Below are 115343 nucleotides of genomic sequence, written 5' to 3'. Positions count from 1 at the left end.
ACATTATTCGCTCCGCGATTCCGCCGCGGCATGCCAAGGCAGAAGAATCCGATCTCGCCACCCCGTGGGAGGAGATGGGCGAGGCACAAGAACCAGATCTTTCGGGGTGGTCGGCATATCAGCATGGTGAGTCCTTTGTGGACTCGGTATTGGCCGGTGGGCTGGCCCGCGCCGCATGGCAGATTGCGCCGGGCGATGACTGGGCGAGTGCCGTCGCGGCATTGGCCGCAAAAGTGGCACTCGACGGCGGCGGAGTCTTGCTCGTGGTGCCGGACCAACGCGGCGTCGACAAGCTGGAAAAGGCTTTGCGAAAAGTGGTCGCAGCCAAGCAGATCACCGTCTTGGGCAATGCCACGGGTCCGCAGGCACGCTACCGCCGATATCTTTCCGCTTTGGTGGGGCAGGCGCGCATTGTGTTGGGTACCCGCTCGGCGGCCTTTGCGCCGGTACAGAACCTACGCCTGGCGTTCATTTTTGATGATGGCAACGACAACCTCGTAGATAACCTAAAACCCTATGTCCACACCCGCGAGGTGCTGACCACGCGCTCAGCTAAGGAAGGCTGCAGTCTGATTCTGGCGGGGCATGCCCGCAGCGCAGAGACACAGCTGCTGGTCGAATCTGGGTGGGCGCATGACCTGCTCGCTAGTGAATCCACGTTGGAAACACGGCGTCCTGCAATGACTGCGGTAGGGGCGTTTGGCCTGCAGGTTGCGCGTGATCTGCAGGGCGGAACCACCTCGGTTACAGGGCCTGCCTTCCAAGCTGCGAAGCGTGCGCTGGACCGTGCGCAGCCGGTGCTCGTGCAGGTCCCGCGGAAGGGCTACGCACCAATTCTGGCTTGCGGCAATTGCCGAGCCCCCGCGCGCTGCCGCCACTGTAACGGCCCCTTGGGCCTTGCCGCCGATAGACGCGGGGGAGATACGCACCATGCCTCCTTGCCCACGTGTCGGTGGTGTGGCCGCATCGAGTCGAAATTCCGCTGTGTCGAATGCGGCTCGCCGCGGCTGCGGGCTATCGTACTGGGCTCTGAGCGCACGGCGGAAGAGTTGGGACGGGCGTTTCCGAGTACCCGCATCGTTGTCTCGGGCGGCAACAAGGTCGTAGACGAGGTCGCAGATGAGGCGGCACTGGTCATCGCAACGCCGGGCGCAGAACCGGCCGTCGCCCACGGCGGGCACTACGGCGCAGCTTTGCTGTTGGATGCAGGCACGCTGCTCAACCGCCAGGATCTGCGCGCCACGGAGGAAGCTCTCTCTAAGTGGGCGTCTGCAGCTACCTTGGTCTGTTCGCACAACAAGGGCGGTGAAGTGGTCATCGCCGCTGACGGTGAACTGCCGGTCATTCAGTCCTTGCTGAATTGGGACATGGTTGGTGCCGCACGCCGTGAGCTGGCGGGGCGTCGGGAAGTGCGTTTCCCGCCAGCAGTGCACATGGCTGCGGTCGATGGTGCCGATGCCAGCCTGGATCACTTCATGTCTATTGCGGAGCTACCGGAAAACGTGGAGGTTTTGGGACCCGTACCGTTGCCACCGGGGCTGAGCCTGCCCGGCGAATATGACGAGCAGCGATTTGGGCCGCCGCAACGCGTACTGATTAGGACCCCGTTGGGCCCGCGTGCCCAATTGGGCAACGCCTTGCGTAAGGCCAATGCCGCCCGCAGCGCGCGCAAGGACGAGCTTCCTTTGCGCATCCAAGTCGATCCCATCCACATCGGCTAGTCCTTCCATACCCCGTTAGGCGGTGCCGGGGGATTGTTCCACTATTGTCGAGGGCAGCAAATAAAAGAAGAATCAACGTGGATGAGGCGAGGAAGGCTCCTATTAAATGGCACTAAGAGCAATCCGCATGTACGGCGACCCAGTTCTCACCTCCCGTGCGGTGGAGATTGAGAAATTCGATGCTTCACTTGCAGCGCTAGCGGCTGACATGCTGGAGACTATGGACGAGGCAGGCGGAGTAGGACTTGCGGCGAATCAGATTGGCTTGACCAAGCGCATCTTTGTCTACGATTGCTCGCACGTGCAAACGGGTTTGCGTGGCGCAATCATCAATCCCGTGTGGGAGCCCATCGGACAGGCGAAGCAGGATGGCCCTGAGGGCTGTCTTTCCATCCCTGGGATTTCTGAAAATACGGAGCGTTACGAAACCGTGGTTTTAAGCGGCCGCGATATCCGTGGTAACGCCATTTCTATGGTCGCCTCCGGGCTCATGGCGCGCTGTATCCAACACGAGACCGATCATCTCGATGGCGTGTTGTTCCTGGACCGGTTGACTAAGGAAAAGCGCAAGCAGGCCATGCAGGTAATCCGCAATTCTGACTGGTTTAATTCTTAAAAAACTACCTAGTATTTTTCAAAGCATACTTATAAAGGAGACGCCACAGCATGAGAATCATCTTCGCTGGAACGCCGGAACCCGCGGTCGTGGCACTGGAAAAGCTGATTGCCTCTGAACACGAAGTCGTCGCCGTACTTACCCGGCCGGATGCTCGCAAGGGGCGTGGGCGCAGTCTGCATCCGAGCCCGGTGAAAGAGCTGGCGCAAAAGCACGGCATAGAGGTGTTAACTCCTACCTCGCTGAAGCCGGATACCGAGGATGGAAAGGCGCTGCGTGAGCGCCTGCATGAGCTCGAACCGGCTGCGATTCCGGTGGTGGCGTATGGCAATCTGATTACACCGGACCTGCTGGATGTACCCGAGCACGGTTGGGTAAACCTGCACTTTTCTTTGCTCCCGGCATGGCGAGGGGCGGCGCCGGTCCAGGCAGCGATTGCGGCAGGCGATGAGCGCACGGGCGCTACCACCTTCCGCATCGATGAAGGCCTCGATACCGGTGAGATTCTCGGAGTCGTGGAGTCAGATATCTCGGAGACCGACACTGCCGATGACTTGCTGACCCGCCTGGCTTTTAAGGGGGCAGATCTGCTGGTTGAGACAATGGACGGTTTGGCAGCCGGCAGCATCACACCGCGCCCGCAGGAGGGCGAGGCCACGTACGCCTCCAAGATTGCGGTGGAGGACGCGCAAGTGGACTGGACGGCACCGGCTACCGTGGTGGATCGCCACATCCGCGCGCATACTCCGGGGCCAGGCGCTTGGACGCTGCTGGATTCTCAGCGCGTGAAGCTTTCTCCGCTAAGCCTTGTCGAGGAAGCTGAGTCTGGCGCGGCGCTTGCCGACGTCGCGCTCGAACCAGGTCAGGCGCACATCACGAAGAAGGCCGTATACGTTGGAACGGGCGAGGGGATTGTCAAGCTTGATCGCCTGCAACCCCCAGGAAAGAAGATGATGAACGCTGCAGACTGGGCACGCGGTCTTGGCGGCGCTAAAGAAGTGAGGTTTTCATGAGCGGCGGATTCCGTTCTCGTTCCAAGTCTGGAGACAAGCCTAAGGAAACGTCCCAGAATAAGGGGCGCGGTCAGTCTGGCAAACCTAATAAAGGTAATAGGCGGCCGGTGCGCAACAATGCGCGCGGCAGGAAGGAGAACCCTTCCTTCGTGAAAGCAGCGCGCCGCGCGGGCATCGATGTCCTGCGCGCGGTTGCCTACGAGGTACTGCGCCGCGTGCACAGTGATGATGCTTTTGCGAATCTCACCCTGCCGAAGGCGCTGCGCGTACACAAGTTGGAGGCCCGGGACGCAGCTTTCTGCACCGAGCTGACCTACGGGGCGTTACGCAGTGAGGGCGTGCTCGATGCCGTCATCGAAAAGTGCTCTTCCCGTGGGCTCGATGCCATCGCACCAGAGGTGCTCGACGCATTGCGTCTGGGTACCTATCAGGTGCTTTTCACCCGCGTTGAGGCTCACGCTGCGGTTGATACCACCGTGCGCTTGGTGGAGGCCGCCGGCTTCGAGAAGGCGAAGGGCTTTGCCAATGGCATTATGCGTACGGTAACGCGCACGCCTTCCGAGAAGTGGCTGGACAAGCTCGCGCCGAGTGGTGAGGTAGCAGCGCTTGCCTTCAAGCATGCGCACCCGACCTGGATTGCGGAATCCTTCGCCCGCGTCGTCGGCTTGGGCGAGCTGGAGGCCGCCTTGGAGGGGGATTCGCAGCGCCCGATCGTGCACTTGGTGGCACGTCCTGGTGAGATCAGTGCGGAGGAGCTGGCCCTTATGACCGGCAACGAGGAGGGCAAGTACTCGCCTTATGCGGTGTACATGTCTGCCGGTGATCCAGGCGATCTGGAGCCGGTCAAGCAAGGACTTGCCGCAGTGCAGGACGAGGGTTCGCAGCTTATCGCCCGCGCCGTTGCGGAGGCGCCGCTGGAAGGGGAGGATTCCGGACGCTGGCTGGATCTGTGCGCCGGCCCTGGCGGTAAGGCGGCGCTGATGGGTGCGCTGGCGCGTATTGAGCAGGCCACCGTTGATGCAGTCGAGGTCTCACCGCACCGTGCGGAGCTCATCAAAAAGACCGTGGCGGATCTCCCGGTGCGCGTGCACGTGGGGGATGGCCGCGAACCTGGCCTGGAGCCGGGCTTCGATCGCGTGCTGGTCGACGCCCCGTGCTCCGGCCTGGGTGCTTTGCGCCGCCGTCCGGAGGCTCGTTGGCGGAAGGCTGAAAGCGACATTGCTGACCTCAATGAGCTGCAATTTGAGCTGCTCGAATCCGCGCTGCGGCTCGTCCGTCCTGGCGGCGTGGTGGTTTATTCCACCTGTTCGCCAGACCTTAGGGAAACGCGCGATATTGTGGACCGCGCCGTCGCCAAGCTGGGCGCAGAGGAACTCGACGCGCATACGCTAATTCCAGACATGGGGGATGTGGGCCGCCACAAGTCGGTCCAGATGTGGCCGCACCGTCATGGCACGGATGCGATGTTCTTCGCAGCTTTGCGGCGCACGAACTAGGCGCCGAGCCGGTTTCGCGGCGAGGCGTCGCAGGTTAGGTCTAGACTATGGGGCATGTCCGCTCCGATTATTTCCCCATCCATCCTCGCCGCTGACTTCTCCTGCTTGGGCGAAGAAGTGCGCGCCGTATCCAACGCTGATTGGATCCACGTCGACATCATGGATGGACACTTCGTCCCCAACCTTTCCTTTGGCCCAGACATCACAAAGACCGTTGACGCAGTCACGGACCAGGTGCTTGATGTGCATCTGATGATTGAGGAGCCAGAAAAATGGGTGGAGACCTATGCTGCAGCCGGCGCCGATTGCATCATTTTCCACGCGGAAGCTGTTGCGGATGTGGCGGCCAGCCTCGCCTTGGCGGAAAAGATTCGGGGGCTGGGCGTGCGCGCAGGTATCTCGGTCAAGCCGGATACCGCAATCGAGCCGTGGTTGGACAAGCTCGCTAGCTTTGATTTGGTGCTCGTGATGTCCGTGGAGCCGGGCTTTGGCGGCCAGAAGTTTATGCCGGAGATGCTGGATAAGGTGCGTGCTTTGCGTGCAGTTATTGATGATGAAGGGCTTGCAACTCTCATCGAGATCGACGGTGGCATTTCGGCGGAGACCATCCGTGAATCAGCAATGGCTGGCTGCCATGCTTTCGTTGCCGGCTCTGCAATTTATAAGCAGGAGGATAAAGCTGGCGCAGTCGCGGAATTGCGCGAGCTGGCCACCCTGTAGAAGACCGTGAATAGAGCTTTGAATCGAAGCTCGCAAAAGCCTGAAAGAATTTTCATGAAGCTTGATTTAGAAGCGGCCCTGCTGCGTGCAATGGAGGCTGGCCAGTCTGTCCGCGGTACCACTAGCCCCAATCCGCCTGTGGGTGCCGTCATTTTAGATGCTCAGGGCGAATTGGTTGGTACTGGTGCCACCCAGCCGGCAGGAGGTGCGCACGCGGAAGTAATGGCTCTCAACGAAGCTGGGGAGGCTGCGCGCAATGGCACTGCGGTGGTCACCCTTGAACCGTGTAACCACACCGGGCGCACCGGTCCGTGCGCGCAGGCGCTTATTGATGCTGGGGTTTCGCGGGTCTTTTTCCTGCATGGCGATCCAAACCAGGAAGCAGCCGGGGGAGCGAGCACCCTGCAAGCAGCTGGGATTGAAGTTGCACAGGTTGCGGCACCCGTTGACAAGGATGTTCCCGACGCGCTCTTGCCGTGGTTGCGTGCCATCGAAATGGGCAGGCCACACGTCACCCTCAAATTTGCGCAGACCCTCGACGGGTTCACCGCCGCAGTAGACGGCACCAGCCAGTGGATTACTGGCGAGCATGCCCGCGCCTGGGTGCACGTTGACCGCTCACAACGCGACGCTATCTTGATCGGCACGGGCACGGCTTTGGCCGATAACCCGTCGCTTACCGCCCGCCGCCCAGACGGCAGCCTTTTTGAGCAGCAGCCGCGCCGCGTGGTGATTGGTCGCCGCAATTTGGAGGACGCGGGCGCGGCGGCCAGCAACTTGCGCGAGCTCGGCTACCTGCAGTTTGAGGACATCGACCAAGCCTTGTGCGAGCTCTATGCGGATGGCGCACGCGATATTTTGGTGGAAGGCGGGGCAGGTCTTGCTAGCTCTTTTCTCAACGCAGGCTACGTCGATGCAGTGCAGGCTTATATTGCCCCGGTTCTTTTGGGCGAAGGCCGTGGCGTATTGGCGCATCCGGTGGCCCAGACCTTGAGCGACGCTAAGCGTTTCCGCCGCAGTGCCACCAAGGTCTTGGGTGATGATGTCTTAATTGAGTACGTGCTCAATTCGCCGAGTTAGACGCACAGAGTTAGACACACAGAGTCAACAAATCATAAATAGAAGGAGTTTGCTTGTTTACAGGACTCGTAGAGGAACTAGCCACCGTCTGCTCCGTTGAGGAGCAGGGCGATGCGATTCGGCTGGGGATTAGAGCGCCTCACGTGCTTAGCGACGCCGCGCTCGGTGACTCGATTGCGGTCAACGGAGTCTGTCTTACGGTGGCAGCGCTGGATGGCGATGCTTTCGTCGCCGACGTCATGGCCGAGTCGTTGCGACGCTCGGCGCTGGGGCAGTTGCGCGAGGGCTCCGTCGTCAACGTGGAGCGGGCGCTTTTGCCCACCACGCGTTTGGGCGGACACATCATGCAAGGCCACGTGGACGGCACCGCAGAACTTTTATCGCGTACCCCTTCGCAGAATTGGGAAGTGTTGCGCTTTAGCCTTCCCCACGACCTTGCACGATACGTCGTCGAGAAGGGCTCAATCGCAGTTAGCGGCACCTCGTTGACCGTAAGCGCGATCGGAGCGGACTGGTTTGAGGTGTCGCTGATTCCAACCACCCTGCGCGACACAATCTTCGGCACGATGGGGGTCGGCGCTGCCGTAAACCTAGAAGTAGATGTGTTGGCCAAGTACGTTGAGAAGATGTACGGGCCTAACGCGCAGGACGCAAACCACAGGGGCTAAAGTAAATCCTTATGACCGCAGCAGAATCTTCCGTCAAACTCGACACTGTTGAACAGGCCATTGCTGATATTGCGGCCGGCAAAGCGGTGGTTGTGGTTGACAACGAAGACCGAGAAAACGAAGGCGACCTCATTTTCGCCGCGGAGCTGGCAACCCCAGAACTCGTGGCCTTCATGGTCCGCTACACCTCCGGCTATATTTGTGCGCCGCTGTTGCCAGAAGATTGCGCGCGACTGAACCTGCCGCCGATGATGGCGCTTAACGAGGACGTGCGCGCCACCGCTTACACGGTGACAGTAGATGCAGCGACCGGCACCACGGGAATCTCCGCGGGCTCCCGAGCAGAGACCATCCGGCGCTTGGCTGATCCGACCACCACGGTCTCTGACTTCACCCGTCCGGGTCACGTGGTTCCTTTGAGCGCACGCCCAAGCGGCGTTCTGGAGCGTGATGGACACACGGAAGCTGCGGTAGATCTCGCGCGCTTGGCGGGGCTGCGGCCGGCCGGCGTTTTGTGCGAGATCGTCTCCGAGGAAGACCCCACCGATATGGCGCGTTCGCCGGAACTGCGACGCTTTGCCGATACCCATGGGCTGACCATGATCTCCATCGAGCAGCTCATTGATTGGCGCCGCCACAAGGAAACCCAGATTCGCCGCTCGGTGGCATCGCGCCTGCCCACCGATCACGGCCTGTTCAATGTGCTGGGATACACCCATGACATCGACGGCAACGAGCACATCGCGCTGGTTGCAGGCGACGTCGAGGAGCTTCGCGGCGCGGAAGACGTGCTGGTGCGCGTGCACTCTGAGTGCCTCACGGGTGACGTGTTTGGATCCCGTCGCTGTGATTGTGGCCCTCAGCTCAACGCTTCGCTCAAGGCGGTTCAGGAAGCCGGACGTGGCGTGGTGATTTATCTGCGTGGCCAAGAAGGCCGCGGCATTGGCTTGGTGAACAAGCTGAAAGCCTATCGTTTGCAAGACAAAGGCCTTGACACCGTCGATGCCAATCTCGAGCAGGGCCTGCCCGAAGACGCGCGCGAGTATTCCGTGGCGGGTCAGATTCTGCGGGACCTTGGCATTGCTTCCGTTGTCCTCATGACTAATAATCCGCACAAGGGTGAGGGTTTGGCCGGCTTTGGTGTCGATGCTTCTCAGCACACTACGCTTGCTGTGGAAGCAAACGAGGACAACATCACCTACCTGCGCACCAAGCGTGACCGCATGGGCCATGACCTGCCGCAGGTTGAACACTGGGATATGCAGCATCCAGCAGGTGGTGCCCACGACGCGAATGATGAAGACCACCGCAACTAAGCACTAAGAAAGGTTTCCGATGGCTAAAGAAGGCTTGCCTGAAATTGAATTGGTCCCCGCTGAGGGGATCCGCGTGGCTGTCGTAACCGCGACGTGGAACGCCGAAATCTGCGACCAGCTGCACAAGCGCGCTGTAGAGACTGCTCGTGCATGTGGCGCGCAGGTGACCGAGACTCGCGTGGTTGGGGCACTCGAACTTCCCGTCGTGGTGCAGGCGGCGGCCCGGACCCACGATGCCGTGGTTGCGCTGGGCTGCGTGGTAAAGGGCGGCACCCCGCACTTCGATTACGTGTGTGACTCCGTAACGCAGGGCCTAACCCGCATCGCTCTAGACGAGTCCACTCCGGTGGGCAACGGCGTGCTCACCGTGAACGAGTATTCACAGGCAGTCGATCGCGCAGGCTTTGCCACCTCAGATGAAGACAAGGGCGCGGAGTCGATGGTGGCGGCTTTAGACACGGTATTGAAATTGCGTACACTAGATGGGCTGGCAGGCTAGGCCAGCCTGTAAACCACGAAGAAGGAACTAATGACTGACGCACAAGAATCTGGGGCCCGCGAGACGTCGACACGCACGCAGCTTACCGACGCCGAGGTTCTGGCCTACACCAGTGCGGATCCGTTCGCGCAGACGTCGACGAAGCCGTGGATTTATGAGGCTAAGTCGCAATTTTTGCGCAAGGTGGCCATCGGTTGGGTCATCCTCGTCATGGCTATCCATATTTTCATGGGCCTTACCTTGGATATCTCCTTCACCGGTGCTGCCGTCACCACTATCGATAAGTTCGCTTTCCCCGGCGTGGGCCTGCTTATCTCGGTTCTGTCTTGGCTGGCCCTGACGCGCCCGCGCTTGCGTGCGAATGAAGACGGCGTCGAGGTGCGTAACATCGTAGGTACCCGTTTTTATCCTTGGCAGGTCGTCTACGGACTATCCTTCCCAGAGGGCGAGCGGATGGCGCGCATCGAGTTGCCCGACTTCGAGTATGTGCCGGTTTGGGCACTGCAGGCTGGCGATAAGGCCGCCGTTATCTCGAAGGTTCGCGCTTTCCGCGACCTTGAAGCTAAGTACATGCCGCAGGATTAAAAAGTGGCAGATCCCGCTACCTACCGACCAGCGCCAGGCACTATTCCCACAGAGCCTGGCGTTTATAAGTTTCGTGATGAAAACCGCCGGGTAATTTACGTAGGCAAGGCCAAGAACCTGCGCGCACGTTTGTCCAACTATTTCCAGGACATCACGCAGCTGCATCCGCGCACGCGCCAGATGGTGCTTACCGCTGCGTCGGTGGAATGGACCGTGGTTGCCAGCGAGGTGGAAGCGCTGCAGCTGGAATATACCTGGATTAAGCGCTTCGACCCGCGGTTTAATGTCATGTACCGCGACGATAAGACCTATCCGATGCTTGCGGTATCGGTAGGAGAGATCGTCCCACGCGCCTTCTTTTACCGTGGCCCGCGGCGGAAGGGCGTGCGTTATTTTGGTCCGTATTCCCATGCTTGGGCGGTGCGCGAAACCTTGGACCTGCTCACGCGCGTGTTCCCCATGCGCACCTGTTCCAAGGGCGTCTACAACCGGCACGAGCGCTTGGGCCGTCCGTGTCTATTGGGATATATCGGCAAATGTTCGGCACCGTGTACCGGTGCGGTATCGAAGGCAGATCATAGGGAGACCGTAAATTCGCTGGTTTCCTTTATGAACGGCAATACCTCCGCCGTGACCCGTGAACTAACCCAGCGCATGGAGCAAGCCGCGGAAAACCTCGAGTTTGAGCTTGCTGCACGCCTGCGCGATGACTTAGGCGCAATCAACAAGATTATGGAGCAGCAGGCCGTCGTGTTCAATGACGGAACTGATGCGGATCTCATTGCCTTTAGCTCTGATGAGCTGGAGGCCGCTGTGCAGATCTTCCATGTGCGTGACGGCCGCATCCGTGGCCAGCGCGGCTGGGTCGTAGAACGCTCAGGCGACCAAGCCCCGACGGGGCCGTGGGAAGAAGGCGAAAGCGATCCGGCTTTGCCGGCGTTGATGCAAAACTTCCTGATCCAGTTCTATTCGGATGCGGCAGACCGCGAGCAGCAAGAGATGGAGGAAGACGCTGCTCTTAGCAGGCGCGGTGTGGACCAGGAATCGCATACGGAAACCCGCCGCGGCAACGTGATTCCGCGGGAGATCTTGGTGCAGGCCATGCCGGACGAGTCGGCTGAAGTCATCTCCCTGCTCGAGGATCTGCGTGGGGCGCAGGTGAATATGCGAGTACCGCAGCGCGGCGATAAGCACTCCCTGATGGAGACCGTCGAGCGCAACGCTAAGGAGCAGCTGCGCCAGCACAAGCTCAAGCGCGTCGGTGATCTCACCGCGCGTTCGGCGGCCCTGCAGGACATCCAGGAAGCCTTGGGGATGGACCAGGCGCCGCTGCGCATCGAGTGCACCGATATCTCCCATATTCAAGGCACCGATGTGGTTGCTTCCCTCGTGGTCTTTGAGGACGGTCTGCCACGCAAGGCTGATTACAGGCGTTACCGCATCAAGGAGGCGGCTGGTGAGGGTCGCTCTGATGACGTCGGCTCCATCGCCGAGGTAACTCGCCGCCGTTTCAAGCGCCACAACGAGGACAAGCTCGCCAACCCAGACGAGGAAGTCGAGGAGTCCACCTTCGACGACGAGAATGTGCAGGAAGAATCCGCAGAAGCGGGACGTCGTTTTGCCTACCCGCCGCAGCTATTCATCGTGGACGGTGGCGCTCCGCAGGTTGCGGCAGCGCAAGAGGTATTTGATGAGCTCGGTATCGTGGACGTGACCCTCGTTGGCCTTGCAAAGCGCTTGGAGGAAATCTGGGTCCCGGGTGATGATGAACCGGTTATTCTCCCGCGTAACTCGCAGGCGCTGTACTTGCTACAGCAGATCCGCGACGAGGCACACCGCTTTGCTATTACTTATCACCGCCAGCAGCGTTCCAAGCGCATGCGTTCTTCGGTACTGGATTCGGTGCCGGGCTTGGGGCCGCAGCGCCGCACCGATTTGGTCAAGCATTTTGGCTCGGTGAAAAAGCTCAAGGAAGCCTCGGCGGAGGAGATCGCAGCGGTCAAGGGCTTTGGCCCGAAACTTGCCGGTGTGGTCTATGAACATCTGCATGGTTAAAGAAATTCAGTGTTCTATAAGTCTTCGCGGGCTAAGATGGGCTGCATGACGCACTTAGAATCCCCGCCCATCTTCATCACCGGTATGTCGGGTGGTGGCTTGACCTCCGCAGCCAAAGTCTTGGAGGACAAAGGCTACTACGTTGCCCACAACATCCCGCCGAAGGCCATCATTGATCTTCTCAAGCTGTGCGCGATGGAGGAGACCAAGGTTAAGAAGGTCGCAGCGGTAACTGACGTGCGTTCCCGTATGTTTCTAGGTTCGCTGCTGGAGACCATCGATGAAGTTACCGAACTCGGCATGAAGCCAACGGTACTGTTTCTCGATGCACGCGATGACGTTTTGATTCGCCGTTTCGATTCCGTGCGCCGTACCCACCCCCTACAGGGTGGAGACACGCTGAAGGCAGGCATTCAGAGGGAGCGAAAAGCCATCGCGCATGCCCGCGAGCGTGCGGACATCATCATCGATACCACCAATCTCTCCATCCATGATCTGCGGCGTGCGATGGAGGCCGCCTTCGGTGATATGCGCAAAGACGTCCAGCACGTCACCGTCGAGTCCTTTGGCTTTAAAAATGGCTCGCCTCGCGATGCAGACCTTGTGCTTGACGTGCGATTCTTGCCCAATCCTTATTGGGTTCCGGAGCTGCGCGGCTACCGTGGCACCGATGAGCCGGTCTCGGATTATGTCTTGGCCCATCCTGCCGCCGAGAAGTTCATTGAGCACTTTCTGGATATGTTCGGCACCATGCTCAAGGGCTATCGTCACGAGGGCAAGAACTTCATCACAGTTGGCGTCGGCTGTACGGGCGGCCACCACCGTTCCGTTGCCGTTGCCGAGGAATTGACCCGGCGCCTGCGTCAGCGCGGAGACCTCGAGGTAAACGCTCTGCACCGCGATATTCAACGCGGCTAGTTTTTCTATTTCCTTGCACAATTGACCCGGAAAGCTTATAAATCCACCAATGACTCGACAAACCCACATGGCTTGCCTCGGTGGCGGCCATGGTCTTTATCAAACCCTTCTTGCTGCCCAGATGACGGGCGTGGAGCGGATCTCAGCCATAGTTACCGTCGCCGATGACGGTGGCTCTTCAGGGCGTCTGCGCCGTGAGCTGGACATCATTCCACCCGGTGATCTGCGCATGGCGCTGGCCGCGCTTTCCGATGACACGGAAACTGGCCAAATGTGGGCAGAGACGTTGCAACATCGTTTCCGGGGCAACGGTGCGATGGCAGGGCACGCCGTGGGTAATTTGCTTATTGCTGGCCTGACTGAGGTTCTCGGCGATTATCAGGCGGCCCTGGATAAGGTAGCCCAGCTGACCAATTCCCGCGGCCGCGTGCTGCCGGTGGTCAATCAGCCGCTGGACATCGAGGCGGAGGTCGCCGGACTTGACGAGGATCCCCGCATCATGCGGGCCGTACGCGGCCAAGTGGCGGTGGCTTCCACTCCGGGTCAGGTACGTCGCGTACGCATCCTTCCGGCGCATCCACAGGCCAATCCGAACGCTTTGGCCGCGCTTTCCGACGCCGACCTCATCACCATCGGCCCCGGCTCTTGGTTTAGCTCGGTGCTACCGCACGTGCTGGTGCCGGAAATCGTGAACACTGTGAAGAACTCTTCCGCGATGCGCGTGGTTGTGCTGAACCTTTCGGCAGAGCCGGGCGAGACTCAGGGCTTTTCTGCGGAGCGGCATCTCCACGTGTTGGCGCAGCATGCGCCGGAACTGCGCATCGACCGCGTCTTGGTGGATTCCAACGCTATCCCTAGTGAGAGTGAGCGCAGCTATCTGCAGCGCGCAGCCAACGTACTGGGCGCCCAAGCGGTATTCGCTGACGTTAGCCTGCGTGATGAAAACGGCGTGCGTCTAAACAAGCATGATCCACACAAGCTTTCTGCTGCGTTGAAAGGATTGCTCGAGCAAAGCTAGCCTAGTGCGGCCAAGGATTTATCGTGCAGGCTAGACTAGTGTTTCTCTATGTCTGTATAAGGCATTCCGTGCCTGATAGGGCATACCGCGTCTGCGCAGACCTGGTTGGATGATGCTCGGTCTGTACAGCAAGAATCATTGAGAAAGGGGCAAGGACTTTGTCTGCTTCATTGACCGAACAGGTCAAGGATGAACTCACAGCAGTCTCCGTTCCACGCCAGTCCGCTCGTGCCGCGGAAATTTCCGCCATGTTGCGCTTTGCCGGCGAGCTGACCGTAAGCGGGGACCAGATGGCCTACGAAATCGAAGTGGACAATCTGCGCATTGCCGAGCGGCTCATCGAAGCCCTCGATGACCTCTACAGCGTGAAGGCAACCTCGCATGTTGTGGGGCCGGCCGGTTCGCAGAAGAAGTCTCGCGTTCAGCTGCGCGTTGCCTCCGGCGCAAAGGAGCTAACGCGTCGCCTAGGGTTGGTCACTCGTTCGGGCCATCCGGTGGTGGGACTGCCGCCGCAGGTAATCTCGGGCTCTATCGCCGACAACGAGGCCGCATGGAGGGGCGCATTCCTTGCCCAAGGGACGCTGACCGAGCCGGGCCGTTCTTCTACCCTCGAGGTGCTATGCCCTTGCCAAGAGGCCGCGCTGGCTTTGGTGGGCTGTGCACGCCGCCTGGGAATCTCTGCAAAAACCAAGGAAACCCGTGGCGCCGATCGCGTCGTTGTGCGCGATGGCGATGCTATTGGCGCCTTGTTGACCCGCATGGGCGCTCAGGAAACCCGCTTGACGTGGGAGAAGAAGCGCGTCAAGCGCGAGGCGCACGATACCTCGAAGCGCCTGGATAACTTCGATGATGCTAATTTGCGCCGTTCCGCGCGTGCTGCGGTAGCTGCCGCCGCCCGTGTAGAGCGCGCGATGGAAATATTGGGCGACGACGTGCCCGAGCACCTCGCAGATGCGGGCCGCCTGCGCGTCCAGCACCGCGAGGCCTCCTTGGAGGAACTGGGACGCCTGGCTGATCCTCCAATGACTAAGGATGCTGTTGCCGGACGCATCCGGCGCTTGCTTTCCATGGCAGATAAGCGCGCCGAGGAGCTTGATATTCCGGACACCAACGAATCGATCACTGATGATCTTTTTGACGAGTCGTAGACTTTACTAGGTGAAAAAGTTTCTGATTTTCAAGGTTTCGATCAAAGCCTTAGCCGCCAGCCGCCTTGTCCGATCGGACGGGGCGGTTTTGTTCGGGCAAAACAGGCACATTCGGGAGTAGGCGGATACTTTACGCCCAGCATTGCTGCGTCTGGTACCTGCTGGATATGTTTGCTAATCAGGGCTGAGCTGGGGGAGTGATATATCCCACCCCAGGCAACATAAACCAACACATACGGACAAACTCGGGGGTAGTGCAGGGGGTTTTCGGTGCGGATTAGTCATGTGAGCCAAAAATTGTACGCCTGTTTTTGCCTTTCGTCATTACCTGGTTCTAGAAAGCCTCGGGTGGCCCTTTGACCGCTGCATGCTTGGTGTTTGCTCGGTAGTATCGGCCGTGTTGGGAAAACTCACCGAGGTTCTTCGCACCAAAGACGAACTAGAGGAGATGCCTCGGAGCCCACATAACTTTTACTCGATTTATAGAGGAGAAAAACAGTGACCATCCGCGTAGGCATCAATGGCTTTGGCCGCATCGGCCGCAACTTCTTCCGTGCAGTTGCCCAGGGCGACTCCGACCTCGAGGTAGTTGCAGTCAACGACCTCACCGACAACGGCAGCCTGGCAAATCTTCTCAAGTACGATTCCGTTCTCGGCCGCTTCGACGGCGAGATCACTCATGATGACGAGTCCATCACCGTCAACGGCCACCGCATCGCAGTTTCTGCTGAGCGCGATCCAAAGAACTTGAACTGGTCCGAACACAACGTTGACATCGTTATCGAGTCCACCGGCTTCTTTACCGATGGTGAGGCAGCAAAGGCTCACATCGAGGCTGGCGCCAAGAAGGTCATCATTTCTGCACCGGGCAAGAACGTTGACGGCACCTTCGTCTACGGCGTCAACTCCGACGAATACGACGCTGCGAAGCACAACGTTATTTCCGCAGCTTCCTGCACAACCAACTGCCTGGCACCGATGGCAAAGGTCCTCAATGACAAGTTCGGCATCGAGAAGGGCCTGATGACCACCGTTCACTCCTACACCGGTGACCAGCGCATCCAGGATGCACCACACAAGGACCCACGCCGTGCACGCGCTGCAGCGGTCAACATGGTTCCGACCTCCACCGGCGCTGCAAAGGCAGTTGCACTGGTTCTTCCGGAGCTTGAAGGCAAGCTGGACGGCTACGCAATGCGCGTTCCGACCATCACCGGTTCCGCAACCGACCTGACTTTCACCGCTTCCCGCGACGTCACCGTTGAGGAAATCAACGCTGCAATCAAGGAAGCCTCTGTTGGCGAGTTCGGCGAGACCCTCGCATACACCGAAGACCCAATCGTTTCCACCGACATCATCACCGACCCACACGGTTGCATCTTCGACGCCGGCATGACCAAGGTCTCCAACGGCAACCTCGTCAAGGTCCTTGGCTGGTACGACAACGAGTGGGGCTACACCAACCAGCTCGTGCGCACCACCTCCTTGGTCGCTTCCAAGCTTTAAGCTCGGCGCTTGCAAGTCTTAACTAGAGGCTTGGCTTAGATGTTCTACCGGCTCACGCAATTTCCCGCCCAAGGGTCATGCGTGGGCCGGTAGTCTTGTATAGAACGCTTTTTAAAGATTTCAATGAAGGAGAATCCAATGGCTTTCAAGACCCTTGATGACCTCATCGCAGAGGGTGTGGAGTCCCGCCACGTCCTCGTACGATCCGACTTCAATGTGCCGCTCGACGAGGAAGGCAACATTACTGACTCCGGACGTATCACCGCATCCCTGCCAACCATCAAGGCACTCGTTGAAGGTGGCGCCAAGGTCATCCTTTCCGCACACCTGGGCCGTCCAAAGGGCGAGGTAAACGAGAAGTACTCCCTGGCACCGGTAGCAGAGGCTCTTTCTGAGGCACTGGGTCAATACGTAGCGCTTGCTGGCGACGTAACCGGTGAGGACGCACACGAGCGCGCAAACGGTCTTAACGACGGTGACGTCATGCTGATCGAGAACGTGCGTTTCGATGCTCGCGAGACCTCCAAGGATGAGGCTGAGCGCGGCGCTTTCGCTGATGAGCTCGCTGCCTTGGCTGCGGATAACGGCGCCTTCGTCTCCGACGGTTTTGGCGTTGTCCACCGCGCGCAGGCTTCCGTATACGACGTCGCTAAGCGCCTGCCGGCGTTTGCAGGCAAACTCGTGCAGAAGGAAGTCGAGACTCTCGCAGCTGTCGCTGAAAAGCCAGAACACCCATACGTGGTTGTCCTCGGCGGCGCGAAGGTCTCTGACAAGCTCGGCGTCATCGAAGCGCTGGCAGATAAGGCTGACAAGGTCATCATTGGTGGAGGCATGTGCTACACCCTGCTCGCGGCAAAGGGCTACAACGTTCAGAACTCTCTGCTGCAGGAAGACCAGATCGACAACTGCAAGGACCTGCTCGAGCGCTTCGGTGACAAGCTTGTTCTGCCGGTAGACCTCATTGCTGCTACCGAGTTCAACGCTGATGCGGAAAACAAGGTTGTCGCCCTCGACGGCATCCCAGAGGGCTGGATGTCCCTGGACATTGGACCTGAGTCCGTTAAGGCATTCGACGAGGTTATTGCATCCTCTAAGACCGTATTCTGGAATGGTCCGATGGGCGTATTCGAGATGGAGGCATTCTCCAAGGGCACCGAAGGCGTGGCTAAGTCCATCATCTCTGCCACCGAAAACAACGGCTCCTTCACCGTCGTCGGCGGTGGCGACTCCGCCGCTTCGGTTCGCCTGCTTGGCCTGAATGAAGAGGGCTTTTCCCACATCTCCACCGGCGGCGGCGCATCCCTCGAGTTCCTCGAGGGTAAGGAACTGCCGGGCGTATCTGTTCTGCAGGCATAAGCGCCGCAGTTACACAGGCCTACGCACAATAAAACCTGAAAGGAAAATTTTCCATGGCACGTAAACCACTGATTGCCGGTAACTGGAAGATGAACCTGGACCACAAGGAAGCAATCGCCTCCATCCAGAAGTTCGACTTCTCTCTGCCGAAGGACTACTACGACAAGGTCGACGTCGCCTTCATGGTGCCGTTTACTGATCTGCGCACCATGCAGACCCTCTCCGAGGGCGACAAGCTGCTTCTGACCTACGGCGCACAGGACATCTCCAAGCACGATTCTGGCGCCTACACCGGTGAGGTCTCAGGCAAGATGCTTGCATCCTTGGGCTGCAAGTGGGCCGTAGTTGGCCACTCTGAGCGCCGCGAGTACCACGGCGAGACCGACGAGCTCGTATCGGAAAAGGCTGCTGCAGCACTCAAGCACGGCCTGAGCCCGATCGTGTGCGTCGGCGAGCCGCTCGACGTTCGCGAGTCCGGCACCCACGTTGACTACGTGGTCAACCAGACCCGCAATTCCCTCGCAGGCCTGTCCGCTGAGGACTTGTCTAAGACCGTCGTTGCCTATGAGCCTGTCTGGGCCATCGGCACCGGCAAGGTTGCCTCCGCTGACGACGCCCAGGAGGTTTGCGCTGCAATCCGTGCTCTTGTACGCGAACTTGCGGGCGAAGAGGTGGCGGAAGGCATTCGTATTCTCTACGGCGGTTCCGTCAAGGTTGACTCCGTCGCCGAGATCGTGGGCAAGCCCGACGTCGATGGCGGGCTAGTCGGCGGAGCTTCCTTGGTAGGCGACGAATTTGCCAAGCTCGCTGCAAACGCATCCACCGTTGCCTAAGCACCGAGTCAAGGAGTAGGTAAGGAATAGGTACTGGATAACCAGCGCTACGCACGTGGGTCGAAGTATTCTTCGGCCCACGTCGTGGTGTAGAGTAGTCCGGAGTTAATTAATAAATTCTGAGAGGAACGATCCTATGATCTTGGCACTGGAAATCATCCTGGTGATTGCCGCGATCCTCATGTCCATCTTTGTGTTGCTGCACAAGGGCAAGGGCGGCGGACTTTCCAGCCTCTTCGGCGGCGGCGTCCAGTCCAACCTTTCTGGCTCCACCGTCGTGGAGAAGAACTTGGACCGCTACACCATCGTGATGGTTATCATCTGGTTGGCCTGCATCGTAGCGCTCAACCTGATCCAGGCATACGCCGTTTAAAGCCTAAGCAGGCTTAAAGAAAGGCCGCGCTTCCTTTACTTTTAAGGAAGCGCGGCCTTTTAATTTTCTGCTTATTCTTCGATTACCGTCGCAGCATCGTCGCTTAGGAAAAGAACGGTTTCGCTAGTGCCATGCGCACCGGCTGCAGGCCATTCGATGGCAGGGGAGCCGGCCACGATGTGGGAGGCCGCCTCAGCCTTTTCCTCACCGGAGACCAAGAACCACACACGCTCGGAGCGGTTAACCGCAGGCAACGTCAGCGTGACGCGCTCTGCTGGTGGCTTGGGAGAGTCGGGGACTGCTACAACGAGGTCTTCTTGTTCCATTACTGCCTCAGAATGCGGGAACATGGAGTTGATGTGGCCCTCGCCGCCCATGCCGAGCAGGTGTAGGTCGAAGCCGTTAGGTGCGAATTCAGAAATCTCGCCCGCATAGGCCTTCGCCGCATGCTCCATGGCGATAGCGCCCAAGTCGAGACCGTGAATGTGCTCTTCCGGAACGCCCGCTGCGTGCAGGAGTGCTGCACGGGCCTGGCCCTCATTGGAATCAGGATCGGAGACTGGAACATTGCGCTCATCACCAAAGAAGACATGCACGCGGGTCCAATCGATGGCCAAGGCTGGGTAATCCTCACTCTGCTGCTTCGCAGCGGCATCGAGGCGAGCCAGCTCGCGCAGAGTTCCGATGCCGGCACCACCGCCGGTGAGAACAACGCGCGCCACGCCGTCGTTGTGAAGGCCGCCGCCCGGGGCCTGGACCGACGTGACTACGTCGATGAATTTGCGGGCGGCAGAGGATATGAGTTCGTCTACATCGCTTACGCGGTGAAGAGTAACCATGTGTGTTTGATCCTTAAAAGGGGTGTAAAAAATAAAGATGTACGACTAACTGTAGTCCACGCGCGACAGTGCGCGAAGCGAGTGCGCATATGTCTTGTCAGAGTCGAGGTGGCGCAGGTCCTCAGAGAGGATTTCTGCCTGCGAACGCACGCTCAACGAGACCAGGGAATCCGGGGAACCCGGAACCTGTACACGGACGGTGCTAACGTCGACGACGTCGACTGTTACGTGTGAGGATACGCGGTTAAAGCGCAGGGAGTGGATAGGAAACGCCCCCGGCTCCGGAGCAGCCGTTGTTTTCCTGGTTACCGGAACACCCAGGGCGTCGACAAGCCAGCCCGCAGCAAAGTCAGCGGCCGGGCTTTCTGCCGCTCCGCAGATCTCCACGGACTCGACCGGCTCATGTGGGTGGCGGTCAAGCGCCGATGCTACGATGCCGCGCCACAGGGTAATGGCTGCCCAAGACATATCCGAGTCCCCCGGGGTATAGCCGCGGGAGAGCTGCATGAGCTCCTCATGGCTCGCCCCATCCCCGTAGGCCACGTTGGTGATCCGGCGCTGCGCCAGCTTGCCGATTGGGCTCTGCGCTGGATTAGCTGGGCACTTGGTGGGCCACCAAGCAACCAGTGGCGTATCCGGAAGCAGCAGCGGGATAACCACGGACTCGGACTGCTCAGCTAGGTCGCCGTGCAGGTGCATGACGACAATCTCCGAGGCACCAGCCTCACCGCCGACGCGCAGCTCGGCATCGAGGTGGGTTTCCTTGTCGCCGGAGCCGGCGATGACGACGAGCACGCGGGAGGGGTGCTCGTGCGAAGCGTCGCGAACGGAGGCTAGGATTCCCTCGATATCGTCGCCCTCGTTAGCGGCAACAATAAGTGTGAGCACGCGGCCAGTGGTCAGCGTGTAGTGCTCCTGCGCCTCAACGAGCTTCTTGGAGATCTTGCGGGTCGTGGTATCAGGCAATGGGATAATCATCGCTGTAGCCTCCTTAAGGGCGACGCCAGGTATGGCCCCGGCGGCGCAGCATCGTGTTGGCGGATTCAGGGCCCCAAGTGCCCGCTGGGTATTCTTCTGGCTGCCCGGCCTTGGCCCAATAGTCAAGAATTGGGTCGAGGATGGACCAGGAGAGCTCGACTTCCTCGTTGGTCGGGAAAAGCGAGGACTCGTCGAGCAAAGCATCGAGGATGAGGCGCTCATAAGCCTCAGGAGATTCCTCGGTGAAGGCCTCTGCGTAGGCGAAGTCCATGTTGACATCGCGGACTTCCATGGTGGAACCCGGCACCTTTGAACCGAAGCGCATTGTTACGCCCTCGTCTGGTTGGACGCGAATGACCACGGCATTCTGGCCGAGAGCCTCTGCCTGACCGTTGTTGAACGGCTGGTGCGGGGCGGTCTTGAATACCAGTGCGATCTCGGTGACGCGGCGGCCGAGGCGTTTGCCGGTGCGCAGGTAGAAAGGCACACCGGCCCAGCGACGGGAGTTGACCTCAAGGGTGCAAGCTGCATAGGTCTCAGTGGTAGAAGCAGGATCGAATCCGTCCTCCTCACGCAGGCCCCGCACGTACTCGGAGCCCTGCCAACCTGCAGAATACTGGCCGCGGGCAGTGGTCTTGTTCAACGGGTGAACCGGCTGGGTCGCGCGCAAGACCTTGATCTTTTCCGCCTGTAGTGCCTCCGGTTCAAAGGAAGAAGGCTCTTCCATAGCTACGAGGGCGAGCAGCTGCAACAGGTGGTTCTGGATGACGTCGCGGGCGGCGCCGATGCCGTCATAGTAACCGGCGCGGCCTCCCAAGCCGATGTCCTCTGCCATAGTGATCTGCACATGGTCGATGTAGTGCGCATTCCACATCGGCTCGAAGATCTGGTTGGCAAAGCGCAGCGCCATAATGTTCTGGACGGTTTCCTTGCCAAGGTAGTGGTCAATGCGGAAGACGGAAGACTCCGGAAAGACCGCGTTGACAATCTCATTGAGTTCACGAGCAGATGCTTGGTCGTGGCCGAAAGGTTTTTCAATGATGACGCGGCGCCAAGAATCGTCAGCGCTGTTGGCCATGCCAACGCGCTCAAGCTGGTGGCAGATGCTGGAGAAGAACTCCGGTGGAACAGAAAGATAATAAGCCCAGTTGCCGCCGGTACCGCGGGAGGAATCTAGCTCCGCCAAGCGTGCGGACAGGGCGTCGAAGCCGGCGTCATCAAAAGCTCCGTGCACGAACTCGATGCCCTGCGCCAGGTGCTGCCAGACGTGCTCGTTGAACTTGGTACGGGCGCCTGCCTTGACTGCGCCCATCACGTAGTCGCAGAACTCTTGTTTGTTCCAGTCACGGCGGCCATAGCCCACCAAGGTGAAACCAGCGGGCAGGAGGCCGCGGTGTGCAAGGTCGTAAATGGCGGGTAGCAGTTTCTTATAAGCGAGGTCACCGGTTACACCGAAAATCACCATGCCCGAGGGACCGGCGATGCGCGGTAGGCGCTTGTCCTTCGCGTTGCGCAGTGGATTTACCCAGGCGCTCGTTTCCGTCACAGGGGGTTCCTTTCCCAATTTAATTCTCCAGCGACACATTCTAGCGACAAGCGCCCCGCCGAGGTTAGTCAGCGGGGCGCGCGGCCAAAGAGGCGGCCGCAGCTACAGGCGAGCGGCCATCGATTCCAGAAGTTCTTCCCAAGCGGCGACGAACTTATCGACGCCCTCTTTTTCCAGGACTGCGAAGACATCGTCGAAGTCGATACCGAGTTCTGCCAGCTCGGTGAAGACGGCTTCTGCCTGCTCGGTGGAATCGCTTAGGGTATCACCGTGCAAGTTGCCTTCTGCTAGCACTGCGTCGATAGTTTTTTCCGGCATGGTGTTGACCGTGTGCGGGCCAGCCAACTCGGAAACGTACAAGGTAGCGGGGTAGTCGGCGTTTTTAACGCCCGTCGACGCCCACAGCGGGCGCTGCACATTCGCTCCTGCGGGAAGATCGCCTGCCTCCAGCAGCTCCTTCTTGAACAGGGCGTAGGCGCGCTGGGCATTGGCGACGCCCGCCTTGCCGCGCGCTGCCAAGGCAGCATCGCTTCCGATTGCCTCGAGGCGCTTGTCGACTTCGCTGTCCAAACGGGAGACGAAGAAGGAAGCCACGGAGTGAATCTTGGAAACGTCGTGGCCGGCCTTCTCGGCGCGGCGCAGGCCCTTCTTGAAGGTGTCGATGACTTCACCGTAGCGCTCGACGGAGAAGATCAAGGTGACGTTGACGGAGATGCCATCGGCAAGCGCGTCAGCGATGGCCGGAAGGGAACCCTCGGTGGCTGGAACCTTGATCATCAGGTTCGGACGGTTAACGCGCGCCCACAGCTCGCGTGCCTGCTGGATGGTGGCCTCGGCATCGGCGGAGATGCGGGGATCGACCTCGATGGAAACGCGCCCGTCGCGGCCTAAAGATGCCTCGTAGATTCCTGCGAACATATCGCATGCGCGGGCAACATCCTCGATGGCAAGGGCATAGACGGCGTCGTCAGCCTTTGCTCCCTCTTCCTTAAGCTGCGCAATCGCGGCATCGTAAGCGGTGCCCTTGGACATCGCAGCGGCGAAGATGGCCGGGTTTGTGGTGACACCCACGATGGACTTGGAGGAGATGATCTCCTCGAGGTTGCCGGAGTCTAGGCGCTCGCGGGAAAGATCGTCCAACCAGGTAGAGGTACCGAGTTGAGCGAGTTCATCAATATGCGACATGTTTTCCTTACTTGCTAGCGGTGATGGATTCGTGGGCGGCGTTGACTACGGCTTCGGTGGTGATGCCAAACTTCTCGAAGAGCTCGCCGGCTGGGGCAGAAGCGCCGAAGTGCTCGAGGGAGACATTGCGGCCGAAGGTGCCGGTGTACTTGTACCAAGGCATTGCGAGAGCAGCCTCGACGGAGACGCGGGCGCGGACTGCGGAAGGCAGCACGGACTCGCGGTAGGCATCGTCCTGCTCGTCGAACCATTCCAGGCATGGCGCAGAGACAACGCGGGTGGCGGTGCCTTCTGCTTCGAGCTGCTTTGCGGCCTCGACAGCCAGCTGCACCTCGGAGCCGGTGGCCAGCAGGATGACGTCTGGGGTTTCCTTGGATGCTTCTACCAAGACGTAGGCGCCACGACGTACGCCCTCGGCTGCCTTTTCCTTGGTGCCGGCAAGCACCGGCAGGTTCTGGCGGGAAAGCGCAAGGCCCTTTGGAGCTGCCTTGTACTCGAAGGCGGCGGCCCAAGCCTGCGCAGTCTCGTTGGCGTCGGCTGGGCGGATGACCGAGAGATTCGGGATTGCACGCAGGGCGGCCAAGGTCTCGACCGGCTGGTGGGTTGGGCCATCCTCGCCCAAGCCGATGGAGTCGTGGGTCCAGACGTAGTAGGTATCGGTGGACATCAAGGCACCGAGACGGACGGCTGGGTACTGATACTCGGAGAAAATCAGGAAGGTGCCGCCGTAAACCCGGGTGTTGCCGTGCAGCGCGATGCCGTTCATGATTGCGGACATCGCGTGCTCGCGAATACCGAAGTGGAGGTTGCGGCCGTAAGGCTTAGCATCCCAAGCGCCGGTGGTGATGGACTCAGGGCCGAAGGAATGGGCGCCCTTGATGACGGTGTTGTTGGAGCCAGCCAGGTCGGCGGAACCGCCCCACATCTCCGGAACTGCAGCAGCCAGTGCCTGGATGGTGGCCTCAGAGGCCTTTCGGGTAGCGATGGAATCGCCCTCATCCCATTCCGGTAATTCTGCTGCGAAGTTCTCCGGCAGCTTACGTGCCTGCATACGGTCGAAGAGTGCCTTGCCCTCTGGGCTTGCGGCAGCCCAAGCGTCGAACTTTTCCTGCCACTTAGCGTGCGCCTCTGCGCCGCGCTCACGCAGCTTGCGGGTGTGGGTTATTACCTCGTCGGAGACCTCGAAAGTCTTTTCTGGATCGAAGCCCAGAACTTCCTTGGTGGCGGCAACCTCTTCATCACCTAGCGCAGCGCCGTGCACGCCGCCGGTGTTCATTTTGTTTGGTGCCGGGTAACCGATGACGGTCTTGACGCGGATGAAAGATGGGCGCTCGGTTTCCTCGCGGGCGGCCTGTGCAGCGGCCTCGAGTGCTACGACGTCTTCACCGGACTCGACGGTCTGGACGTGCCAGCCGTAGGCCTCGTAGCGCGCGACGACGTCCTCGTTGAAGGCGATGTTCGTATCGTCCTCGATGGAGATGCGGTTGTCATCCCAGAAGACGATGAGGTTGCCCAGCTTCTGGGTGCCCGCCAGCGAGGAAGCCTCGGCGGTAACGCCTTCTTGCAGGTCGCCATCAGAGGAGATGACGTAAACGAAGTGATCGAACGGGGACTCGCCGGCCGGGGCTGCGGCGTCGAAAAGCCCGCGTTCCTTGCGGGCCGCCATGGCCATGCCGACTGCGGAAGCCAAACCCTGGCCGAGCGGGCCGGTGGTAATCTCCACGCCGTCGGTGTGGTTGACCTCCGGGTGGCCTGGCGTCAGCGAACCCCAGGTACGTAGAGATTTGAGGTCGTCCAGCTCCAAGCCGAAGCCGCCCAAGTAAAGCTGGATGTACTGCGTCAGCGAGGAGTGACCAACTGAAAGAACGAAACGGTCGCGGCCGGCCCACTTCACATCGTTCGGGTCATGATTGATGACGCGCTGGTACAGGGTATAAGCCAGCGGTGCCAGGGACATCGCGGTGCCTGGGTGCCCAGACCCGCACTTTTGGACAGCATCTGCTGCGAGAACGCGGACGGTGTCGACCGCGCGAGTATCCACATCAGTCCAGTCAGCCGGATAACGGCGCTCGACCATGGCTTGCAACTCTGGGGTCAGCTTTTCTTGCGACACTGGGGACGCCCCTTACTTTGTGGATCGGTTGATTATTGACCCCTCAAGTCTAGATGTTTTGATTAACGGGTGGTGGATTGTCACGGATTGTGGTGGATTATCTAAAACGGTCCAAGAAACTGTAGGCTGGCATGGTTAAGAAGCCTTGGTTAAAGGCGGGGGAACTTTCTAACCCCCGAAGCCGACAACTAATTTGCGGCCATAACCAGGCGGCCACAAAAAGTTACCCCGCGCCAGATACTGGAGGAATATTCCTTGGAGACGTTAAAGGCCTATTTTGCGCTGACGAAGCCGAGGATCATTGAGCTTTTGCTAGTCGCTGCAATTCCGGCGATGCTCCAAGCGCAGCGTGGTGTTGAATCCGTCACGGATAACTTCTGGCTAATCCTTTCCACCATCTTCGGCGGCTGGATGGGCGCTGCGGCTGCCCACACCTTCAACAATGTGGTGGACTATGAGATTGACCAGAAAATGCAGCGCACCCGCGCCAGGCCGCTCGTGCGTGCGAGTATCTCGCGCCGCAATGCTGCCATCTTTGCGTTGGTGATGTTGGCGCTTTCGGTCTTCTGGCTGGGCGTTCTGGCGCACTCCTGGCTGGCAGCGTTCTTCGTCATCCTGACTAACTTCTTCTATGTCTTCGTCTATACGAAGTTTTTGAAGATGCGCAATTCCCAAAACATCGTCTGGGGCGGCCTCGCTGGCTGTATGCCGGCGATGGTGGGTTGGGCAGTAATCCGTGACAATGCCCCTGCTGGTGAGCCCGATAAGTGGTGGCAGGCCATCGTGCTGTTCCTTATTATCTTCTTTTGGACACCGCCACATACGTGGGCACTGGCAATGAAGTACAAGGAGGACTACCGCAAGGCAGGCGTTCCGATGCTTCCGGTAGTCGCCCCTGAGGTCGAGGTAACCCGCCAGATTGTCTGGTACACAGTCGGTACGCTCATCGTGACCTTCCTGATCATCCCTGCTGCCTCGTGGATCTACTTGGTGGCTGCAGTTGGTTCCGGCGCCGTCTTCTTGTGGATTGCCATTGCACTCCACCGCGGCGTCAAGCAGGGCGAAAAGGTCAAGCCCATGCGCTTGTTCATCTACTCCAACAACTACCTGTCGGTCTTGTTCATCGGCCTATCTATCGACGCCGTGCTGGGCTGGGAATCCATCGGCAGCATGCTTGGCTGGTCGACGGCCTGGTTCTAACACAATCAGCCAACTTGGTGGGCCAGAAGGTGAACTAGAACAAGCGGCAATAAACTAGCCTAGTTATCCTCGCGCACTCTTAAGACGATAGAACCGGTGGTCTTGCGCTCTTGGAGATCGCGATGGGCCTGTGCTGCTTCTGCAAGTGGGTAGGACGCTGAGACGTTGAAGACTACGTCGCCGTCGGTTACCGCCTGAACGACTGCTTGGGCGCGCATTTGGAACTCGCCTTCTTGGGAGGTCCATGCACCCAGAGAAGGCCGAGTCAAAAAGATCGAGCCGTGCTTGTTGAGCAGCTGTGGATCCATCGGAGGAACCGGACCGGAGGCCGCGCCAAAAAGTGCCACGGTGCCGCGTGGGCGCACCACTTCGAGCGACTCCATGAAGGTATCCTTGCCGACGCCGTCGTAGACAACGTCCACACCGAAACCACCGTTGAAGCGGCGAACCTGCTCAGCAAGACCTTCGCCGTAGCGGAACACTTGGTCAGCGCCAGCCTCGTATGACAAGGCTTCCTTTTCATCGGTCGAGACTACCGTGTAAACCGTGGCACCGGCTGCCTTAGCCATTTGGGTGAGGATAAGCCCCACGCCTCCTGCGCCTGCGGTGATAAGGCAGGAGGCGCCCTCGCCGAGCTGGTACACGCCATTCGCCAGGTAATGAGCGGTCATTCCCTGCAGGAGCATGGAACCGGCTACCTCAGGCGGGAAGTCATCGGGGACCGCAACGATGCGGTCGCGCGGCACGCATACTTGCTCCGCATAGGAGCCGAAAGCGTGGTCCCAAGCCACCATGGTGCCCTCGGCGATTTCGCCCTTTGGATCGTGGACCACGCGACCAGTGCCCTCGAGGCCGAGGATGAAAGGAGGCGTGGCGCTGTAGATGCCTTCGCGGTAATAGGTGTCGATGTAGTTGACACCGGCCACGATTACGTCGACAAGCAGCTGATCCTCGGTAGGCGTGGGTGCCGAAGTCTCTACATACTCGAGGACCTCTGGGCCACCTTTGTGGTTGACCTGAATTGCGTACATGCTTCAAGGCTATCGCAGCTACTCGCATACATGCAGGAAAACCGCTCCACCGAACGGCACCAAGGCCAGTTCGAAGAGGTGGAGCGGTTCCGCGGAAGACTGTGAGGGCTCGGGAGTCTATATCCTTTTTGAGCTTTACTTAGCTAGTGCTGCCTGCCGCGCAGCGAATTTTTCTTCGGCTGCTGGGGAGCCAGTTTTTAGGCCCGCTGTGCCGTTGACGCGGCGAACACCATGCGCCCATAGGAGAGCGGTGAATGCGGTGACTACGGAAGACATGCCGATGTGGATTGGCACCGTCCAGCGCGGGATGTGCATGTAGAACTGGGCGACGCCGATACCCCATTGGATGAGAATGCAGGCGATGAGCATCCACGCGGCCTTCTTGACCAAAGCTGGTGCTTGAACGCGGTAAAGCATGAAGACCACAATGACGGTGAGGATCAGGTAGGCGTACATGCAAATCGCATGAGCCACGGCCATCATCTCGGTATCGACGTTGAGGCGCCCTTCCATGCCGACGCCATCGTCGCCAGAGTGGACACCAGAGCCGGTGACCATGGTGCCGGTGGTGAGAACCACGGCGAGGGCAATGGATGCCATCGCGGCCAACACGCGGATGGCCTGCGGGAAGATCTGGGTACGCACGCCGTCGTCAGGCTCAAGGATGCGGGAGTAAAGCATTGCAGCCAACCAGACGAGAACCATCGATGGCAGGAAGTGCAGCGCCACGGCCCACCAGTTGAGCTTCAATAAAACGGAGATGGCGCCGATGATTGCCTGAACCACGATGCCGGCCAAGTTCAACCACGCGTAAACCTTCAACTCAGTGCGGCGGCGCGCCATATGCATCGCCATGATGGCAGCCACTGCGGCGGCCGTGACGACGAAGGTAAGTAGGCGGTTACCGAACTCGATGAGTTGGTGGATCCACGGTGCTGCGCCGGAGAGAGGAACAAGCGAGCCCGGGTGGCACTCGGGCCAGGTGATGCAGCCAAGGCCGGAACCAGTAACGCGCACAATGGCGCCGGATACGGTAATGCCGCCTTGGCAGACAAGCAGAATCATCGCGATGAAACGCTGCGCCTTGATGGCGGGCGTCGCCTCGCGGAAAAACGTAGATACTTTGTTACCGGAATTCACGTTAAAAAGACTACCGCTCGGACAGGCTCGGAACGAAACCCCGAATGCCTGCGGGAGCGAAAAAGATAAAAGTCACATTTGCTGCCAGAAATGGAACTTTTTCGCGGTTGCATTTCGCAGTTTCCAAATGGTGAGGTCGACTTGGTGAGGTGAGGCTACACCAGTCTCAGCGCAATACTCGGGTCACAGCTGTTACGGGGTGACCTCACCATTTGCAGATGTGGGCCCTCACCAAACGGTTCAAGCCCGCGTGGTGCAGTCAGGTGCGCGATTAGCCCTCGAAGCGGAACCAGCGCACCGCTGCGAAGGAGGCGGCGCCGGCCCAGGCGAGGAGCACGAGTAGTTCCTGCCAGGGGAGGGTGTGGTTGAGGGCGTCGGCAAGCGCGCTTGCCATCGCGACCGTGGGCACCACGGTAAGGATGCCGTCATTGCTCAAGCCTTGGGTGTACATGGCCCAGCCCACGACTCCCATCAGAATGAACCAGATGAGGTTCGCAACCGCGAGGACTACCTCGGAACTTAAAGTACCGCCGAGGAGCAGGCCGAGCGCGGTGAAGGCGCACACGCCCAGGATGAGGGTGATAAGCCCCAGCAAGATGCCGCCAAGGCTAGCCCGAAGGCCAAGCAGGAAGGCAACGCCGCCGAGGACGAGGACTTGGACCGCGACCATTGAGAAGACAGCGGCAATCTTGCCCACGATGATGGTCCAGGCCGGGACGCCGGAGGCGCCAGTTCGCTTCAGTGCGCCGTAGCGGCGGTCAAAGGCCAGCGCAATGGCTTGGCCGGTAAAGCCGGAGCTTGTGGCCGCCACCGCCAAGACCATAGGGAATATTTCCTTCAGGCCGTGGCCGGTAATGTGCTCCATCCGTGCCGCGCCAATCAAAATGGCTAGGGGAATGACGATGCTGAGCAGTTGCTGCTCACCGTGGCGCAGCATGAGTTTGGACTCGATTAGGCCCTGAGCTCGTGCCATGGTCCAGACGCTGGCACGCTGCGGGTGAGGCTGAAAGGTTCCCGGTTCGAAACGCGTCATGATTACTCCTTAGCTGCGCAGCTCGCGGCCGGTGATGTCGAGGAAGACGTCCTCAAGGTTGCGGTGGGTGGTGTCCAGGTTGCGTAAGGTAACGCCTTGCTGGGCAAGCTCCTGGGCCAGGCGGGCGATGACGTCTGGGGTAGCCGGGGTTTCCACGCGGTAATGCAGTGGGCGGGTGGCCTCAGTGGGCAGCCCTGCCGCGTTGAGCGCGTTAAGGTCCACCTCGGTGGCTGTCTCGAAAGTGATGAGCGGTGAGCCCGTGGATTCCATGAGCTCTGCCGTTGTACCCTGCGCCACCATGTGCCCGTGGTCCACGATGACAACGTGGTCAGCCAAAGCCTCGGCCTCGTCCATCAGGTGGGTGGTCAGAACGGTGGTTACTCCGTCATTGCGGAGCGCGCGGATGAGATCCCACACGGCCAAGCGGGATTGGGCGTCGAGTCCTGCAGTTGGTTCATCGAGGAAGACCAACTCCGGGCGGCCGATGATTGCCAGCGCTAGGGACAGGCGCTGTTGCTGGCCACCGGAGAGGCGCCGATAAGTGTTTTTCTCCACTCCTTTAAGCCCCAGCTGTTCAATCAGCCAGTCGGGATCGAGCGGGTTTGCACTGTACTTGGCGCTGAGCTGTAGCATCTCGCGTACGCGGATGCCAGAGTAGGAACCGCCGCCCTGGAGCATGATGCCGATGCGCTCGCGCACGGCGTCGGGATCGGTGCTGGGATTAAGGCCCAAGACGCGGATGCTTCCCGACGTCGGCTTCTTAAAGCCCTCACACATCTCGATGGTGGTGGTTTTGCCGGCGCCGTTAGGTCCAAGCAGGCACAGCATCTCGCCGCGTTCTACGCGGAAGCTGAGCCCGTCGACGGCCCGTTTATCGCCGTAGGACTTGACCACGTTGCTGAGCTCTAGCGCTGGTGCTCCATCGAAAGTTGCATTCACGAGTGCCTAGTTTAGGACACTGATTCGCGAACGGCGTAATAGCACCATCCACAGTCCCATGACCACGAGATAAGTCACGATAGCTGCGGTATAAATGACCACGATTGTGCCGGGCGGTAGGCCAAGGCCGCGAGGGAGCACGAAGAAACTCATCGCCGCAGAATATATAACCACCGTGATCCGGAAGATGAGACGGTTGGCCCACGCCGCCAAGGGCAGCACGGCCCACAGGATGTACCACGGGTGGACCACTGGGAAGAAGATGACCAGCACCAAGGTGGCGATGCCGAGGCCGCCTACCGGGTGGATGCTGCCACGATATGTGGCTAGCAACATACGCAGCATGAAACCGGCTGCGATGATAACACCGATGGTACGGGTGAAAGTGAGGATGGCGTCGGTGTGATCGCCCAAACCTAAGAGCATTCCGAGGAAGCCAGCACTGACGCCGACTGCAGTACTAGAGGACAACCACGAGCGGATGGATGCTGCGCCGCCTTGCCCGGTTATCCAGCCAAGCCCGATTCCGGAAGTCAGCGTGACAAGGGCAATTGCGGCCAACAGGATGAAAAACTGCAGGGCGACGGCGCTACCGATGGCGCGTGGGGTGGAGTATCCGCGGCGGATGAATAGCACGCGGGCGAGCGCCATTCCAACGAATCCCAGCCCGATGAAGCCCGTAACCTTGACCATTCCGGCGCATGAAATGAGCAATCCCGAGCATAAAAAGTACAGCCACGCCGGAGCGCCGCCTAGGCAGTCGACGCCGCGCAGGCCGAGCTCGACGCCGACCAAGGCCAATCCCAACATGACCGATTCATTGTGGATGCCGCCTACCAGGTGCAACGTGGTCAGCGGGTTGAGGATGCCCAACCACAGTGCGGACTCGGGCGAGACTCGACAACGGATAGCCAACTGCGAGATGGCCCAGCCGGCGGCGATTATGCCGGCTAGCGAAAGCAGCCGGTGTGCGATAACCCCCAAGATGATTGAATTGCCGGTGAGCAGGCTGACTATCCCGGCCAACCCGAGTGCGACGGGGCCATAAGGTGAGGGCGAGTTAGCCCAGATGAAGGGGACCGAGCGAGCCAAAGGATCGGCTGAACCGAGGAGCTCCACCGGGCCCCCAGAGTATGGGTCGAGGCCCTGGGTGACGATGGAGCCGTTGGCCAGATAGGAATAAATGTCCTGGGTAAAAAGGGGCGCAGTGAAAACAAGTGGGATAACCCAACCAGCCCAGGTACGCCAGAGCTGGCTTTCAGTAACCAACCGGCGCGGCCGCGAATGCTCGCCATTGCTTTCGGTGTTGCGGAGAGGCGTTCCAACAAACGGGGCCATGAGCACCCATGCGGTGACCATCAGGCCTACGCCGCAGAAGACGAGGGCAGAAGCCGATTGCAACATGCGCGACATCAATGAGCCGAAGGGCACGTTGTCATAGGGGTTGCCTACTACGGGCAGTGCGCCGGCCCCAAGGCCGCCGACGGCGATGAGGATGGCACCCAGCGTGCCCATCCATCGCAGCACAAAGAAGGCACGCAGCTGGGCGATGGTGGTACGCGGGCGAGCGGCGTCTTCATCTGGCAGAAGGTCGTAGAGTGCGCCGGGCAGGGAGCCGGGTGCATCTTCGCTATTTCCATCGGCATGCAGCTGCGCGGAACGCGATCCCGCACTGCCAAGACGCGGGAGATCCTGGCGGATACCCGTGAGGAAAGCAGTGAGGCGTTGTTTCATAAATGTTTACTCTAGCGGGCCGCCAATTGGCTTGGGGGTGAGGGCTCGCCACGCCGGGTACCTGCGTTGGTGGAAATTGGGAATGAATTAGGGAACACTAGTGTTGTCTAAAAATAGTCGTTCGCTTTCAAGACGGGAGGTGTAGCAGATGGTCCCAGAAAAGGAGACCAGGACCACTGAAGGCGATACCCGCCGCCAGGTCATGCTTCTCCTCCTTAAGGATGGGCCGGTTACGGCCTCGTATCTTGGCGAGCGCCTAGGTCTTTCGGCCGCCGGTATCCGCCGGCACTTAGACATTCTGGTGGAAGAAGAGCTCACGGAGGTGGTCCAGCGTAAGTCGCTCGCGGCTGGCCGCGGCCGCCCCGCCAAGCATTTCCGCCTCACAGACCGCGGGCGTGCACAATTCGGGCATGCCTACGACGCGCTGGCTTCCGATGCCCTGAACGCCCTAAGGGCGGCAGGTGGAGCCGAGGCCGTGCGCAGTTTTGCAAAGGCCCGCTTTGAAAAGCTCCTTGAGGACGTGCACCCGCTTATCGGGGAAGATGAGTCCGTAGAGGAAGTGGCCCAAAAGTTGGCTGCTGTCTTGGACGAACATGGCTATGCCGCGACCGTCAACAGTGCCGGTTTTGGTGTGCAGATTTGCCAGCACCATTGCCCAGTCGCCCATGTGGCTGCAGAGCATCCGGAACTATGTGAGGCTGAACAGGAAGTCTTTTCTGCCCTGTTAGGTAAACACGTGCAGCCCTTGGCTTCTATTGCAGATGGCCATGGAATCTGCACCACAAACATCCCCTTGACACCGGTTAACCAAGACCGGGAAACAAAGCATTAGACGAAAGGAGCGGGTTATGACTCAGGCACAACCGGCGCCAGGCCTCGAGACCAAGATGAGTGATGACGAGATCATCTCTTCCATCGGTGGTTACGAGTACGGCTGGCACGATTCCGACGAAGCGGGCCAGGCAGCTCACCGAGGACTCAGCGAGGACGTCGTCCGCGATATTTCTGAGAAGAAGAACGAGCCGGAGTGGATGCTGGAATCCCGTCTGAAGGCGCTGCGCATCTTTAACAAGAAGCCGGTTCCAACGTGGGGCCCGGATCTCTCCGCTATTGACTTCGACAACATCAAGTACTTCGTGCGCTCCACTGAGAAGCAGGCGCAGACCTGGGACGATCTTCCTTCTGATATCAAGGAGACCTACGACAAGCTGGGTATCCCGGATGCAGAAAAGAAGCGCCTGGTCTCCGGCGTTGCTGCGCAGTACGAGTCTGAGGTTGTCTACCACAAGATTCGCGAGGACCTGGAGGCCCAAGGCGTTATCTTCGTCGATACCGATACCGCAGTGCGCGAGTACCCGGAAATTCTCCAGGAGTACTTCGGCACCGTCATTCCGGCTGGCGATAATAAATTCTCCGCGCTGAACAATGCCTGCTGGTCCGGCGGCTCCTTTGTCTATGTTCCAAAGGGCGTGCACGTGGATATTCCGCTGCAGGCATACTTCCGCATCAACACCGAGAACATGGGCCAGTTCGAGCGCACCCTCATCGTCGTTGAGGAGGACGCTTATGTTCACTACATCGAGGGTTGTACCGCTCCTATCTACAACTCCGATTCTTTGCACACCGGCGTTATCGAGATCGTCGTGAAGAAAGGCGGCCGTTGCCGCTACACCACGATCCAGAACTGGTCCACCAACGTCTACAACCTGGTTACCCAGCGCGCAAAGGTGGAAGAGGGCGGCACCATGGAATGGGTCGATGGCAACATCGGTTCCAAGGTCACCATGAAGTACCCGTCTTGTTGGCTGACCGGCGAGCATGCCAAGGGCGAAGTTCTCTCTCTGGCTTTCGCTGGCGAGGATCAGGTCCAGGACACCGGTTCCAAGATGCTGCACATGGCTCCGCGTACCTCCTCCAACATCGTGTCTAAATCCGTCGCCCGCAACGGTGGCCGCGCGGCTTACCGCGGCCTGGTGCAGGTCAACGCGAACGCATCCAACTCCACCGCGAACGTCGAGTGCGACGCATTGCTCGTGGACAACAATTCGCGTTCCGATACATACCCGTATAACGACATCCGTAATGACCACGTGACCTTGGGCCACGAGGCAACGGTGTCCCAGGTTTCCGAAGAGCAGCTGTTCTACCTCATGTCCCGCGGCATCGCGGAAGAGGAGGCAATGGCGATGATCGTGCGCGGCTTCGTGGAGCCAATCGCGAAGGAGCTTCCGATGGAGTACGCCCTCGAGCTCAACCGCCTTATTGAACTGCAGATGGAAGGATCGGTGGGCTAAGTGGTCGCATCTAACGAATTCAATCCGGCTGACGTCACCAAGGGCGATCAGTTCACGTCTTTCAATGTGGAGGACTTCCCAGTACCGCACGGTCGCGACGAGGTTTGGCGTTTTATCGCCCTGCGTAACTTGCGTGGCTTGCACAACGGCGAGTTCGCTCCGGCGGTAGCGCAGAAGATTGCTGTCAGCGCACCGGAAGGCGTTAGCTCCGAGACCGTCGCTGCCGACGATTCCCGCCTAGGCAAGGCAGGTGCTCCTGCAGACCGCGTTGCAGCCCAGGCATGGTCTTCCATGCCAGAAGCGCAGTTGGTCACCATCGATGCTGAGGCTCAGCTGGATAAGCCAGTGGAAATCACCATCACTGGCGCGGGTGAGGGCGTGACCTCCTTCGGTGCAACCTCCATCCAGGTGGGCCACCATGCAGAGGCCACCGTCGTGCTCAAGTATGTCGGTTCCGGCACCCACGCTGACAACGTTGAGTTCATCGTCGGCGACGGCGCCAACGTCACCGTTGTTGTCGACGCTGACTGGGAAGACAACGCGGTACACCTGGGCCACCAGGTTGCCTCCATGGGTCGAGATTCTGTTCTGCGCCACAACACCGCCATCTTCGGCGGCGAAATCGTGCGAATCGTTCCACGCGTTGCCTTTACCGCTCCAGGCGGCGACGCAGAGATGCTCGGCGTCTACTTCGCCGATGCAGGCCAGTACTTCGAGAACCGCCTGCTCGTTGACCACTCGGTACCGAACTGCCGCTCCCGCGTGTTCTACAAGGGTGCGCTGCAGGGTGAAACCCATGCTGACGGTTCCGCCGAGTCTGGCCGTGCTGAGGCGCGCACCTGCTGGGTTGGCGACGTACTGATCCGCAAGGATGCCACCAACACCGATACCTATGAGACCAACAACAACCTCATCCTGACTGAGGGTGCTCGCGCCGATGCGATCCCGAACCTGGAGATCCAGACCGGCGAAATCGTGGGGGCTGGCCACGCCGCAACCGTTGGCCGCTTCGACGACCTCGAGCTGTTCTACCTGATGTCCCGCGGTATCCCGGCTGCAGAGGCACGCCGCCTTATCATCCGCGGCTTCTTCTCCGAGGTCATCTCCCGCATTCCAGTTGAGTCCTTGCGCGAGGATCTAGAAACCCGCGTCATTGACGAGCTCGAAAAAATCAACGCCTAGAAACAATCCCCGAAAGCAGGTCTAACTCAATGTCTACCCTGGAAATCAAGAATCTCCACGCGCAGGTCCTCCCGAACGAGGAGGACGGTGAGGCCAAGGAAATCCTCAAGGGCGTCAACCTGACCATCAAGTCCGGTGAGACCCACGCCGTCATGGGCCCGAATGGCTCCGGCAAGTCCACCTTGTCCTACGTCATCGCTGGCCACCCGAAGTACGAAGTAACCGAGGGCGAGATCCTGCTCGATGGCGAAAACGTCCTTGAGATGGAAGTTGACGAGCGCGCACGTGCTGGCCTCTTCCTGGCCATGCAGTACCCAACCGAGGTTCCGGGCGTGAAGATGGCGCAGTTCATGCGCTCTGCCGTCACTGCTGTGCGCGGCGAGGCTCCGAAGCTGCGCGAATGGAACAAGGAGCTTAGCGAGGCACGTGAGAAGCTTTCCATCGATAAGTCCTTCGCACACCGTGCCGTCAACGAGGGCTTCTCTGGTGGCGAGAAGAAGCGCCACGAGGTTATGCAGCTCGATCTGCTCAAGCCAAAGTTCGCAATCATGGATGAGACCGACTCCGGCCTGGACGTCGATGCTCTGCGCGTTGTTTCCGAGGGCATCAACCGCTTCCAAGAGGAGACCAACGGCGGCATCTTGATGATTACCCACTACAAGCGCATCCTCAATTACGTGAAGCCGGACTTCGTCCACGTCTTCGCCAACGGCCAGGTCATCAAGACCGGCGGCGCTGAGCTGGCTGACCAGCTTGAAGAGTCCGGTTACGACCAATTCGTTAAGTAAGAAGGACAATGTCTAACTTCGACGTTTCTGCCATCAGGGAGCAATTCCCGATCCTGAGCCGCACCGTGCGCGACGATAAGCCGCTGGTGTACCTCGATTCGGGAGCTACGTCCCAGCGTCCGCTGCCAGTGTGGAAGGCGGAGGAGGAGTTCGTACTGGGCACGAATGCTCCGGTCCACCGCGGTTCCTATCAGCTGGCGGAGGAGGCGGACGACGCTTACGAGTCTGCTCGCCAAGCCATCGCGGCTTTCGTGGGCGCTGATCGTGATGAGATTGCTTTCACCAAGAACGCAACTGAGGCTCTCAACGAGGTTGCCTACGTGCTTTCCGACGAACGCGCAGGCGATCTGTACGTAGGCGAGGGCGACACCGTGGTCATTACCGAGCTGGAGCACCATGCCAATCTCGTGCCATGGCAGGAACTGTGTCAGCGCACCGGTGCGCAGCTGAAGTGGTATTCCATGACCGAAGACGGGCGCATCGATCTCGACTCCCTCGAGCTCGATGATTCCGTCAAGGTAGTGGCTTTCACCCATCAGTCCAACGTCACCGGCGCGGTGGCCGACGTCGACGAGCTGGTGCGCCGCGCCCGTGAGGTCGGCGCGTTGGTCGTCCTCGACGCCTGCCAGTCCGTGCCACACATGGCAGTGGATTTTCACGCGCTCGACGTCGACTTCGCTGCGTTCTCAGGCCACAAGATGTGTGGTCCGACCGGCATCGGTGCCCTGTACGGAAAGGCTGAGCTACTGGAAAAGCTCCCGCCTTTCCTAACGGGTGGCTCGATGATCGAAATCGTGAAGATGGATGAGACCACCTTCGCCGCGCCGCCGACTCGCTTTGAGGCGGGCACTCAGATGACCAGCCAAGTAGTTGGTCTTGGTGCGGCGGTGAAGTTCTTGTCTGAAATCGGCATGGACAATATCCATGCGCATGAGCAAAAACTCACCGCCCGCGCTCTGGACGGCCTGCAGCAGATCCCTGGCCTGCACATCGTGGGTCCGAAGGATACCGAAAGCCGCGGTGGTGCGGTCTCGTTCGTCGTCGATGGTGTGCACCCGCACGATCTGGGCCAGGTCCTAGATTCCCACGGCGTCGCGATCCGCACCGGCCATCACTGCGCGTGGCCGCTGCACCGTGCAGGCAACGTCAATTCGACTGCGCGCGCCAGCTTCTACCTCTACAACACGGAGGAAGAAGTAGATAAGCTCATCGAGGCCGTCAAGGCAGCACGCGAATTCTTTGGAGTGGAGTAATGAATCTAGATTCGATGTATCAGGACGTCATCCTGGACCACTATAAGAACCCGAAATTCGCGGGCTTGCGTGAAGGACAGGCCGAGGTTCACCACGTCAACCCATCCTGCGGTGACGAGATCACCTTGCGCGTGAAGCTTTCGGAGGACGGCAAGACCGTAAAGGATGTTTCCTACGACGCCGAGGGCTGCTCCATCTCGCAGGCCTCCACCTCCGTCATGGCGGAGGAGATCGTGGGCAAGTCCTTGGATGAAGCGCGCGCGAAGCTCGACGAGTTCGAAAAGATGGTCACCTCCCGCGGAGAAATCGAGGGCGACGATGAGATCATTGGAGACGGTGTTGCTTTCGGCGGCGTCGCCAAGTTTCCCGCCCGCGTCAAATGCGCTTTGCTCGGATGGAAGGCCTTTCAGGCCGCATCCATGGAAGCACTCAATGAACTGGAGAAATAAATGTCTGAACCAGTAGATCCATATCAGGATTCCAACGCCAATTTTTCCGGCAGCGGCGAGCGTCCACCGCAGACCGAGGAGCAGATTGCCAAGGCGTTTGATATCACCGAGTACATGCGCGACGTGATTGACCCAGAGCTGGGCATCAACGTCGTGGACTTGGGCTTGGTCTATGATGTCTGGCTCGAGGACGTCGACGGCAAGGAGACCGCCAAGATCAACATGACGCTGACCTCGCCGGCGTGCCCGCTGACCGATGTCATCGGCGAGCAGGTCGAGGCGGCTGTTGTGGGCAATAAGCTTGCCGACGCCGTCCAGATCAACTGGGTCTGGATGCCGCCATGGGGCCCGAACATGATCACCGAGGAAGGCCGCGAAATGTTGCAGGCCCTAGGCTTCGCAGTCTAGGCGAGCAATTTAAACTTCCACATCTTGATAAGTCCCGCTGCCGAATGGCCGCGGGACTTATCTTGTTTTCTGGTTTTGGCTCAGCTATGACCTGTTAGCGCCGGTTGATAGACTGATTCCTCGTGATTGTGACCAATGATTTCGAGGTGCGCGTGGGCGCACGTACGCTTCTCGACGCCCCTGGCCAGCACCTGCGTGTGCAGCCGGGCGACCGCATCGGGCTGGTCGGACGCAACGGTGCGGGCAAGACGACCACCATGCGCATCCTGGCAGGGGAGACCGAGCCCTATGGCGGGTCTGTCACGCGTTCCGGCCCCATTGGTTACCTGCCACAGGACTCCCGCGAAGGCAATATCGAGATCACCGCCCGTGAGCGCGTTCTCTCCGCCCGCGGTTTGGACGAGATCAAGCGCCGTATGGCAAAGCAGCAGGAGCTGATGGAGACTGCCACGGATGAGAAGTTCCGTGACAAAGCCATCCGCAAATACTCCCGCTTGGAGGAGGAGTACCACTCGTTGGGTGGCTACGAAGCAGACTCCGAGTGCGCGCAGATTTGCGATAACTTGGGCCTGCCGCAGCGCATCCTCGACCAGAAGTTGAAGACCCTGTCTGGCGGTCAGCGCAGGCGTGTGGAGCTGGCGCAGATATTGTTCGCGGCTTCGGCAGGCTCTGGTAAGTCCCAAACCACCTTGCTGCTGGATGAGCCAACCAACCACTTGGATGCTGACTCCATTACGTGGCTGCGCGGATTCTTGTCCAAGCACGAGGGCGGCCTCATCATGATTTCGCACGATGTGGATCTGCTTGAGGCAGTCTGCAACAAGGTATGGTTCCTTGACGCGGTGCGCGCTGAAGCAGACGTCTACAACATGGGCTTTAAGAAGTACCTGGATGCGCGCGCTACCGATGAGGCACGTCGCCGCCGTGAGCGTGCCAATGCGGAGAAGAAGGCTTCCGCCCTGCAGAAACAGGCGGCGAAGCTGGGTGCCAAAGCCACCAAGGCTGCTGCGGCTAAGCAAATGCTTGCGCGCGCCGATCGCATGATGAACGAGCTCGATGAGGTGCGCGTGGCCGATAAGGTTGCCTCCATCAAGTTCCCGGAGCCGGCGCCGTGCGGCAAGACCCCGATGAACGCGAAGGGCCTTACCAAGATGTACGGCTCGTTGGAGGTCTTTGCTGGCGTCGATCTCGCCATTGACAAGGGTTCCCGCGTGGTTGTTCTCGGTTACAACGGAGCTGGTAAGACCACGTTGCTGAAGCTGCTTGCGGGAGTAGAGCGCACCGACGGTGAGGGCGGCATTGTTTCCGGCCATGGTCTGCGTATCGGCTACTTCGCGCAGGAGCACGACAACATCGACCCGAACAAGACCGTGTGGGAGAACACCATTGAAGCCTGCCCGGACGCAGGCCAACAGGATCTCCGTGGCCTCCTCGGTGCCTTTATGTTCTCCGGCGACAAGCTGGAGCAACCCGCCGGTACCTTATCCGGTGGTGAGAAGACGCGTCTTTCGCTTGCAACTCTGGTTTCCTCGCGCGCAAACGTCTTGCTGCTGGATGAGCCTACTAACAACTTGGACCCGCAGTCGCGCGAACAGGTCCTGGATGCGCTATCCACTTACACCGGTGCGGTCGTCCTGGTCACGCACGACCCTGGTGCGGTTAAGGCCCTAAAGCCGGAGCGCGTGATCATCATGCCTGATGGCGACGAAGACATGTGGAGCGACGAGTACATGGAGATCGTCGAGCTAGCCTAGTTCGTTGGCCTATTCCACACCAAGGTTAAAAGGACCTATAGAGAGGAAAGCAGATGGCAGCACGCAAGGTCTTTATCGATTGTGATCCAGGCATTGATGATGCCTTGGCCCTGCTCTATCTCGCGGGGCTGCATCACGCCGGCGAGATTGAGCTGGTGGGAGTGACTACCACGGCCGGCAACGTCGATGTTTCGACCACCGCACGCAATGCTGCTTTCATCTTGCAGGTCTGCGGGCTGGGCGGCGTTCCCGTTGCGCCGGGCCATCCCGTCCCGCTCGAGGCGGAGCTGGTGACCACACCTGAAACTCATGGCGCTGCCGGTTTGGGTTATGTCAGCGCGCCGAAGTTTGAGCCGCACCACGATTGGCGCGAGCTTTGGCAGGCCGCAGCCGACGCCCGGGCCGAGCTCGTCGTCACCGGCCCGCTAACAAACGCCGCCTTGGCCGGCACTTCAGGATTTTCCAAGGTCAGCGTTATGGGCGGCGCGATTAACTATCGAGGCAATACCACACCCACGGCCGAGTGGAATTTCTGGGTGGACCCGCATGCGGCACAGCAATTCTTTGATGCTCTCCAGCGCGAAACAGTCAACGCTACCTTGTGCTCTTTGGAGGTCACCGAGCAATTCCTCATCGATCCACCACGCCTGGAGGCGCTGATGAAGGAGTTGGGGGAGCACCCCGTGAAGGCGCACCTTCCGGAGATCCTCCGTTTTTACTTCGAGTTTCACCGCGCGCAGGGCGAGGGATACCAAGCACAAATCCATGACCTTTTAACGTGCATGATTGCGCTCGAGCGCGTGGACTACCTAAAGCAAGAGACCACCGTGGCGGTCGAAGCGGATTCACAGTTGATGCGAGGAACCAGCGTCGCGGACTTGCGTGGGCATTGGGATCTGCCGCATAATGCGCGGCTCGTGCAGGCCGTGGATATCCCCGGCGCGCATGCTGAGTTTCTTCGCGCCGCGCGGATTTTGAGCAAGCACGCCTAGTCTGCCTATTATTGGTGCGTTGCCCGAGGTGACATAGGGCATTAAATCCAAAGCAGATCCGTTTGCTTTTCCTTCTTTCATTTCTTTTATCTGGAGAATTCTTTTTATGTCACAGTTATCTCTAACGCCTGCGCGCAAGGCTATGGTCCTGGCCGGCGGCCTTTTGGTTGCAGCGACGTGGATTTATCTGGTCCTCGTGCGTCCGACCTCTTGGGAATCAGTAGCCGGTTCGACCGAGGCACTCATTACCTTGGGCGGCTATGTGGGCGGTGCCGTGTTTTTGTTGGCAGGCACATTGCCTGTTCTTCCAGCCCGTACTATCGCGATCATTCCAGTAGCTCTGGTCTTAAACATCGTGGTAGGCGAGATCATCGGTTCTATCGGAGTGCCTTTGTATTTGGACGCGGTCGGCACGATCCTCGTAGCCGCTCTTGCCGGGCCAATCGCAGGCCTTGCCACGGGCACGTTGTCTTCGGTGGTGTGGGGACTCATCAATCCCGCAGCACTTCCGTTTGCGGCCGTTTCTGCAGCTACTGGGTACCTTTCCGGGTGGGCTATTTCCCACGGCGCGTTTAAGAAGTGGTGGCGCGTTGTTGCTTCTGGTGCTGTTATCGGCATCATCTCCGGCATGCTTGCGGCACCGGTTGCGGCTTTCGTTTATGGAGGAACAGCCGGCCTGGGTACGGGCGCTGTGGTCTCGCTTTTCCGCGAGTTGGGAAACTCTCTACTCGCATCGGTGACGTTGCAGTCCTTTATCTCCGATCCGCTCGATAAGATCATCGTGTTTTTGATCGTGTGGGCCACCGTCAAGGCATTGCCCAAGCGCACCCTGGAATCGCTGCGCCCTCAGCTATGATTCATCCCGCAACTATCTTCAGTGCGGCCGCATCAACGTGGTTTCTCGTCGTGGCGATCAACCAGCCCTGGCTTAGCTTTGTGCTGCTTAGCGTATGGCTTATATGCGGCACCATCTGGTCACGCTCCATCTCCGTGGTAGCGACCACCGCGGTATTGGCGCTTCCCGCTGCCGCCTCGATGGTGCTTATCCATGCGCCCTATGGTGATAATCGCCTCGCGCCCTTTTTAACCAGTGACGGGCTGTGGCTTGCAGCTAAGCTTTCGCTGCGATTCGCCACGCTCATGGGATGCATCCTCGCTGCAGCGGCAGCACTAAAGGTAAGTGACGTAGCCAAATGGCTGCAAACCTCGCGGTTTGGACACAAGGCCGCATATGTTGTGGGGGCGTCGCTCCAATCATTGCCGCAGGGTGCTGCAACGGTGGCCGCAGTACGCGATGCTAACCGCCTCGCCGGGGCGAAGATTCACTTGGGCAATGTTGCACCCCGTGTCATCATTCCGGTCATCGCACGCTTGCTTACCCAAGGCGCAAGCCGCGGGCATGCGTTGGGAGCCATTGGCTTCGATACCCCGGGCAAACGTACAGTGCTGGTCCCCGTACCAGATAGTAAGTTCCAGCAAGTATTGCGCTGGACCTTGCCAGTATTTAGCATCTTGGGAGCGGTGATATGGAGCTAAAACCTGGTGAAATCCACACCTTGAGGGTCGCTTTTGAGGAAAACGCCGATGAAGTGGCACAGGAACTCGCGCGGGAGTTAGGCGTAAATACTGTCATTGGTTCCTTTGCGGCTGCGCACGTTACTTTTCTGCGCGATACCGTGCGTGAGGAACTGGCTTTGGCCTTGGAGAACCAAGGCAGGCAGTGCGAGGAGATGGCCCAGCGTGTTGACGCCACGCTTGGCGATGTCGACCTTGATGGCACCCGCAATCCCGCCACGCTGTCGGGCGGTCAAACGCGTCGGCTCGCACTGGCACAAGTCGCCATCGCGCGACCGGAAATCCTGATTATTGTTGAGCCATGGGCCGGCCTAGACGCGCATTCCCGCGAACGCATCGCGGCCTACTTAGGAAAGTTGGATCAAACAGCCGTGGTGTTGGTCGAGCACGAGATGCAGATGCTCGCGCAGGACGGCCAAGAACTGGAAGCGATTGTTCCGTCTGGTGAGGCAATCGTTCTAGACGGTATTCAAGCCAAGCGCGGTGGCAGGCGCAGGCGGTGGTGGAACCTGAAACCTGTGGACTCCAAGCTTTTCACGGTAGGGCCGGTGGATTTGCGGTTGCAGCACGGCGCCGTGCTGTGGCTGCGCGGCGACAACGGCTCCGGCAAGACCACGCTGTTGCGCGCGATGGCCGGCCTCGACGGAAATGCTCCTGTGCATGCGAGCACATCGCTGGCTTTACAGTCGCCGCTAGATCAGATTATTGAACCCACCATCGCCCAGTGGATCGGGGAAGGGACTCTACCCGAAGAACTCTTGAGCCAGCTTTCCGCCGAGATTGCCTTCGATGATCATCCGCTGGACGTCTCTATGTCCCAGCTACGCGTAGCACAGATTGCCCACGTGGTGGCGCAGGGGCGCGAGGTCGTGATGTTGGATGAGCCAGACACGCTTCTCGACGCCCGGGGCACAACGTGGGTGCACCGGCTCATGCACCACGCTTTAGCAAGGGGAGCAGCCCTCGTGGTGACCTGCCATGAACCTCGTTTCGTAGAAGAAATTGCGGCTTATGCGCAGGTCACCTCTCTAGCTCTACGCTGCTGATTAATTTCGGAAGCCGTGGACCGGTGCCGGGATAAAGCCGCCGCGATTGACAAACGTAGAGTTGCCCACGGTGTTGACCGGGATGACCGGAGCGTATCCGAGCAGACCACCGAAGTTGACTTCGTCGCCAATCTTGGCACCCGGTACTGGAATAACGCGGACCGCGGTGGTCTTATGGTTCATCACACCGATGGCGGCTTCATCAGCAATCATGCCGGCAATAGTTGCCGCAGAGGTATCGCCAGGAAGCGCAATCATGTCGAAGCCGACCGAGCAGATTGCGGTCATGGCTTCCAGCTTGTCCATGGAGATGGCACCGGAACGCACTGCGTCGATCATGCCCTTGTCCTCGGAGACCGGGATGAAGGAACCCGAAAGGCCGCCGACGCGGGAACACGCCATCATGCCGCCCTTCTTCACTGCGTCGTTAAGCAGCGCCAGCGCGGCGGTAGTGCCGTGCGTGCCGACCTGGTCAAGGCCCATGTGCTCGAGGATGTGTGCCACTGAGTCGCCGAGCTCGGCCGTCGGTGCCAGGGAAAGGTCAATGATGCCGAAGGGAACGCCAAGGCGCTCGGAGGCCATGTTGCCCACGAGCTGGCCAGCACGCGTGATCTTAAACGCGGCCTTCTTGACCTCCTCGGCAACCTGATCCAGGGTGGCACCCTCGAGGTTGCCCAACGCACGGTCAACCACGCCGGGGCCGGAAACGCCCACGGAAACCACGCAATCCGGTTCCTCGATGCCGTGGAAGGCACCCGCCATGAACGGGTTGTCGCCCACGGAGTTTGCAAAGACCACCAGCTTGGCGCAGGCGATCGCCGACTGATACTTGGTCAGTTCGGCGGCCTCCTTGATGACCTCGCCCATGCGCTTGGCGGCATTCATGTTGATGCCCGCGCGGGAGGACGCGATATTTACGGAGGAGCACACGAGCTCCGTGGTGGACAGTGCCTCAGGGATCGAATTGATGAGCTTCTTTTCCGCGGTGGTGGCGCCCTTTTCCACGAGAGCAGAGTAGCCGCCGACGAAGTTGACGCCGGTCTCAGCTGCGGCACGGTCCAGGGCCTTGGCTACCTCGACCGGGTTGCCGTCGACACCAGCCACGATCAGGCTGACCGGGGTCACCGAGATTCGCTTGTTCACGATCGGGATGCCGAGCTCTTGCTCGATGCCTTCGCAGACTTCCACCAAGTGCTTGGCTCGCTCGGTGACCAAGTCATAGACAGCCTGTGCTGTAGCGTCCATAGAAGAGCGCGTGCAGCTAAGCAGCGAGATACCCATGGTGACGGTACGGATATCGAGACGGTACTTATCGATCATCTCGATCGTGTCGAGGATACTTACGGTATTAAAGCGATTGAGCATATCTAGATCTCGTTCATCGCTGTAAACAGCGCCTCGGATTGAACACGGATGGACTGGTTGATGTCTTCGCCCACCTTATTCATGCGCTCTTGAATCTGTTGGATCGAAACCTCAGATTCATCAAATTCCACGCGCAGAATCATGGTGAAGAAGCCAGACATCAAGGTCTGGGAGACGTCAACGATGTTGACTCCAAGTTCAGCGAGACTGGTTGTAACAGAAGCGATAATTCCGGTGCTATCCGCACCGGTAACAGTCATAATGGCAATCATGGATTAAATTCTATCGCTCTTCACGTACGGTGGGGGCCATGACTTTGACGAAAAAGAAAGTACTTTACATTGGCGGACACGGAAAGGTCGGTCTGCTTGCCACCCCGAAGATGCTAAAAGTGGGCCACAACGTTCATTCGCTGATCCGCTCCGAGTCCCAAGTGGAGGAGATTGAAAACCTAGGCGCTACCGCAGTGCTGAAGGACATCACAAAGACCAGCGCCCAAGAATGGGCTGAGCTTTTCGCGGACTTCGACACCGTGGTGTGGGGTGCCGGTAACGGCGGCCGTGGAGGCGCAGACCTTACCTGGGCTGTAGATCGCGATGGCGCAATGGCAACTATCGACGCCCTAGAGCTGCTCAAAGCAGAGGGCAAAAAGGTACCTGATTACGTGATGATCTCCTACGTTGGCGCAACGCACAACGAGACCGATCCCAATGATGAGTCTTGGTACGCCTACGTTGAGTCAAAGAAGGCAGTAGACAACCGCCTGAATTCTTCTGAACTGAACTATGTCATCCTCGGCCCATCTGCGCTTACGGAAGAGCCAGCGGGCGGCATCGAGGTAATCGAGGATACGAATCCTCACGGCCAGACTAGCCGTGAGCTGGTTGCCGAGGTGATTACTGAAGTTGTTGGCCGCGAGAGCCTTCCGGCTAGCCCGTTGGCCTTCATCGATGGCGAGAATCCAGTCAGCAGCATTTAAGCCGGCTAGGCACCCGCTTTATCTTTACGGATGGTTTGCTCCACGAGGTCTAGCACAGCTCTAAGACCAGCGTGGTCACCGAGTGCTAGGCGGGAAATGAAGCCATCCATGAAGGTCTCGAGGTAGAGCACCAACGTGTCCACGCTGACGTCGTCGCGCATGCGACCTTCCTCAGCGTTGGACTGTAGGCGGGCACGGACTGCGTCGGAAAGCACCGATTGTTGGTCCACCCACCGCGCGCGGAACGAAGGATCGGTCCGCAGCAGCGATGAGATCTCCAACCGAGTAGCCAGCCAATCGTGGCGCTCTGGGTGGCGGAGCATCTCACTCATTACTTCGACCAAGCCGTTATTCGCAACGACCTCCGCCTGGCGGGCAGCGTCTTCACGCGCCAGCGCCAAGAACAATGACTCTTTGTCGCCAAAGTGGTGGAAGATGGCGCCGCGGGACTTGCCCGTGGCCTCTTCTAGAAGGCGGACCGTAGCTCCCTCGTAGCCATGCTCGGCGAAACACTTGCGTGCACCAACGAGGATGTCATGTCGACGTCGGTTGAGCTCAGCATCACTCACGATGGGCATAGAAAATCCGTTTCTTCTAGATAGCAAGTTAGAAATATTTAGTTCTAACCGGAGCTTGGATTCCCCCGGTCAAGTCTAAAAGGGGGACCGCAAGATAACTTGCGATCCCCGCTCTACCTAGGGTTTTACCTAGGAATTAGATGGTGTGAAGACCTTAAGCCTTAACCATCTGGCGCAGCACGTACTGCAGGATGCCGCCGTGGCGGTAGTAGTCGGCCTCACCCGGGGTATCGATGCGGACCTTAGCGTCGAACTCGACGGACTCGCCAGACTCCTTGGTAGCGGTCACGTGAACCGACTTCGGGATGCCACCCTCGTTGAGAGCGGAGATGCCTTCGATGTCGAAGGTCTCGGTGCCATCCAGGCCGAGGGACTCGTGGGACTCGCCCTCCGGGAACTGCAGCGGGATAACGCCCATACCAATGAGGTTGGAGCGGTGGATACGCTCGAAGGACTCGGTAATGACAGCCTTGACGCCAAGCAGGTTGGTGCCCTTAGCAGCCCAGTCACGGGAAGAACCGGTGCCGTACTCCTTGCCAGCGATAACAACCAGCGGAATGCCAGCTGCTTTGTAGTTCTCGCAAGCGTCGAAGATGAAGGACTGCGGTGCGCCTTCCTGGGTGAAGTCGCGGGTGTAGCCACCAGCAACGTCGACCAGCTGGTTCTGCAGACGGATGTTGGCGAAGGTACCACGCATCATGACCTCGTGGTTACCACGACGGGAACCGAGGGAGTTGTAGTCCTGACGCTCAACGCCGTTTTCATCCAGGTACTGAGCAGCAGGGGTGCCCGGCTTAATGGAGGAAGCAGGGGAGATGTGGTCGGTGGTGACGGAATCGCCCAGCTTGGCAAGAACGCGAGCGCCCTTGATGTCCTCGACTGGGGTCGGCTCTGCCGGCATGCCGTCGAAGTACGGTGCCTTGCGGATGTAGGTGGAGTCGTCGTTCCAGTCGAAGGTCTCGCCCTCTGGCACATCGAGGGAGCGCCATGCATCGTCACCCTTGAAGACGTCAGCGTAGTCAGCCTCGTAGAGCTCGCGGGAGATTGCCTTCTGGATGGTGTCCTCGATCTCCTCGGAGGAAGGCCAGATGTCCTTCAGGAAGACATCGTTGCCGTCCTGATCCTGACCCAGAGCCTGGGTGTCGAAATCGAAGTCCATGGTACCAGCAATAGCATAAGCGATAACCATGATTGGGGAAGCCAAGTAGTTCATCTTGACGTCCGGGGAGATACGTCCCTCGAAGTTACGGTTACCGGACAGGACTGCGGTTGCAGCCAAGTCATGCTCGTTGATGGCAGCGGAGATCTCCTCCGGAAGCGGGCCGGAGTTGCCGATGCAGGAGGTGCAACCAAAGCCGGAGAGGTAGAAGCCCAGAGCCTCAAGATCTTTCCAGAGGTCTGCACGCTGGAAGTAACCGTCAACAACCTGGGAACCCGGTGCACAGATGGTCTTAACCCATGGCTTGGAGGTCAGGCCCTTTTCAGCAGCCTTGCGGGCGATGAGGCCAGCGCCAACCATGACGGATGGGTTAGAGGTGTTGGTGCAAGAGGTGATAGAAGCGATTGCAACCATGCCGTGGTCCAGGGTGTACTCGCCGCCATTAGGGGAGGTGACGGTAACTGGGTTGGACTGACGGCCGGAGCCACCCTTGGCTGCGGACTCGCCGTGACCCTCACGGGAGTTGTTCAGACCGCCGGTGACGTCAACGAGTGCCTCGTCAGCGTCGCCCTCGGAGGTCATGCGCTTTGCCTCAAGGGAGGACTCGTCAACGACGACGTCGCCAGTTGCGTAGGTAGGCAGATCCTTACGGAACTGCTCCTTAGCCTCGGACAGCAGGATGCGATCCTGTGGGCGCTTTGGACCAGCGATGGAAGGAACAACGGTGGACAGGTCCAGCTCGAGGTACTCGGAGTACTCTGCCTCTGGAGCGTCCTGCTCCAGCCACATGCCCTGCGCCTTGGCGTAAGCCTCGACGCGCTCGATCTGCTCCATTGGGCGACCGGTGAGCTCGAGGTACTTGATGGTTTCCTCGTCAATCGGGAAGATTGCGGCGGTGGAGCCGAACTCTGGGGACATGTTGCCGATGGTTGCGCGGTTAGCCAGCGGAATGGACTTAACGCCATTGCCATAGAACTCAACGAACTTCTGGACAACACCGTGCTCGCGGAGCATCTCGGTGATGGTTAGAACGACGTCGGTTGCAGTAACGCCGACTGGGATCTCGCCGGTCAGCTTGAAGCCGACAACGCGCGGGATAAGCATGGAGACCGGCTGGCCGAGCATTGCAGCCTCAGCCTCGATGCCGCCAACACCCCAGCCCAGGATGCCCAGGCCGTTTTCCATGGTGGTGTGGGAGTCGGTACCGATACAGGTATCTGGGTATGCGACACCGTCGTTGTCGAAGACGACGCGGGACAGGTACTCGATGTTGACCTGGTGGACAATGCCGGTTCCCGGTGGGACAACGCGGAAGTTGGAGAAGTTCTCAGCACCCCATCGCAGGAACTGGTAGCGCTCCTGGTTGCGCTCGTACTCAATTTCAACGTTCTTCTCGAGCGCTTCTGCGGAACCGAAGGCCTCAACGATAACGGAGTGGTCGATGACCATCTCTGCCGGGTTCAGCGGGTTAACCTGCTCTGGCTTGCCACCCAGAGCGGAGATTGCCTCACGCATGGTGGCGAGGTCGACTACACACGGAACACCGGTGAAGTCCTGCATCAGCACACGTGCCGGAGTGAACTGGATCTCGGTGTCCGGCTCAGCGGACGGATCCCAGTTAGCAAGTGCGTTGATGTGATCCTTGGTTACATTCTTGCCGTCCTCGTAGCGCAGCTGGTTCTCAGCAAGCACCTTCAGGGAGTAAGGCAGCTTCTCCAGGCCAGCGACTGCGTTGATGTCAAAGTAGTCATAGGACTTGCCGTTGACGTCAAGAGTCTTCTTGGCACCGAAGGAGTTTAGGCTTTCAGTCACAGGGAGCTCCATTCCTTGTTTGTCAGAACAAAAGTTCATGGTTTCCAGCTCTACCGCCTTAAAGGTAAGCCGCCACTTTCCATGTTCACATATATGGTTCACATATATATGAGGAATAAGGCGCTTGCGTTTAAGGCCAAGGCGCTGGAAACGAGAAGAACGCGAAGGTTCGGAAACCAGTCTAATGGTTTCGACCGACGACCGTGTCAACTATAACAGTACGAGCGTTCTGTTTCACCTTTTGGGAAGGTTTCGCGCGTCACATAGGCAATCCTGATGATGGCAGCGTTACTTTATGAATCGAAGCTGCTTGCTCACAGGCGCCCATGGGCTGCTATTTATAGGGTGGGTTACGGCAAGGCAGCATTAGCAACCGAAGTAGAGGAGGGGAGCAATGAGTGCGGAAAGCGCTGAGTCTCCGGCGATCGATATCGCTGACCTCGCCGCGCAGCTACGCGCGGATGGCTCCGCCTTTACTAATACGGACCTGGCCAACGATCAATCCGTCCAGGACTCCATTTCTGCGGCGTTGCATGCCGGCCATGGCGTTGCTGTTGTGGATGACTACACCGCCACTGCGGCAGAAAGCCGCAACCTTGCCGTCGATCTTCAAAATGCCACGGGATTAGACACCGTCATCGTTCAAGTGCCTTCGCATGTCTCTGCCGTGAGTGGCTCGCTGTCGCGTGCGGAACTCGAAGCAGTGCAACGCAAGATTCCTAGGGGCATCGATCAGGTTGAGCTCCTTGAACGCTTTTACGACGGCATAGATCGGTTTGACGTCCATTCGGTGATTCTCACCGCCTTTATGGTGGTGCTCGCGCTCGCCGTTGCTTGGATAGCTTTCAGGTCTGCATCAAGGCGTGAAACGCGTTCCGAGAAAATGGGCTAGGCCCAACGGTGGGACGATTGTCCGCCGAACCTCGGTTCAACCGAAGCTCGAAGATTTCTCTCGTTTTCAGCGTTTCGGAAACTATGAGACTTAGATTTGTTCGAAAAACTATCCCCAGAACCTGAGTGAACCGTCGGGGTCACCGGGTGCCGAATGAGGGGAACCGTGCGGTTGCAATCAACCCGAAAGTTGGCCATCAAATTTACCGATCTGGCTACACCTGAGTCATCGATCTCGCGCGGATCTGGACCTCAATCCGTTGGGAATTTGCCTCCCATTTAACGCTGGGCGAGGCGATCGTTTTGCGCCCTTTAGTTAAAGCGGAAACCAATCCATGCCCATCTGGTGGCTATGGGATTGTGGACATCTGGGCGCCGGCGGATGTCGAAATTGGTCTGGCGAGTGTCAAATTCCAAGAGTGGGGTAGGGGATCTAGTCAACCACCCTGACTTGACAAGCGGTGGGGGAGGGGCTGCTAAAGGGGGTTTGCGTGGAGATTTCACTAGTAGTGTGATGAAACACACAATCACGGGAAGGTAACAAAATTATTGCAGGTTGGCTGCCTTTGTAACGTCATGTGGCGCGACTTGACTGGAGTGAATTTTGAGGAAAGTGTGCGCGACGGTGTGTCGGTGACGTATGGTTCAAATATCGACTCACGGGTTGATTCTTGTTCCATACGTTCATGGGCCAAGCCTTGACTCTCAATCGAGATGACACACGGGTATGTGGGGAAGCACGCCACGAGTGGAAATCGCGGGATTGAGGTTCGCCGCCTGGCTCACGATGAGCAGATGGGATGGGGCCTAGTTGTTTGAAGCCCTGACGCATAACGCTTTAAGGCGCGAGCCTTTAACTCTGTTGCGTGTCGGAGACAGCGGCGTCGTAAAGCAGCGCTGGCTTATTTCGAACACACCTGGCACCCCAAGAACGATTCGTCGAAGCCGATTCCAGTGTTCGAATTTTTTAAGAATTGACACACCCACATTCCGATTGGGGACAAGCAAGCCGGTTGGTCTTGTCGTCGCCTCACCGGGTGCCGGTGCAGCTTCAGCCTTCTGGGGCGAGAAGCTTCTGCGGGTTCTCGGTAAGGGGATGGCAATGTGATCGGCATAGCGAGTTACTCGTAGGGCTAGCTTCGTGCGGCCCGTTCAAGGTTCGTGGATTTTGCTTTCCGCCCTCCCGACCGCGCGCAAGCGCAACGGAATTGCGGCGACGGCAGGCCACGGATTTTAGAGCGGTTCATACGGGGTTAAGACGCGAGTTCAACACAGCATTGCTTCTCCCGCGCCTGTGATCGGCGCATAAACGTCACGCATTTTCACCGTAGGCACAACCTGCCTAAAGGTTGTACTGCCAGGGCGGTGTACGCATCGAATGCGTATATCTGCACCTACTCCAAGGCTGCCTGGTGCCGGGTAACGTGCCCCTAACTTTTGCCATTGTGCGATTAGGTAAAAGAGTTCAAAGGGGTGCGCTAGTTAAGACATGCGCTTTTAAGCTGGCTTAAGTTAAGTCCCGGGCATTCCTATATCTAAATCAACAGTGTAAACCCGCTAGCTTTCTGCCAGCCAGCTCGCTGACAGGCGCATCTGTATCTTGTGCCGAGGTGGATGCTCGAAGGCTACCTCGCCGGTCGCAGGCGAGGACTCTCATAGCTTCTATCGGGTTTGGCTGGGCTGATTGTGGCTGATTGTGTAGGGATGAGCTTTTGCATGACGTGAAACAATTCGGCGAAGCGTGGGTGTCTAGGAGATACTTCTCGTGGCCACCATCTTTAAGTACGGCTCTCGGCGTCTGAAGACGCTGCTAGCCACCGTCGCAACCACCGCGACGCTATCTACCGTTTCCACCCTTGCTCCGGTTGCCGCCCACGCGGAAGAACCGGTCAACATCCAGTCCTTGCTTTCCTCGAAAGATGCATCTGTCGCTGACCTTGCTGGCGCCATTGCCACCATTGAAGAGCAGATTGCGAAGCTCGAGGGCGAAATTGGAATGCGACGTGAGGCAGTAAACCGTGCCTTGGTCGACCTCCAGGACGCGCGTACGGAAGCCGCTCAGGCCCGCCGTGGTACCACCGCGGCGCGTGATGAACTCGATTCTGCACAGTCGGAAGTCGAAAAGGCTCAGAAGAGGCTCAATGAGCTTTCGCGTACCGCTTACCGCCGTGCCAATACTTCTAACGCCGTCTCCACGGCTGCGGGAAATGACGCGCGCGGCGAGATGCTGGAGCGCCAGACCTATCTGCATACGCAAACCAAGGATCAGCAGGCGGTCTTGGATCGGTTGGAGCGAGAGCGCACTGAGAAGGCGAACAAGGAATCGCAGCTTCGCAAGACCCAGGAGTTGGCACAGCTGCGCGAGGAAAAAGCTACCGAGGCTGAGGCCCAAGCGCGTCAAACCCTGGAAGAAAGCCAGTCGAACGTGGCCGAGTTTTCCTCCGAGCGCGAGAGCTTGCTAAAGCAGCGCTCCCAGGTGCAAAATGCGCTAAATCAAGCCAAAGAGCTAGATTCCAACGAGTCTAAGACTGGAGAGTCTGGCTCAAACGTCCAGTCAAATAACTTGACCAAGAGGAAGGCTCAGACCGATAGCGCGGCTACTTCGCAGGCGCCGGCAGCAGGCTCCCAGGAGTCCGCGGCGGCAAGCAATGCTGCGGGCGCAACGCAGTCGACGTCGGAAAGCGCTTCTGCGAATGCTAATGCCAACGGTGGCGAAGCGGCGCTTGCTCCTGACGCTTCCGCGGCGGAGTCATCTACATCAGCTACCGAGTCTGATTCGATGATGCAGGGCGGCGAGCCGGATTCCGTAACCCGGGACTTCCGTGCGGATAGGTCTGGCTCGCAGCTTAGCGCGAGCGACGTCCAGAAGGCAGCGGAGGCGGCCCAGGAGCTGTCTTCGGATCCGAACGTGCAAAAGCTTTCCTCCGAAGGTTTCAGCATGCACGGTTCTTCCGTCGACTCCTCGACGCTGGCGCTCGCGGGCACGGCAATCGGTGCGGCTGCCGCGATTGTTGGCGCGGCCCAGCCAAATCATACGGGCTTGACCCAGGAGGAGCTGGACTCGCTGGCGCAGGGTTCTTCGCAGCTAGCAGCTCTCCAGGGCGGCACCACCAGCAACACCGACGACGATGAATTGACCGGTGAGGTCTCTGACGTCCTGGGCGAGTTGGACACCACGGATGATGTCACGGAAAAAGCAACGAGTGCGCTTGGCGATGCCGACCGTAACGCGAAGATTGAAGCGGTCATCGCCCGTGCAAAGTCCCAGATCGGCATGCCTTATGCATGGGGTGGTGGCGACGCGAACGGACCCACCAAGGGCATCCGCGACGGCGGCGTGGCTGACTCCTTCGGCGACTACAACAAGGTCGGCTTCGACTGCTCTGGCCTTACGATGTACGCCTTTGCCGGTGCCGGCATCTCCTTGCCGCACTACACCGGCTACCAGTACCAGAAGGGTACTCAGGTCCCAGCTAGCGAGATGCAGCGCGGCGACCTTATCTTCTACGGGCCCGGCGCAAGCCAGCACGTAGCTATCTATCTTGGCGACGGCACCATGATTGAGGCTCCTCAGTCTGGATCTAACGTTCAGATTTCTCCTGTGCGTTGGTCCGGAATGACGCCTAATGTCGTGCGCCTCCTCTAAGCCCCAACCTTTGGTTGGTAAAGTTGCGGTATGACTGACGCACAACAGCTTGCCCGCAACTACGACGCCCTCCTCGTTCTTTCTTTCGGTGGCCCGGAAGGAAACGAGGAGGTCGTTCCGTTTTTGGAGAACGTTACCCGCGGGCGCGGCATTCCACGTGAGCGCCTTGAGGTAGTAGGCGAGCACTATTTCCATTTCGGCGGCATAAGCCCGCTCAACAAGCTCAACCGCGAAATCATCGACCACGTCGAGCAGGAGCTGAAAAAACGCGAACATAATCTACCTGTCTACTTCGGCAACCGTAATTGGCACCCATTCGGCACCGAGACAGTGGAGCAGATGGCTGCCGACGGCGTCCGTAACGTCGCCGTTCTCGCAACCTCTGCGTGGGGTGGTTACTCTGCCTGCCGCCAGTACGACGAGGATATTCGCCAGCTGCGCGAGCACCTCGCGGAAAAAGGCCTGCCGGAGATTGAGTTCACCAAGATCCGTCAGTTCTACGATCACCCGAAGTTCATCGCAGAGATGACCCAGGCGGTAAAGGACGCTTACGCCAAGATCCCCGAGGGCAAGCAGGCACGCATGCTCTTTACTGCGCATTCCGTACCTACCGCGCACGATAACGTCGGTGGCGGCGAAGGCGATAAAAATATCTACTCCCGCCAGGTCGCCGAAGCCTCCCGCCTCGTGGCAGAAGCCGCAGGTGTAGCTGACTATGACTTGGTCTGGCAGTCGCGCTCCGGCAACCCAAAGACCCCATGGCTCGAGCCCGACATCGTCGACCACACCACCGAAATCCATGACAAGGATGGCGTTGAGGCGATCGTCGTTTGCCCGATCGGCTTCATCTCTGACCATATGGAGGTTGTATGGGACCTCGATACGGAGCTTAAGAAAGCGGCCGGTGACATGGGCGTGCTCGTTGAACGTACCCGCACCGCTGGCCCGACCGATTCCTTTGCATCGATGATCGTGGATCTTATTGAGGAGCTCGAGCAGGATAAGCAGTGGGAGAGCATTGGCAACGTCACCGTTCAAGGCTGTACTACCAACGGCGCTCCCTGCGCTGAGGGCTGCTGCGATATTTGGTCGCTGCGTAAATAATGGCCCTTAGCGGCTGAAATCCGAAAGCGCGTGTGCAACGCCCGCCATACGCGCTTGACGAATATGCCGCCACAGACCTAAAAGGTGATGAACGAGGCTGTGATTCATTCTTTCCGTCACAGTTTCGATAATCGCGCCCACGCGGTCTGCACGGGCGAAAAGCTTTGCGGCCCGCGGTGATACTGATCGTGGAAGTCTCGGTGTGTCATAAAAATCGCTGAGACTGCCCACGGTTAGCCGTGGATTATGCAAAGCATCCGATTTGTAGCCCGCAGCTTCGATGAGTAGTGCGGCTTGGTTGGTTGCCTTGCTGAGCAGCTCGTCAGCCTCGCCGGGGCTCAGCCACGCAGGCGCAGGCAAGGGCAGTTCCTCCTCGAACACGTGCCAAGTGGTGCTGGAGTTTCCATAGTGGGGCACGAGCACTAAGTGGCGGTTGTGATCATTGGTGCGCACAACGATTGCGCCCGCATCGCTTGCGGCCGCCGCCTTCCATGACTTCGAGCCTGCCGGCAATAACGGGGACTCGCCCGGCCCGGAAAGGACAAGACGCAGCACGGGTTCGCGCTCGCTGTTTTGCACAATCTCGGAAGTTTCTGCCCGCAGGTAAGCTAGCAAATCCACAAAGGGTGCTTCATCCTCCATCACCTGCAAGCCACCGAGCTCCTGCATCGCATCCAAGAGATCGTCCGTGGATTCGTGTCCCCACAGCCAGGCGCCCAGCCAGACTGCGGTGTTTTGTAAAGGAGACCAAACCTCGGCGCGCATATCCATGACGGCAAAGTTTAGTAGATAGACTTTTGGCCCATGAGTATCGATCCATACGGCGGCGACATCTTTGCAGGCCATAAACGCGCACAGAAGAAGGAGTACCCAAAGGTTCCAGCAGAACCTGGAATGGTTGTTGAGGTACGTGGCGACGACTTTGTCGGCGCAGTGATGGGCGTGGACAAGACCGTGTTTGGTCAAGTAGTCCGCCTCGAGGATCGGTACGGAAACGAGCGTGTTTTCAACTTGGTGGAAGGCGGCTTCCTGTTGGAGGGGCAGCCGATCACCCTGACGCGCTACGTCGAAAAGCAGGCCCCGCAAAAGTCCAACTCCGGTTCGCGGCGGGTGGCCAATGTTGAAGCAAAGGTTGCGGCGCCCTCGCGCATCTGGGTTGAGGGCATTCACGACGCCGCGATTGTGGAGAAGGTCTGGGGCCATGATCTGCGCGTTGAGGGCGTGGTCGTGGAATACCTGGAGGGTCTAGACAACTTGGAAGAACGTCTCGCTGAGTTCCAGCCTGGCCCCGGCAGGCGCGTCGGCGTTCTGGCAGACCATCTAGTCGAAGGTTCTAAGGAAACCCGCCTTACCCAGAGTGTGGGCGAGCACGTGCTGGTAACGGGCCATCCTTTTATCGATATTTGGGCGGCGGTAAAGCCCGAGCGTCTGGGTCTTCGCGAATGGCCGGAGGTGCCATACGGTGAGGATTGGAAGACGGGCATCGTTAAGCGCGTGGGCTGGTCTGACCCGAAGGAAGGCTGGAGCCGAGTTTATACCGCCGTCAATACGTTCCGGGATCTAGATCCGACGCTGATTGGGGCAGTGGAAAGGCTGGTCGATTTCGTGACTACGCCCGAGCTTTCGAAAGCTGACCTCGGATATTAAAGGGTATCGGCGCGTTCAATGATGTTGACCGCCAGCTGCCAACCCGCCATCTCGGCGGCCCAACCAGCGGCCTGTAGACGCTGCGACATTGCCTGCTTGGAGATACCGAGTTCCTCGGCTGCCTCATTCTGATTTAGGCCAGCGCGCACTAGCGAGGTTGCCTCGCGGCCCTCAATCGTGCGCTTGTGGAGTACGAATCCAAGCAAGGCAAAGGTGGCGGCAATATCGTTTGCTTCCGAAGCGCGCCCTCGCTTGCTGATCTTGGCGTATACCTGGCCCGCGCGCGCCGAGGCTTTCAGCGCGGCAGTGGCCACCTGGCGGGCAGCGTCTTCGTCGCCGCTTGCTCCGGGGGATACGCCGATGCCGATGGCCCAGTCACCGTCGGCAAGCAGCGCCATGACAACGTCACACACGGAGGACGCAGAGTGCGCCACCGCGCAAATGTCCTCGACACCCAGGACGTGGAACTCACCGACTCCGTCGAGCGTGGAAAGGGCGGTGGCGGATCGCTGCACCAGTTCCGCGCGGCGTACCGAGCGGCCGCGATAGCGTGCGTGTACAGCGAGCATTGTTCCTCCTAGGGTCGAAGAATATTCAAAGCGAAGTGCTAATCAGCATAGCGCCCATAAAGTCTATAGGTGAAACTTGACTCGCTGTCCTTTGGCTTTCATAGCATTTGAGGGTTTACCTAGGGGCGCATCGGCAACTTGGCGTCGAGAACCAAGCCTGCGACGCCTATGGCGGCGAGAAAGGCAATGGCGACGAAGATCCAAGGCTCCGATTGGCCGGTCAGGGTATCACCGAAGAATACGCCGATTGCGGTGGTAGGAATGGAGCCCACAAGTGTGGCTACGGTGAATTGGCCGACTGGGATAGGGGTGAGCGCGGCGACATAATTGAGGAGGGAAAAAGGCACGCCTGCCACCATTCGCAAGCTTGCGATGGCAAGCCACCCGCGCCTTTCTAACCTCGTGTTGATTTTGAAGACCGCAGGGTGGGTTAGGTGCGGGCGAATCCAGTCGCCGAGGAGAAGGCGAACGATGAAAAGCGAAAGCACTGCAGATACGGTCAATGCCGCAAGAGAGATGCTAAGACCGAGCCAAGGGCCGAATAGGATACCTGCAGCCACGGTCCAAAAGGTACGGGGCAGCGGAAATTGCGTAAATATGACATAACCTAGGAAGAAGGCGATAATGAACCAGGTGCCCATATTCTCGGCCCAGGAGCGCAGGGCGGTGATGTCAGGGACATCGACAAGCACTGCGACAACGCCTAGGCAAATGGCAGCAGTGAGGACGACCAACCATCGCGTGGCTGACCAACCTTGCACGGCGGCGACTGCAGAGGCACAGACGTCTTTTACGAAGCCGCCCAAGCTACGCAGCCATCCAAGAAGTCGAGTCATGGGTAAAACAGTAGTGGGCCAATCTTTGGATGTGGAATCGCGGTGGCTGAATGTATGCTGTGTCGATCGCGACAATTTGCCGTGAAAGGCCATGTCGAGCTGTACTTAGTGGCAAGACAGGGGAGATACTTAGATGCAATCACCTGCGCCTCCTTTTTGGTTGAGGCGCTTTAAGAATGTTTTGGAGTATCGAGTGGACGCAATTTCTAACCTTTTGTCCTACATGGACGCTGCGACCCTATTGGAATCATTTGGGCCATGGGTAATCGCCGGCATTGCCGTCGTTGTATTCATTGAGTCGGGCGTTTTGTTCCCGTTCCTGCCGGGTGACTCGCTGCTGGTTACAGCGGCGATCTTGCGCGACCAGCTGCACGTGAATATCTGGACGCTTCTCGGCGTGGGGATCGTGGCTGCAGTGCTGGGCGATCAAGTTGGTTACTACCTGGGCCATCGCTTCGGCCGCCGCCTATTCAAAGATGATGCACGCATCTTGAAGACTGAGCACCTCGTCGCGGCAGAAGAATTCTTTGCCAAGCATGGCCCGGTTGCGCTTGTGCTCGGCCGCTTCGTACCGATTGTTCGTACCTACATCCCGGTTGCCGCTGGTACAGCGAAGATGCCTTATAAGAACTTCGTGGGGTGGAATATCTCTGGCGCCATCGCGTGGGTGGTGTCGATGAATCTGGTGGGCGTCTTCCTGGGCAATATTCCGGGTATCGCGGACTCGATTGAGAAGATCATGTTGCTCATCATCTTCCTTTCGGTACTGCCTATCATTATCAAGTACTTCATCGAACGCCGTAAAGCGAAAAAGCTTAAGGGTTCCGAGGCTGAGCCGGAGGCTGTAGTCTAGGCGGCTGCCTTGGCAGCGGCCGCGCTTCCGAGGCAAGCGAGAGTTGTGCGCCTTGTTTTAACATTTGGATAATTGCCCTCATCTTAGCTCGAGGCAGGGAGGGCAATAGATGCTACGGAAAAAGTCTCGCGACATCGTTCCTATCGATGTCGCGAGACTTCACATTTGTGCCCGAGGGGGGACTTGAACCCCCACGTCCGTTAATAGGACACTAGCACCTCAAGCTAGCGCGTCTGCCATTCCGCCACCCGGGCTGGGTGTTTTCAGCCTCTCGGCTGGGCACTCGAATACTGTAGCGCGAAACGCGTAGATTAAACAAATCAGCAGGTAGTAGTGGAAAATGGCTTAGTTTTGAGGCCTTTAAAGCGCGTAAAAGTACATCGTTGTAAGTTGGCAGTTGCGCCTGCGGTATGGCGTGGGGGGCTGCCAATTGAGATGCCAGACTCATCGACAGCATAGTGTGGCCTCAGGTACAACTGAAATATGACTTCATATGCACAAGATTCCCGTTTTCCTGGCCACGATCCTTATGCGCCGCTAAAGGATCTGCCGAGCTTCGAGCTGACCTCCGCAGACATTGTAGAGGGCGAGGAGATCGCTGAGCGTTTCCGTGCTCCCTCTGATGTCTCTCCACAGCTGAAGTGGAGCGGCGCGCCTGAAGGCACGAAATCCTATGCGGTTACCTGCTTCGACCCAGACGCGCCTACGGCATCGGGTTTCTGGCACTGGGCGGCCTTTAACATCCCAGCCACCGTTACAGAACTTCCAACCGGCGCAGGTTCGGCTGAGGACCTAGGCATCGAAGGCGTGGTTAGCTTGCGCGGGGATTCCGGCAAGAAGACCTACTACGGCCCGAATCCGCCCGCAGAGCATGCCCCGCACCGTTACCTCTACGTAGTGCATGCGGTAGATGTGGAAAAGCTCGACATCGACCCAGAATCCACGCCGACTGTCCTAGGCTTTAATCTTCATTTCCACGCCCTGGGACGTGCGATCACTTGGGGTTGGTACGAGACCACCTAAGGCTCGTTAAAGACGTGTTAAAACGCCCGTCCCGCCACCTTGTAGGTTGAGGTGGTGGGACGGGCGTTTCGTGGTTTTGGCTTGGCAGCTTTCTACTTCCAAGGAAGGCCGGAGCCTACAGCCTCAGAGATGTTGCGAAGGCCGTGAGCCCGAATTTGCTCGGCGATGCCGCGGTGAATATCGCGAATCCAGTCCGGGCCGCCGTAAATCAGGCCCGTGTAGCCCTGCAGGAGGCTGGCTCCTGCAGCAATGCGCTCCCACGCCTGCTCCGGGGTTTCGATGCCACCAACGGAGATGAGCACGAGCTTGTCACCCACCCGCGCGTGGAGGCGGTGGAGGACCTCCAAGGAGCGCGCCGCAACCGGTGCGCCCGAAATGCCACCAGCGCCCATTGCAGCAACCTCGTCGGCGGGGGTCTTGAGTCCCTCACGTGAAATAGTGGTGTTGGTGGCCACGATGCCCGCAAGGCCCAGCTCGACCGCCATATCGGCAACTGCGTCAACGTCCTCGTCAGAGAGATCTGGAGCGATCTTGACCAGGACTGGAGAGCTGGTGGATTCCTGCACAGCAGCCATGATCGGACGCAGGGACTCAACGGCTTGGAGGTCACGCAAGCCCGGGGTGTTTGGCGAGGAGACGTTAACTACGAGGTAGTCAGCCAGGTCGCCCAAAACCGAAGCTGACTGGCGGTAGTCCTGGACCGCTTCTTCGGCAGGGGTGACTTTAGTCTTGCCAATGTTGATGCCGATGACGTCGGAAGTCCGACGTGCCCGCAGGTTGCGGGCTGCAGCGGCTGCGCCCTCGTTGTTAAAGCCCATGCGGTTTAAGATTGCGCGATCCGCCTTCAAGCGGAAAAGGCGTGGGGCAGGGTTTCCCGGTTGCGCCTTTGCCGTGACGGTGCCCAGTTCTGCATAGCCAAAGCCAACAGCAGACCAAGTATCGGCGGCTGCGGCATTCTTATCAAAACCAGCTGCAAGTCCCAGCGGACGCGGGAACTTTACACCGAATACCTCTTGCTCCAGTACTGAATCATTGACTGGCACCACCTTGTGTAGACCGCGGTGCAGCAGGGGTGCTTTCTGCAAGCCGGATAAAGCACCCATCATAATGAGGTGAATGCGCTCGGGCGCGAGCTTAAACATGCCTTTGAGCGCTAATTGATAGGCGGCTTTGCGCAGTGCGTCGACGCGAGTTTCTTGCATGGTTTTAAAGGGCCCTTACTTCAGATTCGGTTCGGAAATAAACTGGATGCCGCTGCCACTCGCAGAGGCGGTGACCACGGTGGCGTCGTCAAGCACGGCGATATTTTGAGCATCTGCGACCGTGTCAACACTACCTTTATTCTCAGGCACGCCGGAGACGATGGAAAAGGCATGTGCCTTGCCGTTGTCGGTGGTCGTAACCCATGCCAGCTGGCGCTGTGGGTCCCATGCCACGCCCCATGGCGAGCCGTCGACGTTGCCGTATTGGTGCAGGCGGATTACGTCGTCGGCGGTATATACCGCAAGACGCTCGCCAGAGGTATCGGAGGCGAGGACGAGGGCACCGCCACCAACAGAGATCTGGCCTATGCCTTGGCCTGCGCGAAGGCGGCCGCCGGCGCGATCGTTTTGCCAATCGATGTTCTGGATCGTGGAATCAGCGCGCAGGATGCGCACGACGTTGTCGGCACCGGCGTCGTTAGGCACAGCTAGGAGCTGATCGGAGCCTTCCTCGACCTCAATGTCGCGGTCGCGCTTGCCGTCCTCATAGATGCCAACCGTGCGCGAGTCCTTGGAGCCTGCGAAGATCTCGCCGCTAGAAAGTTGCGTGGCGACGGTGACCGGAGCTTCTTCTTCCATGGCTACCTCGGTCGGGGCATCGGGCTTGGTTGGGTCAATGAGATAGACCTTATCGCCGCAGGCAAGTACGAAGCCCTGCTGGGAGGCGTTCAAATCGCCGCACTTTTCGTCGATGTCGATCTTCTTTGCGTCGCCGCCGAGGAACTCGCTCTGCTGGCCGACGTAAAGTGCGTCCTTGGTGCGGACGGCGATGGTGTTGCCGTGGGCCGCGAGGTCCGTTACCTTCTCCTCAAATTTCGCGACCTTGCCTGCAGGCTTTGCCCCATCGTTGGAGGCAGGAGCAGGCGTGGCGTTTACCTTCAGAGCTGAATCTGGATAGCCGCCAACGCCTACCTCCGGCTGGCATGCACTAAGTGCTAGGGCGCTTGCAAAAAGCGTCAGTGGCATCAATTTCTTTGTTCTGGCCAGTGGTTTCACGGTTGTTTATCCTAGCAGCCAGCGTGGGTAGATCCCGAAGCGCGCCAGACTATGTATGCTCACCCGAGTGAATACTGCAGCAGCAACAGACGCAATGTCCTGGCTTCAGGTCATCGTCCTATCCATTGTCCAAGGCCTCACCGAGTTTCTGCCAGTTAGCTCTTCCGGCCACCTGCGGATCGTCTCCGAGCTTTTTTGGGGTCAAGACGCTGGTGCATCCTTTACTGCCGTGATCCAGCTTGGTACGGAAGCAGCCGTATTGGTCTACTTCGCCGGAATGATTTGGCAGATCCTTAAAGGCTGGTTTGCTGGACTTTTCAACAAGGAAAAACGGGGTCAAGACTATCGAATGGGATGGATGGTCATTGTCGGTTCCATTCCGATCGGCATCCTGGGCGTGCTGGGCAAGGATTTCATCCGTGACAATCTGCGCAACCTGTGGATTACGGCTGCGATGCTCATCCTTTTCTCTTTTGTCTTCATCACGGCTGAGCGCACCGGAAAAAAGGAGCGCGGCTTCGAAGAATTGAACATGAAGGACGCCATCGTCATGGGTCTATGCCAGTGCTTGGCGCTGGTGCCTGGCGTTTCCCGTTCCGGCGGTACCATCTCTGGAGGTCTCTTCTTGGGCCTCGACCGCGAGGTGGCAACTCGATTTAGCTTCTTGCTCGCAATCCCAGCCGTGTTGGCTTCCGGGCTGTTTTCTTTGGGGGATGCCTTCGGCCCGACTGTCGGCCAGTCCGCAACCGGCGCGCAATTGCTAGTGGGCACCCTTATCGCCTTTGCGATTGGCTATGCCTCCATTGCATGGCTACTGAAATTCGTGGGCAACCATTCCTTCGAATGGTTTGCCGCATACCGCATCCCAGTGGGCATTATCATCATGGCGCTCATCGCTTTCGGCTACCTTCAGCCATAGGCCGGTTTTCTCATAACTGGCTATTAGCCCTGCCTGATGCCTAATGCTGTACAAAGTGCATTAGGCATGAAAAGGGCGCTACGATAGACCGCATGCATTCTTGGCCTGAACCCCATGTTGAATTAGTTCCAGGGAAACCCCACGCACTCCGCCTCTACGACTCCGCGGATCAGCAGATCCAGAAGGTAGAGGTAACGGGGGACACCGCCACCATGTACGTGTGCGGTATTACTCCCTATGATTCGACCCACCTGGGCCACGCGGCAACATATTTGACCTTTGACCTGGCCTATCGCCAGCTCCTGGATAACGGCTACAAGGTTCATTACGTCCAAAACATCACGGATGTGGATGACCCGCTCTTTGAGCGTGCAGAGCGCGACGGCGTCGATTGGCGTGAGCTCGGCACCTCCCAGATTGATCTTTTCCGCTCCGATATGGAGCTGCTTTCTGTTTTGCCACCCCAGGATTACGTGGGCGCGATGGAAGCCATCGATGAGGTCACCGAGATGGTGGGCAAGCTTCTCGATGCCGGCGCCGCCTACATCGTTGACGACCCCGAATCCCCCGACGTCTATGCGTCCATCGAAGCCACGGAAGCCTTTGGCTACGAGTCCAACTACTCCGCAGCGGAGATGGAGGAGTTCTTCGCCGAACGCGGTGGGGACCCTGAGCGTCCAGGAAAGCGCAACCCGCTGGATGCCTTGATTTGGCGCGCTCACCGTGAAGGCGAGCCGGCATGGGATTCTCCATTTGGCCCGGGCCGACCTGGTTGGCACATTGAGTGTTCTGCTATCGCCACCAATCGCCTGGGCGCCTCGTTTGATATCCAGGGCGGCGGAAGCGATCTTAAGTTCCCACACCACGAGTTCTCAGCAGCGCATGCGGAGGCAGCCTTGGGTGTGGAGCGTATGGCGCAGGTTTACGTGCACACCGGCATGATCGGCCTCGACGGCGTCAAGATGTCGAAGTCTCTGGGCAACCTCGTTTTCGTCCACAAGCTGGTTGAAGCGGGCGTTGATCCCTCCGCCATTCGCCTGGGCGTCTTCGCAGGCCACTACCGCAGCGAGCGCGATTGGTCCGATGAGGTTCTGCACGCGGCCAACGAACGCCTGGCAAACTGGCGTAAGGCTCTGGAGAATCCGGGCAGCGTAGATGCCGCACAGGCGCTTGTCGACGCAGTGCGTCTCGCGCTTTCCAATGACCTGGATACGCCGGCAGCTTTGCAGGCCGTCGACGAGTGGGCAGCGGGCGAGCGCGGCGCAGATGACGAGCAGGCGGCTGAATTGCTGCGCACCGCTTTTTATTCGCTACTTGGCGTGCACGTTTAAGAAATATCAGGCAGAATTCACTTCATGAGCATTCGCGCAGACTTTCAGCCCACCGTCGATGAGTTCATCAGCAATCTCGAGTCTTTTGCCACTGGCAGCTACCTCAAAGAAGAAGAGAAAGAATTCTGGGAGGCGCCCTTCGACGCCGGCGTTCTTCCAGAGCTGCGTTCCATTGTGGAAAAGCTTCTTGACGATCTTGATGCACTCCCTGATGATCCAGACGGGCAATCTCTTACCGCGAGCGTCAACAAGTCAGTAGAGAAGCTGGCTGCGTTCAACCGCAAGAACGCGGATGCAGTTTTGGAGCCGGAGGAAAAGGAAGAGCTCTCTGAGCTTATCTACAATGCCTCCGCAGCCACCGGCGCCGATGACGAAGCCTTGGCACAACTGCCTGAGCTCGACTTCTAAACGTAACCCCTTATCTTTTGATGAGCTCATCTTTCGAATCTGCAGGTTTCGCATCCAGTCAAGCCATACCCAAACGGCCCGCAGCAATCTTTTGGGACATGGACGGCACACTAACCAACTCTGAGCCTTTGTGGGCCCAAGCCACATTGCATCTGTCTAGCCTTATGGGCCATGCAATGACCCCGAAGGAGCGGCTTGCTACGGTTGGCGGCACTTTTGAAAAAACTCTTTCAGTCTGCGCTGAGTTGGCTGGAGTCGAGCTTATGCCCGGTGACTATCAGCGTTACCAGGAGGTTACTTTTGACTACGTCAAAAATCTCTTCCACGGCAACCTAGAAATCTTCCCAGGTATCCCGGAGCTTCTGCGCGAACTGCATGCGGATGGTATGCCGATGATGGTCACCACGAATACGGAGCGCTATGTCGCTTCTTCGGCCATTCCGGAGATAGGCGAAGAATTCTTCGTCGATACAATCTGCGGTGACGAAGTACCAGCCGGAAAGCCTGCACCCGATATGTACTTGGAGGCAGCGCGTCGCCTCGACCTTCATCCCGCTGATTGCTTGGTCTTTGAGGATTCCGCTGCGGGCATGCGTGCGGCTGTCGACGCCGGCTGCCATGTCATTGGCCTACCGGAGGATGACAGGGTAGTGGTTCCAGCGGAAGTAACTGAAATTTCTACGCTACGGCCTGCGCGTCACTTAGACGGCGTTAATGCGGCCGATGTCTATGCGTGGTTTGGCGAGATCAGCTCTAATTCGTCCAAATCTATTTAGTTATCGATTTTAGCCCTCGGAGCCAAGTTTCTATGCAACAATAGAATCCGTGAAGAATTTCGAGTCCCTTTTTGCAGAACTGTCCGAGAAGGTTCAGGCCCGTGCGGCGGGCTCTGGAACCGTGGCTGCATTCGATAAGGGCGCTCATCATCTTGGCAAGAAGATCATCGAGGAAGCCGGTGAGGTCTGGATTGCTGCCGAGTATCAATCCGACGAAGAGCTCGCCGAGGAAATGTCGCAACTTATCTACTGGCTACAGGTCATGATGCTAAAGCGGGGCCTTAGGCCAGAAGATATCTACAAGTATCTCTAAAGGGAAGGAGCCTTAAGATGATTAAAGTTGCCGTTCCCAACAAGGGATCATTGTCCGAGGCTGCCCTTAGCATCTTGGCAGAAGCCGGCTACAAAGGCCGCGGGCACTCCAAGGCACTCAACATCGTTGACGAGGCTAACGGTGTCGAGTTTTTCTTTTTGCGCCCCAAAGACATCGCCATCTACGTCGCCCAAGGCGTCTTGGACTTAGGCATTACTGGTCGCGATCTCGCGCGTGACTCCCGCGCATCATTCAACGAGGTTCTAGATTTAGGCTTTGGCGCATCCACTTTCCGCTACGCCGCCCGCCAGGGTGAAGACTGGACCATTGAAAAGCTGCAGGGCAAAAAGATCGCTACTTCTTATCCCAATCTCGTGCGCGCGGATCTGCGGCAGCGGGGGATTGAAGCTGAAGTTATCCGCCTCGATGGTGCGGTGGAAATTTCCATCCACTTAGGCGTTGCCGATGCGATCGCAGACGTGGTCTCTACCGGAGCGACGCTGCGTCAGCAGGGGCTTGCCCCGTTTGGGGAAGCCATCACCGAGTCCACGGCGGTCCTCATCAAGCGCGCCGGCGTGGGATTGAGCGATGAAGAGCAAGTAGTCCTCCAACGCATCCAGGGCATCCTAAATGCGCGTAACTATTTGATGCTCGATTACAACGTGCCCAAAGAAGACTTGGAGGCGGCTTCGGCAGTAACACCGGGGCTTACCGGGCCCACGGTTGCCCCTCTCGCAAGGGACAATTGGGTAGCGGTGCGCGCGATGGTCCCACGGCAGGATGCGAATCGAATTATGGACCACCTTTCGGCGTTGGGAGCGGAAGCTATCCTGGCATCAGAGCTACGCATCGCCCGCTTTTAGGGGTAAATTTTAGAGATCTTGCGCAGATTGAACGCCGGAATGCCTGCTCTAGCTACGATGGGCCTTGAGTTTACTCAAACAACTATCGTTCGAAATGCTCGCGGATTTTTCAGCGAGTATTGACCACTTAAGGAGTCCCGCCAAATGGCTAAGACCACTAAGAAGGATGCAGAAATCGACGCTAAGCAGGAGGGCGTAAAACCTTCTGCTAACGAGGCCAAGGACGCTGCCAAGGCTAAGAAGTCTTCTTCTAAGAAGTCTCGCACCGAGACCGACCTTCTCGGCTCCATGGAGATCCCGAATGACGCGTACTACGGTGTCCACACCCTGCGCGCCATCGACAACTTCCAGATCTCCTACGTCACTATCAACACCATTCCAGACTTCATCCGCGGCATGGTGATGGTCAAGAAGGCCACCGCAATGGCCAACCGTCGTCTGCACGTTCTGCCTAAGCAGAAGGCAGAGGCAATCATCTGGGCATGTGACCAGATCCTGGACGAGGGTCGCTGCATGGACCAATTCCCGCTCGACGTCTTCCAGGGCGGCGCGGGCACCTCGCTAAATATGAACACCAACGAGGTTGTTGCCAACCTCGCTCTTGAGTACCTCGGCGAGGAAAAGGGCGCATACGACATCATCAACCCGAACGATGATGTCAACATGTCCCAGTCCACCAACGACGCATACCCAACCGGTTTCCGCTTGGGTCTGTACTACTCCCTGGACACCCTGATCGAGCGCATCGATTCCCTGCAGAACGCTTTCCACGACAAGGGCAACGAGTTCCAGGACATCCTGAAGATGGGCCGCACCCAGCTGCAGGACGCTGTTCCTATGACCCTGGGTGACGAGTTCAAGGCATTCGCTCATAACCTGGCTGAGGAGCAGGCGGTACTGCGCGACGCTCAGAAGCGCCTGCTGGAGATCAACCTTGGTGCCACCGCAATCGGTACCGGCGTTAACACCCCAGCTGGCTACCGCCACCAGGTCACCGCAGCCCTATCCGAGGTCACTGGCCTGGAGATCAAGACTGCTCGCGACCTCATCGAAGCAACCTCCGACTGCGGCGCATACGTTCTGCTGCACTCCGTCATCAAGCGCACCGCTATGAAGTTGGCCAAGATCTGTAACGATCTGCGCCTGCTGGCTTCCGGCCCACGCGCTGGCCTGGGCGAGATCAACCTGCCTGCTCGCCAGGCTGGTTCCTCCATCATGCCGGGTAAGGTCAACCCGGTTATCCCAGAGGTTGTCAACCAAGTCTGCTTCAAGATCTTCGGCAATGACCACGTTGTCACCATGGCTGCTGAGGCTGGCCAGCTCCAGCTCAACGTCATGGAGCCGGTCATCGGCGAGGCACTGTTCCAGTCCATCCGTATCATGGGCAACGCTGTTGACACCCTCCGCGAGAAGTGCGTCACCGGCATCACCGCCAACGCTGATGTCTGCCGCGCATACGTTGAAAACTCCATCGGTATCGTCACCTACCTGAACCCGTTCATCGGTCACCACAACGGTGACGAAATCGCTAAGGAGTCCCTGAAGACCGGCAAGGGCGTCAAGGAACTCGTTCTGGAGAAGGGCCTTATGGACGAGGCAACCCTGTCCAAGGTTCTGTCCGTTGAGAACCTGATGCACCCAGAGTTCCGCGGCCAGCTCTACATCGACGAGGACTAAATCCGACCTAAACCTTTAATGGTTTCGCTGGGGGAGTATCAGCGCCTCCTGCGAGCTATTAAGTACGGATTTTAGGCCATGTGGTTTTACCACATGGCCTTTCGTCGTTTTGTTGTTGTGCAGGGATTTCTCTGGTTTTCAATCAACCAACCGTAATGCAAAAGGTTAATTTTGTGGGAACAAGCACAAACGGGCGTTTTAATTAACCAAAACCACATGATTTGGGGGACAATGGGGAGGACAGAGCATGGCTGACTCGTTTATTTTCGGCTGAGGAAGCCATTTAATTTTTCGACCTTGTGGAGATTCCCATGGCTGTAGTCCATATCCTCATTGTCCTCGCCGCGATTTACTTAGGTGCCCGCATTGGCTCAATCGGCATCGGTGTCGCTGGCGGTCTCGGCGTCCTTTTGCTGGGCCTAACAGGCGTGCCGGTTACCCGCGAAGATATCCCTTTCGACGTCATCGGCATCATCATGACCGTTATTGCCGCCATCGCCGCCATGCAGCGCGCGGGCGGTATGGACTACCTGGTCCAGGTGGCCGAGCGCTTCCTGCGTAAGAACCCGCGGCGCATCACCTACTATGCGCCGATCGTCACCTGGCTGATGACCGTTCTAGCAGGTACTGGCCACACCGCATTCTCTACGCTGCCCGTCATCGTCGAGGTAGCAAAGGAAGGCAAGGTCCGCCCATCGCGTCCGCTTTCCATCGCCGTGGTGTCCTCCCAGATGGCAATTTGTGCCTCGCCGATTTCCGCCGCCGTGGTCCTGCTGGCCTCGCTTCTGGAGCCAACCGGCATCGGTTACCTCCAGCTGCTCGGCGTTCTTATTCCAGCAACCTTCCTCAGCATCTTCCCGGCTGCTTGGCTAGCAAACCACGCGGGTAAGGAACTAGAAGACGATCCGGTCTATCAGGAGCGCCTCGCACAGGGCCTCGTCGCAATGCCGAAGGGACACACCGACCAAAGCACGCAAAAGGGCGCAAAGGCCTCCATCTACATCTTCCTGGCTGCCATCGTCATCGTCATGATTTGGGCAACGCTGACCTCGGAGCAGGTTGGCCTCATCTCCGAGCCGACCCTGCCACGCAACGAGGCCATCATGACGGTCATGCTTACCGCAGCAACACTCATCGTCATGATCACCAAGATTCCAGCCGCCGACATCCTCAACACCCCGGTATTCAAGTCCGGTATGTCTGCTTCCATGTGTGTTCTCGGCGTCGCCTGGCTGGGCACCACGCTCATCAACCACTACATGGACAACATCCAGACCATGGCGGGCGACGTCGTCAAGTCCGCTCCGTGGATGCTGGCCGTCGTTCTCTTCTTCGCCGCCGCACTGCTGTACTCCCAGGCTGCTACCACCAAGGCGCTGCTGCCGGCCGCGCTGGCCCTGGGCGCAAGCCCGCTGACCGCACTGGCCGCATTCCCAGCCGTTTCCGCTCTGTTCATCCTCCCGACCTACCCAACCTTGCTGGCCGCAGTTGAGATGGACGATACCGGCTCCACCCGCATCGGAAAGGCTGTGTTCAACCACCCATTCCTCATCCCAGGAACGGTCTCCATCGTGGTCGCTGTTCTGCTGAGCTACGCACTCGGTGCTGTCATCGCCTAGAGCCCGCGATTTGACAATTTAGCCGCCCACTGTCCTTTTCTCCGAAACAGGCAGATCGGGCGGCTTTTCTCTGTAGCATAAAGCCATGGCTACCCAACTCTCAGATGTCGAAATCGCACAGGCTCACAAACTGGAGCCAATTACCGATATTGCTTCTCGTGCGGGAATCCCGGAGGAAGCGCTCATTCCTTATGGCAACACCAAAGCCAAGGTTGATATCACGAAGCTCGAGGACCTTCCCACCAAAGGCAAGCTGGTGCTCGTCACTGGTGTTTCTCCAACACCGGCTGGTGAAGGCAAGTCCACCACGCTGATTGGTCTAACCGATGCTTTAGCACTACTGGGGCACAAGGCCATCGTCGCTTTGCGTGAGCCTTCCCAAGGTCCAGTCATGGGTATCAAGGGTGGTGCCGCCGGCGGCGGTTATTCCCAGATTGTCCCGATGGAGGATATCAACCTTCATTTCACCGGTGATTTCCATGCCATCGCAGCGGCCACCAACACCTTGGCTGCCATCATCGATAACCACATCCACCAAGGAAACCAGCTCGGCATCGACCCGCGCCGCGTGACCTGGCAGCGCTGCCTCGATGTCAATGACCGTGCGCTGCGTGGCATCGTCACCGGCCTCGGCGGCCCGGCACACGGAGTGCCTGCGGAAACTGGATTCACCATCACCGCAGCTTCTGAGATCATGGCTATCTTGGGCCTGGCTACTGACCTCGAAGACCTTAAGAAACGCTTGGGTGATATTACCGTTGGCTATACCTTCGACCAAAAGCCAGTCACGGCACGCGAGCTTGATGCCGAGGGCACACTGACTGCTTTGATGCGCGACGCCCTCAACCCGAACCTAGTACAGACTCTGGGCGGCACCCCGGCATTCGTACACGGTGGACCTTTTGCCAACATTGCGCATGGCTGCAACACCTTGCTTGCAACACAGACTGCGATGAAGTTCGGCGACATTGTGCTCACCGAGGCTGGCTTTGGCGCCGACTTGGGCGGCGAGAAGTTCATGGATATCAAGGCTCGCTTTGGCGAGCTCGACGTCGCGGGTGCTGTGGTCGTTACCACCATCCGCTCCCAAAAGTACAACGGCGGCCAGGCCCGTGAGGACCTGACCACGGAAAATCTTGACGCACTGCGCAAGGGCATCGTCAACCTCGAGCGCCACGTTGAAAACATCCGCAAGTTTGGTCTGCAACCAGTAGTTGCGCTCAACTCCTTCTACAGCGATACCGAGGCCGAGCGCGAATTCATGCGGACCTGGGCCAAGGACTTTGGCGTCGCCCTGGCTGAGGCAGATGTCTGGGCAAAGGGCGGCGAAGGAGCCAAGGAGTTGGCAGAAACTCTCTTAGAAAACCTCTCCGAGGGTCAGGCACATCAGCTCTACGATCCAGCAGAGGGCGTGGAAAAGTCCATCGAAAAGATCGCCACCGAGGTCTACCGTGCAACCTCTATCGAGTACGGCCCGAAGGCCAAGAAGGACCTGCAGTACATCAAGGACAATGGCTGGGATAACTTCCCAGTGGTCATCTCAAAGACGCAGTACTCCTTCTCCGATAGCCCGGCTTCCTTGGGCGCTCCAGAGGGCCATACCCTCCACGTGCGCGAGCTGCTGCCGCGTACTGGTGCGGGCTTCATCGTGGTGCTGACTGGCGACGTCATGACCATGCCGGGTCTGCCGAAGAAGCCGGCGGCCAACAACATCGATGTTGCCGCCGATGGCACCATTTCCGGCCTGTTCTAGTTATCTGCGGCGGAGCCCGGCCAACCCGGATACTCGGGCGGGGTTCCGCCGAATTCAGGACAAAGCTCTTGGAAAGAGCACCAGCCGCAAAGCTTCGAGGTCTTCGGGCGGAAGAGACCTTCCTTACCGTCGCCCTCGATCTTTGCCCATAGCTCGCCTAGATCGCGCTCGAAGTACTCCAGCTCTTCGCGGGTTGGGGTAAGGAACATCGAGTCAATGACCTTGAGGTACATCAGGCGCAGCTGGGCGGGGATGACGCCTAGCATTCGCCAATAGACAAGCGCGTAGAAACGCATCTGGAACTGGGCGTCTTGGCTAAAGCGGGGGATTGGCTTCTTGCCGGTCTTATAGTCCACGACGCGGACCTCACCGGTTGGGGCAACGTCCACGCGGTCGATGAAGCCGCGGACCGGCACGCCGTTTGGCAAGACGGTATTGACGTACATCTCGCATTCTTTAGCATCGAAGCCCTGCGGGTTTTCCATCTGGAAATAGCCCTTGAGCAATTCGCGGGCCGCTACGAAGAAATCGAGGGTTTCTTCCTCGGGCACGAGCTCTTTAAGCTCGGCGTCGGCAGCGACCATTTTGGCCCATTCCGGCTTAATCATTTTCACTGCAGCGGGGTAGTCACGCTCTTCGCGCGGCAGCTTGTGGGTGTTTTCTAAAACTGCGTGGACCAGCGTTCCTTTTACTTGCGCTACGGTCTTCGGCTCGGGGAGCTTGTCAATTGCCCGAAAGCGGTAGAGAAGTGGGCACTGTTTATAGTCTGAGGCCCGAGAAGGCGAAAGCGCCAACGGGCGAGGTTTTCGTGCATCAGCCATGGTCCTTTTAGCTTAGCGCGGCGCAATTCATGGCAAAGTAGGAGGCATGAGTATTTCGGATGAGTTCCTTGATTTCATAGCCGCTTCTCCTTCTTCCTATCACGCGGCCCACGAGGTGGCGCGCCAGCTAGAAGAGGTGGGCTTTGTCCGCCAGGATGAGGCCGCGGAATGGTCAGCAGCCCCAGGCGGCCACTACATGATTCGCGGCGGCGCCATCATGGCTTGGTTCGTGCCGGAGGGCGCGGGCAAACACTCCGCGTTTAGGATCATCGGTTCTCATACAGATTCGCCGGGCCTTGTGCTCAAGCCGACCCCCGATTTTGATGCTGCGGGCTGGCAGCAGGTCGCGGTAGAAATTTACGGCGGCCCGTTGCTGCATACCTGGTTTGACCGTGAGCTGACCGTTGCCGGTCAGGTGGTAACGAAGGATGGCGTGCATCATTTGGTTAACACCGGCCCGATTCTGCGTCTTCCTTCGCTGGCTATCCACCTCTACCGCAAGGACGAGTTCAAGCCGGATCGCCAGCACAACATGCAGCCGGTGCTTTCCGTGGGCACTCCCGATGCCTCGGTATTGCGCGTGGTAGCGGAGTCCATCGGCGTGGCTCAGGATGAGATCTCTGCATTCAATCTCATTACTGCCGATGCCCAGCGGGGCGCCGTATTCGGCACCGGTGAGCGCTTCATCGCGGCCGGCCGCATGGATAATCTTTCTTCCGTGTTTGCCAGCCTCGTCGCAATGCGCAATGCCGCCCAGCAGAAGGACTATGGACACGAAGACATTTTGGTCATGGCTGCCTTCGACCACGAAGAGGTGGGCTCGGCTTCTCGTTTCGGTGCTGCCGGCCCGATTCTCGCCGATGTCCTGGGGCGCACTGGTCGCGCGCTGGGAGCCAACGAGGAGGAGCGGTATCAAATGTATGCGCGTTCTTGCTGCGTGTCGGCCGACGCCGCGCATTCGGTCCACCCTAATTACGCAGGCAAGCACGATCCCACGCATCACCCGATTATCGGTAAGGGCCCCGTCACCAAGATCAACGGCAATCAGCGCTACGCGTCCGACGCCACGACCGTCTCCCTGTGGGAGCGCGCATGCGAGCGAGCCAAGGTTCCTTTCCAGCGCTTCGTGGGCAACAACGACGTGCCCTGTGGCTCCACCATCGGTCCCATCACCGCGACCCGCTTAGGCATCGACACCGTCGACGTCGGCGTGCCGATGCTTTCTATGCACTCCGCACGCGAGATGGTCGGCGAACGTGACCAAGTATGGATGGCCAAGGCCATTGAGGCATACTTGTTAGGTTAATTAAACCTCCTTTAAATCCACGAGAAAGCATAGGAAGCACACACCATGCCTTATTCCGGACCTTTTCACTATGGCGATCGCGTCCAACTGACCGATGCTAAGCGCCGCCACTACACGGTGATACTTGAGGAAGGCGGCGAGTTTCACTCGCACAAGGGCATCATCCGCCACGACGAAATCGTCGGTCTGGATGAGGGCTCCGTGGTGCGCTCCACACTGGGCAGCGACTTCCTGCTCTTCCGCCACTTGATGGTGGACCACGTGCTTTCCATGCCGCGTGGCGCGGCGGTCATCTACCCGAAGGACTCCGCGCAGATCCTGGTCGAAGGCGATATTTTCATGGGCGCACGCGTCCTGGAGGCTGGCGCCGGCTCCGGTGCGTTGTCCATGACGCTGCTGCGCGCCGTTGGCCCGCAGGGACACGTCTTCTCTTACGAGGTGCGCGATGATCACCTGGAGTACGCCGTGGACAACGTCAAGGAATACTTCGGCGAGCAGCCTGAGTGGTGGACCCCGCGCTTGGGTGATTTGGCGGACGTCACCGTGGAAGAACTCGGCGGTCCGGTCGACCGCGTCATCCTCGACATGCTTGAGCCGTGGGAGCATTTGGAGAAGGTTCGCGACATCCTGATCCCTGGCGGCGTTTTCATGACCTACGTGGCTACCGTGCCGCAGCTGATGAAGGTCATGGAGGGGATCCGCGAGCTGAAGTGCTTTACCGAGCCGAAGGCCTGGGAGTCCCTCGTGCGTGAATGGAAGGTGGAAGGCCTTGCCACCCGTCCAGAGCACCGCATGAACGCGCACACTGCGTTCCTCATCTGGACGCGCCGCCTTGCCGACGGCGTGACTCCACCCCGCCCGCAGCGCCGCGCCCGCAAGTAGGTGCAAAAGAAACGAAGCGGAGCCAAAGAATCCGCGGGGAGATTTTAGGCCAACCTGACTTGTCGGCATGGTTCACGCGCTAGTGTGTAGCTATGACCGACGCAAGTCACACAGCCGCCCTCAAAAGGCAGATTGATCAGCTAGCCGAGCGCAACACCAAGCTCGCTTCGCTGCTGCAGGATTCCCGCAACAAGCTGCAGCAGATGTTGGCCGAGGTCAACGAACTATCAGAGCCTGCCTCAACCTATGGTGTATTCCTCGGATACTCAGGAAAGCCGCATGATTCCCGGCGCGACGCCGAGGTCTATACCAACGGCCGCCCCATGCGGGTTAAGGTCTCGCCCAACCTAGAGCCAGGCAGCCTTGAAGCCGGCCAACTCGTGCGTTTAGGCGAGGGCTTCGTCGTTGTAGAAGCTTGTGGTCACCCGCAAACGGGAAGCCTTGCCACCGTGCAAGAGACTTTAGGCACCACCCGCGTCATCGTGGCGAACTCCTCCGGCGAGGAGCAGGTGGTGCTTTTGGCCGCCCGTCTTCGCGAGGGCATTCGCGCTGGCGACACAGTCCTTGTCGATGGCAAGGCAGGTGTCGCGCTCGAAAAGATTGAAAAGTCCGAGGTGGCACAGCTTTCGTTGGAGGAGGTCCCAGAGCTTAGCTACGACGACATCGGCGGTCTGGATGCTCAGATCTCCCAAATCCGCGATTCGGTCGAGCTGCCTTTCCTGCATCCGGATCTTTATCGGCAATATGACTTGGAGCCGCCGAAGGGTGTGCTGCTTTATGGCCCGCCGGGCTGTGGCAAGACCTTGATTGCTAAGGCCGTGGCCAATTCGCTCGCTACGAAGATGGGTAGTGGCGGCCCGAGCTTCTTTTTGAACGTCAAGGGCCCTGAACTCTTAAACAAGTACGTGGGTGAGACCGAGCGCCGCATTCGCCTTATCTTTGAACGCGCTCGCGAACTCGCAGCCCAGGATTCGCGCCGCCCGGTCATCGTTTTCTTTGACGAGATGGAATCCATCTTCCGTACCCGTGGTTCCGGAGTTTCCTCAGACATGGAGACAACGGTGGTTCCGCAGCTGCTGACGGAGCTCGATGGCGTCGAAAAGCTGGGCAACGTCATCGTCATCGGCGCCACCAACCGTGAGGAGCTCATCGATCCCGCCATCATGCGCCCGGGCCGACTCGACATCAAGATTCGCGTCAATCGCCCCAGCAAGCAAGGCGCCCGCGAGATCTTTAGCCGGCATCTGGGTCAGAAGGTGCCGCACCAGGCGGACCTCGAGGGGCTGATTGATTCTGCAGTCGAAGAGCTCTATTCGGAGCGACCCTTCGTACGTCTGCATTACCGCAATGATGAGCCACGGACGTTGTTCTACCGCGACTTTGTCTCCGGCGCGATGATTGCCAACATCGTAGCGCGTGCAAAGAAGCTTGCGATCAAGGACGCGCTTGCTGATAGCGAGATAAGCACGCACGGTATTACTTCGGAACACTTACGCCAGGCCATTGCCGCGGAGCAGGCGGAGTCAGAATACGTACCAACCTCGGCTAGCCCTGAGGAGTGGACCAAGATTGTTGCCGGCACCCAAGCTGGCGCAGAAGTAACCCGAGTCGAGCTAATGGGCTTTAGGAGTACCTCATGGCACGCGTCCTAGGAACAGAAACTGAGTACGGGATTTCCACTCCCACGAGTCCGGAGTTTTCGCCCATTGTCACCTCGACCCATGCCGTGGTGGCTTATGCGGCGCTTCATACTTTGGCGCGTTCGCGCTGGGACTTCCGCGAGGAACATCCGCTGCGTGACTCCCGCGGTTTTGATTTGAAGCGCTATCAAACCGTTCCTGTGGTTGATCCAAATGCAATCGGCGTGGCCAATGTGGTGACCGCAAACGGTGCGCGCTTCTACGTCGATCACGCGCACCCGGAGTATTCCTCCCCGGAATGCACGAATGCTTGGGACGCCATGCTTTACGACGCCGCCGGTGACGTAGTTTTGCGACAAGCCGCCGAAGCGGTAGCGCGCCTATCCGCGCAGGGCACATCTGTGCTGGCGAATCATGATCCGTGCCCGCCACTGAAGTTCTACAAGAACAATGTGGATGGCAAAGGCGCATCCTACGGTTCGCACGAAAATTACCAGTACCGGCGCTCTACCGAGTTTTCCGCGATTGCCGCGGGCCTCATCCCGTTCTTCGTGGCACGCCAGGTAGTGGTTGGCGCTGGCCGCGTTGGCCTTGGACAAGAAGGTGAAGAGCCAGGATTTCAGATCTCCCAGCGCGCCGACTACATCGAGCAGGAGATCTCGCTGGAGACAACGCTCAACCGCGGCATCATCAACACTCGCGACGAGCCGCACGCGGTAGCCGAGGACTTTGGGCGCCTACACGTCATCATTGGCGATGCCAACATGTCGCAGACAGCAAACTTGTTGAAGCTTGGCATGACCTCCTTGGTGCTTGATGCCATTGAAGCGGGCGTCGATTTCAGCGACCTACAGCTCCGCGATGCGGTGGCCGAGGTTTCCTTGGTTAGCCGAGACCTCAAGCTACAGCACAAGCTGAAGCTCAAGGACGGACGCGAGCTCACAGCACTTGATTTGCTAGCTGAATATCGCAAGCGGGTCACTCCGACGAACGACGTGGATGAGAAGGTCCTGGCGGCGTGGGACGAGGTCGCCGGCCTGCTCGCGGCAGAGCCGCTTTCCGCAGCACATCTGGTGGACTGGGTAGCCAAATACCAGTTGCTCAAGGGATACATGGATCGCGGCGTAGCCATCGATGATCCCAAGCTGGCTCTTATCGATCTCCAATACACTGACGTCGATCCCGCCAAATCGCTTTACCATGCGCTGGTGCGAAAGGGGCGCATGCGCGTGCTCGTCAGTGAGGAGGAGATTGACAGGGCAGCCCAAAACCCGCCGCGGGATACGCGTGCGTTCTTCCGCGGTCGAGTCATAGAAAAGTACGGTGAGGCAGTCGTTGCCGCCAGCTGGCAGTCTGTCTCCCTGCGCAGTGGTTCCGGTATCGCGACCGTCACTCTCGATGACACGCTAGAGCTAGGCGCAGCTGATGCTGCGGAGCTCATCGAGCGGGCTGACGACGTCGAAACACTACTCGTTGAGCTCGATAAGGCCGGGGTAGCAATTCGGCGCAGTTAGCGCGAAGTATCCATAGGAAGCAATTCACCGAAAAGATAGAAAGATAGTAGGAAAGAAAGAAGGTTTAGAGACAATGAGCGGAAACCAATCCCAGGTAAACGCCGGCAACGGCGGTAGCAACGGTGACGAGGCCGCGGAGTTCTCCGCGGGCCAGGTGAGCATCAATAGCGCGGGCACGGATGATCTGCTTGATGAGATCGACGGCTTGCTTGAAAACAACGCTGAAGAATTCGTACGCGCATATGTGCAAAAGGGCGGCGAATAAACGTGAGCGAGGCGCACACGGATCACGTTTATGCCCGCCGCATCATGGGCATCGAGACCGAATATGGCGTGACCTCACGGGCTGATGGCGATCAGCGCGCGCTGACTCCGGATGAGGTGGCGCGCATCCTGTTCCGGCCCGTCGTGGAGCAATATTCTTCCTCGAATATCTTTAGCCCAAATGCCTCAAGGCTCTACCTTGATGTGGGCTCGCATCCGGAGATCGCCACCGCCGAGTGCGATAGCCTCACCCAGCTCATCAACTATGAGCGCGCGGGTGACCGCATCGTAGACGAGCTAGCCCGCAAAGCTGAAGAGACGATGGCTGCCGAAAATCGCCCAGCTTCCGTCTACTTGTTTAAAAATAACGTCGACTCAGCAGGCAACTCTTATGGCTGCCACGAGAACTACCTCATTAGCCGTCACGCGGTGCTCAAAGACTTAGGCCTGGCCTTGCTGCCTTTCATGATCACCCGCCAACTCATCTGCGGCGCCGGCAAGATTCAACCGGCTAAGGCAGACGAGCCTGCTCGCTTTTTGCTTTCCCAACGCGCGGATCAGGTCTGGGAGGGCGTGTCCTCGGCCACGACTCGTTCGCGGCCTATCATCAACACCCGTGACGAGCCGCATGGTGACTCTAAACGCTTCCGCCGCATGCACGTCATCGTCGGCGATTCCAACATGTCGGAGACCACGCTGGCGTTGAAGATCGGTTCAACGTTGTTGATGCTGGAAATGCTAGAGGCAGGCATCGACGTACCGCGTTTCGATGTCGTTGATCCGATTCATCGCATCCGTGACATCGCCCGCGATACCACTGGCCGTACCGAATTAGGGTTGAAGGACGGCTCGACCATCACGGCATTGGAAGTGCAGTACGCCCTTTGCGAAGCCGCCCAACGTTGGCTGGAGGAACGCCCGGATGAGGGCACTCCGAATGCCGAGATGCGCAAGGTAGTAGACCTCTGGCAGCGCACGCTGCATGCCATTGACACCCAAGATTTCAGCGGCGTCGACCGCGAGATCGATTGGGTAATCAAGCGCAGCCTTCTGGATCGCTATCGTGAGCGCCTTGGTGGCGATTGGGCCCACCCCAAGCTGGCGCAGATTGACTTGACCTATCACGATACTCGCCCTGGCCGCGGCCTGTTTAACGTGCTGGAAGCGCGCAAGATGGTTGAGCGTTGGACCACCGACGCGGCAATCGCGGCCTGCGTCGATACTCCGCCGCAGACTACGCGTGCGCGCCTGCGCGGAGAATTCCTGCAGACGGCGCGCCGCTTGGGTGCCAACGTCACCGTGGACTGGACGCGTCTGAAGGTAAACCGACCTGAACCGCACACCGAGGAGTTCTCAGACCCGTTTGTCTTCGAGGATGCCAGGCTGCAAGCGTTGTTAGACTACATGGAGCACAACGCATAAATTCACCTATTGCCTTTAAGGAGCACACGGGCCTATGGCGAAGCCTCAACCAGGCAAACGCGACCCCGCCGTTGAAAGGTTGACCAATCTTTCTTTTGCGCTGCAGGGCGCAGCCCACGGCGGCGGCAGTCCCGATCGCAGCGCGGCCTGGATCCGCAAGAACGTGGAAGGCTACCAAGATCGCGGAGACGAGGCCTTTCTAAAACAGCTTGCGCGCGACGTCGTCACGCTCCAGCGCGCAGGCGTGCCAGTGGTCCATACCAGTGGTGAATTTGGCTCGACCTATCGTCTTAACCAGGAGGAGTACCAACTTCCTCCGGTCCACTTCACCCCAGAGGAAGCGATGGTGTTGGGCGTAGCCGGCGGCATCGGCAAGCCGGGCGGACTCAGCGATTTCACGCTGTCTGCTTGGACCAAGATTGCCGCCTCGGGCGCCTCAAGGGATCTCAGCGGCGCGCCGGTCTACGTTGCGGTAAACGACATCACCCGCATTAGCCCTGAGTTAACCACCGCAGTGCTGACGGCCGTGCGTAAGGGGCTGCGTATCAGCTTCGACTACTACGCGCGGCCTTCCGCGCCGGCAGTCCGGCGCACTATGGATCCGTGGGGATTGGTCAACCATGACAGCCGCGTTTACCTCGTGGGCTGGGACGTCGACAGACAAGCCCCTCGCGTATTTCGCGCCACTCGCATCGATAATGTGAAACGTTCCCGGCAGGAGGCAACCCACCTTGTTGCCCCCAAGCCACTGCAAGAGCTGGTGATAGACACGCTTAAGCGCGGTCAGCGCGTCGATGCGCTGGTGGCGATCCCTGAAGGCGGTGCCCGGGAGCTAGAAGCAGCAGGGGTACGACGCGATGATGGAATCGTGGAGATGCGCGGCGTGGATAAGGATTGGCTCGTGCGAATAGCAGCAAGTTATGCGCCCGAGGTGGAGGTTAAGGAACCTGCAGACGTACGCGAGGCAATAATTAAGCTGCTGAGTGCGCCACTCGGCGTCACAGATGAGGCCGCACTGGAAGGAGGGGAGTAGCCATGGCTGATGGTTCGCAAAAGTTGCAAGCGCTAGTACGCTCTTTAAACCTGATCCCGTACTTTCGCAATCACCCGGGCCAAACCCCGATGGAAGCCGCCACCGACCTTGGTATGACGCCGGCGGAGCTTAAAGACGCGGTCGATCGCCTTTTTTGCTCAGGCGTGGGCCGTCACACTGAAGACCTGATCGACCTGTCCTTCGATTATCGCGACGGCATCCAAATCTACAATGACCAAGGCTTAACGCAGGCGCTGCGGCTTACTCCGACGGAAGCCGGTGCGCTTTTGCTCACCCTCGAAAGCCTCGAGGCCATGCCTGGGCTCATCGATACCGAGGCCGTTAAGTCAGCAGCCGCAAAGCTGCGGGAGATCATGGATGAAAAGACAGCAGCTATCTATGACTCTCTCGCGGATACCGATCCACATGAGTCTCAAGTCCAGGCCACGCTAGCAAGCGCCGTCGATAAGCGGCACCGCGTGCGCTTCAAATACTGGTCCGCCTCCAGCAACCAGGAAAAAGAACGCACCGTGGATCCTGCGCGCATCTTTATCTATGAATCCGAGCCATACCTCGTTGCGTGGGAGGAATCGCTAAAAGCGCATCGCACCTTTCGCTTGGACCGCATTCAGGAGGTCGAGACGCTTGCTGAAAAGGCCTACCCCCACCTGCGGGAGCTTGACTTCGATCCCGAGCAGCCCTTTGCCATGCGACACGCCAAGAAGGCGACATTAGAGATTCACCCAGAATTCACATGGTTAGCAGAACAGCACGACATCGACTTGGGCGAGACGTTAAAAAATGGCTACGTAGCTGCAACGATGCCGATCGGTTCGGAGGAGTGGTTTATTCGTTTCGCGTTAAGCCAAGCTGATAGAGTGCGGGTCACCAGCCCGGATTCCCTCGTGAAGGCGATTACAGATCGCCGTCTAGCGGCACTGGACGGTTATACTAAATAGCCGTTCGTAAGTTCAGAAGGCGGTTGCTTTTTAAAACTGCCGCCCCACACCAATAATCTGAAGAGAAAGAGGAACCCATGAGCCTGGGACCTTGGGAAATTCTAGCTATTCTGCTTGTCGTTTTACTCCTGTTCGGCGCTACTAAGCTGCCGGAGCTGGCTCGTTCGATGGGCCGCTCCATGCGCATCTTCAAGTCTGAGGTAAACGAGATGCACCAGGAAAACCAGCCAAAGCAGGAACCAAACCAGATCTCTGCCGCTAAGCAGTCCGACGACGAGTTCTGGAACGGCACCTCTTCGCAGCCAGGCCAGACCCAGCCAAACGGCGGCAACGCTAACTAATCACTAGGCCTAGCAACCACGGCGAACTCCAGCCTCAGCTGAGGTTCGGTGTTCGCCTTTTAATGTGAAAGCATCCTTTTAAACAATGCCGAAGAATTCTCCTGCGAATGCCGCGAAGCCCGCGAGCGCGCTTGCGCGTTTGCGCGCGCAACGCAAGGCAAAAAAGAACCCGTTGGGGGAGATGACGCTCGTCCAGCACCTGCAAGAGTTGCGCCGCCGCATCGTCATCTCCTTGCTTGCGCTGGTGGTTGGAACCATCATCGGTTTCATTTGGTATCAACAGGCACCGTTTAACATGCCACCGCTCGGTGAGATTCTGCGCGGACCTTATTGTTCGCTTCCGGAAGAAAAGCGCGTGTCCTTTACCGCGGACGGGGAGTGCCGCCTTTTGGCAACCACCCCGTTCGAGATGCTGATGCTGCGAGTTAAGGTGGGCGCCCTAGCGGGTGCCGTGCTGTCTTCGCCGGTGTGGCTCTACCAAATCTGGGCCTTCATTGTCCCTGGTCTGCATAAGAATGAGCGCCGCTTTACTTTTAGCTTCGTCGCGGTTGCGGTGATTCTTTTCGTTGCCGGTGCAGTGCTTGCTTATTTCATTCTGTCGGTCGGCCTTGAGTTCCTCATGGGCATTGGTGAGGAATTCCAGACCGCAGCGTTGACTGGTGGGGACTATTATCGTTTCTTGCTCGGTTTGCTCATTATCTTCGGTGTCAGCTTCGAAATCCCGTTGCTCATTGTTGCCTTGAACCTGTTGGGCATCCTGCGCTACGAGCACGTTAAGGACAAGCGCCGCATCATCATCGTGTTGATTATGATTTTTGCCGCGTTTATGACGCCTGGCCAGGATCCGTTCTCGATGCTGGTGCTCGCTGGCTCGCTGTGCTTGCTCGTAGAGCTTGCATTCCAGTTCTGCCGCATCAACGATAGGCGCCGCAAGCGCGAACGCCCCGAGTGGTTGGACTTGGACGACGAGACAGCCTCACCGCTTAATACCCAGGCCAGTGGCATTGGCGGCGCCTCCGCAGTTTCGGCACCGACCCCGATTGCCGCACCGCAGCAAACCCGTCCCGCGCAGGCTTCACAGCCAGCAATTCCCAACTCTCAGCCGGCACCGAACAATAACGCGAGCTTCTTCGACGATGTGTTGTAGCAACAGGTAGCCTTGGTGCTTATGACTTCCATGCACCTGGATACCTTTCGCGCAGAACTTAGCCACCCACTCGATGACTTCCAGGTGGAAGGTTGCCGTGCGGTTGAAGATGGCCACGGCGTGCTGGTCTGCGCGCCTACTGGCGCGGGTAAGACCATCGTCGGTGAGTTTGCAGTTTCCCTGGCGCTTTCGCGCGGCACTCGCTGTTTCTACACCACGCCGATTAAGGCGCTAAGCAATCAGAAATACCACGATCTCGTAGCTGCCCACGGCGAGGATGCTGTGGGGCTTCTGACTGGCGATGTCTCCATCAATTCCGGCGCGGAAATCTTGGTGATGACCACCGAAGTTCTACGCAACATGATCTACGCCGAGTCCGGAGCCTTGGAGCGGCTTAGCCACGTTGTCATGGACGAGATCCACTTCCTGGCCGATGCCTCTCGTGGTGCGGTCTGGGAAGAAGTCATCCTCAACCTTGATGAAAGCGTATCCATCATCGGTCTGTCAGCCACGGTTTCTAACTCGGAGGAGTTCGGTGAGTGGCTGTCTACCGTACGCGGAGACACCACCGTCATCGTCTCTGAGCACCGACCGGTTCCGCTCGACCAATGGATGATGATTGGCCGCAAGGTCTATCCGCTGTTCGAGCCAGAGACTGGGGGACAGGTAAACGCCGAACTGGCGCGCCGCATCCGACGTCTTGAAGCCGGCGATAGTGACGATGGCAAGACAGCTGGCAACGACCGTGCAGGTTTTCGCAGCCGCGCGCGCCACAAGGGTGGCGGACACGGCGGAGGCCGCGATAAGCGCGGCCGCTCTGGCAATGCCCGATCCCAAGACCGGTATCGTCCGCTCGGCAGGCCGGAAACCCTTCAGGTGCTCCAGGGAATGGACATGCTGCCGGCAATTACCTTCATCTTTTCCCGAGCTGGCTGCGACGGCGCACTCTATCAATGCCTGCGCAGCCGCATGGTGCTGACCACTCAGGAAGAGTCCGAGGAGATCAAGGCGATTATCGATGCCGGCGTAGAAGGCATTCCGGAAGAAGATCTCCAGGTGCTTGACTTCAAGCGTTGGCGCGAAGCGCTGTCGCGAGGATTTGCCGCCCACCACGCGGGCATGCTGCCGGCTTTCCGCCACATCGTTGAAGAGCTCTTCGTTAAAGGTCTCGTGCGCGCGGTATTCGCCACGGAAACCCTGGCGCTGGGCATCAACATGCCGGCCCGTACCGTGGTTCTAGAAAAACTGATCAAATTCAACGGCGAGGCGCACGTCGATCTCACTCCGGGCCAGTACACGCAGCTAACCGGCCGCGCGGGCCGTCGCGGCATCGACACCATCGGCAACGCGGTGGTGCAATGGGCACCAGCGATGGATCCGCACGCCGTCGCAGGTCTTGCCTCCACGCGTACCTACCCGCTCATCTCTACCTTTACGCCGGGCTACAACATGGCCATCAACCTGCTCGGCATGCTGGGCTTCGAGGAATCGCTGCGCCTGCTGGAAAAGTCCTTCGCACAGTTCCAGGCAGACGGCTCAGTGGTGGAGGAGACCCGCGAGGTAGAAAAGGCAGAGCACCGCGTACGCGAGCTGCGCAATCAGCTTGACGACGCCATCGATGCTCTAGCACCGCCGGCGCGTGACGGGGAGGATCCGGCTGAGGTGCTCATGGACTATATCCGTTTGCGCCGCAAGCTCACCGAAGAAGAAAAAGCCGCGCACGCGAACAACACCGCGCAACGCAACCAAGAAGTCGCGGTGGTGCTCGCCCGCCTGCAGGTCGGTGAAGTCATTGCTATCGCAGGCAAAAAGCGCCCAATCTTGGCCGTGGTGGTCACCCCGGCAAATCAGGCTGCCGATCCGCGCCCTTGGGTGACTACTGAAACCGGCTGGTCCGGCCGCATCGACGCCTCCGGGATCAACAACCCGCCGATTGTGGTCGGGCGCATGAAGCTGCCGCGCCCAGTGCAGAAGAATCCCCGTCGCAACACCAAGTTCGTGCAGGATTCCTTCAAGCGCAACCACTATGACCGCCCGAAGAAGATGCGCTTGGAGCCGCGCAACCGACCAAATAAAAAGGTCGGCCAGTTGCGCGACGCTATTCGCCAACACCCAGCGCATGCGTGGCCGGCCACGGACCGCGAGCAGCTCGCAGGCCTAGCTCAGAAGCTTGCCCGCCGTGAGCGTGACCTCGAGAAGGTCAACGCTCGTATCGAGCGCGCCACCGACACCTTGGGCAAGACCTTCAGCCGCATCGTAGACCTACTTTCAGAGATGGACTATGTGGAGTTCGAAGGCCTTGGCGCGGAACGTACCCCCGTCATCACCGACGAGGGCGAGCGCCTTGCACAAATCCACAGCGAATCCGACCTACTAGTCGCGCAGTGCCTCAAGCGCGGTATTTGGAACGAGTTGGATCCCGCGGAGCTCGCGGGCGTGGCTTCGCTGTGTGTCTTCGAAAACCGCAAGGAGATCCGCGGTGAGCCGGAGGCTGCAACGGAAGCGATGGCCGATGCGATGGAGGCAACCTATCGCATCTACACTGAGCTCATTGCAGACGAAGCGCGCCACAACCTGCCGCGCACTCGCGAGCCTGAGGCCGGTTTTGCGCTCGCCATCCACCAGTGGGCCGCGGGCGCACCGCTGGGCTACTGCATGGCAGCGGCCAACGAGGCCGGTGCGGAGCTTACTCCAGGTGATTTCGTGCGCTGGTGCCGCCAGGTGGTCGATATGCTCCAGCAGATTGCGAAGACGGGCTACGAGGAAGATATTCGCCGCAATGCCCGCAGGGCTATGGATGCGATCCAGCGCGGCGTTGTGGCAATCGGAGCTTAATCCAAAAAGGTAGGCTCGAGGGCATGTCTGATTCACAAATCGCTTTTCCCGTTTCGGTCTACGCGCAGCGTCTTAAGCATGCGCAAGAAGTCGCCGCAGAAAAGGGGATTGACCTCCTTATTCTCGGTACCGGCGCAGACTTTGCCTACCTCACCGGCTCGTGGGTTTCTTCCCACGAACGCCTGACCGCACTGGTCTTGTGCCCGGACGCCGCGCCTTTCATCGTTGCTCCTGCAACCGATATTGAGACGCTGAATGCTTCTCCTGTCGCGGAGCTGGGCATCGAACTGCGCGGCTGGCAAGATGGCGAAAATCCTTATGAGCTGGCCTGCGATTCCTTTGCACAGCAGCAGGAAGGCGCTGCGGGCACAGGGGACGAAGGGAACAAAGCGCCCACTGTTGCGCTAGGTGCCTCCCTGACCGCCGATCATGTGCTGCGCTTGCAGGATGGGCTGCGCGCCAATTCTTCTGCGCAACCGCAGTACGTACTGGCCACCTACGCATTGGCTGAGCTTTTCACCTGCAAGGACGACGCCGAGATCAAGGAACTGGCTAAGGCGGGCTCGGCTATCGACGCCGTGCATAACGCCGTGCCGGAGCTGCTTAAGCCTGGCCGCACCGAGGCCGACGTCGCCGCTGATCTGCGTGAGCTGATCCTGCGCGAGCATGTCGAGATCGACTTCATCATCGTTGGTTCTGGCCCGAATGGCGCGAACCCGCATTATGACTACGGCGACCGCGTGCTCACTGAAGGCGAGCCGGTGGTCGTCGACATCGGAGGAACCTTGCCTTCCGGTTACCACTCCGACACCACCCGCACGTACGTCGTCGGCGGCGACGTTACCGCGGCACCGCAAGACTTCCAGAAAGCTTATGCAGTACTAGAGCGTGCCCAGGCTGCCGGCCGCGCTGCAGCCAAGCCCGGTGCCACCGCGCAGGATGTGGACCGCGCCACCCGCTCCATCATCGAAGAGGCGGGCTATGGCGAGTACTACACCCACCGCACCGGTCATGGCATTGGACTTTCCACTCACGAGGAACCTTTCATCATGGAAGGCAACGAGCTTGTGCTGGAAGAAGGCATGGCCTTTTCCATTGAGCCGGGCATCTACATTCCGGGCAAATGGGGCATGCGCTTGGAGGACATCGTTTACACCACTGCGGATGGTTACGAGTCCCTGAACAAGGCTCCGCGGGAGCTGCGCTAGATGGCAGGGGTTTTGATCTTGGGCGGTCGCAGCGACATCGCCGGCGAGATTGCGCTGCGCCTTGCGCCGGGAAATGAACTGGTGCTGGCCGCCCGTGGCCTGCAAGGCCTTGACGAGCGCGTCGCCACGCTTCGCGCCGCGGGTGCCACCGAAGTACATACGCTAGATTTCGACGCCACCCAGGTAGAAAAGCATCGCGACCTCGTACACGCGGCGCAGCGCTGCCTTGGCGAGGGCGAAGAACTCAAAACGGCGGTAGTCGCGTTCGGCATCTTGGGCGAGCAAGAACGCGCGGAGCATGACGAAGCACACGCATTCGATATCGCACTGGTGGACTATGCCGCTCAGGTGTCCATGCTTACGGTCTTAGCTGATGAGATGAAGTCCGGACACATCGTCGCTTTTTCTTCGATTGCCGGATGGCGCGCGCGCCGCGCAAACTATGTTTATGGTTCCACCAAGGCTGGTCTAGACGCCTTTTGCCAGGGACTGGCAGATCGCTTGCACGGTGGTCCGCTCGCGCTAATCACTGCTCGCCCCGGCTTCGTGATTGGCTCCATGACCACTGGTATGAAGCAGGCACCGTTATCAGTGACTCCCGACGTCGTGGCAGACGCCGTCGTGGATTCCATCACGGCAGATGAAGGCCGCATGCCCCGCAGCCGCACGCTTTGGATTCCTCGCGCTCTGCAGGCTCTGGCATGGGTCATGCGGCTTGTACCACGTCCTATCTGGCGGCATATGCCGCGTTAGACGCAGCGTTAAGAATTCGCTGCCGAGTTTAGCTTGTAGCCAAGCTACACTGCGTGGCCAATAGGCGCGCTTAAAAGCTGTAGAGATGCGGCGAATTGATGTCGAAGATGAACCCGCGTGGCGCAAGAACGCGCAGGACCACTTCGGCATCGCCTTCCGCGATGTCGTGGAAGATAAGTCCCTGCCACGGGGTGACGGTAATCGGGACATCGAGACGACCAATCAGATCCGCAAACTCTGCCGGAATGATTCCTTTGTGTAGACCCGCGCCAAGGTCCACGATGCCTTCTCGAGTATGCTCAGCCAGCCAACCGATTGGCAGCGCCGGGCGCTCGCCTTCAAAAGCCCCACGGTCGTGTTGGGCCTCGCCGGAGCCATGTGCCGCGGTAGCTGAAAGGGTATCGCTTTCTTCCAGCGCCTGGACTAGGGCTGGCACTAGCTCCTCGATGCTAAAAACATCTTTATCTAGTGCGCCGCCTTTAATCAGGCGCGCGCGATTATCGCCCTCCAGCATCGCACCAAAGTCCAGCCCCTCATGCAGGATGTCGCCGTAGCCGCCGTCGACGCCGAGGCGCAGGTTTGCCGCAACATCCAAGCTTTCTACTACTGCTGCGATATCGCGTGCTACGGCACGAGCAGCGGCAGATAGAGGAGAGGCCAGCACCGGCTGAGTACCTGCCAGTAAACCCGGGGCGCTAACGCGCGCCAACAGCTCTTGCTGATCATGCACGCCGCGTAGCTCCAGTGCGGCGCCTTCTGCCAAGTACACATTCCCATCGGCCAAATCTTCAGCCAGGGCTGCAATCTCTACCCAGTCGGCCGCGGTGGTCGAGCCTGCGACCGGAACAAAGCGTGCGATGGTGCCGAAGGTGGCGTCGTCAAGCAGCAGCGGCGCGCCATGAGGAGCGCCCTGCGGTGATTCTTGGGGCGGGGTGTGGGGCAAATCAGTCATGGCTGCGATCTTAACTTTGCTCGCCCCACCGCCAATATTCGCGTCTGCCAAGGGGTGTTGGCCGCACCCGGGAAGTTTGCAGATAGGTAGGGTAGAAGCCATGCCTTTTGTTCTGTTTATCGCCTATGTTTTGCTCGAGTCCGTCGCCTTTTGGGCCGTGGCTAAATGGCTAGGCATCTTGGGCGCGGTGCTGGCGCTTTTTATCACCATGTTCTTCGGCATGACCATTGCCGCATGGGAAGTTCGCCGCATCATGCGTCGTCAGGTGGTCCGCGGCGAAGATGGCATCTATTACATGGACGGCAAGCAGGCGGGAAAGACCGCAGGCAACGTGGGACTCACGCTGGCAGGTGGCATGCTCTTATCGATGCCAGGCTTTGTGTCCACCATTGTGGGGGCGTTGCTGATCTTCGCACCTACCCGTTCCCTGGCGCGCACTATCCTCGCAGCGTCGATGGTGCGCAAGATTGAGCACATGGGTACCCGCATCTTCGAAGCTAGCCCCATGGCACAGCACCACGATTCTTATGGCAGCTTCGGCGGATTCGATGGCTTCAAGACAAACAATGGCTCTAACGCGCGGAATCCTTTCCAGGAGGGCTCGGCAGAGGTCCTTGACGAGGAAGAGATCCGCAAGTGGAGCGAGAATCTCAGTCCGGATGATTTCACAGGCGGTGGATCTGGTTCTGCGGGGGATTCCGCGAAGTAATGAAGCACCTTTTAATCCGCCTGACGCTAGCCTGCCTGTCGGGCGGTCTTACTTTTCTAGCCGTCCAGCCACTCAGCTGGTGGCCGATGGGAATCCTAGGCATTGCGTTGCTCTATGGCGTGCTCACGCCGTGGGGGAGTAATGCCCCTACTTTGCGCGCCGGCGCCGGTTTCGCGTTTGCACATGGATTCGTGCTCTACCTGCTCACGCTGCCATGGATCGGCGAATTGGTGGGCAATTTTCCCTACGTCGCCTTGGCGTTTTGGTTAGCACTATACAGCCTGCTGCTGGGCATGGGCGGCACCGCATTAGCGCGACATAAAACGGGGTTTATCTTCTTTGCGTTCTTCTACGTCGCCGTTGAGATGCTGCGTTCGAGCGTTCCCTTCGGCGGTTTTTCCTGGGTGCGTCTGGCTTGGGGGCAGATCGACGGGCCGCTTGCGAACCTCGCACCGCTAGGCGGGCCTGCGCTTATCACCTTCGCCACGGTGCTAATGGCGTCCGGCCTCGTAGGGATGATTCGATCTCGCGGTAAGTTGCGTGCGGGGGCTGCCGCTGCTGTCATCCTTCCGCTTATCGTTGGGTTCGCTGCAGGCAGTCTTGTTAATCGCCCAAGCAAAACAGTAGGTGAGGTCAACGTTGCAGCGATCCAGGGCAACGTTCCGCGCATGGGGCTGGACTTTGCCGCGCAGCGCCGTGCGGTGTTGGAAAACCACGTGCGGGTAACCAAAGAGGCCGCCGCGGCAGGCAAGCCGGTGGACATGGTTGTTTGGCCGGAGAATTCTTCCGACGTAAACCCATTTGAGGACGCCCAAGCTAGCGCGCTTATCGACGCCGCGGTGCGCGCCATCAAGGCCCCCATTCTCGTGGGCACGCTGACCGAGGACGCAGTGGGTTCACGCAATACCATGCAGGTTTTTAAGGCGGATGGGGAAGTAGGAGAGCACCACTACAAAAAGTATCTGCAGCCTTTCGGCGAGACCATGCCGATGCGTTCTTTCTTCCGCAAGATCACCGACTTGGTGGATTTGGCCGGTGATTTCAAAGCCGGCGATGGCCCCGGCGTGGTCCACATGAACAATGTGTTGGTTGGGGTGGCTACCTGTTACGAGGTTTCTTTCGACCAAGCCTTCCGCAGCTCGATTCGCAATGGGGCGCAGATTCTTACGACGCCGACGAATAACGCCACCTTCGGATACTCCGACATGACCTATCAGCAGTTGGCCATGAGCCGCCTGCGCGCCATGGAGACCGACCGCGCGGTTGTGGTGGCGGCGACCTCCGGCGTCTCCGCCATCGTCGCCCCAGATGGCACGGTGAGCCAGCAGAGCGAAATTTTTGAACCCAAGTATCTGATTGAGACGCTTCCGCTGCGCGAGGGTACGACGATCGCTGTAAGGTTTGGTTCGCTCCTGCAATGGCTGATGGTTATCATTGGTACAGTCAGCGCGTTGTGGGCTCTTCGCTCATTGCGGAAGAAACCTTGTTTAAGCGCGCCACACAGAAACTCTGCCGTCTTAGCGGCAGCAAACAAAGAGGAGCTTTAAAAAACGTGAGCAACACCCACGCTTCCACCTTGGTTATCATCCCGACTTATAACGAGATCGAAAACCTTCCGCTAATCACCGGACGCGTCCGCAAGGCAACGCCAGAGGTCAACATCCTCATCGTTGACGATAATTCTCCCGACGGCACCGGTGAAGCAGCAGATAAGCTCGCAGCTGAAGACGAAAAGCTGCACGTCTTACACCGTGAGGGGAAAGGTGGCCTGCTGGGTGCCTATATCGCCGGCTTTAAGTGGGGTCTAGAGCGCGACTACCAGGTTCTCTGTGAGATGGACGCTGACGGCTCTCACGCACCGGAGCAACTGCACCTGCTGCTCTCTGAGATCGACAAGGGCGCTGATCTGGTAATCGGCTCCCGCTACATCCCAGGCGGCGAGACCGTCAACTGGCCGGCTTCCCGCGAGTACCTGTCTCGCCTGGGCAATATCTACATCTCAGTGGCTCTGGGCGCAGGCCTGTCCGATATGACTGCAGGCTACCGCGCATTCAGCCGCGAGCTGCTCGAGTCCATCGACTTCGAAGACTTGTCTAAGGCTGGCTACATCTTCCAGGTAGATCTTGCTTTCCGCGCCGTCAAGGATGGCTGGGATGTACGCGAGGTGCCAATCACCTTCACCGAGCGCGAGTACGGCGAGTCTAAGCTTGACGGCTCCTTCGTTAAGGATTCACTGATGGAGGTAACCAAGTGGGGCATCGCGCATCGCTCTGAGCAGGTAAAGGATTTCGCCGGTGAGGTAGGAAACATCGCATCCTACACCTACCGCCACAGCAACATCCCGGGCTTGGGCGCCAAGGTCAAGGAAGGCTTTGCCTGGACCGGTGACTTCGCAGACGAGGTCAAGGCTCTGCTCAAGCACCAGTTCGGCAACTCCAAGTAGTACACCAAGTACTTCGTCGGGCTAAGCCCGCAAAAGCGGCCTGTGAGCTTCTCCTTTATCACTTAGATTTAACATCTAGGAGAGCTGACAGGCCGCTTTCTTAATCTTATTTAGCTGCGTTCATCCGCTGCGGAAGGCCGCACTAGCCCTGGTTCTCCTGCTGTTCCTTGAGCAGGCGAGCGGCAGAACGACGGCGGGAGCGCAGGTTCTCAATGCGCTCGCTGAGAAGCTCATCCAGCTCCTCAATGGAGCGGCGTTCACGCAGCATATCCCAGTGGGTGCGTGGCGGCTTAGCTGGCTTGGACTCAACGCCTTCGCCCTCAATCAGGGTGCCAAGCTTACCGTTCTTGCACATCCACTCCTCAGGAATTTCCGCATCATCTGCGAAAGGAACTTCGTAGATGTCACCGTCTTCGGTACGGTACTTGACCATCTGGCGTGGTGCGAGATCGTGGTCACGGTCCGTCTCGTAGCTGACGGCGCCCATGCGGCTACCACGGAGTACGCGATCTGCCATGCAACATCATCCTTTTCATAAAGTGTGCTTGGAAGGGTAGACATACATCACCCAAGAAACTAACAGTATAACGAAGTGCTCCGCGGGTTTGTTCCCACCCCGGGATAAATGGACTAAGGTGTATCAGGTGATCCGTCAAGCTACCCGCGACCGCGCCCAAGCCACATGCCAATGGTGCGGCAAGGAGATCCCGCAAGGAGGGCGCGGACGCCCTCGTAAATTCTGCAGCCCATCTTGCAAACAACGAGCATACGAGCAGCGCAACAACGTCTCTGGAACCTCGATTCCGAAAGACGCTGTCATCATGACGCCCGAACGCGCTGACGCGCTTCGCGACGGCCTGTTTGAGCTGCGTTGCTCCGCAGAGGACATCGGGATTGCCGCACAGGAAGGCGCGGACACTAAAGAGCTTCAACAGCTGTGCACGGAGCTTGTCACTCTGGCACGCCGGCTCGAGGAATTGAGGTAAGGACAAATGCAGAAACTTCTACGTAACCGCAAGCTGGTCATCTCCATTTTCGTGGTGCTGATCCTCATTGCAACCTTGGTGGCGCTTGGCCCGCTGTTTTACTCGATCTACATGGGTCGTGGTGTAGAGACCAAGCCTGTCGACGCCGCACATACCAAGCCAGCAAGCACTGAACTAGACGGCAATTGGCACGTTATTGCTGGTACGCCGCATAATTTCACCTCAGTTGGCTTCAGCATCGACGAAATCCTACCTGCTGAGAAAACCCGCACCTCGGGTTCCACCAAGGAAGTTGAAGGTCAGGCAGTAATCAAGGACCAAAAGGTTGAAGAAGGCACAATCGTTGTCGATATGACCAACCTGACCACGGATAAGAAGGTCCGCGACCAGAATATGAAGGACAAGCTCTTCATCACGCGCGAGTACCCGGAGGCCAGCTTCAAGCTGACGGAGCCCGCTGACTTGTCGAACGTTCCTGAGGACGGCTCGGTGGCCAAGGTGACGCTGACAGGCGAGCTTACTATTAAGGACAAGACGAAGAAGGTTAGTGAAGACTTTGACGTTGTCCGTGACGACAAGACGATTGTCCTGGGCGGCAACATTCCAGTGAACCGACTGGATTATGGAATTGAGACACCAGAACTAATCGCCGCAAAGATCGCCGAAGAAGGCGAAGTTAATATCCGCGTAACGCTCGAGAAGTAGAAAATCAGATAGTGATGAACTCCAAGCATCTGATTCCGATCATCTGGTTCAGGCTCGTCGTACTGATTGACTTTGGCATATTCGTCGGCATCCAACAGATGTGGTTGTTGCTCGGCGTTGCAGTCTTATTGGGATGTCTGACGGGGTTCCAATTGTTTAACGCATACAAACGCCAGTAACGGAAACACCACCGCTTAAAGTCACAGTTACTTTAAACGGTGGTGTAAGTGTATGCCGGCCAACCGCGAAAATGGCGGGCGATCCTGTTTATCCATATCGATAAATGTCCGATAATGTACATTATGTCATTTCAGACAGGGCTGGCCAATCTCCCATCTAACCGGCAGGCACAGAAACCTCGTCTGCCTCCCTCCGTGCACTAGAGTCAGACTCACCGACAGTCTCGGCATCACCTCCGGGTCCGCTTTCTCCCGGCAAAGGCTTGCGGCGAACCAGCGCCGCGAACACGGCGCCAGTAATGTTCGCCCACACCGCAGCAACGACGCCAGGCAACGCAGCCTCCGGCGTAAAGAACTGAAGCGCTAATGCTGACGCCAGACCCCGTGGTCATCCAAGGGCTATAAAGAGGGTTTTGCCTACCAAGCCACCAAGATCGTGCGCGATCTATGGCAGTGGTCCGACGAAGGCGCGCTGCCGATCATTGTCGATGCCGCCAGCTGCACTCATGGCTTGCTCGACAACGTGCCAGAGGCGCTTGCCGACGCCGAGCTAAAACTGTGGGATCAGCTGCGCATCATGGATGTTGTGGAATGGCTGCGCGATGAAGTGGCCCCTCACCTGCCGATCGTGCACTCTATGGGCAAGATCGCAGTCCATCCGACGTGTTCTACCCACCACATGGGTATCAGCGATGACCTCGTTGCTCTGGCCGGACTCTGCGGCGAAGCCAAGGTGCCAGAGGGCGCCATGTGTTGCGGCTCCGCTGGTGACCGCGTCATGCTGCACCCGGAGCTGGTGGAATCTGCCACCCGCGAGGAGCGAACCAGCCTGGAGGCGGAAGACTTCGATGCCTTCGTCTCCGACAACCGCACCTGTGAGATGGGCCTAGAGATGATCTCCGGCAAGGCCTACGACTCAATCGCGGTACTGCTCGAACGGGCTTCGCGCCCAGTGGTCACGCCTTAACGGCGGCCACCACGGTGGCGGTGGGTGGCCGTGAGTTGCACGGCATCCACCTGGCCGAGCTCCAGCAAAGCCTGGCGCAGCGCAAACTGGAAAGTCCACAGGCGGCGGAACACAGGATCGAAACCTGCCGCCGCGGCTTCGCGTAGATGACCATCGAAGTAGCTGCGCTGCTCGCGTAGCGATTCCACGTAGTGACCGCCCACGTGCGTCTGCGCGACGATGCGCAGATTCGAGTTGCGGTCGAAGAGCTTGTGCGTTTCCTCGAGCGTTGGGTAATCCAGACCGGGCCAGACATAGGCGCGCAGCACCTGTAACGCCGAACGGGCAGCCGGGGTCATCGTCTCGGTAGCGAAAGTCGAGGTGAGCGCGACCCTACCCTCTGGGATCAGAGAGCGATCCAGCATCCCCACGAAGCGCTTACGCTCTGCGGGCGTAAGCAGCTCTAGCTTTTCCACGCTGACGATCGCGTCGTAGCGACCACGCCATTGTTTCGGATGCGGCACGGTGTCATCGATCTGCTGAATCTGTACCGAATCTGCCGCGCCCTCGAGCACTAGGGTTTCGTTGAAGTCCTCGACTTGCTCGGCGTCGGCAGTCAGCACGTCCACCGTCGCCCGCCTGTTGACTGCTTCGACAGCCACATTCATTCCGGCTGCGGGATAAACCAGCAGATGAGTGCCGGCGCCGGTGCACGTGGCGTCGAGAAGCCATTGCGCAGCACGCTTTTGGCCATCCTTTAGGTCGGTGCGGTCCACCGCAGTCGGCTCACTAACGTGAGTGACGTCAACGAAGTGCTCCTTAGGTTCCTTGCGGCCAGCCTGTGGACTAAAGCTAGGCACAGCCTCCCGGACCGTCGTCGGAACGCCGCTGGCAAAGATGCCGCCCGAATGGGTATAGCCATCACCGGCATAAAGACGCACCAATTCCACGGGTAGCTCACCCGGGGTGGAATGCTCGACCTCGAGCTCGCGCGCCTTCGGGCGATAATTCGCACGCAGCAGTCCACGCAAAACCTTGACCAGCTTGTCAGAGTCAGCGGTGGTCCACTCGCCCGCCAGATAAGACTCCGCGAATCCAAGCCAGCCGGTGGCTGCGATGCGAATGAAGAGGGCGTCGTGCAACACGGAAAGGTCTGGTCCGCCCTCTGCCTTAGATTCAGGGTCCAGATCCAACTCCGCGAGATCACAGGCCTTGGCGAATTCCGCCTCCGCACGCCGGGCTTTAAAACGTGCAAAGCTCACCGCCGGAAGCGTCGCTACGCTCGGCCACTGATTGGCATCGATGGTGGCTAGATGTGGAAAATCACCCATTGGTCCGGTTATCTCCTTGGCAAACGTCTACGTGCACAAAGGCTTCCAATTAACCCTAGTGTGAAAAGCCCACCTAGATGCGCCGCCATGCCGAAGAAGAAGCTGTTTAACCTACATAAAGTATGCATGTACGGTGACTAGGGTTTAGACTGATTCGGTACAAAATTTTTCGCTTTCTTAGGAAGGTATCTCCCCACTATGGCTGAAACCCCTTACCGCCCTGCAGGCGGACGCCACCATGTAGTCGTCATCGGCGCCGGCTTCGGCGGCCTCAATGCAGTTCAGCAGCTGAAGAACGCTGACGTTGAGATCACCCTGATTGATAAGAAGAACCATCACCTTTTCCAGCCGATGCTGTACCAGGTAGCCACCGGCATGATTTCCGCCGGCGAGATTGCTCCTTCCACCCGTCAGCTTCTGCGCAACCAGGCCAACGCTCACTTCGTCAACGGCGAAGTCACCGACATCAATCTGGAAGGCCAGACCGTTACCGCTGAGCTTGAGGGCTTCCAGCGTACCTTCGCCTACGATTCCCTCGTCGTCGCCGCTGGCGCTGGGCAGTCCTACTTCGGCAACGATCACTTCGCTGAGTTCGCTCCGGGTATGAAGACCCTGGATGACGCACTGGAGCTGCGTTCCCGAATCGTCTCCGCCTTCGAAAAGGCCGAGTTCGTTGACGACCCAGCTGAGCGCGAGCGTCTCCTGACCTTCGTCATCGTCGGCGCCGGCCCAACTGGTGTTGAGTTGACCGGCCAGATCGCCGAGCTGGCTAACCGCACTCTGCGTGACCAGTACTCCAACTACGGCACCACCAGCGCCAAGATCTACCTGCTTGATGGCGCACCGCAGGTTCTTCCGCCATTCGGCAAGCGCTTGGGCCGCAAGGCGCAGCGCACCCTGGAACGTCTCGGCGTCGATGTGCGTCTGAACGCCATGGTCACCGACGTCACCGAGGACGCCGTCACTTACAAGAACATGAAAAACGACGAAGTCGTCACCATTGAGGGCGCAACCAAGATTTGGTCCGCTGGTGTGGCCGCTTCCCCACTGGGCAAGATGGTTGCTGACCAGGCAGGCGTCGAAGCAGACCGCGCTGGCCGTGTCTCCGTCAACGATGATCTGACCGTGGGCCAGCACTCCAACGTCTACATGGTCGGCGACATGATCTCCCTGAACCGCCTGCCTGGCGTGGCGCAGGTTGCGATCCAGGGTGGCGCACACGTGGCCAAGCTCATCAAGGCAAAGGTCGACGAGGAGTCCACCGCCAACGAGCGCGAGGCATTCGAGTACTTCGACAAGGGCTCCATGGCCGTCATCTCCCGCTTCAACGCGGTTGTGAAGATGGGCAAGACCGAGTTCGACGGCTTCCCGGCTTGGGTTTCCTGGATGGGACTGCACATCATGTACGTCCTTGGCTTCCGCAACCGCACCACCGTCGCGGTGAACTGGATCCAGAACATGATCTCCCGCGACCGCGGCAACCTCGAAATCACCGAGCAGCAGCGCATCGCTCGCAACTTCATCAACAAGAACAAGTAAGCCCAAATAAGCCACTGTTCTAGCAGTTGCAGCTATCCCCCGCACAACCACCAAACCACCTGGTGTGCGGGGGATTTTGTGTCCTTGATCTCGTTTCTGCGCAACCACACCCGAAGACGCGTGACGGGTGGTTGTATAAGAAATGTATCTACCCCTTCTCTCCTTACAAGGACGGTTCTCTATGCCTACTTCCTTGCTCAACATGGTCCCGCAGATTCTGGCCGGCCTTCTCACTCTCATCCTGACTCTCGTCGGCATTTTCACCGGCGGTTCAGTGGGCTCCAGCTCCAATGCACCGCAGCCAGGCGATACCTCGGTTACGAGCCCTAGCAACGGAAACTTCGACGTGGCAGCGGATCAAACCCGCGTCTTCAACGAACTCAACAAGTACCGCGCACAGTATGGTTTGACGGCGGTAAAGCGCTCCACCACGATGGATCAGCGCGCTCAGGATTGGGCAAACTATCTTGCTGAGACCGGCCAGTTCTACCACGACCCCAAGTTCAATGAACGCGAAAACATTGCGATCATCATGACCAATGATGTGTCCGAAGCCGTCTGGAACAGCTGGCACAATTCCAGCGGCCACCGCGCCAACATGCGCGCTGACGATGCCAAGTACGCAGGCCATGGCGTAGCTATCATGAAGAGCGGCAAATTCAAGGGCCAGAAAGTCATTGTTCAAAAGATCTCTGACGTTGCAGTACCGAATACTAGGGCATAGTCCGCATTAGGTTGATGCATTGTCCAGCTCCCACAACGCCGTGGGAGCTGGACTCTTCTTTTGTCGATGCATCTGAACTCCGCAACATTGCGTGATAATAGACGGGGCCTCCAACGCACTACCTGCCGATAAACTAGGCAAACCGCCTTCGTGCACTCCCAGTCTTTGTTAATCTCACTTCTACAACAAGGGGTGCCGCAGGCCTGCGGCTGAGATTAGACCCTTAGAACCTGCACTTAGTTAGCACTAGCGAAGGGATAGTTGTGAAGAATTCTCATCCACGGGGTAGTTTGCCGCGCGTATTGACCATTGCGGGCACCGATCCGACAGGCGGCGCCGGCGTCCAAGCGGACTTGAAGGCGTTTATGGCTGCGGGTGCTTATGGCATGTCCGTGGTAACGGCGCTGGTGGCGCAAAATACGCAGGGCGTGCGCTCGGTGCACACGCCGCCGCTGGAGTTCCTACAGGCCCAGTTGGACGCAGTGCTTGACGACGTCACGGTTGACGCCGTCAAGATCGGCATGCTCGGCAATGCAGATATCACCGCCTCCGTGGAAAAGTTTCTAGACCAGCTAGCACCTTCCACGCCGGTTGTTCTCGACCCAGTCATGGTCGCAACGAGTGGCGATCGCCTCTTGGACGAGCAAGCTGAGGCCGCAGTGCGGCAGCTGTGCAGCAAGGCCACCGTGATTACGCCGAACTTGAAGGAGCTCGCGGTGCTCACAGATACTCCGCAGGCCCAGACCTTCGAGGAGGCTACGGTCATCGCCCAGCGCTGGGCTGCTGATACCGGCACTGCCGTCATCGTCAAAGGCGGCCACCTGCCATCCGGCGATGCAGGAAACGCTGCTGTAAGCGCGGACGGCGTCTTAGTGCAGGTATCGAGCCCGCGCGTAGAGACCAAGAACACCCACGGCACCGGCTGCTCACTGTCTTCGGCACTGGCAGCACGATTGGGCGCCGGCGAAGATCTAGCAGAGGCTCTGGAATGGTCCACCACCTGGCTGCACGAGGCGATTGCCAATGCGGATGCCCTAAACGTAGGAAAAGGCCACGGCCCGGTGGACCATGGCCATATGCTGCGACGCCTCGCAGGGCTTTCATAGCAGCTCGTATCAGCTACTCAAGCGCGTTTAGAGAAGGTCAGCGCCCGGGCGCGTGAGAACCGCCACCAGGAAGGTGGAGCTTTCCTTGAAGACCTTCATATCCCACGAGGAGAAAAGGAAATCAACGCGGAAGCCCACCTCCTTAGCTAAGGTCAGGAAGTCATCGAATGCCCAGCCGCGGCCCTCACCAAAACCGACGACAAAACGGCCGTCGGAATGCAGCGAGTTGTAGATATTGCGCAGGGCTGCCTCACGGCCATCTACTGCCAGGAAGGTCATGACGTTACCTGCAGATACCGCTAGGTCGAAATCGCCTTCGGGAATCTCGTCTTCAGACAAGTCGCCGACTACCCACTGGCCATCCGGAAAGTCATGCTCGGCATGCGAAATCAGGATCGGGTCCACGTCGACGCCCACCACCGTGTGGCCGCGGCCCACCAACTCGCCGCCTAGGCGGCCCGTGCCACAGCCGGCGTCGAGGATGCGAGAGCCACGTTCCACCATGGCGTCGGCAAGCCGTGCTTCACCATGGATGTCTTTGCCCTGCGCAGCAAGCATCTTCCATTTGCGTGCGAAATTCTCCGAGTGCGCGGGGTTAGCTGCGGTTACTTCTTTCCAGGTAGGCATGAAAACTAGTATATGCCCTAAGCAGTGTAGGATTTAGCCGCTAAGTAAAACTGCCTGCCGAACCTGTTTTGGCGCGCAAACGTTATAGAAGTGAAGGAGGCTGAAACGATGCCGTCTGTCCCGTCGCCCTTTAGGCCACGCAAGAGAAACGATCCTCCCAGTTCCTCCCGCACCTTCTCCGTTCCAGCTGAGCGCGCGATAGAACACTGCCGTGTCTTCGTCGACGGCGAGGCACTACCGGGCGAGTTCACCCCTCACTCCGCACTCCGGACCGTCGAGGAATATGGCCGCGGATTCGTTTGGGTGGGTCTGCATGAGCCTTATGAATCCCAGATGACGAAGGTCGCTTCCGAGTTCGGTATTCACGAGCTGATTGTGGAAGACGCCGTTCAGGCGCACCAGCGTCCCAAGCTGGAGCGCTATGATGACCAGCTCTTCGTCGTCGCACGCTCGGTTAACTACCGCGACCACGATGAGGTTGCCGATAAGCGCCAGATCATCTCCACTGGTGAGGTCCAGATGATTTTGGGCAACAACTTCATCATTACGGTGCGCCACTCGGCTAAGCTGCCCAATCTCGCCTACACCGTGCAGGACGAGCAGGACTTGGTTGAGCTCGGCCCGGTAGCCATGGCCTGGAAGATTCTGGATATGTTGGTGGACCGCTACTCCGAGATCGTTCGCCTCATCGCAATAGAGATCGATGAGATCGAGGAAGAGGTCTTTACCCCACAGACCAAGTTCAACATCGACAGGATCTACATGTTTAAGCGTGAGATCTTGGAGATGAAGCACGCCATTGACCCGCTTTCGGTAGCGCTAAAGGCCATGACCAATGACCACAAGGATCTCATCTCCAAGCAGATCCGTTCCTACCTGCGCGACGTCAACGACCACGAGCTTGTGGTCAAGGACCAGGTTGCGGGCTTCGACGAGCGCTTAACCTCGCTTATCGACGCCTCCGTTGCCAAGGTGACCATGCAGCAAAACAGCGACATGCGTACCATCTCCGCGGTGGTCGGCATGTGGGCTGCCCCTACCCTGGTCGCCGGCATCTACGGCATGAATTTCGATGTCATGCCGGAACTGCACTGGGGCGGCGGCTACTTCATGGCGCTAGGCGTCATGGTGCTCGTGGTCGCGGTCATGTGGTGGTGGTTCCGCCGCAACCACTGGCTCTAGGGCTGAAACAAACGCCCTAGGGAGTACACAGCATTCCCTAGGGTCCGCAGCACTATGGGTTGACCATCGTGCGCAGGTTCGTGCGCGCAATGAGTTTGCCGGCTTGGCGCATCTCAATGCACCAGATGTGGGTGCGCCGACCCAGCTGTACTGGTGTTGCCACGGCTTCCAGAATTCCGTCAGACACTGAGCGGATGAAGTCAGTGTTGTTGTTGATTCCAACGACCGGTGCAGCCGCTGCAACGAAGGATGCAATGGAGCCCACGGATTCCGCGATGGAGCAATAAAGGCCGCCGTTGGCAACGCCCCACGGCTGGTGGTGCTCAGGCTTGACCTCAAGCTGGGCACGTACTTCGTCCTTCGAGACAAAAGTAAAGTCCAGGCCGAGCAGCTCGCCAAAGCCGTGGTTGTGGGCGTTGAAAATCGCGAGTTCCTCGGCGGAAAGCGGGCGTTCTTGGACGGTGGCGACCATTTTCGCCATGAGTTCAAACTTGTCTGGGTTTTCTTGGCTCATGCCATGACAGAGTAGCTGCAAACTCTGACGTAGGATAGAGCCCATGACTGAAAAGACTGAACTCGCCCACATCGGCGTTGTCGGCTTGGCTGTTATGGGCTCCAACCTGGCCCGCAACTTTGCCCACAACGGCAACACCGTAGCCGTCTACAATCGCAGCCCGGAAAAGACCCACAAGCTCATTGAAGCGTACGGTTCTGAAGGCAACTTTATCCCTTCCGAGACCATCGAGGACTTCGTCGCTTCTCTCGAGCGCCCACGCAAGGCCATCATCATGGTTCAGGCGGGCAAGGCTACCGATGCAGTCATCGACCAGCTCGCAGAAGCGATGGATGAAGGCGACATCATCATTGACGGCGGCAACGCCCTCTACACGGACACCATGCGCCGTGAGAAGGAAGTAGCTGCCAAGGGCAAGCACTTCGTCGGTGCGGGCATCTCCGGCGGCGAAGAGGGCGCGCTCAACGGTCCTTCCATTATGCCGGGTGGTCCGGCTGAATCTTGGGAGACTCTGGGCCCAATTCTCGAGTCCATCGCCGCTGAAGTCGACGGCACCCCGTGCGTTACCCACATCGGCCCGGATGGTGCTGGCCACTTCGTCAAGATGGTCCACAACGGCATCGAGTACGCCGACATGCAAGTCATCGGCGAGGCATACCAGCTGCTGCGCTACGGCGCGGGCTTGGAGCCGGCAGAAATCGCTGAGGTCTTCAAGGAATGGAACTCCGGCGACCTCGATTCCTACCTGATTGAGATCACCGCTGAGGTGCTCGCACAGAACGATCCAGAAACGGGCAAGCCGCTTGTCGACGTCATCCTGGACGCCGCCGGCCAAAAGGGCACTGGCCGCTGGACCGCCATCAACGGCCTAGAGCTCGGCGTACCAGTCACCGCCATCGCAGAGGCAGTCTTCGCCCGCGCACTGTCTTCTTCTGCTACTCAGCGCGCAGCTGCGCAAGACGGTGAGCTGCCGGCCGGCCTCATCTCCTCGGATGTCGACAAGCAGGCGTTCATCGAGGACGTACGCCGTGCCCTGTATGCCTCCAAGCTCATCGCGTACTCGCAGGGCTTCGATGAGATCAAGGCTGGCTCCGAGCAGTTCGGTTGGGACGTTGACCCGCGCGATCTTGCCACCATCTGGCGCGGCGGCTGCATCATCCGCGCGAAGTTCCTGGATCGCATCCGCGAGGCTTATGACACCAACCCGCAGCTGCCTGCTCTCATCCTCGACCCATACTTCAAGGGCGAGCTCGCCGAACTCATCGCTCCGTGGCGTCGCGTTGTCGTTGCCGCAACCCAGATGGGTCTGCCGGTGCCGGTATTCGCCTCTTCCCTGTCCTACTACGACAGCCTACGCGCTGAGCGTCTGCCGGCTGCGCTGATTCAGGGTCAGCGTGACTTCTTCGGTGCGCACACCTTCAAGCGCGTGGACAAGGAAGGCACCTTCCACATCGAGTGGTCCGGCGACCGCAGCCTGACTGAGATGTAAAAAGGCTTTTTCAGCCTTCTTTCAAAGCGCTAGGTTCTCTTCTTCAGCGGAGGATGCCTAGCGCTTTTGCTTTGCCTGGATTGCGGTCTAAGAAGCGTTGGCCACTAAGATTTAAGGCAATGACTACTTTCGCCGAACTCGGCTTACCGCAAGAAATCGTGCGTGTCCTCAACAAGCAGGGCATCACCGAACCTTTTCCCATCCAGCAGGCGGCTATCCCCGATGCGCTCGCTGGCAAAGATGTCTTGGGCCGCGGTCCTACAGGCTCAGGCAAGACCTTCACCTTTGGTCTGCCGATGCTCGCGCGCCTGGCTCAATCCGGCGCCTCGAAGCCTGCCCGGCCACGCGGCTTAGTGCTCGCGCCCACCCGCGAGCTTGCCACCCAGATCCACGAGCGCCTCAACGACCCAGCTAATGCCTTGGGCCTGCGCGTGCTTTCCGTGGTCGGCGGCGTGAACATCAATCATCACATCCGTTCGCTGGCTCGTCCGGTGGACCTGCTGGTGGCCACGCCGGGCCGTGCACAGGACCTCATCAACCAGGGCAAGCTCTCCTTGGAGGACGTCTCCATCACAGCGCTCGATGAGGCTGACCACATGGCGGACATGGGCTTCCTACCGCAGGTACGCAAGCTTTTAAAGCTCACGCCTGCCGACGGCCAGCGCTTGCTGTTTTCTGCCACGCTGGACGGAGACGTGGACAAGCTGGTGCGCCAGTTCATGCACTCCCCAGTAACACACTCCACTGCGCCTGTTGAGGCTGCCGTGGACACGATGGAACACCACCTCGTATTCGTGGGCGACCGCGACGCGCGAAACGACGTCGTCGTGCGAATCGCCGCACGTGAGGGCAAGACGATCATGTTCATGCGCACCAAGCATGGCGTCGACCGCCAAGCCAAGAAGCTGCGCCGTGTGGGCATCAATGCATTTCCACTGCACGGCGATAAGGGCCAGGGTGCACGCACCAAGGCGATTGAGGGCTTCGCCGACGGATCCGTGCCGGTGCTCGTGGCTACCGATATCGCTGCCCGAGGCATCGACATCGCGAACGTTTCCCTTGTCGTCCACGTTGACCCACCAGCTGAGCACAAGGCTTATCTGCACCGTGCTGGCCGTACCGCGCGCGGCGGCGAATCAGGTGCCGTGGTGACACTAGTTATGGACCAACAGCGTGAGGAAGTTGCCAAGCTCATCAAGAAGGCCGGCGTTGCGGCAGCAGAACTCGATCTCAGCGATCGCCCCACCCCCGCCGGTGCCCCAGAGCTAGCCAAGATCACCGGCGCGCGTAAGCCAAGCGGTAGCCCCCTTCCTCCACCGAATCAGAATGCATCTTCCCAGCAAGGCGGGAAGAAAAAGCCGGTTGGATCCCGGAAAGGCTCGCAGGGTAAGCCTAATCAGCCGAAGAAGGGCTCGGGCCGCAACTCTACAGACCGCAGAGCCTCGAGCAACGGCAAGGGCTACCGCTCCCGCAACGGAAAGCCAGGTGGTTCTCGCCGCCGAGGTGGTGGTCAGCGCTAATGCTGCTGACTGAGCAGGAGTGGCGGACACGGCATGACGCCCACGTCTCCCGCGCCAACGAGCTGCTAGCCCAGTTCCGCCATCCCGGTGACTATCACCCGGTTTATGACTTCCTCTTCGAGTACTATCCGGTGCGTCCCTCGCATTTGCGCCGTTGGCACCCTGGCTTTAACGTCACGCTCGCCGGCACGCCGGGCACGATCCCGCATGAGGAATGGCGCGACTACCATCGCACAGAGCAAGGCGTAACCCTTGACCTGGGAAACTTCTGGGCACGGCGGGGCGATTCCATCACTTATATCCGCAACCTGATGGCTAAAACAACCACGAATCCGGCTCAGTTCGATTGCTTCGGGCTACATGAGTGGGCCATGGTCTACAAGACGGACTCACCGCGCCATAACCTGCCGCTACGCCTTGGTGCCGAACGCACCAACGAGGTAGTGGAATCCCATCGCATTCGCTGCACGCACTATGATGCTTTCCGATTTTTCACGGAGCCTGCGCGCCCGCTCAACCTCACGGTCTTGACCCGTGAGGGCCAACCAGACAGCGACCAGGCCGGCTGCGTCCACGCCACGATGGACCTTTACAAGTGGGCCTGGAAACTCGGCCCGCTGGTTCCAGGCGAACTGTTCATCGAAACGCTGGAACTTGCCATCGAAGCCAGAACACTCGACATGGAGGCCTCACCTTATGATTGCCGTGGCTGGGGCTTCGGCGTGGTCCCAATCGAGACCGCGGCCGGCAAGGCGGAATATGTGGAGCGCCAGCGCGGGCTAGCCCAGAAAGCCAAACCATTGCGTCAACGGCTTGTCGCCATTGTTGACGAAGCCATGGCGGCTACAATTAGCAACCGTTAATGTGGCCTCCTTAAGGCTCGATATCCGGTTGTGAGAACGGCTATTACCGCCCCAGTGTGGAAGGAACTTTCGTGGCAAGACATTCCAACGGCAAAAACACATTCGCAGTGGCAGGCTGGGTATTGGCCCTCCTTGCAGCGTTGATCCTCGCACTCGCCGTCGGCGCCTATTTCCTTTTCCGCGGCAACGATGACGCCTCGACCGCCACTGCAGCAGCGTCTTCCGCAGTAGAGCCAGCCGAGGAATCAGGCGCAGCAATTTCTGATGCTGCCGCGCGCGATGAGCAAGCAGAAAGCAGCGCCGCCGCAAGCTCTGCGCCTGAGTCTTCAGAAAGCGCTCCTTCTTCCGCGGAGAAGCAACCAGAGGAAAATAAGCCTGCCACGTTCGCCGAAAATACCCTGGTTCTCCTCGATACCTCCGAGGGTCTGGCACCGTATTTCAACCAGGTAACGCAGGCCTTGGGCAACACCGCCAACGCGCTTGGCGAAAAGTCTGGTTTGGTAGGCCTGTGGAACTATTCTTCCCCACTGTCTGAGACCGCGACGGTGGGCTACCGCCAGAACATCGGCTATGGGGAGGCCGCCCCAGTGGCCTTTGCCCTGCAGCAGTTTGGAACCGGCGGCGTTCCGCAGACCCGCAGCGCCGTGACCGCAGCGGTGGCAAACGCAGCCGACCAAGCCGCAGGCACCGAGCAAAAGGCCAAGGTTCTGCTCGTTACCACCGGTACGGCCCAAGACATGGATGATCCAACTTTCCAGCAAGCTCTCGCCGATGCCAAGAGCGACAACGTCTCGCTTTCCGTCGTGCATATTGGCCCTGGGGAAAAAGACGCAGTGCTTGACGACGCCGCCGATTCCTTCACCGAAGTCACCGACCCTGCCGACCAGTCCGCCCTCGAGAAAGCCCTAAATCAAGCCGCAGGAGTTTAATCGCCGTTGCTGGCCTTACGCCACCTCGGGGCCTCCCCCCGTAGCGTCTCCGTCTTTCGCTGCAAATGGTGAGGTCCAAATGGTGAAGTCCAAATGGTGAGGATCAGATGGTGAGGTCGCGTAACACCAACATCATCGCTATACATCAGGCACAGCTTTTACGTCGCGTCCTCACCATTTAGAGATCCGGCTGCGGTGCACCTAGAGCTAGTGCCTTACTAGCCCGTTCTACAGATAAGAGAAAACGCTAAAACGCTTACAGTCCCCAACTCACGTGAGCTCGAGCTGGGGACTGTAAGCGTTTTGAAGCTGACCCGCGGGTTCCCACGGGAGCAAGGCCGCTTTACGCGGCCTAGGACCTAGGAGGACTTACGGTTGCGGCGTGCAGCCAGCTCGTCGATACCAATGACGGTCTCGTCCTTGAATTCGTCCAGGCGCTCTGCCGGGAAGGAAGAGATAGTGCCGGAAAGCTCCTTCAGGATGCCCGGGACCGCGATGCCGAAAACGCCCTGGCCGCCTGCCAAAAGGTCAATGACCTCATCGTTGGAGCGGCACTCGTAAACAGTGGTTCCGTCGGAGACGAGGGTCAGCTCTGCAAGGTCGTTAACGCCACGGTCACGCAGGGACTCAACTGCCAGGCGAATGTTCTGCAAGGAAATACCGGTATCGAGCAGACGCTTGACAATCTTGAGAACCAGAACGTCCTTGAAGGAGTACAGACGCTGGGAGCCGGAGCCACGTGCATTGCGAATGGACGGGTTGACAAGGTTGGTGCGTGCCCAGTAATCCAACTGACGATAGGTAATGCCGGCTACCTGGCAGGCAATTGGCACACGGTAGCCGAGCTCCTCGTCCGGTCCGACGTCGAAGAGCGACTCTTGCACGTAGCCCTCGCCTGCTCCGTGGGAGGCGTTGTACTCGTCTAGGTTCTCGTTGATGCTCACGTAATTACTCCAATGGGGTTTGTTGGAAGCCTCTAGGGCTTAATTAAAGGCCACGCCCCTAACCCCGTCAAGGCTAGAGGCTAAAGCTTGGCCAAACTCTCTAGCTTTACTTTAGACTTCTTCGTCCCCATTGTCATCATTAGTCACACGCGTGTCATTAGAATCTTTTTTATCTTCCGTTTCAAAAAAGTCCTCTTCAGAGACGCCCAACGAGCGCATCATCGCCTCGAAATCAGCATCTGCCTGCGGGTTACCCGAAGCGGAGCTATCTGAGCTGGACGTTTTCGCCACTTCCTCACCAGCATCGTCGGCGGGCGGATCGAAATGGAAATCAAAGTAAGCATCCATATCGTCATCCGAGACAAAGACGGCCACTTTAGACAACAGCTCTTTTTCTACAGTGATTGGTACATTGAAGTGTTCCGAAACCACCAGAGCATCGCTAAGCTTTGCGTCGTGCGCCTCACCCGCCGCATCGACGATGTCGACCATAAAGGTGCCTTCGTAATAGTTAACGATCTCAATGGAGCCCACGCCACCGAGTTGCTCAATGAGCTCGATGAGAAGGTCGTGTGTGGTGGGGCGGGTTTCGCTATAACCGTCGAGGCGCTGCATAACGCGCGCGCCTTCTAGTTGCGAGAGCCAAACGGGGAGGATGCGATTTCCTTCTACCCAGCGCATAAGAGCGCATAGTTCGCTTTCCGGCTCCATAACGTGAATGCCGTGGAACTCAAGACTAATTTTTCCCATGCTCTCCACTCTCCCACATTTGCCCGCCGCGTGGTGACGGAGAGCTTTATGTGGGCCGCTAGCACCAGGCACTAGCGGCGAAATCGGGAAATCTAGGAGTTGTATTCGTGACGCAGGTCAGTCTTGACCATGGTCGCGTGTAGCGAGACAACCAAAGCGGTCATCTGCTGTGACAATTCCTCGGCCTTCTGCACGGCAGTATCCGAGTTGGAGTTGGCCACCGGGGAGGCAACCTGCGCGATGAGATCTGCTTGGCGGCGGGCATTGTTGCGCAGCGACTTCAGCTGACGCTCTTCAAAACCGAATGCCTTAAGAGCTACTGCGGCAGATACTACGGAGACGTCATCCGCATCGAAGAACCCCGATGCGTCCGGGGTAATCAGGCCAATCTTGACTAGGCCGGCAACCTCCACCTCAGTGGAGCCTGCCTGATCAGCAACCTCTGCGTCAGTAAGACGCGTAACAACCGGAGCACGGAACTGGTCCGGGCTCAGCAACGTTTCTGCCTTGCCAGCAGAAACGATTGCAGTGACCTGGCCGGAATCCATAGCTTCCAGCTGCTCACGGATGACCTTCAGCGGGGTGTAGTTGTCACGCTGAGAGGTGAGAATGTAGAGAAGGCGATCAACGTCTTCCTGAGTGAAACGACGGTAACCGGAGGCAGTACGCTGCGGCGTGATTAGACCTTCAGACTCGAGGAATCGAATCTTCGACACGGTGACGTCTGGGAATTGCTGATTCAGATGTTCCAGGACGACGCCGATCGACATGGTCTTAGCTTTTTTTGCCTTAGCGGTCCCTTTCCGCAGGGCCGCGGCGTTAGACTGTGCTGCGCTCACTATACTTCTCTTGAATTTCTCTAAAGACTCGAAACGTGTTTATTGATTGGCGATGAAGACCAGACGGAACTTGCCGATCTGGATCTCGTCACCCACGTGAAGAACCTGGGAGTTACGCGGCTCGCGGTTGACGTAGGTGCCGTTCAGGGATCCGACATCGACGACCTCAAACTCGCCCTCGTTCACGCGGAACTCAGCGTGGCGACGGGAAACGGTGACATCATCCAAAAAGATGTCTGCCTCTGGATGACGGCCCGCGGTGGTGGTTGGGCGGTCCAACAAGAAGCGGGCACCTGCATTCGGACCACGCTTTACAACGAGGAGGGCTTGGCCCTCGGAAAGGTTTTCCACACCTGCAACGGAGGTGTCATTACCGGCGGCAGCGCCGTTTTCCATCTCCTTGAGAAGGTCTGCACGGAATACAGAAGTGGTTTCTACCTGCGGTTCCGGCGTACCGGTATGCTCGCTCATTTTTACCTCCGAAGTGTCGGATTAATGTTGACTTATTCCATATTAGCGATTCGCCCGCTTCCGCGAGCATCCTCACCAGATTTGTTTCATAAATTACTTTAACGGAAGATATTACCGATTCCTTTAAGTACGGAATTTCCTCCGCCAGACAAGGGATTATCGGAGACCATATACGTCCAGGTGGCACTCGGGCGGGCAAGCCCCGAATCTTCCAGGTGAGCACCTTTTTCATCAATGTCCACCGACTTGAAGGTAGCCACCGACTCCTCCACGGCACGTTGCGCCAAATCCTTGAACTCGCGGACCGCAATACGGTGATATTCGTCGATCGGTGTCTCACGGGCAATCGCGCGCAGGTGAATCGACTCACGGACATCGTCCATCAGCTCTAGGTGGTCGGCCCACGCTAGGTCAAGATGGTAGAGCATGATTTCCCGAGCGGCTTTTTCCTTTACCTCTGCGGGAAGTTCGGCAAGCTCCGCGGCACGTTCGGGAGCGCGCTCAGCTAATTCCTCCCAGGCTTTTGCGGTGTCGAGCAGCTTCGCTCGGCGTTCATCGATGATAACGCGTTGATCCGCCAACAGCTGGTTGTACTTCCAAGTCTGCGCGTGAATTTCCAGCAGCTGGCCTTCGGTTACGCGCTGACAATGCGCCACGAAGTCTGCCACGCGTTTGGATTCAATACGGCCAGTTTCGTCCGGCTGCGCCGAGAGGGCTTCGTCCTCCCCGCCTTGCTTGACGACGTCGTCTTCCAAAGACACGAAGAAGAGCGACAGGCCCGGGTCTCCTTGGCGTCCAGCACGCCCGCGCAGCTGATTATCCAGGCGGGAGGTGCGATGGCGCGAAGTACCGATGACGGCGAGACCGCCCAGCTGCGCGACCTGCTCGCGGTCAGCCTCAGTAGCGCCGCCCAGCTTGATGTCTGTACCGCGGCCGGCCATCTGCGTCGAGACGGTCACGCGTGCGATATCGCCGGCTTCGGCGACGATGCGAGCTTCCTCAGCATCGTTCTTGGCATTGAGCACGCTGACTTCGACGCCGCGTTCGCGAAGTGCCTCGGCTAAATCCTCCGACTCCGCGACATCGTGCGTGCCCACGAGAACCGGCTGGCCAGTAGCGTTAAGGGCCACGATTTCGTCGACAATAGCCTTCGATTTCTCCTCGACCGTGGCATAAATGCGGTCGGCCTCGTCGAAACGCTGCAGTTGTTTATTGCGCTCGATTACAGAAACGCGCAGATCATAGAACTGACGCAACTGGTCAGTCGCCTCAACCGCGGTGCCGGTCATTCCGCACACCGTCGGGTAACGGCGCATCAGCTCCTGCAGAGTGATCGTGTCGAGGATGCGGCCACCCTCGGAGACTTCAAGGCCTTCCTTAGCTTCCACCGCAGCCTGCAGGCCGTCCGGCCAGCGCTGCAAGTCAGCAACGCGGCCGCGGGAGGCGTCGATTAGCTGCAACTTGCCATCTACAACGATGTAGTGGATATCACGAATCAGCAAGGCCTTGGCGTGCAAAGCCAGATTCACCTTGACCAGAATCGTTCCGATGTTGTCCTCGGAATACAGCGAGTCAATGCCCAACTCGCGCTCGACGCGTGCCGCGCCATCATCGGTCAAAGCAACGGTACGGCCATCTTCGGCGATGACGTAGTCCAAGTCCTCACGAAGACGCGAAACCACATTGGTGATATGACCCGTGGGAGCCTCCCCTGGACGGTTTCCTGCCAGTACCAACGGAACCAGAGCCTCGTCGACCAAAACAGAGTCAGCCTCGTCTACCAAAGCGACGTCGGCTCGCGCCTGCACGGTCTGCTCGCGACTAGTGATCTGGTTATCGCGCAGCACGTCGAAGCCGAGCTCATTGACTGGGGCATAAATAATGTCGCAGGAATACGCTTTGCGACGCTGCGCGGCGTCCTTCTTCTCCGTCACGGAGTCTACGGTGAGGCCAAAAAATTCGACTAGCGGGCGCATCCATTCAGCATCCCGATCGGCCAAGTAATTGTTTACCGTCACAAGGTGGACGCGCTTACCGGTCAATGCGAAGCCGGTTGCGGCCATGGCTCCGACGAGGGTCTTGCCCTCACCAGTGGCCATCTGGATGACGTCTCCGGAAAGCAGGCGCAACACCGCTTGGGACTGAACGTGGAAAGGTTGCATGCCAAGCGTACGCTCGCTGGCCACGGCAAGGGCTGCCAAAAATCGCGCTTTATCTGCGATTTCACCCTCACGCACAGAGTCGCGGGCGGATTGTGCCACGGCGGCGTCGTCAAGCGCGGATAGCTCCTGGGTCGCAGCACCGGAGCTATCCACGATGGCTTTCGACTTTTTATCGTTCCGCTCGCTCTGCGCACCCATGGCCTTCCAAAACCAGCCAAATGCACCCATGTTCGTCTCCGTTACTGTTGAATGCTTCTTAAGTAAATCTTTAACTCTACCGACTCTAGCTAACCCTCTGTGGCCTATGTAGAGACGGCTCTATATCCTAGTCTTTATGCAATCTGTGAACGTGAAGCTCCCGTCCTCCACTGGAACCATGATGGCGGGTACCATTGACTTTCCTGACTCCGCGCCACAAGCCTTTGCGATCTTCGCGCACTGCTTTGCTGGATCGCGCCACACTCCCGGTGCGGCTCGCGTATCTAAGCAGCTCACCAATTTCGGCGTAGCTACCCTGCGCTTCGATTTCCCGGGCCTCGGCCAGTCCGAGGGCAATTTCGGTGAGACCAACTTCAGCCAAAATGTTGCTGATATTCAGGCTGCAGCAAACTGGCTGGCTGAAAACTACTCCGCTCCGCAGCTTCTGATGGGCCACTCCTTGGGCGGCGCCGCCTCCCTGGCAGCGGCAAGCGGTATTCGCTCCCTCAAGGCAGTGGCAACCATCGGCGCACCATTTGATCCTGCCCACTCTGTTTTGCACTACGCCGACAAGATTGGTGAGGTTGACGCAAATGGCGAGGTCGAGGTCATCCTCGGCGGTCGCGCGCTGACCATCTCCCGTCACTTCCTCGAAGACTTGGCGGATACCAACCCAGAGGATTACCTGCGCCTGCTGCGCAAGCCGCTGATGATCTTGCACTCCCCGATCGACCAAACCGTTGGCATCGACAATGCCCAGAACATCTTCTTAAAGACGCGCTACCCCAAGTCCTTGGTGGCCTTGGACAAGGCAGACCACCTCGTCACCAAGCAGGGTGCCGCTGCCCGCGCCGCAGACCTCATTGGCGCTTGGTTCGAGCAGTTCATCGTGCCGGAGAATGTACCAGCCCACATCGATGAAACTGCAGCTGAAGCGCAGCCTGCAGTCGGTACTAAGTTCGGCGTGGTGGTTCGCCACAATGAGCGCAGCGTCACGGCTGACCGCCCCAAGAAACAGGGCGGAAAGGGCCAAGGATTCACCGCGGAGGGCCTGCTGATGTCCGCGCTAGCTGCCTCGACCACGCAAACAATCAAGGAAGCCTCCAAAGGCATGCCGCTCGACGACGTCCAGGTCAACGTCACGTATGTGGGGGACACGACGTTTGAGCGCCGCATAAAGCTTGTGGGCGATCTTTCAGCGCAGCAGAAGTCGACCTTGCTCGAGGCCGCGAAGTCCTCTCCTGTTGAGCTGTTGCTGGGCGCCGCCCAAATCGTGGACGTCGAAGCATGATCGTGCTCAACCCCTTGTGCCCCGAAGCCCGCTGCCCTTGTGGGCTCGGGCTTAGCTTCGGCGAATGCTGCGGCAAGTACCACGGCGGCAAGCCCGCCCCGACCGCTGAGGCCCTCATGCGCTCACGCTTTTCGGCCTTCGTGACCGGCGATGAGGATTACCTGCTGCGCACCTGGGACCCGGAAACCCGGCCAGAGCGCCTACACCTGGAAGACAACGGTATCCACTTTTATCGCCTGGACATCATCGATACCGTCGACGGCGGCCCGCTCGATGATACGGGAATCGTGGAGTTCGAAGCTTTCTACAAAGGCGCGGCCGCAGGCTCCCAGCGTGAGCGCTCACAGTTCCGGCGCACACAGTGTCAGTGGGTATATAGCACCGGCGATTTTTAAGCAATACCCAGCTCACACAGGCGATTGGAATCAGTGAATACTACTGATGTAATCTATTCAGGTCGCATCCTCGAGATGTGACGGCGGACTATGGCGCAGTTTGGTAGCGCACTACACTGGGGGTGTAGGGGTCGCAGGTTCAAATCCTGTTAGTCCGACCAAACCGGAAGACGGTTTTGCGAATCTAGCTTAAATCATTTGCGAAACTGCTCCGCATAGCTAAACCCACCGCTTCACCGCGGTGGGTTTAGTCGTTTTCGCTCTGTTCCAGTCGTTGACTAATAAGGAACACAACATGGTTCGCCCCCTCTAAAACGACTTCTAGCCCGGAACCCCATATCGGTTTTCCGAGCTAGATGGATAAAAGTATTCAGTTGGTCTTAAGCGGCCTCGCGCGCAGGCGGCGCGTTCGGGCTTGCCTTCTCGCGCGCCGGATCGCGCGGCGGTACAGGTTTACCAGAGTCAGGAGGCGGAGTCTTTTCATCCCGATCCACCCGGCCAAGAAAACGCCGAATCATAGATACATTGGCCGCGACCACACCAAGAGCTGTATAGAAGAAGGCCGCAGCAAAACCGCGTACAGGTCTTCTCGTATGGTCACCAATAGCAGCACCACTGAAGTGTCCCAGGTTTTGTTCCGTTTGA

At 58.7% G+C, this 115343-nt stretch carries 106 protein-coding genes, 2 tRNA genes, 2 pseudogenes and 1 riboswitch (1 of these 111 running past the window's edge); of the genes and pseudogenes, 77 read left to right on the top strand and 33 right to left on the bottom strand.

The window, feature by feature from the left end; translation table 11 throughout:
- From HMPREF2888_RS00540 to secG, 18 genes are all read left to right on the top strand, one after another.
- Positions 1-1721: the 3' portion of a primosomal protein N' gene (locus tag HMPREF2888_RS00540; protein ID WP_061922281.1), read on the top strand. 316 nt of this gene lie to the left of the window's left edge; 1721 of the gene's 2037 nt are visible here — the last part of the coding sequence; the start codon falls outside the window, past its left edge; it ends in the stop codon at positions 1719-1721.
- 106 nt (positions 1722-1827) lie between these two features.
- Positions 1828-2337 carry a peptide deformylase gene (gene def, locus HMPREF2888_RS00535; protein ID WP_061922284.1) on the top strand — a complete coding sequence of 170 codons (510 nt, stop codon included), beginning with the start codon at positions 1828-1830 and terminating at the stop codon, positions 2335-2337.
- Between the two features lie 50 nt (positions 2338-2387).
- Complete coding sequence (gene fmt, locus HMPREF2888_RS00530; RefSeq protein ID WP_061922287.1) at positions 2388-3350, top strand: methionyl-tRNA formyltransferase; 963 nt, start codon at positions 2388-2390, stop codon at positions 3348-3350.
- Positions 3347-4846: an RsmB/NOP family class I SAM-dependent RNA methyltransferase gene (locus HMPREF2888_RS00525; RefSeq protein WP_061922290.1), complete on the top strand. Its 1500-nt coding sequence runs from the start codon at positions 3347-3349 to the stop codon at positions 4844-4846. Before fmt ends, HMPREF2888_RS00525 begins: the two co-directional genes overlap by 4 nt.
- A 54-nt stretch (positions 4847-4900) precedes the next feature.
- A complete protein-coding gene (gene rpe, locus HMPREF2888_RS00520) occupies positions 4901-5566 on the top strand; it encodes a ribulose-phosphate 3-epimerase (protein ID WP_061922292.1) in 666 nt (221 codons plus the stop codon).
- Between the two features lie 54 nt (positions 5567-5620).
- Positions 5621-6646: a bifunctional diaminohydroxyphosphoribosylaminopyrimidine deaminase/5-amino-6-(5-phosphoribosylamino)uracil reductase RibD gene (gene ribD, locus HMPREF2888_RS00515; protein ID WP_061922295.1), complete on the top strand. Its 1026-nt coding sequence runs from the start codon at positions 5621-5623 to the stop codon at positions 6644-6646.
- 53 nt (positions 6647-6699) lie between these two features.
- Complete coding sequence (locus tag HMPREF2888_RS00510; protein ID WP_061922298.1) at positions 6700-7314, top strand: riboflavin synthase; 615 nt, start codon at positions 6700-6702, stop codon at positions 7312-7314.
- An 11-nt stretch (positions 7315-7325) separates the two neighbouring features.
- A complete protein-coding gene (locus tag HMPREF2888_RS00505; protein WP_061922301.1) occupies positions 7326-8630 on the top strand; it encodes a bifunctional 3,4-dihydroxy-2-butanone-4-phosphate synthase/GTP cyclohydrolase II in 1305 nt (434 codons plus the stop codon).
- 19 nt (positions 8631-8649) lie between these two features.
- Positions 8650-9129: a 6,7-dimethyl-8-ribityllumazine synthase gene (gene ribH, locus HMPREF2888_RS00500; protein ID WP_061922304.1), complete on the top strand. Its 480-nt coding sequence runs from the start codon at positions 8650-8652 to the stop codon at positions 9127-9129.
- Positions 9130-9159: 30 nt separating this feature from the next.
- On the top strand, positions 9160-9714 hold the full coding sequence (locus HMPREF2888_RS00495) for a PH domain-containing protein (RefSeq protein WP_061922307.1): 555 nt from the start codon (positions 9160-9162) through the stop codon (positions 9712-9714).
- Between the two features lie 3 nt (positions 9715-9717).
- Complete coding sequence (gene uvrC / locus HMPREF2888_RS00490; protein WP_061922310.1) at positions 9718-11769, top strand: excinuclease ABC subunit UvrC; 2052 nt, start codon at positions 9718-9720, stop codon at positions 11767-11769.
- 45 nt (positions 11770-11814) lie between these two features.
- Entirely contained in the window at positions 11815-12687 is an 873-nt protein-coding gene (gene rapZ, locus HMPREF2888_RS00485) for an RNase adapter RapZ (RefSeq protein WP_141744794.1), read from the top strand.
- 49 nt (positions 12688-12736) lie between these two features.
- The gene (yvcK, locus tag HMPREF2888_RS00480; protein WP_061922313.1) at positions 12737-13705 is read left to right on the top strand and encodes a gluconeogenesis factor YvcK family protein; all 969 of its coding nucleotides are present in this window, start codon (positions 12737-12739) and stop codon (positions 13703-13705) included.
- A gap of 158 nt (positions 13706-13863) precedes the next feature.
- Positions 13864-14853: a DNA-binding protein WhiA gene (gene whiA / locus HMPREF2888_RS00475; protein WP_061922316.1), complete on the top strand. Its 990-nt coding sequence runs from the start codon at positions 13864-13866 to the stop codon at positions 14851-14853.
- Between the two features lie 498 nt (positions 14854-15351).
- Complete coding sequence (gene gap / locus HMPREF2888_RS00470; protein WP_061922319.1) at positions 15352-16359, top strand: type I glyceraldehyde-3-phosphate dehydrogenase; 1008 nt, start codon at positions 15352-15354, stop codon at positions 16357-16359.
- A 138-nt stretch (positions 16360-16497) separates the two neighbouring features.
- A complete protein-coding gene (gene pgk, locus HMPREF2888_RS00465; protein ID WP_061922322.1) occupies positions 16498-17715 on the top strand; it encodes a phosphoglycerate kinase in 1218 nt (405 codons plus the stop codon).
- Between the two features lie 53 nt (positions 17716-17768).
- A complete protein-coding gene (gene tpiA / locus HMPREF2888_RS00460) occupies positions 17769-18548 on the top strand; it encodes a triose-phosphate isomerase (protein WP_061922325.1) in 780 nt (259 codons plus the stop codon).
- 136 nt (positions 18549-18684) lie between these two features.
- Positions 18685-18921 (top strand): preprotein translocase subunit SecG, encoded by a 237-nt coding sequence (gene secG / locus HMPREF2888_RS00455; RefSeq protein ID WP_061922327.1) that lies wholly within the window; start codon positions 18685-18687, stop codon positions 18919-18921.
- 71 nt (positions 18922-18992) lie between these two features.
- Here the strand turns inward: secG and pgl are convergent, their stop codons facing one another.
- The 5 genes from pgl to tkt all read right to left on the bottom strand — a co-directional run bounded on the left by pgl (position 18993) and on the right by tkt (position 25546).
- On the bottom strand, positions 18993-19760 hold the full coding sequence (gene pgl, locus HMPREF2888_RS00450) for a 6-phosphogluconolactonase (protein WP_062040905.1): 768 nt from the start codon (positions 19758-19760) through the stop codon (positions 18993-18995).
- A 45-nt stretch (positions 19761-19805) separates the two neighbouring features.
- Complete coding sequence (locus HMPREF2888_RS00445) at positions 19806-20738, bottom strand: glucose-6-phosphate dehydrogenase assembly protein OpcA (RefSeq protein ID WP_061922333.1); 933 nt, start codon at positions 20736-20738, stop codon at positions 19806-19808.
- Positions 20739-20751: 13 nt separating this feature from the next.
- Complete coding sequence (gene zwf / locus HMPREF2888_RS00440) at positions 20752-22323, bottom strand: glucose-6-phosphate dehydrogenase (RefSeq protein WP_083296590.1); 1572 nt, start codon at positions 22321-22323, stop codon at positions 20752-20754.
- A 63-nt stretch (positions 22324-22386) separates the two neighbouring features.
- On the bottom strand, positions 22387-23469 hold the full coding sequence (gene tal / locus HMPREF2888_RS00435) for a transaldolase (RefSeq protein ID WP_070518061.1): 1083 nt from the start codon (positions 23467-23469) through the stop codon (positions 22387-22389).
- Between the two features lie 7 nt (positions 23470-23476).
- Positions 23477-25546, bottom strand: coding sequence for a transketolase (tkt, locus tag HMPREF2888_RS00430; RefSeq protein ID WP_201040697.1), 2070 nt, complete (start codon positions 25544-25546; stop codon positions 23477-23479).
- A 276-nt stretch (positions 25547-25822) separates the two neighbouring features.
- Here tkt and HMPREF2888_RS00425 point away from each other — a divergent pair, with 276 nt between their 5' ends.
- Complete coding sequence (locus tag HMPREF2888_RS00425) at positions 25823-26782, top strand: heme o synthase (RefSeq protein ID WP_371326259.1); 960 nt, start codon at positions 25823-25825, stop codon at positions 26780-26782.
- A gap of 59 nt (positions 26783-26841) precedes the next feature.
- Here HMPREF2888_RS00425 and HMPREF2888_RS00420 read toward each other — a convergent pair whose 3' ends face one another.
- The 5 genes from HMPREF2888_RS00420 to mptB form a co-directional block, all read right to left on the bottom strand.
- Positions 26842-27813 (bottom strand): quinone oxidoreductase family protein, encoded by a 972-nt coding sequence (locus tag HMPREF2888_RS00420; protein WP_061922346.1) that lies wholly within the window; start codon positions 27811-27813, stop codon positions 26842-26844.
- Between the two features lie 135 nt (positions 27814-27948).
- Entirely contained in the window at positions 27949-28953 is a 1005-nt protein-coding gene (locus HMPREF2888_RS00415) for a COX15/CtaA family protein (protein ID WP_061922350.1), read from the bottom strand.
- 271 nt (positions 28954-29224) lie between these two features.
- Complete coding sequence (locus HMPREF2888_RS00410) at positions 29225-29986, bottom strand: ABC transporter permease (protein ID WP_061922353.1); 762 nt, start codon at positions 29984-29986, stop codon at positions 29225-29227.
- A gap of 9 nt (positions 29987-29995) precedes the next feature.
- Positions 29996-30925: an ABC transporter ATP-binding protein gene (locus HMPREF2888_RS00405; RefSeq protein ID WP_061922357.1), complete on the bottom strand. Its 930-nt coding sequence runs from the start codon at positions 30923-30925 to the stop codon at positions 29996-29998.
- Between the two features lie 6 nt (positions 30926-30931).
- Positions 30932-32659, bottom strand: coding sequence for a polyprenol phosphomannose-dependent alpha 1,6 mannosyltransferase MptB (gene mptB / locus HMPREF2888_RS00400; protein WP_070432911.1), 1728 nt, complete (start codon positions 32657-32659; stop codon positions 30932-30934).
- A 148-nt stretch (positions 32660-32807) separates the two neighbouring features.
- Here mptB and HMPREF2888_RS00395 point away from each other — a divergent pair, with 148 nt between their 5' ends.
- The 12 genes from HMPREF2888_RS00395 to HMPREF2888_RS00340 all read left to right on the top strand — a co-directional run bounded on the left by HMPREF2888_RS00395 (position 32808) and on the right by HMPREF2888_RS00340 (position 44400).
- Positions 32808-33491, top strand: a complete 684-nt coding sequence (locus HMPREF2888_RS00395; protein ID WP_061922363.1) for a helix-turn-helix transcriptional regulator — start codon at positions 32808-32810, stop codon at positions 33489-33491.
- 16 nt (positions 33492-33507) lie between these two features.
- A complete protein-coding gene (gene sufB / locus HMPREF2888_RS00390; protein ID WP_061922366.1) occupies positions 33508-34953 on the top strand; it encodes a Fe-S cluster assembly protein SufB in 1446 nt (481 codons plus the stop codon).
- Positions 34954-36135, top strand: coding sequence for a Fe-S cluster assembly protein SufD (sufD, locus tag HMPREF2888_RS00385; protein ID WP_061922369.1), 1182 nt, complete (start codon positions 34954-34956; stop codon positions 36133-36135).
- A 29-nt stretch (positions 36136-36164) separates the two neighbouring features.
- A complete protein-coding gene (gene sufC / locus HMPREF2888_RS00380) occupies positions 36165-36923 on the top strand; it encodes a Fe-S cluster assembly ATPase SufC (protein WP_061922373.1) in 759 nt (252 codons plus the stop codon).
- Between the two features lie 8 nt (positions 36924-36931).
- Positions 36932-38176 carry an aminotransferase class V-fold PLP-dependent enzyme gene (locus HMPREF2888_RS00375; RefSeq protein WP_061922377.1) on the top strand — a complete coding sequence of 415 codons (1245 nt, stop codon included), beginning with the start codon at positions 36932-36934 and terminating at the stop codon, positions 38174-38176.
- Positions 38176-38625 carry a Fe-S cluster assembly sulfur transfer protein SufU gene (gene sufU / locus HMPREF2888_RS00370; protein WP_061922380.1) on the top strand — a complete coding sequence of 150 codons (450 nt, stop codon included), beginning with the start codon at positions 38176-38178 and terminating at the stop codon, positions 38623-38625. The genes HMPREF2888_RS00375 and sufU overlap by 1 nt, the downstream gene beginning before the upstream one ends.
- The gene (locus tag HMPREF2888_RS00365) at positions 38626-39033 is read left to right on the top strand and encodes a metal-sulfur cluster assembly factor (RefSeq protein ID WP_061922383.1); all 408 of its coding nucleotides are present in this window, start codon (positions 38626-38628) and stop codon (positions 39031-39033) included. It begins immediately after the preceding gene.
- Positions 39034-39155: 122 nt separating this feature from the next.
- Positions 39156-40787: an ABC-F family ATP-binding cassette domain-containing protein gene (locus HMPREF2888_RS00360; RefSeq protein WP_061922386.1), complete on the top strand. Its 1632-nt coding sequence runs from the start codon at positions 39156-39158 to the stop codon at positions 40785-40787.
- 53 nt (positions 40788-40840) lie between these two features.
- Positions 40841-41779 (top strand): nucleoside hydrolase, encoded by a 939-nt coding sequence (locus HMPREF2888_RS00355; protein WP_061922389.1) that lies wholly within the window; start codon positions 40841-40843, stop codon positions 41777-41779.
- 106 nt (positions 41780-41885) lie between these two features.
- Complete coding sequence (locus HMPREF2888_RS00350; RefSeq protein WP_061922391.1) at positions 41886-42635, top strand: hypothetical protein; 750 nt, start codon at positions 41886-41888, stop codon at positions 42633-42635.
- Positions 42632-43315, top strand: a complete 684-nt coding sequence (locus tag HMPREF2888_RS00345) for an energy-coupling factor transporter transmembrane component T family protein (RefSeq protein ID WP_061922394.1) — start codon at positions 42632-42634, stop codon at positions 43313-43315. Before HMPREF2888_RS00350 ends, HMPREF2888_RS00345 begins: the two co-directional genes overlap by 4 nt.
- A 20-nt stretch (positions 43316-43335) precedes the next feature.
- The gene (locus HMPREF2888_RS00340; protein WP_168162312.1) at positions 43336-44400 is read left to right on the top strand and encodes an ATP-binding cassette domain-containing protein; all 1065 of its coding nucleotides are present in this window, start codon (positions 43336-43338) and stop codon (positions 44398-44400) included.
- Here the strand turns inward: HMPREF2888_RS00340 and HMPREF2888_RS00335 are convergent, their stop codons facing one another.
- Positions 44401-45765, bottom strand: coding sequence for a PFL family protein (locus tag HMPREF2888_RS00335; protein ID WP_061922400.1), 1365 nt, complete (start codon positions 45763-45765; stop codon positions 44401-44403).
- A gap of 2 nt (positions 45766-45767) precedes the next feature.
- Positions 45768-46037 (bottom strand): ACT domain-containing protein, encoded by a 270-nt coding sequence (locus HMPREF2888_RS00330; RefSeq protein WP_049062390.1) that lies wholly within the window; start codon positions 46035-46037, stop codon positions 45768-45770.
- A 38-nt stretch (positions 46038-46075) separates the two neighbouring features.
- Between HMPREF2888_RS00330 and HMPREF2888_RS00325 the strand changes: the two genes are divergently transcribed.
- Positions 46076-46744 carry an SDR family oxidoreductase gene (locus HMPREF2888_RS00325; RefSeq protein WP_061922403.1) on the top strand — a complete coding sequence of 223 codons (669 nt, stop codon included), beginning with the start codon at positions 46076-46078 and terminating at the stop codon, positions 46742-46744.
- A 5-nt stretch (positions 46745-46749) separates the two neighbouring features.
- On the opposite strand, the gene HMPREF2888_RS00320 is transcribed toward HMPREF2888_RS00325, so the two are convergent.
- Both HMPREF2888_RS00320 and can read right to left on the bottom strand, forming a co-directional pair.
- Positions 46750-47322 (bottom strand): TetR/AcrR family transcriptional regulator, encoded by a 573-nt coding sequence (locus HMPREF2888_RS00320; RefSeq protein WP_061922406.1) that lies wholly within the window; start codon positions 47320-47322, stop codon positions 46750-46752.
- Between the two features lie 154 nt (positions 47323-47476).
- Positions 47477-50293, bottom strand: a complete 2817-nt coding sequence (gene can / locus HMPREF2888_RS00315; protein ID WP_210386687.1) for an aconitate hydratase — start codon at positions 50291-50293, stop codon at positions 47477-47479.
- A gap of 394 nt (positions 50294-50687) precedes the next feature.
- Here can and HMPREF2888_RS00310 point away from each other — a divergent pair, with 394 nt between their 5' ends.
- The 3 genes from HMPREF2888_RS00310 (at position 50688) to HMPREF2888_RS00300 (ending at position 55934) form a co-directional block, all read left to right on the top strand.
- Positions 50688-51185 carry an Rv1476 family membrane protein gene (locus HMPREF2888_RS00310; protein ID WP_061922409.1) on the top strand — a complete coding sequence of 166 codons (498 nt, stop codon included), beginning with the start codon at positions 50688-50690 and terminating at the stop codon, positions 51183-51185.
- 1764 nt (positions 51186-52949) lie between these two features.
- Complete coding sequence (locus HMPREF2888_RS00305; protein WP_061922412.1) at positions 52950-54830, top strand: DIP1281 family NlpC/P60 protein; 1881 nt, start codon at positions 52950-52952, stop codon at positions 54828-54830.
- Positions 54831-54860: 30 nt separating this feature from the next.
- A complete protein-coding gene (locus HMPREF2888_RS00300) occupies positions 54861-55934 on the top strand; it encodes a ferrochelatase (protein ID WP_061922415.1) in 1074 nt (357 codons plus the stop codon).
- Positions 55935-55940: 6 nt separating this feature from the next.
- On the opposite strand, the gene HMPREF2888_RS00295 is transcribed toward HMPREF2888_RS00300, so the two are convergent.
- A complete protein-coding gene (locus HMPREF2888_RS00295; RefSeq protein ID WP_061922418.1) occupies positions 55941-56705 on the bottom strand; it encodes a hypothetical protein in 765 nt (254 codons plus the stop codon).
- 33 nt (positions 56706-56738) lie between these two features.
- Between HMPREF2888_RS00295 and HMPREF2888_RS00290 the strand changes: the two genes are divergently transcribed.
- Positions 56739-57581 carry a DUF3097 domain-containing protein gene (locus HMPREF2888_RS00290; protein ID WP_061922423.1) on the top strand — a complete coding sequence of 281 codons (843 nt, stop codon included), beginning with the start codon at positions 56739-56741 and terminating at the stop codon, positions 57579-57581.
- Here HMPREF2888_RS00290 and HMPREF2888_RS00285 read toward each other — a convergent pair.
- Together HMPREF2888_RS00285 and HMPREF2888_RS00280 are read right to left on the bottom strand one after the other, a co-directional pair.
- Positions 57578-58150, bottom strand: coding sequence for a hypothetical protein (locus HMPREF2888_RS00285; protein ID WP_061922425.1), 573 nt, complete (start codon positions 58148-58150; stop codon positions 57578-57580). The two genes, HMPREF2888_RS00290 and HMPREF2888_RS00285, sit on opposite strands and share 4 nt — an antisense overlap.
- Positions 58151-58269: 119 nt before the next feature.
- A complete protein-coding gene (locus tag HMPREF2888_RS00280) occupies positions 58270-58986 on the bottom strand; it encodes a TVP38/TMEM64 family protein (protein ID WP_061922427.1) in 717 nt (238 codons plus the stop codon).
- A gap of 223 nt (positions 58987-59209) precedes the next feature.
- On the opposite strand from HMPREF2888_RS00280, the gene HMPREF2888_RS00275 reads away from it, so the two are divergent.
- On the top strand, positions 59210-59839 hold the full coding sequence (locus tag HMPREF2888_RS00275; protein ID WP_061922604.1) for a DedA family protein: 630 nt from the start codon (positions 59210-59212) through the stop codon (positions 59837-59839).
- 168 nt (positions 59840-60007) lie between these two features.
- Here the strand turns inward: HMPREF2888_RS00275 and HMPREF2888_RS00270 are convergent.
- Positions 60008-60093, bottom strand: a tRNA-Leu gene (locus HMPREF2888_RS00270).
- 229 nt (positions 60094-60322) lie between these two features.
- Here HMPREF2888_RS00270 and HMPREF2888_RS00265 point away from each other — a divergent pair.
- Complete coding sequence (locus HMPREF2888_RS00265) at positions 60323-60862, top strand: YbhB/YbcL family Raf kinase inhibitor-like protein (protein ID WP_061922432.1); 540 nt, start codon at positions 60323-60325, stop codon at positions 60860-60862.
- A gap of 92 nt (positions 60863-60954) precedes the next feature.
- Here HMPREF2888_RS00265 and HMPREF2888_RS00260 read toward each other — a convergent pair whose 3' ends face one another.
- Both HMPREF2888_RS00260 and HMPREF2888_RS00255 read right to left on the bottom strand, forming a co-directional pair.
- Entirely contained in the window at positions 60955-62064 is a 1110-nt protein-coding gene (locus tag HMPREF2888_RS00260; protein WP_061922436.1) for a quinone-dependent dihydroorotate dehydrogenase, read from the bottom strand.
- A 15-nt stretch (positions 62065-62079) separates the two neighbouring features.
- On the bottom strand, positions 62080-63090 hold the full coding sequence (locus tag HMPREF2888_RS00255; protein WP_141744792.1) for a hypothetical protein: 1011 nt from the start codon (positions 63088-63090) through the stop codon (positions 62080-62082).
- 124 nt (positions 63091-63214) lie between these two features.
- On the opposite strand from HMPREF2888_RS00255, the gene HMPREF2888_RS00250 reads away from it, so the two are divergent.
- From HMPREF2888_RS00250 to HMPREF2888_RS00210, 9 genes are all read left to right on the top strand, one after another.
- Positions 63215-64039, top strand: coding sequence for an undecaprenyl-diphosphate phosphatase (locus HMPREF2888_RS00250; protein WP_201040701.1), 825 nt, complete (start codon positions 63215-63217; stop codon positions 64037-64039).
- A gap of 92 nt (positions 64040-64131) precedes the next feature.
- Positions 64132-65370 carry a cysteine--1-D-myo-inosityl 2-amino-2-deoxy-alpha-D-glucopyranoside ligase gene (gene mshC, locus HMPREF2888_RS00245; RefSeq protein WP_070432918.1) on the top strand — a complete coding sequence of 413 codons (1239 nt, stop codon included), beginning with the start codon at positions 64132-64134 and terminating at the stop codon, positions 65368-65370.
- A gap of 24 nt (positions 65371-65394) precedes the next feature.
- Positions 65395-65778: a hypothetical protein gene (locus tag HMPREF2888_RS00240; RefSeq protein ID WP_070432919.1), complete on the top strand. Its 384-nt coding sequence runs from the start codon at positions 65395-65397 to the stop codon at positions 65776-65778.
- Positions 65779-65798: 20 nt separating this feature from the next.
- Positions 65799-66554: an HAD family hydrolase gene (locus HMPREF2888_RS00235; protein ID WP_062035038.1), complete on the top strand. Its 756-nt coding sequence runs from the start codon at positions 65799-65801 to the stop codon at positions 66552-66554.
- 49 nt (positions 66555-66603) lie between these two features.
- Entirely contained in the window at positions 66604-66867 is a 264-nt protein-coding gene (locus tag HMPREF2888_RS00230; protein ID WP_061922452.1) for a phosphoribosyl-ATP diphosphatase, read from the top strand.
- 17 nt (positions 66868-66884) lie between these two features.
- Positions 66885-67730 (top strand): ATP phosphoribosyltransferase, encoded by an 846-nt coding sequence (gene hisG / locus HMPREF2888_RS00225; protein ID WP_061922455.1) that lies wholly within the window; start codon positions 66885-66887, stop codon positions 67728-67730.
- Between the two features lie 144 nt (positions 67731-67874).
- Entirely contained in the window at positions 67875-69407 is a 1533-nt protein-coding gene (gene aspA / locus HMPREF2888_RS00220; RefSeq protein WP_061922458.1) for an aspartate ammonia-lyase, read from the top strand.
- Between the two features lie 311 nt (positions 69408-69718).
- Complete coding sequence (locus HMPREF2888_RS00215) at positions 69719-71026, top strand: anaerobic C4-dicarboxylate transporter (protein WP_061922461.1); 1308 nt, start codon at positions 69719-69721, stop codon at positions 71024-71026.
- Positions 71027-71111: 85 nt separating this feature from the next.
- A complete protein-coding gene (locus tag HMPREF2888_RS00210; RefSeq protein ID WP_061922464.1) occupies positions 71112-72779 on the top strand; it encodes a formate--tetrahydrofolate ligase in 1668 nt (555 codons plus the stop codon).
- On the opposite strand, the gene HMPREF2888_RS00205 is transcribed toward HMPREF2888_RS00210, so the two are convergent.
- Positions 72776-73600: a RecB family exonuclease gene (locus HMPREF2888_RS00205; protein ID WP_061922467.1), complete on the bottom strand. Its 825-nt coding sequence runs from the start codon at positions 73598-73600 to the stop codon at positions 72776-72778. The two genes, HMPREF2888_RS00210 and HMPREF2888_RS00205, sit on opposite strands and share 4 nt — an antisense overlap.
- 46 nt (positions 73601-73646) lie before the next feature.
- Here HMPREF2888_RS00205 and HMPREF2888_RS00200 point away from each other — a divergent pair, with 46 nt between their 5' ends.
- The 13 genes from HMPREF2888_RS00200 (at position 73647) to HMPREF2888_RS00140 (ending at position 88904) form a co-directional block, all read left to right on the top strand.
- Positions 73647-74906 (top strand): M18 family aminopeptidase, encoded by a 1260-nt coding sequence (locus tag HMPREF2888_RS00200; protein WP_061922470.1) that lies wholly within the window; start codon positions 73647-73649, stop codon positions 74904-74906.
- Positions 74907-74951: 45 nt separating this feature from the next.
- Positions 74952-75788, top strand: coding sequence for a tRNA (adenine-N1)-methyltransferase (locus tag HMPREF2888_RS00195; protein WP_061922473.1), 837 nt, complete (start codon positions 74952-74954; stop codon positions 75786-75788).
- A gap of 92 nt (positions 75789-75880) precedes the next feature.
- Positions 75881-77440 carry a proteasome ATPase gene (gene arc, locus HMPREF2888_RS00190; RefSeq protein WP_061922476.1) on the top strand — a complete coding sequence of 520 codons (1560 nt, stop codon included), beginning with the start codon at positions 75881-75883 and terminating at the stop codon, positions 77438-77440.
- Positions 77425-78942 (top strand): depupylase/deamidase Dop, encoded by a 1518-nt coding sequence (dop, locus tag HMPREF2888_RS00185; RefSeq protein ID WP_061922479.1) that lies wholly within the window; start codon positions 77425-77427, stop codon positions 78940-78942. Before arc ends, dop begins: the two co-directional genes overlap by 16 nt.
- A 73-nt stretch (positions 78943-79015) precedes the next feature.
- Positions 79016-79207, top strand: coding sequence for a ubiquitin-like protein Pup (locus tag HMPREF2888_RS00180; RefSeq protein ID WP_061922482.1), 192 nt, complete (start codon positions 79016-79018; stop codon positions 79205-79207).
- 44 nt (positions 79208-79251) lie between these two features.
- On the top strand, positions 79252-80628 hold the full coding sequence (gene pafA, locus HMPREF2888_RS00175) for a Pup--protein ligase (RefSeq protein ID WP_201040703.1): 1377 nt from the start codon (positions 79252-79254) through the stop codon (positions 80626-80628).
- Positions 80629-80662: 34 nt separating this feature from the next.
- Positions 80663-81661, top strand: coding sequence for a helix-turn-helix transcriptional regulator (locus HMPREF2888_RS00170; RefSeq protein WP_061922488.1), 999 nt, complete (start codon positions 80663-80665; stop codon positions 81659-81661).
- A gap of 2 nt (positions 81662-81663) precedes the next feature.
- Positions 81664-82620 (top strand): helix-turn-helix transcriptional regulator, encoded by a 957-nt coding sequence (locus tag HMPREF2888_RS00165; protein ID WP_061922492.1) that lies wholly within the window; start codon positions 81664-81666, stop codon positions 82618-82620.
- Between the two features lie 77 nt (positions 82621-82697).
- Positions 82698-82961 (top strand): Sec-independent protein translocase subunit TatA, encoded by a 264-nt coding sequence (gene tatA, locus HMPREF2888_RS00160; protein WP_061922495.1) that lies wholly within the window; start codon positions 82698-82700, stop codon positions 82959-82961.
- An 85-nt stretch (positions 82962-83046) separates the two neighbouring features.
- A complete protein-coding gene (gene tatC, locus HMPREF2888_RS00155) occupies positions 83047-84108 on the top strand; it encodes a twin-arginine translocase subunit TatC (protein WP_371326257.1) in 1062 nt (353 codons plus the stop codon).
- A 21-nt stretch (positions 84109-84129) separates the two neighbouring features.
- Entirely contained in the window at positions 84130-86943 is a 2814-nt protein-coding gene (locus HMPREF2888_RS00150) for a DEAD/DEAH box helicase (RefSeq protein WP_070518059.1), read from the top strand.
- A gap of 23 nt (positions 86944-86966) precedes the next feature.
- A complete protein-coding gene (locus tag HMPREF2888_RS00145) occupies positions 86967-88151 on the top strand; it encodes a M24 family metallopeptidase (protein WP_070518058.1) in 1185 nt (394 codons plus the stop codon).
- Entirely contained in the window at positions 88152-88904 is a 753-nt protein-coding gene (locus HMPREF2888_RS00140; RefSeq protein WP_061922505.1) for an SDR family oxidoreductase, read from the top strand.
- A 70-nt stretch (positions 88905-88974) separates the two neighbouring features.
- On the opposite strand, the gene HMPREF2888_RS00135 is transcribed toward HMPREF2888_RS00140, so the two are convergent.
- The gene (locus HMPREF2888_RS00135; RefSeq protein WP_061922509.1) at positions 88975-89856 is read right to left on the bottom strand and encodes a hypothetical protein; all 882 of its coding nucleotides are present in this window, start codon (positions 89854-89856) and stop codon (positions 88975-88977) included.
- A gap of 100 nt (positions 89857-89956) precedes the next feature.
- Here HMPREF2888_RS00135 and HMPREF2888_RS00130 point away from each other — a divergent pair, with 100 nt between their 5' ends.
- The 3 genes from HMPREF2888_RS00130 to HMPREF2888_RS00120 are packed head-to-tail and all read left to right on the top strand — an operon-like array spanning position 89957 to position 93008.
- The gene (locus HMPREF2888_RS00130; protein ID WP_061922513.1) at positions 89957-90565 is read left to right on the top strand and encodes an FxsA family protein; all 609 of its coding nucleotides are present in this window, start codon (positions 89957-89959) and stop codon (positions 90563-90565) included.
- Entirely contained in the window at positions 90565-92112 is a 1548-nt protein-coding gene (gene lnt, locus HMPREF2888_RS00125; protein WP_061922516.1) for an apolipoprotein N-acyltransferase, read from the top strand. The genes HMPREF2888_RS00130 and lnt overlap by 1 nt, the downstream gene beginning before the upstream one ends.
- Before the next feature lie 5 nt (positions 92113-92117).
- Entirely contained in the window at positions 92118-93008 is an 891-nt protein-coding gene (locus HMPREF2888_RS00120; RefSeq protein WP_061922519.1) for a polyprenol monophosphomannose synthase, read from the top strand.
- A gap of 142 nt (positions 93009-93150) precedes the next feature.
- Here HMPREF2888_RS00120 and HMPREF2888_RS00115 read toward each other — a convergent pair whose 3' ends face one another.
- Positions 93151-93525, bottom strand: coding sequence for an RNA polymerase-binding protein RbpA (locus HMPREF2888_RS00115; protein WP_061922522.1), 375 nt, complete (start codon positions 93523-93525; stop codon positions 93151-93153).
- Positions 93526-93652: 127 nt separating this feature from the next.
- Here HMPREF2888_RS00115 and HMPREF2888_RS12305 point away from each other — a divergent pair, with 127 nt between their 5' ends.
- The gene (locus HMPREF2888_RS12305) at positions 93653-93994 is read left to right on the top strand and encodes a hypothetical protein (protein WP_235591038.1); all 342 of its coding nucleotides are present in this window, start codon (positions 93653-93655) and stop codon (positions 93992-93994) included.
- Between the two features lie 6 nt (positions 93995-94000).
- Positions 94001-94699 carry a YceI family protein gene (locus HMPREF2888_RS00110; protein ID WP_061922525.1) on the top strand — a complete coding sequence of 233 codons (699 nt, stop codon included), beginning with the start codon at positions 94001-94003 and terminating at the stop codon, positions 94697-94699.
- Between the two features lie 336 nt (positions 94700-95035).
- On the opposite strand, the pseudogene HMPREF2888_RS13025 reads toward HMPREF2888_RS00110, so the two are convergent.
- A pseudogene (locus HMPREF2888_RS13025) lies at positions 95036-95260 on the bottom strand (hypothetical protein); the annotation flags it as partial.
- A 54-nt stretch (positions 95261-95314) separates the two neighbouring features.
- Between HMPREF2888_RS13025 and HMPREF2888_RS12930 the strand changes: the two are divergent.
- Positions 95315-95845: a heterodisulfide reductase-related iron-sulfur binding cluster gene (locus HMPREF2888_RS12930; RefSeq protein ID WP_061922528.1), complete on the top strand. Its 531-nt coding sequence runs from the start codon at positions 95315-95317 to the stop codon at positions 95843-95845.
- On the opposite strand, the gene HMPREF2888_RS00100 is transcribed toward HMPREF2888_RS12930, so the two are convergent.
- Positions 95842-97155 carry a class I SAM-dependent methyltransferase gene (locus HMPREF2888_RS00100; RefSeq protein ID WP_061922531.1) on the bottom strand — a complete coding sequence of 438 codons (1314 nt, stop codon included), beginning with the start codon at positions 97153-97155 and terminating at the stop codon, positions 95842-95844. The genes HMPREF2888_RS12930 and HMPREF2888_RS00100 overlap by 4 nt on opposite strands.
- 198 nt (positions 97156-97353) lie before the next feature.
- Between HMPREF2888_RS00100 and HMPREF2888_RS00095 the strand changes: the two genes are divergently transcribed.
- From HMPREF2888_RS00095 to thiD, 3 genes are all read left to right on the top strand, one after another.
- Complete coding sequence (locus HMPREF2888_RS00095) at positions 97354-98694, top strand: NAD(P)/FAD-dependent oxidoreductase (RefSeq protein WP_061922534.1); 1341 nt, start codon at positions 97354-97356, stop codon at positions 98692-98694.
- Between the two features lie 181 nt (positions 98695-98875).
- Entirely contained in the window at positions 98876-99418 is a 543-nt protein-coding gene (locus tag HMPREF2888_RS00090; RefSeq protein WP_061922537.1) for a CAP domain-containing protein, read from the top strand.
- A 178-nt stretch (positions 99419-99596) separates the two neighbouring features.
- A riboswitch (TPP riboswitch) is annotated at positions 99597-99694 on the top strand.
- On the top strand, positions 99682-100524 hold the full coding sequence (gene thiD, locus HMPREF2888_RS00085; RefSeq protein ID WP_061922540.1) for a bifunctional hydroxymethylpyrimidine kinase/phosphomethylpyrimidine kinase: 843 nt from the start codon (positions 99682-99684) through the stop codon (positions 100522-100524). It overlaps the preceding riboswitch by 13 nt.
- Positions 100525-100551: 27 nt before the next feature.
- Here the strand turns inward: thiD and HMPREF2888_RS00080 are convergent, their stop codons facing one another.
- Positions 100552-101151, bottom strand: coding sequence for a class I SAM-dependent DNA methyltransferase (locus HMPREF2888_RS00080; RefSeq protein WP_061922544.1), 600 nt, complete (start codon positions 101149-101151; stop codon positions 100552-100554).
- 108 nt (positions 101152-101259) lie between these two features.
- Between HMPREF2888_RS00080 and corA the strand changes: the two genes are divergently transcribed.
- Positions 101260-102333, top strand: coding sequence for a magnesium/cobalt transporter CorA (gene corA, locus HMPREF2888_RS00075; RefSeq protein WP_061922546.1), 1074 nt, complete (start codon positions 101260-101262; stop codon positions 102331-102333).
- Between the two features lie 52 nt (positions 102334-102385).
- On the opposite strand, the gene HMPREF2888_RS00070 is transcribed toward corA, so the two are convergent.
- Positions 102386-102847, bottom strand: a complete 462-nt coding sequence (locus tag HMPREF2888_RS00070) for a PaaI family thioesterase (protein WP_235591039.1) — start codon at positions 102845-102847, stop codon at positions 102386-102388.
- A gap of 43 nt (positions 102848-102890) precedes the next feature.
- On the opposite strand from HMPREF2888_RS00070, the gene gndA reads away from it, so the two are divergent.
- From gndA to HMPREF2888_RS00050, 4 genes are all read left to right on the top strand, one after another.
- Entirely contained in the window at positions 102891-104336 is a 1446-nt protein-coding gene (gndA, locus tag HMPREF2888_RS00065) for an NADP-dependent phosphogluconate dehydrogenase (protein WP_061922549.1), read from the top strand.
- Positions 104337-104455: 119 nt separating this feature from the next.
- On the top strand, positions 104456-105856 hold the full coding sequence (locus HMPREF2888_RS00060) for a DEAD/DEAH box helicase (protein WP_061922552.1): 1401 nt from the start codon (positions 104456-104458) through the stop codon (positions 105854-105856).
- Positions 105856-106719: a hypothetical protein gene (locus HMPREF2888_RS00055; RefSeq protein ID WP_061922555.1), complete on the top strand. Its 864-nt coding sequence runs from the start codon at positions 105856-105858 to the stop codon at positions 106717-106719. The genes HMPREF2888_RS00060 and HMPREF2888_RS00055 overlap by 1 nt, the downstream gene beginning before the upstream one ends.
- Before the next feature lie 71 nt (positions 106720-106790).
- Positions 106791-107648 carry a VWA domain-containing protein gene (locus HMPREF2888_RS00050; RefSeq protein ID WP_061922558.1) on the top strand — a complete coding sequence of 286 codons (858 nt, stop codon included), beginning with the start codon at positions 106791-106793 and terminating at the stop codon, positions 107646-107648.
- A 359-nt stretch (positions 107649-108007) separates the two neighbouring features.
- On the opposite strand, the gene HMPREF2888_RS00045 is transcribed toward HMPREF2888_RS00050, so the two are convergent.
- The 5 genes from HMPREF2888_RS00045 to secA2 form a co-directional block, all read right to left on the bottom strand.
- Positions 108008-108586 carry a MerR family transcriptional regulator gene (locus tag HMPREF2888_RS00045; RefSeq protein ID WP_141741042.1) on the bottom strand — a complete coding sequence of 193 codons (579 nt, stop codon included), beginning with the start codon at positions 108584-108586 and terminating at the stop codon, positions 108008-108010.
- A gap of 117 nt (positions 108587-108703) precedes the next feature.
- Complete coding sequence (locus tag HMPREF2888_RS00040; RefSeq protein WP_061922564.1) at positions 108704-109342, bottom strand: bifunctional nuclease family protein; 639 nt, start codon at positions 109340-109342, stop codon at positions 108704-108706.
- Between the two features lie 92 nt (positions 109343-109434).
- Entirely contained in the window at positions 109435-110181 is a 747-nt protein-coding gene (locus tag HMPREF2888_RS00035; RefSeq protein WP_061922567.1) for a transcriptional regulator FtsR, read from the bottom strand.
- A gap of 39 nt (positions 110182-110220) precedes the next feature.
- Positions 110221-110652 carry an oxoglutarate dehydrogenase inhibitor Odhl gene (gene odhI / locus HMPREF2888_RS00030; RefSeq protein ID WP_061922571.1) on the bottom strand — a complete coding sequence of 144 codons (432 nt, stop codon included), beginning with the start codon at positions 110650-110652 and terminating at the stop codon, positions 110221-110223.
- 98 nt (positions 110653-110750) lie between these two features.
- Entirely contained in the window at positions 110751-113042 is a 2292-nt protein-coding gene (gene secA2 / locus HMPREF2888_RS00025) for an accessory Sec system translocase SecA2 (RefSeq protein WP_061922575.1), read from the bottom strand.
- A 106-nt stretch (positions 113043-113148) separates the two neighbouring features.
- On the opposite strand from secA2, the gene HMPREF2888_RS00020 reads away from it, so the two are divergent.
- The 3 genes from HMPREF2888_RS00020 to HMPREF2888_RS00010 all read left to right on the top strand — a co-directional run bounded on the left by HMPREF2888_RS00020 (position 113149) and on the right by HMPREF2888_RS00010 (position 114859).
- Entirely contained in the window at positions 113149-114303 is a 1155-nt protein-coding gene (locus HMPREF2888_RS00020; protein WP_061922580.1) for a bifunctional alpha/beta hydrolase/OsmC family protein, read from the top strand.
- On the top strand, positions 114300-114698 hold the full coding sequence (locus HMPREF2888_RS00015; protein ID WP_061922583.1) for a YchJ family protein: 399 nt from the start codon (positions 114300-114302) through the stop codon (positions 114696-114698). Before HMPREF2888_RS00020 ends, HMPREF2888_RS00015 begins: the two co-directional genes overlap by 4 nt.
- Positions 114699-114782: 84 nt before the next feature.
- Positions 114783-114859, top strand: a tRNA-Pro gene (locus HMPREF2888_RS00010).
- A gap of 219 nt (positions 114860-115078) precedes the next feature.
- Here the strand turns inward: HMPREF2888_RS00010 and HMPREF2888_RS12925 are convergent.
- Positions 115079-115343: pseudogene (locus tag HMPREF2888_RS12925) on the bottom strand (hypothetical protein); the annotation flags it as partial.

Source organism: Corynebacterium sp. HMSC077D03 (genome assembly GCF_001808545.1).
Taxonomy (GTDB): domain Bacteria; phylum Actinomycetota; class Actinomycetes; order Mycobacteriales; family Mycobacteriaceae; genus Corynebacterium; species Corynebacterium simulans.
Note: the sequence above shows the minus strand (reverse complement) of the source record. Positions and strands in the feature narration are given on the sequence as shown.

Bases quoted from the DNA above. Each gene is read 5' to 3' on its own strand.
- sufB (WP_061922366.1), top strand. From the start codon at position 33,508: ATGACTCAGGCACAACCGGCGCCAGGCCTCGAGACCAAGATGAGTGAT.
- HMPREF2888_RS00365 (WP_061922383.1), top strand. From the start codon at position 38,626: ATGTCTGAACCAGTAGATCCATATCAGGATTCCAACGCCAATTTTTCC.
- HMPREF2888_RS00280 (WP_061922427.1), bottom strand. From the start codon at position 58,986: ATGACTCGACTTCTTGGATGGCTGCGTAGCTTGGGCGGCTTCGTAAAA.
- HMPREF2888_RS00325 (WP_061922403.1), top strand. From the start codon at position 46,076: ATGACTTTGACGAAAAAGAAAGTACTTTACATTGGCGGACACGGAAAG.
- HMPREF2888_RS00445 (WP_061922333.1), bottom strand. From the start codon at position 20,738: ATGATTATCCCATTGCCTGATACCACGACCCGCAAGATCTCCAAGAAG.
- HMPREF2888_RS00395 (WP_061922363.1), top strand. From the start codon at position 32,808: ATGGTCCCAGAAAAGGAGACCAGGACCACTGAAGGCGATACCCGCCGC.
- rpe (WP_061922292.1), top strand. From the start codon at position 4,901: ATGTCCGCTCCGATTATTTCCCCATCCATCCTCGCCGCTGACTTCTCC.
- odhI (WP_061922571.1), bottom strand. From the start codon at position 110,652: ATGAGCGAGCATACCGGTACGCCGGAACCGCAGGTAGAAACCACTTCT.
- HMPREF2888_RS00250 (WP_201040701.1), top strand. From the start codon at position 63,215: ATGTCCTGGCTTCAGGTCATCGTCCTATCCATTGTCCAAGGCCTCACC.
- tatA (WP_061922495.1), top strand. From the start codon at position 82,698: ATGAGCCTGGGACCTTGGGAAATTCTAGCTATTCTGCTTGTCGTTTTA.
- HMPREF2888_RS00060 (WP_061922552.1), top strand. From the start codon at position 104,456: ATGACTACTTTCGCCGAACTCGGCTTACCGCAAGAAATCGTGCGTGTC.
- HMPREF2888_RS00140 (WP_061922505.1), top strand. From the start codon at position 88,152: ATGGCAGGGGTTTTGATCTTGGGCGGTCGCAGCGACATCGCCGGCGAG.
- HMPREF2888_RS00145 (WP_070518058.1), top strand. From the start codon at position 86,967: ATGTCTGATTCACAAATCGCTTTTCCCGTTTCGGTCTACGCGCAGCGT.
- HMPREF2888_RS00040 (WP_061922564.1), bottom strand. From the start codon at position 109,342: ATGGGAAAAATTAGTCTTGAGTTCCACGGCATTCACGTTATGGAGCCG.
- def (WP_061922284.1), top strand. From the start codon at position 1,828: ATGGCACTAAGAGCAATCCGCATGTACGGCGACCCAGTTCTCACCTCC.
- HMPREF2888_RS00260 (WP_061922436.1), bottom strand. From the start codon at position 62,064: ATGCAAGAAACTCGCGTCGACGCACTGCGCAAAGCCGCCTATCAATTA.
- gndA (WP_061922549.1), top strand. From the start codon at position 102,891: ATGACTGAAAAGACTGAACTCGCCCACATCGGCGTTGTCGGCTTGGCT.
- pgl (WP_062040905.1), bottom strand. From the start codon at position 19,760: ATGGTTACTCTTCACCGCGTAAGCGATGTAGACGAACTCATATCCTCT.
- HMPREF2888_RS00070 (WP_235591039.1), bottom strand. From the start codon at position 102,847: ATGAGCCAAGAAAACCCAGACAAGTTTGAACTCATGGCGAAAATGGTC.
- tpiA (WP_061922325.1), top strand. From the start codon at position 17,769: ATGGCACGTAAACCACTGATTGCCGGTAACTGGAAGATGAACCTGGAC.
- mptB (WP_070432911.1), bottom strand. From the start codon at position 32,659: ATGAAACAACGCCTCACTGCTTTCCTCACGGGTATCCGCCAGGATCTC.
- ribD (WP_061922295.1), top strand. From the start codon at position 5,621: ATGAAGCTTGATTTAGAAGCGGCCCTGCTGCGTGCAATGGAGGCTGGC.
- zwf (WP_083296590.1), bottom strand. From the start codon at position 22,323: ATGTGTCGCTGGAGAATTAAATTGGGAAAGGAACCCCCTGTGACGGAA.
- HMPREF2888_RS00495 (WP_061922307.1), top strand. From the start codon at position 9,160: ATGACTGACGCACAAGAATCTGGGGCCCGCGAGACGTCGACACGCACG.
- pgk (WP_061922322.1), top strand. From the start codon at position 16,498: ATGGCTTTCAAGACCCTTGATGACCTCATCGCAGAGGGTGTGGAGTCC.
- HMPREF2888_RS00135 (WP_061922509.1), bottom strand. From the start codon at position 89,856: ATGACTGATTTGCCCCACACCCCGCCCCAAGAATCACCGCAGGGCGCT.
- HMPREF2888_RS00215 (WP_061922461.1), top strand. From the start codon at position 69,719: ATGGCTGTAGTCCATATCCTCATTGTCCTCGCCGCGATTTACTTAGGT.
- HMPREF2888_RS00330 (WP_049062390.1), bottom strand. From the start codon at position 46,037: ATGATTGCCATTATGACTGTTACCGGTGCGGATAGCACCGGAATTATC.
- HMPREF2888_RS00525 (WP_061922290.1), top strand. From the start codon at position 3,347: ATGAGCGGCGGATTCCGTTCTCGTTCCAAGTCTGGAGACAAGCCTAAG.
- HMPREF2888_RS00285 (WP_061922425.1), bottom strand. From the start codon at position 58,150: ATGCTCGCTGTACACGCACGCTATCGCGGCCGCTCGGTACGCCGCGCG.
- hisG (WP_061922455.1), top strand. From the start codon at position 66,885: ATGATTAAAGTTGCCGTTCCCAACAAGGGATCATTGTCCGAGGCTGCC.
- yvcK (WP_061922313.1), top strand. From the start codon at position 12,737: ATGACTCGACAAACCCACATGGCTTGCCTCGGTGGCGGCCATGGTCTT.
- HMPREF2888_RS00115 (WP_061922522.1), bottom strand. From the start codon at position 93,525: ATGGCAGATCGCGTACTCCGTGGTAGCCGCATGGGCGCCGTCAGCTAC.
- aspA (WP_061922458.1), top strand. From the start codon at position 67,875: ATGGCTAAGACCACTAAGAAGGATGCAGAAATCGACGCTAAGCAGGAG.
- sufU (WP_061922380.1), top strand. From the start codon at position 38,176: ATGAATCTAGATTCGATGTATCAGGACGTCATCCTGGACCACTATAAG.
- HMPREF2888_RS00290 (WP_061922423.1), top strand. From the start codon at position 56,739: ATGAGTATCGATCCATACGGCGGCGACATCTTTGCAGGCCATAAACGC.
- HMPREF2888_RS00165 (WP_061922492.1), top strand. From the start codon at position 81,664: ATGGCTGATGGTTCGCAAAAGTTGCAAGCGCTAGTACGCTCTTTAAAC.
- HMPREF2888_RS00210 (WP_061922464.1), top strand. From the start codon at position 71,112: ATGGCTACCCAACTCTCAGATGTCGAAATCGCACAGGCTCACAAACTG.
- dop (WP_061922479.1), top strand. From the start codon at position 77,425: ATGGCACGCGTCCTAGGAACAGAAACTGAGTACGGGATTTCCACTCCC.
- tal (WP_070518061.1), bottom strand. From the start codon at position 23,469: ATGTCGCATATTGATGAACTCGCTCAACTCGGTACCTCTACCTGGTTG.
- HMPREF2888_RS00205 (WP_061922467.1), bottom strand. From the start codon at position 73,600: ATGGCTGATGCACGAAAACCTCGCCCGTTGGCGCTTTCGCCTTCTCGG.
- HMPREF2888_RS00350 (WP_061922391.1), top strand. From the start codon at position 41,886: ATGTCACAGTTATCTCTAACGCCTGCGCGCAAGGCTATGGTCCTGGCC.
- HMPREF2888_RS00200 (WP_061922470.1), top strand. From the start codon at position 73,647: ATGAGTATTTCGGATGAGTTCCTTGATTTCATAGCCGCTTCTCCTTCT.
- tkt (WP_201040697.1), bottom strand. From the start codon at position 25,546: ATGGTCGAGCGCCGTTATCCGGCTGACTGGACTGATGTGGATACTCGC.
- HMPREF2888_RS00265 (WP_061922432.1), top strand. From the start codon at position 60,323: ATGACTTCATATGCACAAGATTCCCGTTTTCCTGGCCACGATCCTTAT.
- mshC (WP_070432918.1), top strand. From the start codon at position 64,132: ATGCATTCTTGGCCTGAACCCCATGTTGAATTAGTTCCAGGGAAACCC.
- HMPREF2888_RS00335 (WP_061922400.1), bottom strand. From the start codon at position 45,765: ATGCTCAATCGCTTTAATACCGTAAGTATCCTCGACACGATCGAGATG.
- HMPREF2888_RS00505 (WP_061922301.1), top strand. From the start codon at position 7,326: ATGACCGCAGCAGAATCTTCCGTCAAACTCGACACTGTTGAACAGGCC.
- HMPREF2888_RS00195 (WP_061922473.1), top strand. From the start codon at position 74,952: ATGCCTTATTCCGGACCTTTTCACTATGGCGATCGCGTCCAACTGACC.
- HMPREF2888_RS00320 (WP_061922406.1), bottom strand. From the start codon at position 47,322: ATGCCCATCGTGAGTGATGCTGAGCTCAACCGACGTCGACATGACATC.
- HMPREF2888_RS00355 (WP_061922389.1), top strand. From the start codon at position 40,841: ATGGCAGCACGCAAGGTCTTTATCGATTGTGATCCAGGCATTGATGAT.
- corA (WP_061922546.1), top strand. From the start codon at position 101,260: ATGCCGTCTGTCCCGTCGCCCTTTAGGCCACGCAAGAGAAACGATCCT.
- HMPREF2888_RS00295 (WP_061922418.1), bottom strand. From the start codon at position 56,705: ATGGATATGCGCGCCGAGGTTTGGTCTCCTTTACAAAACACCGCAGTC.
- HMPREF2888_RS00055 (WP_061922555.1), top strand. From the start codon at position 105,856: ATGCTGCTGACTGAGCAGGAGTGGCGGACACGGCATGACGCCCACGTC.
- HMPREF2888_RS00410 (WP_061922353.1), bottom strand. From the start codon at position 29,986: ATGACGCGTTTCGAACCGGGAACCTTTCAGCCTCACCCGCAGCGTGCC.
- fmt (WP_061922287.1), top strand. From the start codon at position 2,388: ATGAGAATCATCTTCGCTGGAACGCCGGAACCCGCGGTCGTGGCACTG.
- HMPREF2888_RS00020 (WP_061922580.1), top strand. From the start codon at position 113,149: ATGCAATCTGTGAACGTGAAGCTCCCGTCCTCCACTGGAACCATGATG.
- HMPREF2888_RS00310 (WP_061922409.1), top strand. From the start codon at position 50,688: ATGAGTGCGGAAAGCGCTGAGTCTCCGGCGATCGATATCGCTGACCTC.
- lnt (WP_061922516.1), top strand. From the start codon at position 90,565: ATGAAGCACCTTTTAATCCGCCTGACGCTAGCCTGCCTGTCGGGCGGT.
- HMPREF2888_RS00235 (WP_062035038.1), top strand. From the start codon at position 65,799: ATGAGCTCATCTTTCGAATCTGCAGGTTTCGCATCCAGTCAAGCCATA.
- HMPREF2888_RS00090 (WP_061922537.1), top strand. From the start codon at position 98,876: ATGCCTACTTCCTTGCTCAACATGGTCCCGCAGATTCTGGCCGGCCTT.
- pafA (WP_201040703.1), top strand. From the start codon at position 79,252: ATGGGCATCGAGACCGAATATGGCGTGACCTCACGGGCTGATGGCGAT.
- HMPREF2888_RS00255 (WP_141744792.1), bottom strand. From the start codon at position 63,090: ATGCCACTGACGCTTTTTGCAAGCGCCCTAGCACTTAGTGCATGCCAG.
- arc (WP_061922476.1), top strand. From the start codon at position 75,881: ATGACCGACGCAAGTCACACAGCCGCCCTCAAAAGGCAGATTGATCAG.
- HMPREF2888_RS00345 (WP_061922394.1), top strand. From the start codon at position 42,632: ATGATTCATCCCGCAACTATCTTCAGTGCGGCCGCATCAACGTGGTTT.
- secA2 (WP_061922575.1), bottom strand. From the start codon at position 113,042: ATGGGTGCATTTGGCTGGTTTTGGAAGGCCATGGGTGCGCAGAGCGAG.
- ribH (WP_061922304.1), top strand. From the start codon at position 8,650: ATGGCTAAAGAAGGCTTGCCTGAAATTGAATTGGTCCCCGCTGAGGGG.
- HMPREF2888_RS00240 (WP_070432919.1), top strand. From the start codon at position 65,395: ATGAGCATTCGCGCAGACTTTCAGCCCACCGTCGATGAGTTCATCAGC.
- HMPREF2888_RS00420 (WP_061922346.1), bottom strand. From the start codon at position 27,813: ATGTACGCAATTCAGGTCAACCACAAAGGTGGCCCAGAGGTCCTCGAG.
- HMPREF2888_RS00015 (WP_061922583.1), top strand. From the start codon at position 114,300: ATGATCGTGCTCAACCCCTTGTGCCCCGAAGCCCGCTGCCCTTGTGGG.
- HMPREF2888_RS00110 (WP_061922525.1), top strand. From the start codon at position 94,001: ATGCAGAAACTTCTACGTAACCGCAAGCTGGTCATCTCCATTTTCGTG.
- HMPREF2888_RS00080 (WP_061922544.1), bottom strand. From the start codon at position 101,151: ATGCCTACCTGGAAAGAAGTAACCGCAGCTAACCCCGCGCACTCGGAG.
- HMPREF2888_RS00095 (WP_061922534.1), top strand. From the start codon at position 97,354: ATGGCTGAAACCCCTTACCGCCCTGCAGGCGGACGCCACCATGTAGTC.
- sufC (WP_061922373.1), top strand. From the start codon at position 36,165: ATGTCTACCCTGGAAATCAAGAATCTCCACGCGCAGGTCCTCCCGAAC.
- HMPREF2888_RS00100 (WP_061922531.1), bottom strand. From the start codon at position 97,155: ATGGGTGATTTTCCACATCTAGCCACCATCGATGCCAATCAGTGGCCG.
- HMPREF2888_RS00300 (WP_061922415.1), top strand. From the start codon at position 54,861: ATGACTGACGCACAACAGCTTGCCCGCAACTACGACGCCCTCCTCGTT.
- HMPREF2888_RS00375 (WP_061922377.1), top strand. From the start codon at position 36,932: ATGTCTAACTTCGACGTTTCTGCCATCAGGGAGCAATTCCCGATCCTG.
- HMPREF2888_RS00275 (WP_061922604.1), top strand. From the start codon at position 59,210: ATGGACGCTGCGACCCTATTGGAATCATTTGGGCCATGGGTAATCGCC.
- tatC (WP_371326257.1), top strand. From the start codon at position 83,047: ATGCCGAAGAATTCTCCTGCGAATGCCGCGAAGCCCGCGAGCGCGCTT.
- HMPREF2888_RS00130 (WP_061922513.1), top strand. From the start codon at position 89,957: ATGCCTTTTGTTCTGTTTATCGCCTATGTTTTGCTCGAGTCCGTCGCC.
- HMPREF2888_RS00150 (WP_070518059.1), top strand. From the start codon at position 84,130: ATGACTTCCATGCACCTGGATACCTTTCGCGCAGAACTTAGCCACCCA.
- rapZ (WP_141744794.1), top strand. From the start codon at position 11,815: ATGACGCACTTAGAATCCCCGCCCATCTTCATCACCGGTATGTCGGGT.
- HMPREF2888_RS00170 (WP_061922488.1), top strand. From the start codon at position 80,663: ATGGCGAAGCCTCAACCAGGCAAACGCGACCCCGCCGTTGAAAGGTTG.
- secG (WP_061922327.1), top strand. From the start codon at position 18,685: ATGATCTTGGCACTGGAAATCATCCTGGTGATTGCCGCGATCCTCATG.
- HMPREF2888_RS00180 (WP_061922482.1), top strand. From the start codon at position 79,016: ATGAGCGGAAACCAATCCCAGGTAAACGCCGGCAACGGCGGTAGCAAC.